We start from the raw sequence: 112197 nt of genomic DNA on the forward strand, positions 1-112197 counted from the left end.
ACCGCGCCCCGACCCCCCCCCCCCCGGGGGTGGCGCCGCCACGCGCCCCCACCCGCCCCCAGCCCCCCCCCCCGGGGGGGGGGGCCGCCCCCCCCCCCCCCGCCCCGAGCTGTTCACGGCGTGAACGGGCGCTGCTCCAGGAACGCGGTGTCGGCGTTGATCGTGAACAGGTTCGGAACCTGGTCCGGCGGCATCAGATTCATGATCCGCTGATGGAACTGCCGGTAACCGGCCGTGAACGCCCCGTCGCCCCACACCCGTAGCAGCGCACCGGTGAACTGTCCGTTGACCGGTCCGTCGTAGGACAGCTGCGAGTCCTGGCACCCGGCCAGCAGCACCACGCCCGCCTCGACGACGGCCCGCGCGCTCGGTCCGGCCAGCTGCTGGACGAAGGCGTACATCGCCGCGCGCTGCTTGTTGTCCTCGGCCTGCACGTCCAGCGGCATCGCCTTGGCGCTGCCGTGGACCACGGCGCCCAGATCGTCGCCGGGATAGTCGCGCGCCGCCAGATCGACGATCGCCGTGCGGGTCTCGCGGGTGAACGCGTCGCGGACCACCGTGCCGCTGTGGCAGCTGTCCGAGCAGACCACCACCCGCACGCCGGGGGCGAACCGCGACCACATCCGGTACAGCTCGTCGTCGACGATCTGGCGGTCGAACGCCACCCAGGTCTCGTCCTGGCGGTCGTCCTCCTCGCCGTCGACGTCCCTGGTCTGGCCGCCGTGGCCGGAGTAGGTGATCAGCACCAGATCACCCGCGCGCGCCGTGCCGGCGAGCCGGGCTATCTCGCCGATGATCGCGAACGAGGTCGCCGCGCCGTCGAGCAGGACGCGCGGGGTGGCGAAGCCCTGCGCGGCCGCCAGCGCGGCCATCGCGTTCGCGTCGTTGACACAGCCCGCGAGTGCGCCGTCCCAGCCGCCGTAGGCGGTGGGATCGACCCGGTTCAATCCGATGTGCAAGGAATATCCGCTCACTGTCTTTCCCTCCGTCTGGGATGTCCGATCAGGTGTGCCGGGGGAGTCCGGCGCGGATCAATTCTTCGGCGGCCGTACCTGTCTCGATAGCGTGCGGCACTACCCCAATCGGCGAAATCGCCGCGCCGAGGTGGAGTAGTGCGGTACGCGTTCGGAACAGGTACCGGATGCGCGACCATAGCGATGTGGGAATCTCCCCACTCTTCGGAAGGACAGGGAGATGTTCGATTCGGATACCGAGGACGCGGTCCTGGCAGCCAGCCCGGACACCGAGGAGGAGTGGTTCGAAACGACGAAGGCACCGGCCGGCGGTCCCGACAACGGCGTCGGGACGAGGGGAATCGACCGGACCAACGTCTCCTCCCTCTTCTGGGCCCAGAAGGTGCTCCGTACCCATGGAACGGGCGCCTGGGTGTTCGGCTTCCCGAACGCCACGGTGCTGGCCGACAGCCAGGTCTCGGTCAGCCTGACCGAGGTCGACGCCGACGGCACCCCGTTCCTCGGACCCGCGACGATGCAGGTCCTCAATGTCGTCCCGCACGCTGACGGCACCATGACGGTGCGCTATCACGTCGGCTGGGACGCCAACCTGCGGGTGCTCTTCAACTTCATCATCGTGAACTGACCGCCATGACCACAGCCGAACAGCACGCCGGATCGCCCGTGCGGGCCAGCGGTGACCACGTCACCTCGGGCCTGGCGACCATCGAACAGGTCGGGCGGGGCAAGGTCTTCGCGTCCACCACCGGCATCGTGGTCTTCCTCGTCGCGGTGCAGGCGACGATGGCGTTCCCGCTCGGCGCGCGCACGCCGCAGGAATGCCACACCGCGGGGTTGCTGGCGTTGCTGGTGGGCGCCATGATGGCGATCGCCGCGCCGACGGCCACCTACCGGTACTACGTCTACATCTATTCGCTGCGGCTGGACCCGAAGTACGCCCGGTTCGCGAAATGGGTGTTCGTCGGCTCGCTGATCCTGTCCGCGGGCGACGGCGTGGTCGACCTCGTGCTGGCGATCCAGCTGACCGGCGCGCCCGCCTCGTGCGGCGGCACCACCGTGACGCTGCTGCGCGCCCAGGCGGGTCTGCACCTGTTCTTCCTGCTGCTGGCCCTCGTGATCACCGCGATCACCTGGTACAGCGGCACCAAGAACCGGCTGGCCGGTGACGACCCGTCGCAACCGAAGTACGCCCAGACCCCGACCGCCGCCACGGCGCCCGAGGGACTCGTCATCTGCTGCTCCGGCGGGGGTATCCGGTCCGCGTCGTTCTGCCTCGGCGCGTTGCAGGTCCTGCGGGACCGGGGGCGCTATCAGAGCGCGACCGCCGTGGTCGGGGTGAGCGGCGGCGGCTACATCGCCGCGGCGATGCACATCGTGCACCGCAATTTCACCGATCCGTACGCGCTCGAATCCTCGGAGCTGGCCTATCTGCGCCGCCGCACGCGCTACCTGATACCGCGCGGCACCGACAAGTTCCGTGCCGTGTTCTCCCTGCTCTACGGCATCGCCGTGAACGCGACACTGGTCGGGATCGCGCTGCTGGCGGTGTCGTGGTGGCTGGGCTGGCTGCTCGACGACATCGATGTGCTCACCCGCGACGGCGATCGGCTGGAGCTGCACCTGGTCCCGGCGGGCGGGTACTGGTACCTGGCGATCGCGCTCGGCCCGTTCGCGCTGGCGCTGGCGGCGTTCGTGCTGGAGAAGGCCTGGGACCGGCTGACGATGGTGCCCGACCGGATGCGCAACATCCTCGCGAAGGCATCGCGGGTGCTGCTCGGGATCGGGGTGCCGCTGGCGGTGCTGCTCGTCGGGGTGCCGGTCGCGCTGTACGCGCTGAGCCGGGTGACGGACGGGTCCGGCGGCGCGGCGACGACGCTGCTGGTCGGGCTCGTCGATCCGGGCGGCAAGGGCGCGCTCACCTTCACCGCGACGCTGCTCGCGGTGGTCGGGCTCGGCCGCTCGGCGTGGAAGGGCCTGCACACCGGGGAGGGGTCGAGCGGCTGGTACGGACGCGTGCTCGCGGTGATGCGCAAGCAAGTCGCGCCGTGGCTGGGCAGCGCGCTGATCGTCGCGGTCGCGGTCGTCCTGCTGCTGCGCTGGACGACGGTCTTCGCCACCGACGCGCACGCCCGTTCGAACTGGACGCTGGCCTGGTGGATGATCGGCATCGCCGTCGCGATCAAGGTGTTCACCGACGCCAACCGCACTTCGCTGCACACCTACTACCGGGAAGCGCTGTCGAAAGCCTTTCTCGTGGACAAGGATCCGCGCTCGCACCAGGCGGTGCCGCTGCCCTACAGCACCGCGCTGCGCTACTCCGACTACGGCAGGCCGGTCGGGCACGGACCGCGGCTGGTCATCGCGGCCGCCGCCAACGCCAACGACGTCGCCTTCGTGCCCACCCGGCGTGGCTGCGTCCCGTTCGTCTTCGATCCCGAGCGGATCGGTGTCGTCGGCGACCGCGCGCTCACCCAGGACGGCCTGCGCCCGACCGGGACCTACGAGCAGCTGGCCGACTACCGGTATCGCGATGTCACCGTGCCCGCCGCGATGGCCATCAGCGGCGCCGCGTTCAGCCCGCTGACCGGCCGCGAGAGCGCCCGCACCCGGCCGGTGCGGATCCTGCTCGCCCTGCTCAACGCGCGCCTGGGGGTGTGGCTGCCGAATCCGTACTGGCAGCCCGTCCCGCAGGGCAAGCTCGCCGCGAAGCTGCCCGCGCTGTACAGCTGGGCCGACAAGCCGGGACCGTATCGGCTGCTGCGCGAGGCATTCGGCAATCCGTCGCTCTACGACCGGTGGCTCTACGTCACCGACGGCGGGCACTACGACAACCTCGGCCTGGTGGAGGCGCTGCGCAGGCGGCCCGCGGCGGTCATCGTCCTCGACGCCAGCGGCAGTCCCGACGACCGGTTCTGCGCGCTGGCCGAGGCCATCGCGACGGCGCGCATGGACCACTGCGTGCAGATCAGCGTCGACCTGCGACAGATGCTGCGCGGCGACCGGAAGCGAGCACACAAGGCGTGGGCGCGCGGTGTCGCCACGCATCTCGACGGCGCCACCACCGACATCTATTACGTCAGGTCGCAACTGGTCGACGACCTGAGCTGGGACCTGGAGAACTACAGCAGGGCGCATCCGGACTTCCCGTACACCTCCACCGGCGACCAGCTCTACAGCGAATGGGATTTCGAGGCCTACCGCGCCCTCGGGCACGAGGTGGCCGAGCGGGCCCTCGACGATCCGGTCTTCGCCGGGCTGCGCGGAGCGCGCGCGGCCGGGGCACCGGACACGGACGGCGAGACCGGCAAGCCGCTGGTGACCCGGCCGGGGTAGCGCCTACTCGACGACCGAGCTCGTCTCGGCGAGCAGGGTGAGGACCTGCTCGGTCTTGGTCAGCTCGGTCGAGATGGACAGCCCGTAGCCGCGGACGGCGGTGTGCAGCGCGCGCTGCACGTCGAGGGCGCGCGCGTGCAGGTCGGTGGCGGACTCGCCGGGCCAGGGGGTCACTCGCAGGGACAATTCGAACAGGTCGAGGCCGCCGACGGTCCACCGCTCGGCGTCGACCGCCAGCTCGCCGACGGCGACGTTCGTCCACTTCGTCGACGCCACCGGGCCCATCGCCCGCAGATGATCGACCGCGACACCGGGGGGCGTGCAGCTGACCAGGAACTGACGCTGGGCCGAGTCCAGCGCCTCGGTGACGTCCTCGCCGCACAGGGCGGCCACCCGCAGCGAACCGGCCGGGCGCCTGCTCACCACCGAGGCCGACAGCACCCGGCGGTCGCCGCACCAGTCGCCCTCGACGCGGTACTGCATCCCGGGCTCGGTGAACGGCGTCGCCCAGCGGCCGACCAGCTGCGCGGCGGTGCACGGCCGCAGTTTGACGGTCAGGTCGTCGTAGTCGCCGCTGCGCAGCCGGATGGCGATCCGGCCCGCCAGCAGGGCGGGCGCGCCACGGGCGCCGGGGACCCGTGGCTCGGCGAACCACACGTCCCGGCTGATCGCGGCGGCGTTGGTACAGCCGAGCCGGGTTTGGGCATCGACGAGGTCCCCGTCGACATTGACCTTGATTTCGATCGGAGTATTCACCCGAGCAGCGTCGCCCATCGCCCCACCGCTCGGCGCGCGTAATTCGCTACTCGATTGCCGCGGGCCGGTTCGCGGCGCCACGGCGGTATTCCGGACACGGGCCGGTCACGGCCCTGAGTAGTGCACTACTCATGACATAGGTCACGTCGGAGGAGGAAACTGATCTTCGACCACTTCTCGTACATCGCGGTTCGAGCCAGTCAGCTATGTGGAGGTTCTCGATGGTCGAGGCAGAGCCGGCGATTCCGCCGCAGTCGTCGCCACCCCACCTGTCGTTCGTCGCCCGCGCCGCGGTCGAAGCCGCCGAAGCGCTCGACCGGCGGGTGGGCTGGTTCCGGTTACCGACACCGCTGGGGCTGGCCGTGCTGGTCGGCCTGCGCAGCAGGCTGCGATCCCGCAATCTGTTCGACACCGGCCGACATCCGGCCGGACCACTGCCACCGGACACGACCGGCGAACACCGTGCCGCGCGCACCATCGACGGCTCCTACAACAACGCCGACGATCCGCGCACCGGCTCGGTCGGCTGCCGGTTCGGACGCAATTTCGCCCCCGAGCACAGCCATCCGGAGGACGCCGTCCGGATCCAGGAGCCCAACCCGCGCCAGGTCAGCCTGCGCCTGCTGGCCCGCGACCGCTTCCAGCCAGCCACCACACTGAACCTGTTGGCGGCGGCCTGGATCCAGTTCGAGGTGCACGACTGGTTCAGTCACACCCGCACCGACCGCGAGCCGTTCCGGGTGACCCTCGACGAGCACGACCCCTGGCCCGAACGGCCGATGACGATCCAGCGCACCGCGGCGGTTCCCGGTGCCGAACCGGGCGATCCGCCGAGCCATGTCACCGAGGACTCGCACTGGTGGGACGCCTCCCAGATCTACGGCAGCACACCGGCATTCGCCTCCGCCCTGCGCTCGGGCAAGAACGGCGAACTGGTGATCGACGAGCTCGGCCTGCCGCCGCTGGACGCGGCGAGCCTGCTCGCGCTCTCGGACGCGGCCGCCAACGCCTGGGTCGGCCTGGCGCTGCTGCATTCGCTGTTCCTGCGTGAGCACAACGCGATCTGCCGCCGCCTGTCGCGGCGCTATCCCGACCTGGACGACCAGCAGCTCTACGACACCGCGCGCCTGATCAACGCGGCGCTGATCGCCAAGATCCACACCGTCGACTGGACCCCGGCGATCATCGCCCACCCCACCACCGTCGCCGCCATGCGCGCCAACTGGTTCGGCGTCCTCGGTGAGCGCCTCTCGCGCCGGTTCGGCCGCCTCGTCGGCAACGAAGTGCTCTCCGGCATCCCGGGTTCCGCGGTCGACGACCACGGCGTGCCCTACGCGCTGACCGAGGAGTTCGTCTCGGTGTACCGGATGCACCCGCTGATCCCCGACGACCTCGTGGTGCGCAGTCTCACCGACGACCGGGTGCTGGCCGAGCATCCGTTCCCCGAGCTGGGGGTCGCCCACATCCGCGAGCGCCTCGGCGAGACCCCGATGGACACGCTGTTCTACTCCTTCGGCCGCGCCCATCCCGGCGCGCTGACGCTGCACAACTATCCACGCCACCTCCAGGAACTGGCCCGGCCCGGTCAGCCCCTGATCGACCTCGCCACCATCGACATCCTGCGGGTCCGCGAACGAGGGGTGCCGCGCTACAACGAGTTCCGGCGTCAGCTGCGGCTCCCGCCCGCCGGCTCGTTCGACGAGCTGACCGACAACCCACAGTGGGCGGCTGAGCTCGCAGAGATCTACGGCGATGTCGACGACGTCGACCTCATGATCGGCCTGTACGCCGAGCCCAAGCCGCCCGGTTTCGGCTTCAGCGACACCGCCTTCCGGGTCTTCGTGCTGATGGCCTCGCGGCGGCTGTCGGCCGACCGGTTCTTCACCACCGACTTCCGGCCCGAGATCTACACCGAGGCAGGCATGGCCTGGGTGCGCGACAACAGCATGCGCACCGTGCTGCTGCGGCATTTCCCCACGCTGGCGCCCGCCCTGGAGGGCGTCGCGAATCCCTTCGCCCCGTGGAGGACTCCGCGATGACCTACCTTCGCTTCCGCGACGACCTGGAACAGCCGCGCCCCGACGAAGAACAGATCATCGACAAGATCATCGCGGTCCTGCGCGACAACAACGAACGCGCCTACCGCAAGTACAAGCGCGGCCTGCGCGACGCGCACGCCAAGAGCCACGGCATCCTGCGCGGCGAACTGACCGTGCCCCCTGGCCTGCCTCCCGAGCTGGCACAGGGCCTGTTCGCCAGGCCTGCCACGTATCCGGTCATCGCCCGGCTGTCGAGTACCTCCGGGGTCATCCGCAGCGATCAGTTGCGCGGCGTGCGTGGCCTCGGCATCAAGGTGCTGGGGGTGCACGGCCCGCGCGCGATGGCCGGCGACGAGGCCACCACCCAGGACCTCATCATGGTGACCCACCGGGAGTTCCTGTTCGCCGACGCGCACGCCTACCTCACCCAGGGCATGCCGACCGCCTGGGTGCTGGCCCGGCTGCCCGACGAAGTCCTTCGCACCGGCAGCGATCTCGTCGCGGCGCTGGACAGGCACGTGCTGCGGCGCATCGGCAAGCGGGTGCCGCCGAATCTGGGGGTGTTCGTCGCGCCCAACACCCACATCCTCGGCGAGACCTTCTACACCTCGGCGCCGATCCGCTACGGCGACTACGTCGCCAAGCTGCTCTACGTCCCGGTGTCACCGGAAGCCGCTGCGCTGCAAGGACAACCGGTGAGCACGGCGGCCGGGGTCAACGCCCACCAGGACGCGATCATCGACTTCTTCGGCGCGCACAGCGCCACCTACGAACTACGCGCGCAGCTGTGCACCGACGTGGCCACCATGCCGATCGAGGACGCGACCGTGCCGTGGCCGGAGGAAGCGTCTCCGCATCGCACCGTCGCGACCATCCGGTTCGACGTCCAGGATCCCTACACCCCGCAGCGGCGTGCCTACGGCGACGACGTGCTGTCGTTCAATTCCTGGCGCGGCCTGGACGCGCATCGCCCGCTGGGGTCGATCAACCGGCTCAAGAAGCGGGTCTACGAGGCGTCGAGCGACTACCGCCACGACGTCAACAACGCGCCGCGGCTCGAGCCCCGCGACGCCACCGAGCTGCCGCCATGACCACTGCTCCGATCCGTTGTGGGGGAGCCGGTCGCGAACTAGAATTTTGGTGTATGGGCGAATTGTGGCAACTGCTCGATCGCCCCGCCGAATTCGATGCCGTCCGTACGGCTTTGACGAACACGAACACCGGCGGAGTGATAGTGGTCGGCGCCGCAGGCATCGGCAAGACCACGCTGGCCCGGCTGGTCACCGCGGTGCTCGCGGACCCGGTCCGCTGGGTGGCGTGCACCGCCTCCTCACAAGCCATTCCGCTCGGCGCGTTCGCCCCCTGGATCGCCGCCTCGGCCTCGCGTGATCCACTCGCCCTGCTGCACTCGGCGCGGGAAAACGTACTGGCGCAACCGGATACGGTGATCGGTGTCGACGACGCGCACCTGCTCGACACCCTCTCCGCCACCCTGGTGCACCAGATCGCCGTCGACCGCAGCGCGCGCATCGTGGCCACGGTCCGCTCCGGCGAGCCCGTGCCCGACGCGATCACCTCACTGTGGAAGGACGGGTTCCTCGCCCGCGTGGAACTCACCCCGCTGTCCAAACCGCAGTGCACCGCCCTGGTCGAGACCGTACTGGGCGGGACGCTGGAGGGACTCAGCGCCGATGTCATGTGGGAGGCCTCGGGCGGCAACCCGCTGTTCCTGCGCAACATGGTCGAGGGCGCGGTCGAGGCGCGCACGCTGACCGACGTCAACGGGGTCTGGCAGCTGCGTGGTCCGACCGCGGTGCCGTCCGGGCTGGTCGACCTGCTCGACGAGCGGCTGACCAGGGCGGGCGAACCGGTGCTCGACGCGCTGCGGATGCTGTCGGTCTACGAGCCGCTCGACATCGACATCCTCACCGAGCTGGTGGGGGTCGACGCCGTCGACGCCGCCGAGCTCAGCGGTCTGATCCGGGTCTGCCGCCACGGCACCTCGGTCGACGTCCGGTTCAGCCATCCGCTGCTCGGCGAGGTGGTCCGCCGCCGGATCGGCACCGCCGCGGCCCGCTCCCGGCGCGGCCGCATCGTCGAGACCCTGCGTGACCGGGCGCTGGACACGCCCGCCGAGCGGATCCGGCTGGCGCAGCTGTGCGTCGACAGCGATCAGCCGATCGACATCATGCTGCTGATCAACGCCGCCAAGGACGCGATCGCGCTGGCGAACCTGCCGCTGGGCGAGCGGCTGGCCCGCGCCGCCTGCGAGCGCTGCGGCGGCCTGCGCGCGGCCGAACTGCTGTCGCGGGCGCTGCTGTGGCAGGGCAAACCGCACGAGGCCGACGAGATCCTCGCCAGGTTCGATCCCGACCGGCTCGATCCGCTGCAGGTCGTGCAGTGGGGCCTGCCACGGGCGAGCCTGCAGTTCTGGTCGCTCGGCGATGTCGACCGGGCCCACCAGGTGATCGACCTGGTCGCCGCCCGCGTGGAGCATCCGTCGCTGCGACTGCTGGTCGACGCGGTCCGGGCGGCGATGGCGGTGCACGAGAACCGGCTCGCCGTCGGCGTCACGGAGGCCGAGCGGGTGCTCGCCGATCCGGACTCGCCCCGGCAGGCCGCCGATTTCGCGGCGTTCACCCTCGGGCTCGCGCTGCCGTTCGTCGGCCGCGGCGGCGATTTCGCCCCCATCGCGGCCCGGATCACGGCCGAACAGAAGTCCACCGACGGGCTGATCCGGGTGATGGTGCGCTACGGCGACGTGATGGCCCTGACCATGATCGGCGACCTGGACCAGGCCGAACAGCGGGCCTCGGAATACCGGGAGTTCTCCTCGGCCGGCCAGTTCGCCGGCTGGGCCATCGCCCGCATCGCGATCGGTGTCGTCGCGACCTATCGCGGCCGGTTCCGGGCCGCCATCACCGCCTTCGAACAGGCGCTGGCCGCGCTCAACGCCGACTGCACCCTGCCCTGGCAGCTGCCCGCCCGGCTGGTGCTGGCGCGGGCCTACGCGGCGGTGGGCGAGGTCGACCAGGCCGAGCGGGTGCTCGCCGACGCCGAGGAACACAGCGGCCCGCACATGGCCCTGCACGAGCCGCAGCGGATGATCGCCCGCGCCTGGGTGGCCGCGGCCGAGCACAGCCAGCACGCCGCGATCGACCTGGCCCGTAAGGCCGCCGACCTGGCCCACCGCACCGGTCAGTTCGCGCAGGAGGCGGAGGCGCTGCACCATGCCGCCCGCTTCGGTGACCGCTCCCTCGGCACCCGGCTCGCCACCGTCGCGGCCCGCGTGCAGGGACCGGTGGCCGACATCTACGCCCGCCACGCCGCCGCCGTTGCCCACGGTGACACCACGGCGCTGGCCGCGGTCAGCGTGGAGTTCGAGGCCGTGGGAATGCTGCTGGCCGCCGCCGACGCCGCGGCCCAGGCCGTCCCGATCTTCGACCACGCGGGCCAGCGCCGCCCCAGCGCCCAGGCCGCGGCCCGCGCCACCGCGCTCGCGGCCCGCTGCGACGGTGCGGGCACGCCGGCCATCACGGCCGCCGCCCGCCCGCTCCCGATCACCGAGCGCGAACGCGAGATCGCCGCGCTGATCGGCCGCGGGCTGTCCAACCGGGCCATCGCCGAACGGCTCTGTGTCTCGGTCCGCACCGTCGAGGGGCACATCTATCGCGCGTGCATCAAACTCGACGCCACCGACCGCGACCAGCTCGCCAAGCTGATCTGACACCATGGGTGGGGTGACGACCGGTCGCCGACGAGCTGTCCTCGGCGCCGCGCTGGTGGTCGCCCTCGCGGGCACCGCCTGCGCGAGCGACGAACCGGACCGGAGCGCGCCCACCGCGGCCGTGTCCGCGACCGCGCCGAGCACGCCGACGGGCAGCCCCGCGCTGGGATCGGCCGAGGAGATCGCGCGCGGTCTCGACGTGCCGTGGGGGCTCGCGTTCCTGCCGGACGGCGCGGCCCTGGTGGCCGAGCGGGACTCGGGCCGCGTCCTGCGCGTGACGCCCGGTCGTGCGCCGGAGATCGTCCATCAGGTGTCCGGCGTCGTCGCCCGCGGCGAGGGTGGCCTGCTCGGCCTCGCCGTCGCTCCCGACTACGCCGAGACCCGCTACGTCTACGCGTATTTCACCGCGGCCGACGACAATCGCGTCGTGCGCTTCCGGCCGGGGGAACCGCAGGAACTGGTCTACGGCGGAATCGCGAAGGCGGGCAACCACAATGGCGGCCGGATCGCCTTCGGGCCGGACGGCATGCTCTACGTCGGCACCGGCGACGCGGCCGAGAGTGCCCGCTCGCAGGACCCGGCGAGCCCGAACGGCAAGATCCTGCGGCTCACCCCCGACGGCGCGCCGGCGCCGGGCAATCCGACCCCGGGCTCGCCGGTCCTGAGCCTCGGCCACCGCAATGTGCAGGGCCTGGCCTGGGACCGCGCGGGCACCCTCTACGCCGCCGAGTTCGGCCAGAACCGCTGGGACGAGCTCAACCGGATCGAGCCGGGCCGCAACTACGGCTGGCCCGTCGTCGAAGGGGCGGGCGGCGCGGACCGCGGCTTCACCGAGCCGCTGCTCACCTGGACGACCGCCGAGTCCTCGCCCTCCGGCATCGCCATCGCGGGCGACACCGTGTACGTGGCCGCGCTGCGCGGGGAACGACTCTGGACCGCGACGCTGTCCGCGGGCGACGCGACGAATCCGGTGGCTGTCCTGCGGGAGTCCTACGGCCGCCTGCGCACCGTCGCGGTGGCCCCGGACGGCGCGCTGTGGCTCACCACCTCCAATACCGACGGCCGCGGCGACGTCCGCGCGGGCGACGACCGGATCCTGCGGTTCCCGGCCCGCTGACCGCCGTGTTCGCGCTGCCGCCGGGTGGGGGCTACGGCGTGCCGATCTGTTCGACGTAGCCGGTGCCGGTGACGGGGCGACCGCGGAAGGTGCCGGTGTAGCGGTAGCTGCCGACGTAGCCACCGGCCATGCCGTAGATGTAGTCGTCGTTGGCGACGGCGTCGATCTCGATCAGCCGGTCGCCGTTGTCGTCGTCGACCGCCCAGGTGAACGCGGTGCCCAGCGTCATGTCCCGGCCCTCGGGCGTCCGTCGTGGCGTGGGCTCGTACCGGGAGACCTGGTACCGGTAGCCGTTCTCGTAGGCGCCGCCGTGGTCGGTGCGGGACCGCACGTACACCGTCTGCTGGAACGGAACCCCCAGTGGCCCACGCACTTCCACCATCAGCACCTGGGTATCGGCGTCGATGTTGATGATCTGATAGGTGAAGAAGTCGATGAACAGGTCGACCGAGACGGCGCGGGCGTATTCCAGGGTGTTGAGCCCGGACAGCGCGTAGCGGGTGCCCTGATGCTCGACGGTCCCCTCGTACTCGCACAGCAGCGACCAGTGGTCGTAGAGCCCGCCGCGAATCTTGGCGAAGTGCGCGATCTTGTCGGTGGCGCGCACCCGCAGATCCGCGCGGAACTCCGGATTGCGGTAGGTGACCAGGAAGTCCGGATGGCTGCCGCGCAGCGCGAAGTCCTCGCCGAACCGGATCAGGCTCGCGTCCGGCGCCAGCTCCAGATCCCGGGCGACCTGGTAGCCGCGGAACTGGCCGGGGAAGCGGACCGCCGTGCCCGCCAGCAGGTTCGCGGTATCGGCCGCGGTGGTCTCGATCAGGTGCGCGTTGCGGAACGCCCGTACCTTCGGCTGCCCGATCACGGTGATGAAGTCCAGGAAGTTCAGCGGCGCGGGCAGGCCGGGGAACATCAGGCCGTAGTGCACGGTGCGGTAGCGCCCGCGGGGCGGATGGAACGGGGTGCTCGGGTCGTACGGGGTGCCGTTCACCGCGTACGAGCCGGAGACGGTGCGTTGAATGCCGTGGAGCAGGGGAGTCGTGATCGCCATGGATCGGCGCCTTTCGCTGGACGTGCATCGAGCTGACCGATGGGGAAATTACCGTTTGGTCAATTCGACGTCAACCAGCTGTGCGCCGCGCTTGAGATGGACGCCCGCTCAATTGACCTTCTTCGGGGAGGCGGTAAATTACCTGATGGCCGGACACGGTCAACCAGGTGAAGGAGGGCGTGATGGGCACCGCGGGAACGAAGGGCGTGCCGCGCGCCGAGCGCGAACAGCAGATCCTCGACATCGCCGGTGAGCAGATCAGCCGGGTCGGCTACGCCGGGCTGTCCCCTGGTTCCGTGGCGACCGCGGCGGGGGTCTCGAAACCCATGGTGTTCCACTACTTTCGCAGCAAAGAGGGGCTCTACGCCGCGTGTGTCGAACGGGCGGCCGACACGGTGTGCGGTGCCATCGAACCGGTCTTCGACGGCACCCCGGGGATCGAGATGGCCGAGCACACGCTCGAAGTCGTCATCGCCGTGCTCGCGCGCCGACCGCACGACTGGAACGTGCTGCTCGACCGGTCGTACCCACCGGACGGTGTCGCGGCCGAGGCCTCGCACCGGGCCGAACGCCGCCTCGCCGAGCAGGCGTACCGCGGTGCCGCCGCCCTGCTCGCCGAACGCGGCATCACCGACCCCGCCGACCTGTCCGCGCTCACCGATGTCTGGATGGGGGTGGTGACGGCGCTGGTGAACTGGTGGCTGCGGCACCCGGACGAAAGCGCCGAGGCGATGATCGCCCGCTGCACCCGGCTGCTCGGCGCGTTGTTCTGAAAACCTTGCCGGACAGGCTGTTCGGTCCGTACGGTCGGTGGATGGTTCCGCTTCCGAATCTGCTCGCGTTCCTCGCGGCGGCGTTCGTCATCGTCGTCGTGCCGGGGCCGGGCGTGCTGTTCGCGGTCGGCCGGGCGCTGACCTCGGGACGGCGGGCCGCGCTGCTGTCGGTGTTCGGGCACGCCATGGGCGTGCAGACGACGCTGGTGCTGGTCGCGGCCGGGCTCGGCACCGTGCTCGCCGTCTCGGCGCTGGTGCTGACGGCGGTGAAGATCATCGGCGCGCTGTATCTGCTGCACCTGGGCGTGCAGGCCATCCGGCACCGCCGGGAGCTGTCCGCCGCGCTGGCGGCGGGCGCGGCGCCGGTGGCCGCGACGAAGCTGTTCCGGCAGGGCTACGTCGTCGGTGTCACCAATCCGAAGGCCATCGTCTTCTTCGCGGCGGTGCTGCCACAGTTCGTCGATCCGGCGGCCGGCTCGATGGTCGGGCAGCTGGTGGTGCTCGGGACGATCATGGCCGTGCTGGCGCTGGTGCTCGACAGCAGCTGGGCGCTGCTCGCAGGCACCGCGCGCAGCTGGTTCGCCCGCTCGCCGCGCCGGCTGGAGGCGGTGGGCGCCACCGGGGGCGCGATGATCATCGGGCTCGGCGCCTCCGTCGCGCTCACCGGCGCCGTCAAGTGACGTCGGGACGCGCCGGGTAGCGCACTACTCTCGGCCGGTCGCGCGATCCGGAGGACACTGGATGTACCGCCTGCGGCCGGTGCCGTCCGCGCGCGCCGAGGCACGCCGGGAACCCCGCACTGACCGGGGCGGGATGTGACCGACTCCAACAATACGTGCGGGTAACCCTTGGACGCTGTTCACATATACGGAGTAGAGGTGCACACTGCCCTGGAACCGGAGTTCGAATTCGTACCCGTCCGGGCCACACAACTCGGTATTGGAAAGGAGTCGGCGAGTGTTCAGCCGCATCGCCATCGTCAACAGGGGAGAGGCCGCCATGCGGCTCATCCATGCCGTCCGTGATCTGGCGGCGGCGAGCGGGCTACCGATCGAAACGGTCGCCCTGTACACCGACGTCGACCGCAACGCCACCTTCGTCCGGGCCGCCGACGTGGCCTACGACCTCGGTCCGGCCTCGGCCCGCCCGTACCTGGATCTGAAGGTGCTCGAGCAGGCCCTGGTGGCCACCAAGGCCGACGCGGCCTGGGTCGGCTGGGGCTTCGTCGCCGAGGATCCGGCCTTCGCCGAACTGTGCGAGCACATCGGCGTCACCTTCATCGGCCCCAGCGCCGACGCCATGCGCAAGCTGGGCGACAAGATCGGCGCCAAGCTGCTCGCCGAGGAGGTCGGGGTCCCGGTCGCGCCGTGGAGCCGCGGCGCGGTCGACACCGTCGAGGACGCCATCGAGGCCGCCGCCGAGATCGGCTACCCGCTGATGCTCAAGGCCACCGCCGGTGGTGGCGGGCGCGGTATCCGCGTCATCACCAACGAGGCCGAGCTGGTCGACGCCTACGAGCGCACCAAGCAGGAAGCCGCGCGCGCCTTCGGCAGCGGCGTGGTCTTCCTGGAGCGGCTGGTCACCGGTGCCCGCCACGTCGAGGTCCAGGTGATCGCCGACGGCCAGGGCACGGCGTGGGCGCTCGGCGTCCGCGACTGCTCGGTGCAGCGGCGCAACCAGAAGGTCATCGAGGAGTCCGCCTCGCCCGTGCTCAGCGCGGAGCAGACCAGCGAGCTGAAGGCCTCCGCCGAGCGCCTCGCCGTCGCGGTCGGCTACTGCGGCGCGGCGACCGTCGAGTTCCTGTACCACCCGGGCGAGCAGCTGTTCGCCTTCCTCGAGGTGAACACCCGGCTGCAGGTCGAGCACCCGATCACCGAGTGCACCACCGGTGTCGATCTCGTGCACGCGCAGCTGTCGGTGGCCTCCGGCACCAAGCTCGAGGGCACCCCGCCGGTCGAGCGCGGCCACGCCATCGAGGCCCGGCTCAACGCCGAGGACCCCGACCGCGACTTCGCGCCCGCTCCCGGCCGCATCGTGCGCCTCGACCTGCCCGCGGGCCCCGGCATCCGCGTGGACACCGGTGTCAGCGAGGGCGACACCATCCCCGCCGACTTCGACTCGATGATCGCCAAGATCATCGCCTACGGCCGCGACCGCAACGAGGCCCTGGGCCGGCTGCGCCGGGCCATGGCGCAGACCCGCGTCGTCATCGAGGGCGGCGCGACGAACAAGAGCTTCGTCCTCGACCTGCTCGAGCAGCCCGAGGTGATCGACGCCAGCGCCGACACCGGCTGGATCGACCGGGTCCGCGGCGAGGGCCGCCTGGTGACCCACCAGCACTCCGCCATCGCGCTGGCCGCCGCCGCGATCGACGCCTACGAGGACGAGGAGCGCGCCGAGCGGCACCGCCTGCTGTCCACCGCCTCCGGCGGCCGCCCGCAGGTCCAGCACGAGAGCGGCCGCCCGCTCGACCTGAAGCTGCGTGGCGCGAGCTACCGGGTCCGCGTGGCCCGCATCGGCGCGCACCGGTTCCGCGTCGGCATCGAGGCCGGGACCGAACTGACCACCGCCGACGTCGATCTCGAGCGCTTCGATCAGCACACCGGGCAGATCGTCGTCAACGGCACCCGCTACCGCCTGATCACCGGCACGCACGGACCGACCCACCTGGTCGACGTCGACGGCGTGACCCACCGGATCAGCCGGGACGAGGGCGGCGTCGTCCGCTCGCCCGCGCCCGCCCTGGTCGTCGGCACCCCGCTCGAGGTCGGCGCCGAGGTCGAGGCAGGCGCCGCGGTGCTGGTGCTGGAGAGCATGAAGATGGAGACGGTGCTGCGCGCGCCGTTCCGCGCCCGGCTCAAGGAACTCGCCGTCTCGGTCGGTACCCAGGTCGAGACCGGCGCGCCGCTGCTGCGCCTGGAGCCCCTCGCCGACGACGACGAGGCGGGCGAGGCCGAAGTGGTCGGGACGGTCGAACTCGACCTGCCCACCGAGCCCGCCCCTCGTCAGCCGCACGAGCGGCTGGCCCGCGGTCTGCAGGACCTGCGCAGCCTGCTGCTCGGCTTCGACGTCGACCCGCACGACGACCGCCGCGTCCTCGACGAGTACCTCGCGGCCCGCCGCGATTCCGTCGCCGGCGATCACCGCCCGCTGGCCGAGGAACTCGAACTCGTCCAGGTCTTCGCCGATCTCGCCGAACTGAGCCACAACCGCGCGGCGGACGACGAGCAGAGCGTCGGCCACCTGCACAGCGCGCGCGAGTACTTCCACACCTACCTGCAGAGCCTCGACGTCGAGCGGGCCGGTCTGCCCGAGGCGTACCAGGCCAAGCTGGCGCAGGCGCTGAGCCACTACGGCGTCACCGAGCTGGACCGGTCGGCCGATCTCGAGGCCGCGGTCTTCCGGATCTTCCTGGCCCAGCAGCGCCCGACCGACACCGTCGAGGTCATCACCACGCTGCTGCGCGAGTGGCTGCGCGAGCCGATGCCCGACCAGGTGCTGCGCGAGCCCGTCGGCCTGGCGCTGGAGCGCCTGGTCGCGGCCACCCAGGTGCGCTTCCCGGTGATCGCCGACCTGACCCGTGGTCTGGTCTACGGCTGGTACGGCCAGCCGCTGCTGCGCCGCAACCGCGCCCGCGTCTACACCAATGTCCGCAAGCACCTGACCTACCTGGACGCGAACCCGGACGCGGCCGATCGCGCCACCCGCATCGCCGACATGGTGCGCAGCACCGAGCCGCTGGTGCGGCTGCTCGGCCAGCGGCTCGAGCGCGACAAGCCCGAGCACACCGTCCTGCTCGAGGTGCTGACCCGCCGCTACTACGGCAACAAGGGCCTGACCGGTGTGCGCGCCGAGCAGGTCGGCGGCACCTCCTTCGTCGTCGCCGAGCGCGACGGCGCGAGCCTGGTCTCGGCCGCGGTGAGCTTCGACGAGCTCGGCACCGCGGTGCAGGGTCTCGGCGAGCTGGCCGGCGGCGCGTCCTCGATCGACGCCGATATCTACCTGAGCTGGGAAGCCCAGCCCGAGGACTCCGACGCCATGGCCGCGGCCCTGCAGGAGGTCCTCGGCGGCTACCAGCTGCCGCAGCAGGTGCACCGGATCACCGCGACGGTGGCGGGCAGCAACGGCGCGGTCATGCACCACCACTTCACCTTCCGCCCGTCGGCCACCGGCATGGCGGAGGAGCGGCTGATCCGCGGTCTGCACCCCTACATCGCGCAGCGGATGCAGATGGAGCGGCTGCGTAAGTTCGACCTGACCCGCCTGCCGTCCTCGGACGACGAAGAGGTCTACCTGTTCCGGTGCGTCGCCAAGGGCAACCCGTCCGACGACCGCCTGATCGCCTTCGCCCAGGTCCGCGACCTGGCCGCGCTGCGCGAGCACGACGGCAGGCTGCTGGCCCTGCCCACGGCCGAGAGCACCATCGCGACCTGTGTCGACTCGATCCGCCGGGCGCAGTCGCGGCGGCCGTCGGCCAAGCGGCTCAACACCAACCGCATCGTGATGTACATCTGGCCGCCGATGGATGTCACCAGCGAGGAACTGGCGACGATCGGCGGACACGTGCTGCCGACCGCCGTCGGCGCCGGGCTGGAGGAGATCCTGCTCATCGCCCGGCAGCGCGACCCGAACACCGGCGAGCTGACCAAGGTCGGCGTCCGGATCACGATCGGCGCGACCGGCGGCTCCGAGGTGACCGTCGGCGAGCTGACCGACGAGCCGGTCGAGCCGCTCGACGAGTACCGCCAGAAGGTGCTGCGCGCCGCGGGCCGCAACACCGTCTACCCGTACGAGCTGACCGGCGTGCTGGGCGATTTCGCCGAGTACGATCTCGACGCCGACCACGTGCTGGTCCCCGTCGACCGGCCGAAGGGCCGCAACAAGGCGGCGATCGTCGCCGGTGTGGTCAGCACCCCGACCATCCAGCATCCCGAGGGCGTCACCCGCGTCCTGCTGCTCGGCGACCCGACCAAGTCGCTGGGCGCGCTCTCCGAGCCCGAGTGCCGCCGCGTGATCGCCGCGCTCGATCTCGCCGAACGCCTGCAGGTGCCGCTGGAGTGGTACGCGCTGTCCTCCGGCGCCCGGATCTCGATGGAGTCCGGCACCGAGAACATGGACTGGGTCGCCGCCGCGCTCAAGCGGATCGTCGAGTTCACCCAGGACGGCGGCGAGATCAACATCGTGGTCGCCGGAATCAACGTCGGCGCGCAGCCGTACTGGAACGCCGAAGCCACCATGCTCATGCACACCAAGGGCGTGCTGGTGATGACCCCGGACTCGGCGATGGTGCTGACCGGCAAGCAGTCGCTGGACTTCTCCGGCGGCGTCTCGGCCGAGGACAACTTCGGCATCGGTGGCTACGACCGCGTGATGGGCCCCAACGGCCAGGCGCAGTACTGGGCGCCGAACCTGACCGCCGCCCGCGACGTGCTGATGGCGCACTACGACCACACCTACGTCGCGCCCGGCGAGCAGTCGCCGCGCCGCTCGCAGACCGTCGACCCCAGCGACCGCGACATCTCGAGCTTCCCGCACGTGCTCGCGGACAGCTCCTTCGCCACCGTCGGCGAGATCTTCTCCGCGGCCGCCAACCCGGACCGCAAGAAGCCCTTCGACATCCGGACCGTGATGCGCGCGCTGGCCGACCAGGATCACCCGGTGCTGGAACGCTGGGCGGGCATGGCCGACGCCGAGACCGCGGTGGTGCAGGACGCGCACCTCGGCGGTATCCCGGTGTGCCTGCTGGGTATCGAGTCGCGCAATGTGCCGCGGCGTGGTTTCCCGTCGACCGACGGCCCCGACACCTACACCGCGGGCACCCTGTTCCCGCGGTCGTCGAAGAAGGCCGCCCGGGCCATCAACGCGGCCAGCGGCAACCGGCCGCTGGTGGTGCTGGCGAACCTGTCGGGCTTCGACGGCTCGCCGGAGTCGATGCGCAAGCTGCAGCTCGAGTACGGTGCCGAGATCGGTCGCGCCATCGTCAACTTCGAGGGCCCGATCGTGTTCACCGTGATCTCGCGGTACCACGGCGGCGCGTTCGTGGTGTTCTCCAAGGCGCTGAACCCGAACATGACCGTGCTCGCGCTGGAGGGCTCGTTCGCCTCCGTCCTCGGTGGCGCCCCCGCCGCCGCGGTGGTCTTCGCGGGCGAGGTCAACTCCCGGACGGCGGCCGACCCGCGCGTGCGCGACCTGGAGACCCAGGCCGCCAACGCGTTCGGCACCGACCGGGCGACCCTGACCGCGGAACTCGACGAGGTCCGATCCTCGGTACGCGCGGAGAAGCTGGGCGAGGTGGCCGCGGAGTTCGACGGCGTGCACAACATCCAGCGCGCCGTCGAGGTCGGTTCGGTCGACGCCATCGTCAGCGTTCCCGACCTGCGCCCGCGCATCATCGCCGCGATCGAGGCGGGCCTGCCGAAGTAGGAAAACCCGCACGACGAACCGAGCCGCCCACCCCGGTCCGACCGGGGTGGGCGGCTCGCGCGTGGGACACTGCACGGGTACACAATCCTTCTCGTCACCTCCGGAAGCGGGTGCGCGATGCGGAAACAACAGCGGGTGCGGGCCGGGGTCGTCGATCCGGGGCTGCACAGCCGGTTCGTCCCGGATTTCACCCATCGCAATGCCGAGTTCCTCGCCGCCGTGGCGGGCGCGGACTCGCTGTGGTCCGTCGACCACCTGATCGGGCTGTTCCCGGCGTCGGTGTGGTCGGCGCGGCACGCGGGCGGCGCCCGGGTCGCGCCCGAAGCCGACGCCTATTACGAGCCGTGGACGATGCTCGGTTACGCGGCCGCGCGAAACCGGTGGCGTCGATTGCGCCTCGGCATCGGGGTGACCGATACCGGTCGTCGGCATCCGGCCGTGACCGCGCAGGCCGCGGCGACCCTGCACCTGCTCACCCGTGGGCGGGCGATCCTCGGCATCGGGCCGGGCGAGCGGGAGAACAACGAGCCCTACGGGGTCGACTGGCGGCGTCCGGTGGCCCGGTTCGAGGAGGCGGTCGCCACGATCCGGGCACTGTGGGACTCCGGTGGTGAGCCGATCTCCCGCGATTCCGAGTTCTTTCCGTTGCGCGACGCGATCTTCGCGCTGCCGCCGTATCGCGGCACCCGGCCGGAACTGTGGATGGGCGCCCATGGACCGCGGATGCTGCGAGCGGCGGGCCGGTACGCCGATGCCTGGATGCCCGCCTTCCCCAGCAGTCCCGCCGACTATCGCGCCAAGCTCGACACCATCCGCGCCGCGGCCTCGGACGCGGGCCGCGACCCGTCGGCGGTGCGGGCGGCGGGCTGGTTCTTCGTCATCGCGGGCAGGTCGGCGGCGATCGTCGAGGAGATCCTCGACTCGCCCGTGGTCCGTGCCTACGCGCTCATCGGGTCGGCGCAGGCCTGGGCGCGCCACGGTGCCGAACACCCGCTGGGCCCCACCTTCGCCGGCGCGCAGGACATCCTGCCGCAGACCATCGACGAAGCCACGGCCATCGAGTACGGACGCCGCGCTCCCGCGTCGCTGATCCGGGAGATCTTCGTGGCCGGGACCCCGGACGAGATCCTCGAGCAACTCGCCGTCCGCCGCGATCACGGCCTGACCTACGCCGTGATGGTCGACCTCGGCGCCTGCCATCCCCGGCTGGGGAAGGGGTTGCTGACGGCATCGTCGTTCGCGAAGGTGGTGCGTGGCGTCCGGCGACTGTGAACGGGCACGGACCGTGGGTCAGCTCCCGCGTGCAGCCGTGCGGGTCGATCGTGCCGGGGGAGGGGACGCGGTCCCGTAGCGACTCAGGAAGGTCTCGACGCCGTCGGTGACGAGCCGGTCGGCGAGGTCCGGTGGCAGGTCGGAACCGATCGAGCCGGTGATCAGGTGGGGGTAGATCGTCAGGCCGAAGAACTGGACGACGGCCACCTCGAGATCGGGCACAGTGAGATGGCCGCGGGCGCACAGGTCGGTGAGGAGTTCACCCATGGCGACGGCCGACTGGGCGGGGCCCTGCGCGTGGTAGGCGTGGCCGAGATCGGGGAAGCGGCGCAGTTCGGTGGTGACGAGGTTGCGCAGCGCGAGTCTGGTCGGGTCCGTCGCCGCGGTGACCAGGGCGCGCGCCGCCCGGAGCAGGGCGTCGCGGACGTCGTCGGTGTCGGCGAGCTCGCTGCGGACCTGCGCCATCGTCGCGTGCGCTGCCCCCATGGCCTCGCCGATGACCTCGGTGAACAGGTCCTCTTTGCTGCTGAAGTGGTTGTACACGGTCACTTTCGACACGCCCGCCGCGGCGGCGATCCGGTCCATGCCCGCGTCGAATCCCTCGGCGATGAACACCGCGCGGGCGGCGGTCACGATGGCGTGCCGACTGCGCTCGGCGCGGGCCCCCGAAGGTGGCGCCGGTCTGGTTCTCGCTGTGCCCACGCTCCGCATGGTAGCGCAACTGAACTCTTGAGTTCAGCTATATCTTTCCTGTACTGTTCAGTTCAGTTCAGTTGCTGGGCGGGAAATGGAGGCTGATGTGAGCGAGATCTGGACGGTGGTGCACGCCGAGCGCGCCGCGCTGATCGCGGACCTGGCGGACCTGCCGGCGGAGCGGTGGTCGACGCCGTCGCTGTGTCCCGGCTGGGACGTGCACGACGTCGTGGCGCATCTGACCGACGACGCGAAGACCACCCAGCTGGGCTTCGTCGTCCACTTCGCCGCTGCCCGTTTCGATTTCGACCGTTTCAACCAGGCGGGTGTCGCACGGGAGCGCGCCGAGGATCCCGCGCTGACCTTGGCCGCGTTCCGGGCGGCGAGCGGGCGGACCACGGGTGCCCCGGCGCCGAAGGCGACCCGGTTGATCGAAGCGTTCGTGCACGGCGAGGACATCCGGCGCCCCCTCGGCCTGCATCGGGACTATCCCGTCGCGCCCGTGGTGACGGCGGTCCGTCATCAGCTCGATACGTCGGTGAAGGTCGGCGGCGGGAAGGAGCGCGCGCGGGGCTTGCGCCTGACGGCGACCGACGCGGATCTCGATGTCGGGGACGGCCCGCAAGTGCGCGGCTCCGCGGTGGCCCTTCTGCTCGCTCTCTCCGGAAGAGCCCTCGCGGCAGGGGAATTGGATGGCCCGGGCGCCGCGACGCTGACCGCGTAGGCACACCTCGGGCGTGACACGTGCCGCTCCGCATCGGGTCCGAGCGGCACGGGTTGGAGCGGGAGGCTATGGTTACGAGACTGATAGTTTCGTAACTGGAGGCCCCATGTTCGACACCTGGCCGCCCGAGTGCTCGTCTCGCACCCGGCGCATCCGTGAACTCCCCGCGGTGACGGAGGCGAGCGAATGACCGCTCTGGCCGACCCACCCGTGCGCACCGGCCGGCTCCACACCGCGTGGCGGACGGTGCATACGCCGGTTCCGGGAGTTCCGCGATGGGCCACGATCGCCGCCTTCGCGGTTCCGTTGACGGCGCTACCGTCCAGTCTCTGGCGGATCGGCGTGGCCTTCCTCGACGACGACACCGCGGGCAAGCGCGGCGATCTGCCGTCCTGGCTCCCCGGCGAGCTGTATGTGATCGCCTTGTCGATCGTGTCGGAACTGGTGGCGTTCACCGCCGTGGGACTGGTCGCGGCCTGGGGTGAATGGTTCCCGCGCTGGATTCCACGATTGCGCGGGCGGCGCATCCCCACTCCGGTCGCCGTGGTCCCGGCCGCGCTCGGCGCGGCGACGCTGACGATCATGTGGACCGCCGCCTTCGTCACGGAGTTCGCCGGCGTCACCCTGCGTGGCGACCCGACCCCGGCGGACTTCCCCTCCCGCGCCGGTGGTTGGGAGTCGGCCGTCTACTACCTCTGCTACGCCCCGCTCCTGCTGTGGGGCCCACTGCTGGCCGCCGTCACCTTCGCGTACTACCGGCGTCGCCGGGTCGGGATCGTCGCGGGGTTCTCGGCCTCGGATCGCGTGTCCCCGTGACGATCACCGCCTCGCCACTAGGCGAGCTGCACCAGCGCGCACCCGGCGATCAGCGCCGCGAGACCGGCCAGTCGTCCGCTGGTCACCGGCTTGCTCGGCAGCTGGAACCAGCCGCGATGATCGATCGCCGCCGACACCAGCTGCTGCCCGGTGACCGTCAGCGCGATGGTGGTGGCGGCGCCGATCTGCGGAATGACGGTGAACGTGACGGTCACGTAGGTCGCCGCCGCGACCCCGCCCAGCCACCCCCACCAGGGCACCGTCCGCAGCGGGGCGAGCCGAGGACGCGGCGTGCGGCCGGTGATCACGAGGACGATCAGCGCCACCGCGATGGTCGCCGTCGCCACGACGAACGACCACAGTCCGGTGACGAACGGATCACCGAGCGCGCGGCGCAACGCGGCATTGGTCGCGCCCTGCACCGGAAGGACCGCTCCGGCAACGAGTCCCAGCGCGATCCAGCCGATTCGCGCCGCCGCGGAGGTCTGCCCCTGGCCATCCGTGAGCTGGCTGCGGATCACGACCACGATCCCGGCCAGCACGACCACGGCGCCCAGCAGCATGCCCGGCCCCAGCGGTCGCCGCTCGACGCCGAGCAGCCCGCCGACATCGAGCGCGATGGACGCGAACATCTGCCCGGTGACGAACAGACCGACCGAGGCGAGCGCGCCGAGTCGCGGGAACAGCAGGATGGCGCTGGTGATGTAGACGGGCGAGGCGATGCCGCCCACCAGTTTCCACCACTCGACGTCACCGAGCCCGGCGAGCGCGCCCCAGCCGCCCGCCACCGCGGCCACGACCGCGAGCAGCACGGCCGAGACCGCCAATTGCACGGTGGCGGCACCGTACGGGGTGCCCACCGCCTTGCCCAGTTGCAGGTTCACCGAAGCCTGCAGGGCGAGCAGGCCGCCGACGGCGAGCGCGGCGGCCAGAAATACGAGCGTCAATGGTCTCTCCCAAAAGCGTGACGAATTCGGCACATTCACCATGTCGGTGGATGACGTCGCTGATCAACGCCAGTTTTCGGAACGAGCCATGACCGTCGGATCATGATCATGGAGGCACACCCGTGGAAATGCGGGACATCGAGATCTTCCTGACCCTCGCCGAGGAATTGCATTTCGGCCGGACCGCGCACCGGCTGCGGATCACCCAGTCCCGGGTCAGTCACGCCATCAAGAAACAGGAACGCCGTATCGGCGCCCCGCTGTTCACCCGGACCAGTCGTTCCGTCGCACTCACCCCCATCGGCGTGCAATTGCGCGACGAGCTGCGGCGCGGCAGTCAGCTGATCGAATCGGCGGTCGCGCGGGCCAGGGCTGCGGCGCAGGGCATGAGCGACGTGCTGACCGTGGGAATCATGGGCGCGCTCGGCCACGTCGTCGCCCCGGTGCTGCGCTCGTTCACCGACGCCTACCCCGGCGTCGAGCTGGTCCTGCGTGAGGCGCACTTCGCCGACCCGTTCGGCCCGCTGCGCGCCGGGACGGTCGATATCCAGCTGCTGTGGCTGCCGGTCGAGGAACCCGACATCACCGTCGGCCCCACCGTGCTCGTCGAACCGGTCCGGCTGGCGGTGCGGGAAGGCAGCGAATCGGCCACGCGGACAACGATGTCGGTGGAGGATCTCGGTGATCACACCCTGTGTGACATCGGTACCGACGCGCCGGGCTACTGGGCCGACGAGCTGATCCCGCCCCGCACACCGACCGGTCGCCCGATCCCGCGTGGTCCCCGCGTGCACACCTTCCAGGAGATGCTGGCGGCCATCGCCGCAGGCCGGGCCGTCGCCCTGGTTCAAGAACACTGCGTGCGGTACTACGCCCGCCCCGGCATCGTCTACGTCCCCCTGCCGGACGGCCCCCGCTGCCGCTGGACCTTCGTCTGGCGCACCGCCACCGAGACCGCGCTGATCCGCGCGTTCGCCGCCGTCACCGGTGATTTCGCGGCCGCCGGACCCACGTCGTCCGGCGTCACAGCGGCTGGATGTGTTGTGCATGAGGCATAATGCGTAATAACCGACCGGAAGGACCGACGCCATGGAGACCACTGTGCAGGGTCTGCCGCGCAGCGCGGGCAGGCAGCGTCATCAGCTCTCGGAGGACGTCGCGACCTATGTGCGCGAGCTGATCATCTCCGGCCGGGTGCGGCCGGGGGAGTTCCTGCGGATCGAACCGGTCGCGGAGGCCGTCGGAGTCAGCAATACGCCGGTGCGGGAGGGGCTGCTGCTGCTCAGCGGCGAGGGCTTCGTCGAGCTGGTGCCGCGCCGTGGCTTCATGGTCTCGGAATTCACCAAACAGGATGTGCACGACCTGTTCTGGGCCCAGGCGACGATGGCGGGGGAGCTGGCGAGCCGCGCCGCGAAATCGATCTCGGTGGCCGAACTCGACCGGCTCGCCGGGGTGGTGGCGGCGCACGCGCGCGCCGCCGAGGTCGAGGCCGACGAGGACCTCGTCGTCTACGGCCACGAGTTCCATCGCTCGGTGAACCTGGCCGCGAACTCCCGGCGGTTGGCGACCCTGCTCGGCACGGTCGTCAAGCAGCTGCCGAACCGCTTCTACATCAGCATCGAAGGCCACCGCGAGGACACGCTGCGCGATCACCCCGCGATCCTCGAGGCGCTGCGGCAACGCCGGGCCAAGGCGGCGGGCTCGCTGATGCGCGATCACATCATGTCCAGCGCCGACGAGCTGATCGCCATGTTGGAGAAGCAGGGCATGTGGTCGGTGGACGCCCACAAGTCCACCGCCTGACCGGCGGGTCACCGCGGCCACCGACGCTCGACCGGTGCGCCCATGGATTCTGAATGCAAAATATAGTATATATAATTGAGCGTTGCGTGCGTCACAGTGGCGTGGCGACTTCAGATCCGAAGGGTTTTCATGACGAAGTCAGTGGTGGCCGGTGTGCTGCCCGAACATCCCGAGGCGTCCTACATCGATGGCGACTGGATCCCGGTGTCCACGTCCGAGGTCTTCGATGTGGTGAACTGCAGTACCGAGGAGGTCGTGACGACGGTCGGCGCGGCGGGCGTCGACGACGTGGACGCGGCCGTGACGGCGGCCCGCCGGGCGTTCGACCAGGGGCCGTGGCCGCTGCTGTCGCCCGCCGAACGCGCGGGCTACCTGCGCGCGATCGCCGCGGAACTGACCGCGCGCGGTGACGATTTCGCCCGGCTGTGGTCCATCGAGTCCGGCATCGCCTACTCGCTGGCCAAGACCCGCCTGCCGCTGTTCCTGAATGGGGCGTTCAACGCCTACGCCGACCTCGCCGAGACGTTCGAGTTCCGGGAGGCGCACACCCCCGCGGCGGGCGGTGCGGGTCTGCTCGTGCGCGAGCCGGTGGGCGTGGTCGCGGCGATCGTGCCGTGGAACGGTCCGGCCGGGCTGATGGCCTACAAGTGCGCCCCCGCGCTGCTGGCGGGCTGCACGGTGGTGCTCAAGCCGCCGCAGGAGGCGCCGACCTCGGCGTACCTGTTCGCCGAGATCTGTGCGAAGGTCGGGCTGCCCGCGGGCGTGCTCAATGTGGTGACGGCCGATCGCGCGGTATCGGAGTCGCTGGTCCGCCATCCCGGCGTCGACAAGGTGACCTTCACCGGTTCCACCGTCGCCGGCCGGGCGATCGGCGCCATTTGCGCCGACCGGATGGCCCGGTGCACCCTCGAGCTGGGCGGCAAGTCGCCCGCCCTGATCCTGGACGACTACGACCTCGGGACCGCGGCGAAGGTGCTGGCCGGAGGCATCAGCTACCTGGCCGGGCAGGTGTGTCACAGCCTGACGCGCGTCATCGTCAGCGAGCGGCGTCACGACGAGCTCGCCGAAGCGCTCGGCGCGGCGATGAGCGCGGTGCGCGTGGGTGATCCGTTCGACGAGACCGTCACCATGGGTCCGCTCGCCTCGGCGCGTCAGCGTGAACGGGTCGAGGGCTACATCGCGGCGGGAAAGTCGTCGGGTGCCCGGCTGGTCACCGGTGGCGGCCGCCCGGCGCATCTGGACCGCGGCTTCTTCGTCGAGCCGACGGTCTTCGCGAATGTCGACAACCGGTCGGTGATCGCGACGGAGGAGATCTTCGGTCCGGTCCTGGCCGTCATCGCGGCGAAGGACGAGGACGACGCGATCGCCCTGGCCAACGACAACCCCTACGGCCTCAACGCCGCGGTGTTCACCGACGACGCCGACCGCGCCTACCGGGTAGCGCGCAGACTGCGCACCGGCACGGTGGGGCACAACGGCCCGCGCACCGACTTCTCCATCGCCTTCGGCGGCTTCAAACTGTCCGGCGTCGGCCGTGAGGGCGGCACGGAGGGGCTGCTGCCGTTCCTGGAGACCAAGACCCTGGTGCTCGAGCAGCCGCCGACCGATGCCTCGGGCTTCGGCAACTGACACTGTCCGCACCCGGTATTCTCGGCACCCGATATCGGAGGGGATTGCCGCGAAAAGGCCCCGTCGACCCAGGTCGGCGGGGCCTTTTCGCGTCGTCGCGGCGAAAGGGAAAATCGCTGTTCCCGAATTGCGATGAATGTCCACATTGTTGGACATTCGGGCGGCGGAGTCCTGTTTACGCTCGCAAAGGGAAAGGGGCACAAGGCAATCACTCCCTTTTCCAGTTCATCGGCGCATGTCGCGCGCGTTCTATTCGGCCGGGGGAGCAGTGGTGCCCGTCCGGCGGCTGGAGGTTGTACAGATGTTCCGCAGCAAGCGTTTTCGTCCGCGGCGGTGGGCCGCGGGTCTGGCGGTCGTGCTCGCCCTCGGGTCGGGTGCCGGGCTGGATTCCGCGGTCGCACTGGCGGATTCGGGTGCGCGGTACCTGGTGATCACCGGCGCCGGGTCGTCGAACATCAGCGTGCTCGGTCTCGATCGCCTCGGCACCCTGTCGAAGGTGGCGGGGTCGCCGTTCGCCTCCGGCACCGGCGCGCTGTCGGTGACGATCACCCCGGACGGGCGGAAGGTCTACACGGCGAACACGGTGTCGGGGACGGTCGAGGGATTCCACCTCGGCACCGACGGCACGCTCACCCCGATCGCCGACGCCCACCTCGACCTGGGTGGCCCCGGCGTCGGCGTGCTTGCGTCGCCGGACGGGCGAACGGTATTCGTGACCACCGGCGTGGCGACGAACGAGATCCGCTCCTACGCGATCACCGGTTCGGGCGGGCTCGTGCCCACCGGGGCGGCGCCGGTGCGGATTCCGGGGGTCAGCGGGCTGAGTATGCCGGCGATCACGCCCGACGGCAGGTTCCTGTTCACCGCGGGCTGGCTCGAGGCGACGGTCTTCAGCTACGCGATCGGCCCCAACGGCGCGCTGACGCAGGTGGACTCGGTGCCGGCCGGGTTGATGTCGACGTTGCCCGGCGTCAGTCCGGACGGCCGCTTCCTGTACACCAGCAACGAGGCCGACGGCAGCATGTCGGGCTACGCGATCGGGGCCGACGGCAGGCTGACGCCGATTCCCGGGTCACCCTTCCGCACCGGCCTGATGCCGCTGCCGCACGGTGCGATGTTCACCGCCGACAGCAAGCGCCTGTACATCGCCGAGGCGATGGCCGGTGACGTCGCCGGTTTCCGGATCGCCGACAACGGCGCGCTGAGCCCGCTGCCCGGTTCGCCATACCCGGCGCCGGCGGGGACGCTGCCGGGCCGGGTGCTGGTGGATTCGGTGTCGGAGCGGGTGTTCCTGATCGACACGCTCACCCTTCAGGGCACCTCGCGGGTACACACCTACGCGATGGCGGCCGACGGATCGCTGTCGCGTACCGGGGCGCCGTCCGTCGACACCGGTCTGCTCTTCTCCGACGGTCCCGACGCGTTCGTGGCCACGCAGTGACGTTCGCGGCGAACCCTTCGCTTGAGGGAATATTACATATATTATATTCAGGAAGGATCTGAAACTGCACTCGCCAAGGGAGGCACCCCGATGAAACCGTACCGCTCGATGCTCTTCGTCCCAGGTCACAAGGCCGCCTGGGCGGACAAGGGCGTCGCCTCCGGTGCCGACGCGCTCATCCTCGACCTGGAGGACTCGGTCCCCGCCGCCGAGAAGATCGAGGCGAGGGCGACGGTCGCGGCCACGATCGACCGTCTCACCGGCGTCGGTGTGCGCCCCGACCTGTGGGTCAGGGCCAATCCGGAGGTGAGCGGCCTGCTCGGCGGCGACCTCGAGGCCGTCGTGCGGCCCGGCCTGGCCGGCCTGTTCCTGGCCAAGGTCTTCACCGCCGACGAGATCGTCCGCCTGGACGCGGTGCTCGGCCACATCGAGCAGCGCGAGGGCATCGAGGTCGGCACGGTGCGGCTGATCGTCTCCTACGAGACCGCGACGTCGATGGCGCACTGCGAGGAGATCGCGGCGGCCAGCCCGCGGGTCGCCTCGCTGCTCGGCGCCACCGGCCCGAACGCCGATGTCGGCCGGGAACTCGGCTTCGAGTTCACCCCCGGTGGGCTCGAGACGCTGTACCTGCGCAGCCGGATCATCCTGGCGGCGCGCTCGAACGGGCTGCACCACCCGGTCGCGGGCGTGTGGCAGGACATCAAGGATCTCGACGGCGCGCGGCGCTTCTGCCTGGACAACCGCCAGCTGGGTTACCGCGGACTGGTGGCCATCCACCCGTCGCACGTGGCGATCGCCAACGAGGTGTTCTCCCCGTCGCCGGAGACGGTCGACTTCTACCGGCGCATGATCGAGGCATACAAGGAGGCCGAGGCCGCCGGTAGCTCCGCGGTGGACTTCGAGGGCCAGCACATCGATCTCGCCCACGCGAAGACCGCGGAGGGTGTCATCGCCTTGGCGGACGCGTTGTCGGCCAACGCGTAGGGACCGACAGCGAAACGGGGGGTGGCCGCGGCCACCCCCCGTTCTTCGTATGTGTGGGTCAGTCGACGATCAGCACGACCGTCTCGGCGACACAGGCCGGTTTGGCCTCGCCGCCGTCGAGCACGTACTTCGCGGTCACCAGCGCCCCGGCCGGGGACTCGGTGACGTCGGTGATCGTGACGGTGGCGCGCAGTTGCGACCCCGCGCGCAGCGGTGCCGGGAAGCGAACCTTGTTGACGCCGTAGTTGACCCGGGCCGCGCCGAAGGCGAAGTCCAGCAGTTCGGGCCGGAAGTGCGAGACCAGCGACAGCGTGAGGTAGCCGTGCGCGATGGTGCCGCCGTAGGGCCCGTCGGCGGCGCGCTCGGGGTCGACATGGATCCACTGCTCGTCGTCGGTCACGGCGGCGAAGGCGGCGATCCTGGTCTGGTCGACGAGAAACGGCGTGCTCGGGCCGATCGGTGCGCCGATCGCGGCGCGAACATCGTCGAGCGTGCGGAAGACGCGGGTCACGAGATCTCCTGATGGACGGTGAGGTCGACGGTGGCGTTCGGTCCGGCGGATTCGCCACCGGGACCGAACAATTCGAGCGCAACGCCGTCCGGCACGGTGGTGGCGAGCAGCCGCGCGGGCTGACCGCAGAACAGCGGCGCCCGGCCCCGGTGCCGGAGCTCGCGCACCGGTGCCCCACCCCGCAGCCGATGGACCTCGGCCAGCGCGATGGCCTGGAGGGGGCCGTGCACGACGAGTCCCGGATAGCCCTCCACGCCGGTGGCGTAGGGCCAGTCGTAGTGGATGCGATGGGCATTCGCGGTGGCCGCGGAGAACCGGGCCAGCAGCGACGGATCTGTCCGCAGCTCCCAGGCGTCGTCCGCGGTCCGGTGCAGCGGCGCCCCGGGAACGACGTCCGCGGCCGGAACGGCGGCGGGCTCGGCGGGCGGCGGTGCCGCCTCGCGGTAGATCAGGTTCTGCGACTCCTCGATCGCGAGGGCGCCGGTGTGGTCGAACAACCGGATCTGGACGTCGACCACGACCAGCGCGCCCGAGCGGCCGTTCTTCTCGGTCACCGAGACCACCTCCGCCTCGCGCCGGACCCTGCCGCCGACGAGAAGCGGTGCGTGGAAACGGATCTCACCACCGGCGAACATCCGCCGTGGCAGGGCGACCGGCGGCAGGAACGAGCCGCGGCGCGGGTGCCCGTCGGCGCCGAGGACGCCCGAGGCGGCCCAGCGCGGCAGGGCGACCCAGTGCCACAGCGGCGGGAGCGGGTCGCCCGGCTCCGGGGTGGGCAGTCCGTCGTCGAGCAGCGCGGCGAGCGCGGCGACGGGGGCCGGGTCGAGGAGTTCGGTGCTGGTCTCGAGGTGCGGTTCCCAGGCGGACTCGGTCACATGAACCGCCCGCCGGTCACCTCGAGCACGGTGCCGGTCATGTACGAGGACAGGTCCGAGGCGAGAAACAGTGCCACCGAGGCGATCTCGTCGACCTCGCCGGCGCGGCCCAGCGGGATCTCGCCCATCTTCTGGTCCCACACCTTCTGCGGCATGGCCTCGGTCATCGCCGTGCGGATCAGCCCGGGCTGGATCGCGTTGACCCGGACACCCAGGTGCGCGAGCTCCTTCGCGGCGGCCTTGGACAGGCCGACGATGCCCGCCTTGGCCGCGGAGTAGTTGGTCTGGCCGGGCAGGCCGATCTTGCCCGAGAGCGAGGACATGTTGACGATGGCGCCGCTGCCGCGTTCGCGCATCACCGCGCCCGCCAGCCGGGTGCCGTTCCAGGTGCCTTTGAGGTGCACGTTGATGACCTGGTCGAAGTCGTCCTCGGTCATCTTGCGCATGGTCGCGTCGCGGGTGATGCCCGCGTTGTTGATCATCACGTCGACAGGGGAGAAGGACTCCGCCGCGGCGTCGAGCAGCGCCTGGACGTCCGCGGCGCTGGTGACGTCGCAGCGCACGCCCCGCGCCACGGCCGCGCCGCCCAGCTTCTCGGCGGCAGCCTCGGCCGCGGCGCCGTCGATGTCACCGACGACGACGCGGGCGCCCTCGGCGATGAACCGCTCGGCGATGGCGTAGCCGATCCCCTGGGCGGCACCGGTGACGACGGCGGTCTTGTCGGCGAGCAGTGGTCCGGTCATGGCAGTTCCTTACTGTCGGTGGTGGTGTCGAGCTGCGCCAGGATGCGGCGGGCGCGGTCGACCACGGGCTTGTCGACCATGGTGCCGTCGACGACGGCGACCCCCGAGGTCTCGGTGGTCGCTTCGAGAATCTTTCTCGCCCAAGCCTGTTCGTGCGCGGTGGGCCGGAACGCGGTCGTGACCGGTTCGAGCTGGCGCGGATGGATGCAGAGCTTGCCCGCGAAGCCGAGACGGCGGCCGTAGCCGGCGTCGTCGTGGACGAGGTCGGCGTCGTCGACCACCCCGGTGACGCCGTCGATCGGACCGGGCAGCCCGGCCGCGGCGGACGCCAGGACCACCGTGTGCCGGGTGCCCGCCAGTGCGTCGCGGTCGGCGGGATCGACACCGATCTCGGCGGCGAGATCGAAGGTGCCGATCGCGAGCCGGTCCACCCCGGCGGTGGCCGCGACGGCCGCGGCATGCACAACGCCCGCGGCGGTTTCGATCAGGGCGATCAGCGGCGCGGGGGTGTCGATTTCGCCGAGCGGCGAGGCCGGGTGGGCGCTTCCGCGGTCGGCTCGCCCGGCGGTGAGGGTCGCGATAACCGCCGGGAGAACGCCGATCTCGGCCTTGGGCAGCATCACCGCGCAGTGCAACGGTGCCAGCGCCGCCAGATCGTCGTCGTGCCAGCGGGTTCCGGCCGCGTTGATCCGGACGGCGCATTCGTTGCCCGCCGCGATCCAGGCGACGGCGTTGTCGCGCGCGGCGTCTTTGGCCTCGGGCGCGACGGCGTCCTCCAGATCGAGGACGACCAGACCCGGGTTCGCCGCGGTGGCCTTGGCGAAGCGTTCGGGACGATCGGCGGGGACGAACAGCAGGGTGGCGGCCGAGCGGACCCGGGTCGCCAGGTCGACGGCGGTACTCGTCCTCACGCGCGCTTCTTCGCTTCGCGCACGAGCCCGCCGCCGATGATCAGGCGCTGGATCTCACTGGTGCCCTCGTAGAGGCGCAGCAGCCGCACGTCGCGATAGATGTGCTCGACGGTGACCTCGCGCATGTAGCCGCTGCCGCCGTGGATCTGCACGGCGTTGTCGGCGACCCGGCCGACCATCTCGGTGCAGAACAGCTTGGCCACCGAGGGGGAGATCCGGCGATCCTCGCCGGAGACGTACTTGGCCGCGGCGTCGCGCACCAGCGCGCGACCGGCCATGACGCCTGTCTGCATGTCGGCCAGCATGGCCTGGACCAGCTGGAAGTCGCCGATCGGGGTGCCGCCCTGGGTCACGGTCGCAGCGTAGGCGACCGATTCGTCGAGCGCGCGCTGCGCGGTGCCGACGGCCAGCGCGGCGATGTGCACGCGACCGCGTGAGAGCGAGGCCATCGCCGCCTTGTAGCCGACGTCCTCCGCGCCGCCGACGAGCGCGTCGGCGGGCACCCGGACATCGGTGAAGGTGACATCGGCGGTCCAGGCGCCCTCCTGGCCCATCTTCTTGTCCTTGGGGCCGACGAGCACGCCCGGCGTGTCGGCGGGCACCAGGAAGACCGCGATGCCGGGGCCGTCCGGGCCGGGCTCGGCGGTGCGGGCGAAGGTGACGAACAGATCCGCGAGCGGGGCGTTGGTGATGAAGCGCTTCTGGCCGTCGATGACCCAGTCGTCACCGTCACGCCGTGCGCGCGTGCGCAATCCGGCCGGGTTGGACCCGGCGCCGGGCTCGGTGAGCGCGAAGGAGGCCAGCACCTCGCCCGCGGCGATCCGCTCGAGCCACTGCTTCTTCTGCTCGTCGGTGCCGTAGTTCACCAGCACCTGGCCGGCGATGCCGTTGTTCGTGCCGAACAGCGAGCGCAGCGACAGCGAGGTGTAGCCGAACTCCATCGCCAGTTCGACGTCCTGGGTGAGGTCGACGCCGAGCCCGCCCCACTCCTGCGGGATGGCGTAGCCGAACAGGCCCAGCTCCGCCGCGGCCTGGCGGATGTCGTCCGGGATGGCGTCGGTGTCGAGGATCTCCTGCTCGCGGGGCACCACCTTGGTGCGGATGAACGTGCGGACATGGGCCAGGATCGGCGCGAAGTCCTCGGCACTGAGTTCGGACACTCTCGGCTCCTTCTCACGGAATCTAGATATAATATATGATGATATAATATACGATAACCGGCGAGAGGGAGCTACGATCACTCCGTCGGTTCTCAGTACATAATATATTTGAAGGGATGTGCACATGCCGGGCCTGTACTTCGAGGAGCTCGAACCCGGGTTGGTCATCGATCACCCGACCCGCCGCACGGTCACCGAGGCCGACAACACCTTCTTCAGCGTCATGACGCTGAACCTGGCGCCACTGCACCTCGACGCCGAGTACAGCAAGAACTCCATCTACGGGCAGCGTCTGGTGAACAGCCTGTTCATCCTCGGTCTGGTCTCGGGCATCACCGTCCCGGAGACCACGCAGGGCACCACCCTGGGCAACCTGGGCTTCGAGCAGATCAAGTTCCCCAAGCCGGTCTTCCACGGCGACACCATCCATGTGCGGACCGAGATCGAGGCGCGCCGGGAATCCAAGAGCCGCAACGATTCCGGAATCGTGACGTTCCGCCATCTGGGCATCAACCAGCGCGACGAGATCGTCTGTGACGCGCTGCGGGTGGGCCTGATGATGAAGCGCCCGGCCGAGCAGGCCTGACCCCCGCCGACGCACCATCAACGAGGAGGACACGTCATGGTGGACGTTGCGTCCGTCGCCGGGCCCGCGTGGGTTCCGGACGAGCGGATACGTGAGCGCAGCAGGCTGCTCGCGGCGATGCGCGCCTGGGAGCTGGGCGCCGACGCCGCCGCGGTGGCCGAGCTGAACCAGCGCGCGATCGAGGATCCCGAATGGTTCTGGCGGGCCGCGGTGGCCGACCTCGGGGTCGACTTCACCGCGCCGTTCGAGCGGGTGCTCGACGACACGGACGGCAAGCCGTTCCCGCGCTGGTTCCCGGGCGGGCGGATCAATATCGCCCAGCTCACGGCGCACCGGCACGCAGAAGGTGCGGCCGCGGACCGGACCGCCGTCGTCTACGAGGGCGACGAGGGCCTGCGCCGGACGCTGACGTTCGCCGAGCTCGACGCCGAGGTCCGGCGCTTCGCCGCCAACCTCACCGCGCTGGGTGTGCGGCGCGGCGACCGGGTGGTGCTGTTCATGCCGGTGGTGCCCGAAGCGGCGGTGGCGTTCCTGGCCGTCGCCATGATCGGCGCTGTCTCGGTGCCCACGTTCAGCGGGTATGCCCCCGACGCGCTCGCCACCCGCCTGCAGGATTCGGAGGCGGTGCTGCTGGTGACCGCCGACGGCACGACCCGGCGCGGCAAGCGGGTCGAGCTCAAAGCCACCGCGGACGCGGCGCTGGAGTCGGCTCCGACGGTCCGCTCGGTGGTGGTCGTCCGGCACCTGGGCACCGAGGTGCCGATGCGGTCGGGCCGCGATGTCTACTACGACGAGCTCGACGCCGATCCCGCGCCGGTGCCCACCGCCGACACCGAGGCCAACGATCCGCTGACGATCGTCTACACCTCCGGCACCACCGGCCGTCCCAAGGGCATCGTCCACTCGCACGGCGGTTTCGCCGTGAAGACCGCGGTCGACTTCGCCTACGGCTTCGATGTGCACGCCGGGGACGTGGTCTCCTGGATCACCGATCTGGGCTGGCTCGTCGGCCCCATGCTGATGACCGGACCGCTGCAGCTCGGCGCCACCATCGTGATGATCGAGGGCCTGCCGACGCACCCGACCGCGAACCGGATGTGGGAGATCGTCGAGCGCAACGGCGTCACCGTCGCCGGCATCGCGCCCACCGCGGCGCGGGCACTCAAGGCAGCGGGCACCGTCGCGCCCGAGATGCCCAGCCTGCGCACCTTCGTCTCCACCGGCGAGGCGTGGGACGAGCCCACCTGGTGGTGGCTGTTCGAGGAGATCGGCGGCAAGCGGCGCCCGATCGTCAACTACAGCGGCGGCACCGAGGTCGGCGGCGGCATCCTGATCGGCTATCCGTTCCTGCCCGCCGAGGCGGCCGCGTTCACCGGCGCGCTGCCGGGCGTCGACGCGGCGGTGTTCGGTGAGGACGGCACACCGGTCGCCGGTGACATCGGCGAACTGGTGGTGCGCAACACCTTCCCCGGCATGACCCACGCGTTCTGGCAGGACCGCGACCGCTACCTCGAGACCTACTGGAACCAGTGGGACGGGGTCTGGGTGCACGGCGACCTGGCCAGCGTCGACGACACGGGGATGTGGCGCATCCACGGCCGCTCCGACGACACCATCAAACTGTCCGGCCGCCGGGTCGGGCCCGCCGAGATCGAAGCCGCGCTGCTGCGTGACGGCCGGATCGCCGAGGTCGCCGTGATCGGCGTCCCCGACGAACTGCGCGGACAGCGCGCGGTGGCCTTCGCGGTGCTGCGGGCCGCGGGGGAGACCCCGGAAGACCTGCAGGACACCGCGACCGGCAACGCCGGGCGCTCGTTCGCCCCGGCGGTCGTCGTCGTGGCGACGCTGCCCAAGACCAAGAACGGAAAGATCATGCGCCGGGCCATTCGGGCCCGGTACCTCGGGGCGCCGACCGGAGACATGTCCTCCCTCGACCCCGCCACCCCTCTCGAAGCGATCCCCGTGTCCGCGGGCGACGAACAGGAGTAGTACATGACCGCCGCTACCGGCACCGACGACAACGTCGAAGTCGTCCGTCAGGCGACGCGTGAGCTCGCCCGCAAGTTCGACAACAACTACTGGTTGGAGAAGGACAACAAGCACGAATACCCCTGGGAGTTCGTGAAGGCCTTCGCCGCGGGTGGCTGGCTCGGCGCGATGATCCCCGAGGAGTACGGAGGCATCGGCCTCGGGCTCAAGGAAGCCGCCGTGATGCTGGGCGAGATCTCGGCCTCCGGCGCGGGCATGAGCGGTGGCTCGGCGATCCACTTCTACGCCTTCCCGCCCGCCCCGATCGTGAAGTACGGCTCGGAGGCGATGAAGCGCGAGTACCTGCCGCAGCTCGCCTCGGGTGACCTGCTGATGGCCTTCGGCGTCACCGAACCCACCGCGGGCGTGGACACGTCGCGGATCAAGACCAAGGCCACCAAGGTCGACGGCGGCTGGGTGATCAACGGGCAGAAGGTGTTCATCACCAACGCTCAGAACGCGCACAAGATCCTGCTGCTGGCGCGCACCTCGCCGCGCCGCGAGGACAAGCCGCTGTGGGGCATGTCGCTGTTCCTGGCCGACATGGATCGCAGCCGGGTCACCGTGCGCGAGATCGACAAGCTCGGCCGCGCCGCGATCGACACCAACGAGCTGTTCATCGACAACCTCGAGGTGGCCGACGACCGGCTCGTCGGCGAGGTCGACAAGGGCTTCTACTACCTGCTCGACGGTTTGAATCCCGAGCGGATCGTGGTCGGCATGGAGGGCATCGGCCTGGGCCGCGCCGCGCTCGAGATCGGCGCCGAATACGCCAAGAACCGGGTGGTGTTCGACCGTCCGATCGGCCAGAACCAGGCCGTCGCGCATCCGCTGGCCGACTCCTGGATCCGGCTGGAGGCCGCCGAGGGCATGGTCATGCGGGCCGCGGAACTGTTCGACGCGGGGCTGCCGTGCGGTCCGGAAGCGGCCGCCGCCAAGTACCTCGGCGCCGAAGCCGGTTTCGAGGCCTGCGACCGCGCGTTCTCGACGCTGGGCGGCTACGCCTACGCGAAGGAGTACCACATCGAGCGGCTGTGGCGGGAGGTGCGACTGCTGCGCAACGCGCCGTTCTCGCAGGAGATGGTGCGCAACTACATCTCCCAGCAGGTGCTCGGCCTACCCCGGTCCTACTGAGAGGGATTCGCACACATGACGGGACCATTGGCGGGCGTGCGCGTGGTCGTGCTGGCGGGCATGGGGCCGGTGCCCTATGTCTCGATGTTGCTGGCCGACATGGGCGCCGACGTCGTCCGGGTGGTGCGGCCGCCGCACCGCTCGGCGCGGGAACTGAGCCAGACCGTCGGCCTGACCGAGGAGACCGATGTGGTCAATCGCGGTGTCGGGTCGGTGGCGGTGGATCTGAAGGACCCGGCGGGCCGCGCGGCCGTGCTGCGGCTGGCCGAATCGGCCGAGGTGTTCATCGAGGGCTATCGCCCCGGTGTCACCGAGCGGTTGGGGCTGGGTCCGGACGAGGTCACCGCGCGCAATCCCCGCCTGGTCTACGTCCGGCTCACCGGCTACGGCCAGCGCGGGCCGCGGGCGCTGGACGCCGGACACGACATCAACTACGTCGCCCAGTCCGGCGCCCTGCACGCGCTCGCCTCCGCGGGCGGCGCGCCGCGGCCGCCGATCAACCTGCTCGGCGACTACGCGGGCGGCGGCGCGATCGGCGCCTTCGGAATCGCCTGCGCGCTGGTCGAAGCCGGGCGCACCGGCCGGGGCCAGGTGATCGACGCGGCCATGGTCGACGGTGTCGCGGTGCTCACCGCGAAGTTGCAGGGCCTGCGCGCGGCCGGGCTGTATTCCGACGAACCGGGGACGAACTTCCTCGACTCGGGCGCCCCGTTCTACGACACCTACCGGTGCGCCGACGGCCGCTACCTGGCGGTGGGCGCGCTCGAGCCCGACTTCTACCGGCAGTTCCTCGACCGGCTCGGGGTCGACACCACCGACTGGCCAGGCCAGGACGACCGGGCCGAGTGGCCGCGCCTGCGCGAGCTCATCGCCGACGCGGTGGCGCGGCGCACCCGTGACGAGTGGTGGCAGGTCTATCAGGGCACCGACGCCTGCGTGTCGCCGGTGCTCACCTTCGACGAGGCCGCCGAGGACCCGCACAATGTCGAACGTGGCGTGTTCGAACGGGTTTCGGGTGTGCTGCATCCGGCGCCCGCGCCACGGTTCGACCGGACACCCGCCCGGCCGCCGTCGGTGCCGCCCGCCGGGATCGGCGACCTCGACGAGCTCCTCGCGCGGTGGGCGAGGACCGCGACCCCCACCGGCGCCGACGCGGTGTCGGTCAGCGAATGAAAGGACGACACGTGCCCGGCTACGAGGACTTCTCGGCATTGACGATCGACCGCCCGTCCGAGGGCGTGCTGCGCATCGTCCTGGACGGTCCGAACCTGAATTCGGTCGGAGCCGAGGCACATCGGCATCTGGCCGATGTCTGGCCGGTGATCGCGCTCGACGAGAGCGTGCGTGCGGTGCTCATCCGGGGTGCCGGCGAGCGGGCGTTCTCCGCGGGCGGCAGCTTCGACCTGGTCGAGGACATGATCGGCGACTACGCCGCGCGCACCAGGGTCATGCGCGAGGCGCGGGATCTGGTGCGCAACATCATCGAGGTGCCGCAGCCGATCATCTCCGCGATCAACGGCCCGGCCGCGGGCGCTGGCCTGGTGGCGGCGTTGCTGGCCGACATCTCGGTGGCGGGCCGCCGGGCCAAGATCGTGGACGGGCACGTCCGCCTCGGTGTGGCGGCAGGCGACCACGCGGCCATCTGCTGGCCGCTGCTCACCTCGATGGCCAAGGCCAAGTACCACCTGCTCACCAACGAGGTGCTGACCGGCGAGGAGGCCGAGCGCATCGGCATGGTCTCGCTGTGTGTCGACGACGACCAGGTCCAGGACCGGGCGATGGCGATCGCGCAGAAGCTGGCCGCCGGTTCGCGGGCGGGCATCCAGGGCACCAAGATGGCGCTCAACGGCTGGTATCGCCAGGCGATGCCGATCTTCGACGCGTCGCTGGGGCTGGAGTTCTACCACTTCGGCGGCCCCGATGTCGCCGAGGGCGTCGGCTCGCACCGGGAGAAGCGGGAGCCGAAATTCGCATGAGCACCGAACGCGCGCACGGCCCGCTGGCCGGGGTGACGGTGATCGGCCTGGAACAGGCGATCGCCGCCCCGCTGTGCACCCGTCATCTGGCCGATCTCGGCGCCAGGGTGATCAAGGTCGAGCAGCCCGGCTACGGCGACTCGACCCGGCACTACGACACCGTGGTCGGTGGGCTGTCGGCCCACTTCACCTGGCTCAACCACGGCAAGGAATCCGCGGCGCTCGACCTGCGTGAGTCCGCGGACCTCACCTTGCTCGAGCGCATGCTCGAGACCGCGGACGTGCTGGTCAGCAATCTCGGCCCGGGCGCGCTGGACCGCCTCGGGCTCGGCGTCGACGAGCTCGCGCGCCGCTACCCCCGGCTGATCATCGTCGACATCTCCGGCTACGGCCGCGGCGGTCCCCTCGACCACAAGCGCGCCTACGACCTGCTGATCCAGGCCGAGGCCGGTTCGTGCGCGATCACCGGCACCCCGGACCATCCGGCGAAGCCCGGCATCCCGGTGGCCGACATCGGTACCGCGCTGTACTCGTACTCGGCGGTGCTGGCCGCGCTCTACGACCGCGAACGCACCGGGCACGGCGCGATCGTGCCGGTCGCCATGCTCGACGTGGTGTCGGAGATGATGGGCTTCGCGCTCAACCAATTCCTGCACACCGGAACCGAACCCGTGCCGGTGGGCATGGGTTCGCCGATGATCGCGCCCTACGGGTCGTATCCGACCGCGGACGGGCAGGTCGCCGTGCTCGGCACGACCAGCGATCGCGAGTGGCGCAGGCTCACCGAGCTGATGAACCGCCCCGATCTCGCGGCGGACGCGCGCTACGCGCACAACGACGACCGCGTCGCCTGCCGCGCGGAACTCGATGTGGCGGTGGGGAAGTGGTGCGCCGAGCGCACCCTCGCCGAGATCCAGGCCGCCGCCGACGCGGCGGGCATCGGCAATGCCCGGCTCAACGGTGTGCGTGAACTCGCCGAGCACCCGCAACTGCGCGACCGCGGGCGCTGGCGGGAGATCGGCACCCCCTCGGGCCCGGTGCCTGCCCTGCTGCCGCCGGGCACCGCGCTCGGCTGGCCCGCCGTGCACGGATCGGTCCCGGCGCTCGGCGCCGACACCGCCGCGCTCCGCGCCGAGTTCGCGCCCGAGTCCGCCGATGTATGACGGCGCCCCGCGCATCGGGCCCGCGCTGAGCCTGAAGAGCACCGCGGCACAGGAGATCCGGCGACGGATCTTCGCCGGCGAGCTGCGCCCGGGCGACAAGATCGACCAGAGTGAGATCGCCGAGTCGCTCGACATCAGCAAGCTGCCGGTGCGCGAGGCGCTGATCGCCCTCGATGTGGAGGGCGTGGTCGACATGCCGCCGCGGCGCGGGGCCTATGTGGCGCCGATGAGCCGCGACGACGTGCGCGATCACTACTGGCTGCTCGGCGTGGTGTCCGGGCTGGCCGCCGCGCGGGCGGCCAGCCGGATCTCGGCGGCCACCCTGGACCGGCTCGACCTGATCCTGCGCCGGATGGGGGAGTCCGGCGCCAGCGCGGAGCGGGAGGCGCTGAACTTCGCGTTCCATCGAGAGATCAACCGCGCCTCGGGATCTCGCCGCCTGATCTCCGAGCTCAAGGTGCTCGGCAGCGCGGGACCGCACGGCTTCTACGAGACGCACGACGACTGGTCGGAGACCGCCGATCGCGACCACCGCGAGATCGTCGCCGCGCTGCGCGCCCGCTCGGCCCCGCTGGCCAGGCAGGCCACCGAGGAGCATTTCCAGCACGGCGGGAACCGGGCGGTGGAAATGCTCGAGTCCCGCGAGTTCTGGCAGTGATATAATATTTTATGTACAACAAATGGGAAGGTGGCAGGTAGGCATGAGTCTCACGGCCGACGAGCAGCAGATGGTCGACCTGGTCGCGGAATTCGTCGATCAACGGGTCAAGGACCGGGTACGCGAATTCGAAGAGGACGACATCTATCCCGAGGAATTCATCGAGGAGATGAAGAAGCTCGGGTTCTTCGGGCTGCTCGCGCCCGCCGAATACGGCGGCGTCGACGTGAGCACCGCCTGTTTCGCCGGCGTCACCGAGCAGCTGGCCCGTGGCTGGATGAGCCTGGCGGGCGCGATCGGTGGTCACTCGGTGATCACCTACCTGATCCGGACGTTCGGCACCGACGAGCAGAAGCAGAAGTACCTGCCGAAGATGGCCGAGGGCGCGATCCGCGCCACGATGGCGCTCACCGAGCCCGGCGGCGGCAGCGACCTGCAGGCCATGCGCACCGTCGCGGTGCGCGACGGTGACCAGTGGTCGATCTCGGGCTCCAAGACCTGGATCTCCAACGCCGCGCACTCCGGCCTGATCGGGTTGCTCTGCATCACCGACAAGGACGCGAAGCCCGCGCACAAGGGCATGAGCGTGATCCTGGTCGAACCCGGTGACGGGATGATCATCTCCAAGAAGCTGCCCAAGCTCGGCTACCGCGGTGTCGAGGCCTGCGAGCTGGTGTTCGACGGTCGCAAGGTCGGCGACGACGCGATCCTCGGTGGCGTGCCGAACCAGGGCTGGTCGCACATGATGCGCGGACTCGAGGTCGGGCGCATCCAGGTGGCCTCGCGCGCGCTGGGCGTCGGCCAGGCCGCGCTGGACGCCGCCGTGCGCTACGCGCAGGAACGCCAGTCCTTCGGCAAGCCGATCTGGAAGCACCAGTCCGTCGGAAACCTCCTCGCCGACATGGCGACCAAGCAGCGCGCCGCCCGTCTGCTGACCCTCGACGCGGCGCAGAAGCTGGACGCGGGGGAGCGGGCCGACATGGAGGCGGGCATGGCCAAGCTGTTCGCCTCCGAGACCGCGATGCAGATCGCGCTCGACGCGATCCGGGTGCACGGCGGCTACGGCTACTCCAAGGAATACGACGTGGAACGGTACTTCCGTGACGCGCCGCTGATGATCGTCGGTGAGGGCACCAACGAGATCCAGCGCAATGTCATCGCCGCACAGTTGATCGCGCGCAACGCGATCTGATCGGAGCCATTCGGATGTCAACCCTGCGCAGGGCCGCGATCGTCGCGCCCACCCGCACTCCCGTCGGCACCTTCGGCGGCTCGCTGCGTGACGTCCCGGTCGAGGACCTGGGCGCCACGGTCGTGCGGGCCGTTGTCGAGCGTTCGGGCATCGACCCCGAACGCATCGACGACGTCGTGTTCGCCCAGTCCTACGCCAACTCCGAGGTGCCGTGCGTGGGCCGCTGGCTGGCCCTGCACGCCGGTTTGCCGATCACCGTGCCCGGCATGCAGCTCGACCGCCGCTGCGGTGGTGGCCTGCAGGCCCTGGCCACCTCGGCGATGATGGTGCAGACCGGCGCGGCCGACGTGGTGCTGGCCGGCGGCGTGGAGTCGATGAGCCGCATCGAGTACTACTCCACCACCGCGCGCTGGGGCGCGCGGGCAGGCACCGTGCAGCTGTTCGATCGGCTCGACCGGGGCCGAGAGCGGTCCCAGCCGGAGGCCCGCTTCGGCAAGATCTCCGGGATGATCGAGACCGCCGAGAACCTGGCCCAGGACTACGGACTGATGCGCGAGGAGGCCGACGCCTTCGCCGCACGCAGTCACCAGCGGGCCGCCGCGGCGTGGGCCGAGGGCCGCTTCGCCGACGAGGTGGTGCCGGTGACCGTGCCCCAGCGCAAGGGCGATCCGATCGTCTTCGCCACCGACGAGGGCATCCGGCCGGAGTCCACTCCGCAGACCCTGGCGAAGCTGCGCACCATCACCCCCGGCGGCACCGTCACCGCGGGCAACTCCAGCCAGCAGAACGACGCCGCCGCCGGGCTGCTCGTCGTCGCCGAGGACCAGCTCGACGCCCTCGGCCTGGAGCCGATCGGGTTCCTCACCGGCTGGGCCGCCGCGGGGTGCGAGCCCTCGCGCATGGGCATCGGCCCGGTGCCCGCCGTCGCGAAACTCGCCGCACGCCTGGGCACCGAAACCACGGCGCTGCTGGACTCGATGGACCTCGTCGAGGTCAACGAGGCGTTCGCGGTGCAGGTGCTGGCGGTGCTGGAGGGCTGGGGCTGGCGCGAGCACGACAAGCTCAACGTCAACGGTTCCGGCATCTCGCTGGGCCATCCGATCGGCGCCACCGGCGTGCGCATGGTGACCACCCTGCTGCACGAGTTGCGCCGCCGCGGTGGCGGTCGCGGTCTGGCGACCATGTGCATCGGCGGCGGCCAGGGACTGGCCGCCACCTTCGAGACCGCCTGAAACACCCGTTCAGGCAACGACTGTGCCCCGGCGAACCGAACAGGCCCGCCGGGGCACGGCCATTTTGTCCCCGATCCGAGCGAGGAACGATGAAGCAGCAGGCCAGGACCCCATGAAGCCCGGGAAGCGATCACCGCTGCCGGAGGAGCCCGACATCCGCCTGATGGTCCAGTTCGCCACCATCAGGATGGAATTCGCCGCCTGTCTCACGGCCGCGCTCGTCTTCGTCCAGGACATGGCGGCCGGGTGTCGTCCGTGCACCGTCTCGGTCGCGTCCGGACACTGCGCCGGGCTGCCCAGGTTACCCAACGAACGCCTGTACCTGCTGCCCTGAATCGGCGGGTAGGCACCTCGATCGACGAATGACGAACCCCTTCGGACCCGAATCGCGCTGGGCGGTTCGGGTCCGAAGGGGTTTCGTGGTGGATCAGACGCGCAGGAGTGCGGCGAAATCGGTGGCCGGGGTGGCCGGATCGCCCGCCGTGATGGCCCGCAACAGGGCTTCGCTGCGCTCGGCGCCCAGGTCGGTGACGGTGAGCTCGCGGAACTTGGCGTCCAGGTCGGCCTGCGACATCGGGTTCTCGGCGGTGCCGCGCGGGTTGTCCACGAACACGTGACCGGTGCTGCCGTCGCGGTAGGTGACCGTGATGTCGGCGATCCAGCGGCCGGGGTATTCGGCGTCGAGGGCGGGGTCGACCTCGATCTTCACCCGGCGGGCCATGGTCGCGACCTCGCTGCCCTCGCTCAGGTCGAGGCGGCCCGCCATGTAGTCGTGGTGGGTGCGGAAGCCGTTGCCGCGGCCGAGGATCGCCAGCGCGAACTGGAACGGCAGGCTGTACTGCAGGTGCTCGATGATCTGCGGGGCGTAGGCGTTGGCGTTCTGGTTGCCGATCACCACGTCGCCGCCGGACTGGATGCCGAGGCGGATGGTGTCGATCTCGCCCGCCCGCGCGGTCAGCTGCTGGGCGCCGTCGATGTAGGCGTGGTTGATCCCGCAGCAGCAGTACGGCTTGATCCACACCCGGGTGATCTCGAACGACGCGTCCGGCGCGAACAGGGCCGCGGCGGCCGCTTCGTCGACCGGTCGGCCGACGAAGCTGCGGTAGAAGCCCTTCCGGCCGCTGAGGAAGGTGGTCGGCCCGGTGATGCCCGCGGCGGCCATCTCGGCGGCGCGGATGCCGTTGCGGGTGCCGATCCCGGAGTGCAGCCGCTTCACCGAACCGCCCGAGGAGGTGTACTCGGTGGTGCCCGAGCTGTGGCTCATCGCGATCGAGAGCGCGTGCACCGTGCGCTCGAGGTCGAAGCCGCGCATCTTGGCCGCCACCGCCGCGGCGCCGAACGCCGACAGCAGACCGTGCGGATGGAACCCGCGCTCGAGCAGCTGCGGCGCGGCCAGGATGCCGATGCGGGTGTAGACCTCGTAGCCTGCCACGATGCCGGTGATCACCTCGGCCATCGAGGAGCCCAGCTCCTCGCCGACCGCGATGGCGGCCGAGACGACCGCGCTGCCGGGATGGCTGGAGCTGGACCGGTGGGCGTCGTCGTACTCGAAGCCGTGGCCGTAGGTGGCGTTGACGAACGCCGCGTCGGCGGCGCTCATCGCGTCACCGGAGGCGGTCACGTGCGCGCTGCCCGGCGCGTGCGAGGCCTTGGTCAGGTCGAGCACGGCCCGGCTCCACGACAGCGAGGCGCAGGCGATCTGCACGCCGAGCTGATCCTGCATCAGTCCGCGCGCGCCCACGAGCGCGTCGGCCGGGATCGAGTCGAAGTCGAGCTCGGTGACCAACCGGGCGACGGCGGCCTCGAGCGGGGGAAGGGAAGACATGGCGAACCTTTCGGGTGTCTGCGTCAGGCCAGGGTGTCCAGCAGCGGCTGTGGCAGGCCGTAGGACTTGAGCTCGACATAGGCGTCAAAGCCCTCGATCCCGGCCTCGCGGCCGATGCCGCTGTTCTTGAATCCGCCGATCGGCGCGAAGAAGCCGGCCGGGGTGCCGTTGAGTTCGACGGTGCCGGTACGGATGTGCCGGGCCACGGCCAGGGCGTGCGCCGGGTCGGCGGCGAACACCGAGCCGTTGAGGCCGTAGTTCGAGTTGTTGGCGATCTCGATGGCCTCGGCCTCGGTGTCGAAGGTATGCACGGTCAGCACCGGACCGAAGACCTCTTCCTGGGCGATCGCGGCGTTCGGGTCGACGTCGGCGAAGATCGTCGGCTGGACGAACCAGCCGCGGTCCAGGCCCTCGGGCCTGCCGCCGCCGGCCAGCACCCGGTTGCCCGCGTCCCGCGCCGCGGCGATGTAGCCCTCGACCCGGTCCCGCTGCGCGCGGCTCACCAGCGGGCCCACCTCGGTCGCCGGATCGAACGGATCGCCGACCGGCATCGAGCCGATCATGTCGCGGAGCCGGTCGTAGAGGTCGTCGCGCAGCGAACGGGCCACCACGATGCGGGTCTTGTTGCTGCACACCTGGCCGCTGTTGCGCAGCGAGAGCGCGCGGATGACCGGCACGGCCGCGTCCAGGTCGGCGTCGTCGAGCAGCACCGCCGCGGACTTGCCGCCGAGCTCCAGGGTGACCCGGCGCAGGTCCTCGCCGCAGATCGCGGCGATCCGCCTGCCCGCCGCGGTGGATCCGGTGAACGAGACCTTGTCGATGCCGGGGTGACGCACCAGGTGCTCGCTGACCTCGCGCCCGGCGACCACGACATTGAGCACGCCCGCGGGCAGCCCGGCCTGCTCGAAGATCTCGGCCAGCAGGTAGGCCGAGAGCGCGGTCTCCGGTGACGGCTTGAGCACCACGGTGCACCCGGCCAGCAGCGCGGGCGCGAGCTTGATGATCGCGATCTGCAGCGGGGCGTTCCACGGCACGATCGCGGCCACCACACCGACCGGCTCACGAGTGACCAGCGCGTTGCCGGTGACCGAGCGGCGGATGTCGGACCACTGGTACTGCGGCGCGAGCTCGAGGAACGCGTCGAGCAGCATCCGCGTGCCCATCGACTGCATCCTGGTGGACAGCGTGATCGGGCAGCCCATCTCGGCGCTGATCAGCCGGGCGACCTCGTCCTGGCGCGCGGCGAGCCCCTCGCTCACGCGGGTGAGCACGGCGATCCGCTCGGCGAGCTCCAGGCGCGGCCATGCTCCGCGGTCGAACGCGGCCCTGGCGGCCGCGACGGCGGCGTCGATATCGGCTTCGGCTCCGTCGGCTACGCGGGCCAGCACCTCTTCGGTGGCGGGCGAGACGACCTCGAACGTGCGGTCGGTGGCCGGGGCCACCCACGCGCCGCCGATGAACAGCTTGTCGAACTGTCCTTGCCAAAGCTCTGTCTGAACACTCATGGAGGAGACCTTCTTGTTCTCTATGGCGATGGTTGCCGACCGGAAAAGACCTGGTCGGCGGCGGTGCCACGGGCCGGGCCGCCGATGGCCTGTGACCGGAGTCATGTAAATTATATGATATAACTTAGCTCACCGGCCGACTTCGCTGTGTCGGGGACCACTTCCCCGAGTATGACGATCGCCTGGCTCATCTTCTGTCGCTGGTAATCCGCCCCCTGTGACCGCCACCACGATCGGTCATGCGATAATATATAATATGAGCCAGTGAGAGAGGGAGACAGGGCTATGCAGCACAAGCCACTCGACGGCATCCGGATCCTCGAGATCGGGGGATACATCGCGCTGCCGTTCGCCACGTCGATGCTGTGCGCGCTCGGCGCCGAAGTGGTGAAGATCGAGCGCCCCGTCGTCGGCGAGGATTTCCGTCGCCACCAGAACGACGGCAGCCCGTACTTCCGTCAGTACAACACCGGCAAGCGCAGTCTCGCGGTGGATCTCAAGCGTCCCGAGGGCGTCGCCCTGGTGAAGGCGCTGGTGCCGCACTTCGATGTGGTGCTCGAGAACATGCGCCCCGGCAAGGTGGCCGCCATGGGTCTCGGCCCAGACGAGTGCCGGGCACTGCGTCCCGACATCGTCTACGGCTCGGTGACCGGCTTCGGCAACGGCGGTCCGCTGTCCAACCGGCCCGCCTACGACACCATCGGCCACGCCTTCGGCGGCCTGTACTCCCTGTTCGGCGACGAGGGCAGGCCGCAGCTGACCGGTGGCCTGAGCGCCGACCTGGTCACCGGCCTGAGCACCGCCGCGGGCGTGCTGGCCGCGCTGGTCGGCCGGCTGCGCACCGGGGAACCGCAGCACGTGGAGACCTCGATCATGGAGGCCGTCAGCGTGCTCGCCACCGACGGGATCACCCAGGCCTTCGAACTGGGCGCCGACCCGACCCGCGAGAGCAGGCATCCGCAGGCGCAGAATTTCTGTGTGAAGACCGCGTCGGGGGAGTTCCTCGCGGTGCATCTGTCCTCGTCGCAGAAGTTCTGGCAGTCGCTGTGCCGGGCGATGGACCGCCCGGACCTGGCCGAGGACCCGCGCTTCGCGGAGTACCGGCCGCGCGAGGCGCACTACTTCGAGCTGGCCAAGATCGTCGAGGCGGAGTTCGAGCGGCGCACCTTCGCCGAATGGGAGGCGGCGCTCACCGCGCAGGATGTCCCGTTCGCGCCGGTGCTGTCGATGACCGGCTATGTCGACCACGAACAGGTCGACTGGCTGCGCATGGTCGAGCCGCAGGACGACGGCCTCGCCCTTGTGCGCCCGCCGTGGCGGTTCGACGGTGAACGCCCCGATCGTCCCGGCGCCGCACCGCGCGTCGGTGCCGACAGCCGGACCGTCGCCGCCGAGGTGTACACCGCCGAGCAGATCGAGGCCCTGATCGCCGCCGGTGTGGTTTCGGTGGAGGACTGAGGATGACCGAGCACACCGACACGCTGGCCGAGGCCCCAGCCCTCGCGCAGAACGGGGATCGTTCCGCCTACCTGGCCGAGCTGCTGACCAGCCGCTGGAGTTGCCGCGCCTACGACCAGCGTGAGGTGCCGCGGCCGGTGATCGAACGGCTGCTGAGCCTGGCGCAGCGCTCCGCGTCGTGGTGCAACACCCAGCCGTGGCAGGTCATCGTGACGAGCGGTGCCGGGACCGAGCGCTTCCGCGCCGGGCTCGCCGAGTACTCGGCGGCGCACGGTGCCGACCACGGCGACGAGTTCGAATTCCCGCCACCCGGCGCCTACATCGGGGTGTACCGCGAGCGGCGCCGCGCCAGCGGCTGGCAGTTGTACGAAGCTGTCGGCGTGGCACGCGGCGACCGGGAGGCGTCGGCGCGCCAGGCGTTCGAGAACTTCCGGCTCTTCGGCGCCCCGCACGTCGCGATCGTCACCACCGACGCCGAACAGGGCGTCTACGGCGCGGTCGACGGCGGCCTCTACATCGGCACCTTCCTGCTCGCGGCCGCCAGTCTCGGGCTGGCCGCCGTCCCGCAGGCCGCGCTGGCGGGCCGCTCCCGGTTCATCCGCGAGTACTTCGACATCCCGGCCGACCGCAAGATCCTCGCCGGGATCTCGTTCGGCTATGCCGCCGCCGATCATCCGGCCAACAGCTACCGGACCGCCCGTGCCCCGCTGAGCGAGGTCGTCAGCTGGCGGGATCAGTAGACGGAGACAGTGTCGTCTCCGGCCCGCCCCGGCTGTCGGTGCCGGGGCGGGGCTCAGCTCAGGCGCCGAGCCGCCAATCGGTGGGCGTGAACTGTTCGATGTGCACCCGCTCGGCGGGGAGGCCCGCGGCGGCCGCCTGTGCGCGGATCGCGTCGAGGAACTCGTCGCCGCCGCACACGTAGATCTCGGCGTCGTCGGGCAGCGGGACCGCCGACAGGTCGAGACGGCCACGGTGCGCGCCGTCGGTCGCCTCGGCGTACCAGAACGCGACCTCGGCCCGTTCGAGCCGCTCGACGAGGGCGAGCACGCGCGCCCGCAACGGGTGGGTGCCCGCGCTGCGATCGGCGTGCAGCACCTGCACCGGCCTGCCCTGGTCGCGCGCGGCCAGGTGTTCGAGAATGCCCACCATCGGAGTCGCGCCGATACCGGCGGAGATCAGCACCAGCGGGGTGGTGGCGTCGGGATCGATGGTCAGTTCGCCGAACGGCAGCGAGATCTCGAGCTCGTCGCCGACCGCGACCCGCTCGTGCAGCCAGGTCGACACGGCCCCCGCCGGGCAGCCCGGCCGCGCCGCGACCCGCTTCACCGCGAAGCTCAGCGTGCCGTCCCCGCCCGCGCCGATCAGACTGTACTGACGCAACTGCCTGGCACCGTCGGGCAGCCGCACGCCGACCGAGATATATTGTCCGGCAACGAATCCGGGTAGCTCGTCGGCCGGGTCGACGGCCCGCACCCGGAACACCGCGACCCCGGCCGGATCATCGATGCGCGCGGTCACGGTGACGGTTCGCCAGACCTGCCCCGGCTGTACCCCGGCCTCGATGTAGAGCTGCTTCTCCAGGTCGATGAGTGCGTCGGCCATCAGCCAGTACACCCGGTCCCAGGCCGCGGCGACGGGCGCGGTGACCACGTCGGCGCCGAGGACCTCCACGATCGCGGCGAACAGATTGTCGTGCACCACCCGGTACTGATCGGCGGTGACGCCGAGCGAGGCGTGCTTGTGCCCGATCCTGGCCAGCACGGCCGACGGGTGCGGTAGCGCGGGGTCGACGAGGTAGGTCGCGAAGGTGGCGATCGCCGCCGCGAGCGCGCGTTGCTGACTGCCCGCTGCCTGGTTGCCGTGATTGAACAGCTCACGCAGCAGCTCGGGATGGTTGCCGAACAGCGTCCGGTAGAAGACGGTGGTGATCTCGTCGACGGCGTCGGCGATCACCGGGAGCGTGGCGCGCACGATCTCGGCCTGTGCCGGGGCGAGTTCGGGGTGCGCGCGGGTGGTGGCGGTCATCGGGGGAACTCCTCGGCGTCGGCGGGCGAGCGCTGCGGCGGATGAGCGCGCAGCGGCAGCAGCTGTCCGGCCGCACCGGCGACGAGATCGGCCACCGTGAACCGGTCGAGCTCGCGATAGAACGCCTCGGTGGCCTGCGCCAGCGCATGGCGCAGGCGACACCCCGCGATCATGGGGCACGACGGCGGTCCCGTGCAGTCGACGACCTCGGGGCGCTGTTCCAGTTGCCGGATCAACGTCCCGAGCCGGGTCGAGCGCGCGGTGCCGGTGAGCATCAACCCACCGCCGCGGCCGCGGCTCGTCGCGATCACGCCGATCTCGACGAGCCGGGCCACCACCGTGGAGACGGTGCGTTCGGAAGCGCCGACCTGGTGGGCGATCGCCTTGATCGTCACCCGGTCGCCGAGCTGGTCGGCCGCGGCCAGGCGCATCACGGCACGCATCCCGATGTCGGTGGACGCGGTCAGCTGCATGGCTCGACGCTACCGCCCGGCGAACCCGGTATTCGCCCTGATCAGCGGTGTCTTCGATTACGCACAGCGGTGCGTAATTGCGGTCACAACCGGGGGAGTCACACCCGCGTGCCGTCGCCGAGGACGCCCGCGGCGCGGAGTTCGGCCAGCTCGCTGTCACCGAGCCCGAGCACCTCCGCGAAGACCTGGTCGGTATCGGAGCCCAGGGCCGACGCGGGGCCGACCGGGCCGTAGTCGCTGTGCTCCCGGATCGGGCTGTGCGCCGAGATGACCGGGCCGATGCCGGGCTGGTCCAGCTCGGTCAGCACGCCGCTCGCCGTGCCCGCCGCGAAATCGGCCACCACGTCGCTCATCTGGCGATAGCGGCTCCACAGCACGCCGGCCGCGGTGAGCGCCGCGCCCGCGGCGTCGACGGTGAGCTCGGCGAACCAGGGGCGCATCACCGCCGCGATGGTCTCCCGGTGGACGTAGCGATGCGCCTCGTCGGCGAAGTCGACACCGAGTGTCGCCTCCAGCGAGGCGATGACCGTCGCCGTCCCGGTCGCGGTGCACAGCGCCTGCCACTGGCGCGGCGTCAGCGCGACGACCATCACGCGGCCGTCGTCGGCGGTCACGAAGTCGGCGCCGAACGAGCCGTACATGAAATTGCCGTGCCGCGGCCGGTCGCCGCGTTCCCGAACCTCGCTGAGCCAGCCCAGATTGGCGACACCAGCGAGCGCGACGTCGGCCAGCGCGATCTGCAGATGCGCGCCGTCGCCGGACCGCTGCCTGCGATGCAGCGCCGCGAGCAGCGCGGTGGTTGCGGTCATCCCGGCGATCAGATCCCACGCGGGCAGCACATGATTGACGGGTGTGCGGGAGTCGGCGGGCCCGGTCAGATCGGTGACGCCGACCTCGGTGTTGACGGTGTAGTCCACCGCGGGCCCACCGCCCGCCTGGCCGCCGATGTGCACCTTGATCACGTCGGCGCGCCGGGCCGCGAGCGCCTCATAGGAGAACCAGGGTCGCCCGACCGCGTTGTCGACGACGATGCCCGCGTTCGGGCCCGGCGCGGTCGCCAGCGCCAGCACCAGTTCCCGGCCCTGCTCGCTGCGCACGTCGACGGCCACCGACCGCTTCCCGCGATTGAGCGAATTCCAGTACAGGCTCTCGCCGTTGGCGCGCGCCACCGGCCACCGCCGGTAGTCCGGCCCGCCGCCGAGCGGGTCGATCCGGATCACCTCGGCGCCGAGCTGGGCCAGCGTCATGCCCGCCGACGGACCCGCGACGAAACTCGCGAACTCGACGACCCGCAGTCCATCGAGCGGGCCGCTCATCCGCGTGCCGGGTGCGAGGTCGCCGGGCTCGTGCATCGCGTCTCTCCTTCGTTCGCGGCGAACCGCCTATTGTTCGAATATAATATATCTAAGTGCCGCACCTGGCGGACGCCGTCGATCAACCGGCGTGCCGGTAGGTATCGTATATTAAATATTAATCATCGATGGATTCGGCTACCGAGTGCTGGGAGTGCCCGTGGTGTTGCTGGTCGACCGCTCCGAACCGGGCGTCGTGCAACTGACGCTGAACCGGCCCGATCGTCTCAACGCCCTGGACGGACCCCTGGTCGACGCGCTCTCCACGACCCTCGCGACGCTCGACGAAGAATGGCCCGAGACGCGCGTGATCGTCCTCGCCGGAGCGGGACGCGCGTTCTGCTCGGGTGTCGACCTCCACTGGGTGAACTCGGGAGTCCTTCAGGACCCCGGACGGCACAATGCTTTTCACGAGCAGCTCAACCAGCTGTGTCACCGGCTCGAGCGGGCCCGCGCGGTGGTCGTCGCGGCGGCGCACGGGTACGCCGTCGCGGGCGGGTTCGAGCTGCTGTTGGCGTGTGACCTGCTCGTGGTCGCGCGGGATGCCCAGATGGGTGACAACCACATCCGGCACAACCTCCTGCCCGCTGCCGGGGGGAGTCAGCGACTGCCCCGGAAGGTGGGGATCCCACGCAGCCTCTATCTGCTGCTGACCGGCCATCGGATGGACGGCGACGAGGCGGTGCGATCGGGGTTGGCGTGCGCCGGCGTCGCCGAATCCGAGCTGCGATCGACCGCGCTGACGCTGGCCCGCGGCATCGCCGGCGCCGACCCGCACGCCACCAGCACCCTGAAAGCGTTGGTGCGCAGAGGAATCGAACTGCCACTGGCGGAAGCATTGTGGCTGGAACTGCACGAACAGTACCGCTACCGCAGCGCCTCGCCGGCGCTCGAACACGGAGTCGCCGGCTTCACCGGCCGCAGGCAGGCTCCGGAGGAGGCACCATGACCGAGAACCCCCCGACCCCCACCCGGGCCCAACGACTGATCGGTGACTTCGCGCCGAAACTGGTCTCGCTCACCGATGACGTTCTGTTCGGCGACATCTGGGCCCGGCCCGAACTCGGTCCCCGCGACCGCAGCCTGATCACGTGTGCGGTCCTGGTCGCCGGTGGCGACACCGAGCAGTTGCGTGGTCACCTGACCCGGGCGGTCGACAACGGGGTCACCGAGGCGGAACTCGTCGAGATGATCGTGCACTCGGCCTTCTACGCGGGCTGGCCGCGCGCGGTGTCGGCGATCCTGGTCGCCAAGGAGCTGTTCGGCGGCGACGCCGAGTAGCCGAGCCCGGATCGGATCCGATGTCAGCCGACGGGATCCAGGCGCAGGGTGGTCGCGGCCGCGGTGTCGGACACCATCGTGTCCAGGGCGCTGCCCTGGCCTCGGTACTTGGTGCGGTAGGCGGTGGCGACGGCATCCTCGGTCGCGGGATCGGCGACGGCGGTCAGTCGCACGTCGGCGTCCACGGGTCCGGCCGAGATGTGGGCCCGGCCGTCGTCGGCGGTGGCGTGGCGATACCACCCGCCCTGGGTGCCGAAGGCCGAGCGGACGTACAGGTCGTCACCGACGCGCACCACCCAGATGGGAAGCGCGCGCCGTGGCGATCCATCGGCCCGGAAGGTGTTGATGTGCAGTTCGGCCGTCCGTCCCAGCCGATCGAGCTGATCTGCGGTCCATGTCATGGGGTCACGCTCCTGTTCGAGTGGTGTTGTGCGGGAAGGGAACTCCGGTGATCAGGCGTATTGCAGGTCCGCGCGGGGGATGCGGCCGTCGGTGATGGTGAAGTCGAAGCTCGCGCGGAAGTCGCCGCCGCTGTTGCGGTCGACCCGGACCAGCAGGCGCTGTCCGTCGGCCCGGCGCTCGCCCACCTCGAGGACCCGGACGGAGTAGCCGGCGACCTCGGGGACGGCGAACCCGGTGCGGATCTGTTCGCGTCCCTCGAAGCGGCGGTCCGCATCGATCAGGACGGCGTCCTCGGTGAACAGCGCGGCCATCGCGTCGGCGTCGCGGGCGTTCCACGCGTCGACGAACGCCGTGGCCACCGGGTCCATCGCGGCCGCCGATGCCGGCGCGATCGGCGCGAGCGACGACGCCGCGGGGGCAGGGGAGGGGTCACCGCTCGAAGCGCAGCCGGTGACGGCGATCAGCACGCCGAGCCCGATCGCGGGGATGAGTCGCCGTGCCCGGTGCGGGGCGCGGAGTTGAGCTGTGGGCAGCATGTCCTCATGTCCTTCCCTGGAGTGCGTAGGCCCAGGTTATGGACGATTCGGCGGGCGAGGGAGAGCCTGGCGGTACCCCTGACGGGCGGGGTGCCCCGCCCGCGTTCACCTCAGGAGGCGGTCATCCGCCGCATCGAGACCGGCGCGCGCCAGCCGCACGGCAGGCCGCAGGTGGCGACGACTTCGCGGTCGATCGAACCGTCCGCGAACTGCCGGGTGACCAGCGAGGCCGATGCCGGGTAGCCGCAGGCGCCGCAGCGCCCGAAGTAGTCGAGCAATTCGTGAACGGTGGTGTGGGTGGGTGCTGACACAGCTGGACTCCGGTGTCGAGAGAGTGGGTCCGTCGGACGGCTGACCGACAAAGGATTATGCATAATATATTTGCAGGAGGTGGCGAAATCCGCCACCGGCGTGACTGTTCACACCGGGGCGGCCGCTCAGTGGGGGTGTTTCACGCGCTCCGCGTCGGCGGTGGGCGCCGCCCAGGACATGAGGATGCGCAGTTTGTCGTGCGAGCTGGTGCCGGGATCGGCCGACCACAGCACCAGCTGCTGATCGGTGTCGCCGGTGTCGCGGAAGGTGTCCCAGTTGAGCGTCAGCTCGCCGACCTCCGGGTGGATCAACGTCTTGGTACCGAACTCCTGTCGCGCGACGTGCCGCGCCGCCCACCACTGCCGGAACTGTGAGTCGGCGATGGACAGTTCGCCGACCAGCGCGGACAACTGCGGATCGGTGGGGTTGGTCGCCGCGTCCATGCGCAGGATCGCCACGCAGGTGCGGGCCACCGATTCCCAGTCGGCGTAGAGCGTGCGCATCGCGGGATCGGTGAACACCATCCGGACGTAGTTGCGCTGTCGCGGCGTCATCGCCGAGAAGTCGGTGAGCAGCGCCGAGGCCAGCGGGTTCCAGGCCAGGATGTCGAGATTGCGCCCGAAGATCAGGGCGGGGGTCTCGGTGAGCTGGTCGAGCAGCCGCTGCAGCTGCGGGCGGATCGGTTTCTGCCCGCGCCGGGCGGCGCGGCGGTCGCTGCGCTTGGCCAGGTTCTCGGCGTAGTCGCGCTGGTCGTCGTCGAGGTGCAGCACGCGCGCCAGGGCGTCGAGGACCGGTTCGGACGGCGCGAGCCTGCCCTGTTCGATCCGGGTGTAGTAGTCGTGGCTGATCGCGACGAGATCGGCGACTTCCTCGCGCCGCAGCCCGCTCACCCGGCGTGGGGTGTTGCTGTGCACGGTGAGGCCGACGTCGGCGGGGGTGAGCTCGCCGCGCCGTGCCTTCAGGAATTCACCCAGCTCGCGCAGGTGGGGGGCTCGGTCGCTCATGTACTCGAGGATAGGTCGATCCCGGTGCCGCTGCCTGGGAGTATTCGTTCCCAGGCAGCGGCACGGGCTGGTTTCGCCGATATCGCGGACGGGTGACCAGATTGTGTATAAAATATTTCTTGTCAGAGATCACAGACTCAACCGCGGTGCATGACGCGTCGGGACAGGGTGGTGTTGGCGTGACCACGAACTCGCTGCAGGCTTACACGGAGACCTCGTCGCGGGCCGACATCCGGGCGTCCTGGACTCGGTCCCGCATGAGCGGCTTGCGCGAGGACGTCCTACCCCGCCTCGACATCGACGACAAGACCACCGACGGCGGGCTGGCCCGCGCCGCGTACCCGGTCCTGCGGCGCACGCTCTCCGAGATCGACGGCAGCCGGGTGGCCTTGATGCTCGCCGATCAGTCCGCCCGGGTGGTCGAGGTGCGCGGCGCGACCGCGGCGATCTCCACGGCCATCCGCCGGGTCGGCCTGGTCCCCGGGGTGCGGCTCAGTGAGGACCGGATCGGCACGAATGCCCTCGGTACCCCGGTGGAGATCCGGCGCGGCCTGCTCGTGCGCGGTCCCGACCACTACATGACGGCCTTCCGGGACTTCACCTGTTACGGGCACCCGATCTTCCATCCGGTCACCCGCAGGCTCGAAGGCGTGCTCGGGATCGGCGGCGAGTTCGAGGAGGACTACCGGCTCTCTGCGCCGCTGGCCCGGCGCATGGTCCGCGATATCGAGGACCGGCTGCTGCAGGACTCGCCACGGGCGCAGAGCAGGCTGATGAGTGCGTTCCAGGCCGCGGCCAGCCGCCGTGGCAGGCCGATCGTGGTCATCGGCGACGGGCTGGTGCTGGCCACTCCCGCGGCGTTGGACCTGCTCGAACCCGCCGATCACGCGGCCGTCCGGGCGTGCGCCGAGGAGATGGGCGCGGCGGCGGCGCAGAGCCATCGCCTCACCCTCGCCTCGGGGCGTCAGGTCCGGCTGACCTGCGAGCCGATCGACGGCGCCGACGGCGTCCTGGTCGACATCGCCCCGGATCGGGTGATCCGGCGGGCGGAAGCGGCCGACCGGACCCTGCGCTGGCCGCTCCTGGTCGTCGGCGAAGCCGGCGCGGGCCGCACCACCGAGGCGCGCACCGCGAGCGGTCCCGACGCGATCGCGCTCGACGCGACCGAGATCGTGCTGATGGGTGAGCAATCCTGGGCGACCCGGATGGAGCTGGCCCTGACGTGCCGCGGGCCCGCCGTCATCGTGGAGAACATCCAGTTGCTCTCCGAGCCGCTCACCGCGCTGCTGGCCCAGCGGCTGCGGGAGACCGAACGCCACGTCGCGCTGACCTCGACGCCCGGCGACCACCTCGACGACATCCACGCCGCCCTACCCGCCGTGTGCAACGACCGCAGGGAACTGCTGCCGTTGCGGCGGCGCAGGCACGAGATCCCCGCTCTCGCACAGCATCTACTCACCGCGGTGTCCGGCCACACCAGGACCAGGTTCACCGCCGAGACCCTGCGGGTGCTGGCCGCCCAGCCCTGGCGCGGCAATATCGCCGAACTCCGGCGGGTGGTCGAACTCGCGGCGAACGCGCGCTCGGCGGGCGACATCATCCCGTCCGATCTGCCCGCCTCGCATCGCGGCGGACCGGCGCCCAGTTCCCCGTTCCACGAGGCCGAGCGCGACGTCATCGTCGCGGCCATCGAGGCGGCGGGCGGCAACAAGCAGCAGGCCGCCAGGGCGCTCGGTGTCAGCCGGTCCACGCTCTACAACCGCATCCGGGCACTGCGTATCGCCTAGCAGTCCGGGAACGACATCGGCACGCACCGTGGGGGGTGCGTGCCGATGTCGTTGCGTACGTGCAGAATACGAAGGGCCCCGCCCGTGTAGGGGGCGGGCGGGGCCCTTCTCGGTGAGCTCAGTCGTTCGGGGCGAGCAGGCGCATCACGGTGCCGAAGTCGTCGATCCGATCGACGCCGAGGACCGCCTCGACGACCTGGTCCATCCGGGTCTTCGACAGCACTCCCTCGGCGTTGACGCGGAACTTGGCGACCAGCTCGTCGGTCGTCATCCTGGTGCTCGGATCGGGGGAGGGGCTGCCCTTCGGGTAGGTGCGCTCGGCGCTGAACGTCGTGCCACGAGCGTCGACCTCCACCCGGGTCGGCCGGGCCGAGGGGTGCGCGGACAGTGCCTGGAAGTAGTCCGGGTGCGGCGCGAAGGTGACCTTGTCCATCAGGCCGAGGACCGAGTCGCTGAACACCAGTTCCGGTGCGTGCCAGGCCCGGCTGGGCACCACGCGGTGCGCGCCGACCGACAGGCCGTGCGCGATGTCGAACTGCGCGTCGTGGGTCTTCTCGATGACGCGGCTCTGCCACAGCGGATGCATGACCGCGGCCTCGCCCCAGCAGCGGATCGCGTCGATCTCGCCGGGTGCGATGTCGTTGGTCTCGAGGATCTCGGTGAGCGCGTGCAAGGGACCGTGCAGGATCCGGCAGTGCGGGTACGGCTTGTAGGACTGCTCGGCCAGGAAGCGCCATTCGGTGCCGAGCGCGTCGGTGATGTTCGACGGTTCCCATCGCCGGGTGCCGATGTACTTGCGGAAGCCGACCTCGGCGTCGTCGAGGATCTCCAGGTCACCGGTGTGGCCCAGCTGGGCCATGTGCACCGCGGTGAGCGTCGCCTGGGTGAGGGTACCGGCGAGCAGATACTTCAGGGTCGAGCTCGGGGCGTGCTTGATCCACGGCCGCATCGCGTTGACCGGTGCGGTCGCGGCGGCGATGCCCAGCGCGTGCGCGAGGGTCTCGGTGGACTGGCCCGCGAGCTTGCCCGCGGCCGCCGTGCCACCGAAAACGGTGACGCTGTAACCGATCACGGGGGACAGGTCCATCGAGTCGTTCTGCACGTCGCGCAGGTAGTCCATCGACTTGTAGAAGCGATAGGACATCTCGTGCGAGAGCGCGACGGCGGCCAGCACCTCGCGGCCGGATCGGCCACGGCTCTCGGCCATGGCCATCGTGGTGGGCAGCACGTAGGGCGAGACGTGGCCGGGCGGGAGCACTGCGTCGAAGTCGAGGGCGTTGATCAGCTCGCCGTTGGCGAAGGCGGCGCCGAAGATCGAGACCCGGTCGGTGGTGCCGATGATCGTGGCGTCACCGTCGGTGCCGCCGGTCAGCCTGCCGTACTCGATGCCGATCTTGCCCTTGGGCTCCTCGACCGCGCCGAGCGCGCAGCCCATCGCGTCGAGCAGCAGTCGTTTGGATTCCTCGACCGCCTCGGGCGGCAGGGTGTCGAAGTCGGCGTTCGTGGTGAACTGCGCCAGCTGCTCGACGATCGTGTCGGCCATGAGTGTCCTCTCGCGGGGCGCGGCAGGACACGGGCCCACCGCTGGGCTCTTCTCGTATTATATAATATATGACGAGCTCTGTGGTGAACTCCGGCGGCTACCGCGGTCAGCGGGGAGTGGGCCTGCGCAGCCAGTAGGCCACGGCCTCGGCGCGGTTCGCCGCGCCGAGTTTGCGCAGGATGTGGGTGATGTGGGTTTTCACCGTCGCCTCCGAGATCGCGAGTTCGCGCGCGATCTGCCGGTTGGCTCGGCCCCCGGCCAGCAGGTCGACGACCTCGATCTCGCGCGTCGAGAGCGCGGGCGTCGCGGTGCTCGGCACCGGTCCCGGGCTCAGTATCCGGTCGAACCCGGCGCGCATCGCCGTCAGTCCGTCGAGCAGCAGCGTGCCCGCCATGGCCTGGCCGAGGCCCTCGGCGAACACCGCGAGCATCGCGCGCGCGGTCGGGTCGACCTCGCGCCGCTGGAAGTAGAAGTCGCCGTGGACCAGCCCGGCCACCGCGCCGTTCACGATGAGCGGGGCGACGGCGTAGGAGCTGCAGCGGGTCATCGTCACGATCGGCCGGACCACGCGGGGATTGTGCTGGACGTCGAAGACCAGGCCCGGCCGGGCGCGGGCGACGATATCGCTCTCGACGAGTTGCCCGTCCAGGGTCGGCGGCGCTTCGCGGCCCGCGGCGACGATCTCTTCTGCCCACCGCTGATCGTCGGCGATGAACATCGTGTGCATGTTCCACGTCGGGCCGTCGGTGGTCGAGACGAGGGCGCGGTCGAAACCCATGGCCCCCACCGATTCCGCCGCGCGGGTCAGCAGCTCGTCGGTGCTCTGGGCACCGCGCAGCAGCGCGATCGCCTCGCCGGTGCGCCGGAGGTCGGCCGCGCCGTCGGGGGCGCGCGCGGCGGCCAGTTCGGCCTCGACGGCACGAATGCGCGCGAGCAGCGCGGTGGCGCGGGCCAGATCGGTGGCCGTCGCGGGTTCGGTGACGATCGCGACGACCGCGTCCCAGATCTGGTTCAGCAGCTGGGCGACGCCGGCGAGGGAGCGGGGGCCGGAGGAGGGGATCCGGCGGCCGAGTACCTCGGCGGCGTCGGTGAGCACGGCGGACAGGCCGGGCACCGGCTCGACGTCGAGCAGTGTGTCCCGCCGGGGTGTCATCGTCTCGATCGCCACGTGCCAGCTCCCTGTCCTTACCACTGTTGTGCAGAATATTCAATGTATCTGTCGATGTGGTGTCTTTGCCTGAATCGTTGTCGAACCTGTCCGTTCGCATCGCCCGCTGGTCGGAGCGGAATACGACTTCCGGATGACTGTCCAGGCTATCCCTTGTGATGCGCGACACCGCGTACTTAATATTCTGCCCACCGCCACTGGAGTGACCTGAGTCTCATCAGCGCTCTTCAAATATATCAAGCATTGTGCGTGGCACGGTCTGGGTTAGGAGTAGCAACTATGCGGGGTGTTGTGTTCAACGGGGATCGCGACCTCGAGATCGCCGAATTCGACGATCCGGCGCCGGGTCCCGACGACGCCGTCGTGGCGATGAAGGCCTCCGGCATGTGCGGCAGCGATCTGCGGTTCTACCGCGCCCCGGCGGGCGACGCGCTGGCGGCCTTCGGCCTGTCCGGCGACGGCGGCGGCATCATCGCGGGCCACGAACCCTGCGGGGTGGTCGTCGCGCTGGGCGCGAATGTCGACCAGCGCGCGGTCCGCGTCGGTGACCGGGTGATGATCTACCACTACGACGGCTGTGGCACCTGCGATCGGTGCCGTACGGGCTGGACCCAGATGTGCCAGCGCGGCGCGACCATCTTCGGCGCCACGGCCAACGGCGGCCACGCCGACTTCATCAAGGTGCCGGCGCGGACCCTGGTCCCGCTGCCGGACGAGGTGAGTTTCGCCGCGGGCGCGGCGATTTCGTGCGGTACCGGCACGGCCTACGGCGCGCTGCGCAGGCTGCGGCTCGACGCGTGCGACGCCATCGCGGTCTTCGGCCTCGGCCCGGTCGGGCTCTCGGCGGTGCAGCTGGCCGCGGCCATGGGCGCCGAGGTGATCGCCGTCGACGTCCAGGCCGACCGGGTCGCCAGGGCGAAGGAATTCGGCGCCGCCCACACGATCGACTCGAGCAGCGTCGACGCCGTGGCGGCGATCCGGGAGCTGACCGGCGGCGCGGGCGTCAGCTGCGCGCTGGACTGCTCCGGCGCACCGGTGGCCCGCGCGGCCGTGGTCAAGTCGGCCGCGCAGTGGGGACGGGTCGCCTTCGTCGGCGAAGGCAACGACGTGACCCTCGACGTGAGCCCGGATGTCATCCGCAAACAGCTCACCATCCTCGGCTCGTACACCTTCTCGATCACCGGACAGGCCGACTGCGCCCGCTTCGTCGCCCGGCACGAGCTCGACGTCGACCGGTTGTTCACCGATCGCTGGCGGCTCGCCGACGCGGCCGTCGCGTACGCGGAGTTCGACAAACAGGCAGGCGGCAAGGCCGTCATCGAGTTCTGAACGGGAGCATCATGACGACGACAACCACCGCGGCGCCCAGTACGCCGCGCCCCGGCCTGCGCGATCGCCTCGGCCGCGCGGAGCAGGCCTATTTCGTTCTCGGCATCACCGTGGTGCTGTGCGTGGTCGGCGCCGCCACCACGCCCGGATTCCTCACCGCGGGCAACTTCGCCAGCCTGCTGCGGCTCTCCGCCGCATTCGGGATCCTGGCCGTCGGCGTGGCGATCGTGATCCTGGGCAAGGGCATCGATCTGTCCATCGCCGGTGTCGCGCTCGGCTGCGCGCAGGCCACGCTGGCGATGATGTCGCAGGGCCGACCGGAATGGCAGGCCATCGCGGTGGCCGCGGCGGTCGCGCTGATCGTCGGCCTGGTCAACGGCGTGCTGGTGGCCTACGTCGAGGTGCCGTCGCTGTTCGTCACGCTGGCCACCGGTCTGCTGGTGATCGGCGGCGTCGACGTGCTGCTGCTCGACAGCAACTACTACGCCCTGCCCGGCGGCTCGTGGATCGCCGGACTGAGCAACGGCTCGGTCTTCGGTGTGCCGCGGCCGGTGGTGATCGCCGCCCTGGTCTTCCTGCTGGCCTGGCTGTTCGTCACCTATACCGCCGCGGGCAGGCTGATCCGGGCGATGGGCGACAACTTCGCCACCGCCCGCGCCACCGGCGCCCCGGTTCGTCCGCTGCAGGTGCTGACCTACGTGATCTCCGCGCTGCTCGCGCTGCTGGCCGGCTACCTGACGGTCTCCATCCAGGGCAGCGTGCAGACGACGGTCACCTCCTTCGACCCCCTGCTGTTCACCGCGCTCACCGCCACCGTCATCGGCGGCATCTCCCTGGCCGGTGGCCGCGGCTCGATCCTCGGCGTGCTCGCCGGCGCGCTGTTCATCGGCGTGCTCAACAACCTGCTCGTCCTGCACGGGCTCACCTCCGCCGTCCAGGACCTGATCCGCGGCGGCGTCCTGATCGTGGCGATCGCGCTCGACGCCTGGCTGCATCCGCGCGACGAGGAAACCGCCAAGAGCGGCGAACTGTGATGTCCGCCTTCGTACCACCCCGTTCTCACAAGGAGTCTTCGACGATGAAGAAAAGAATGATCGCCCTCGCTCTCGCCTCGGTCTCGGCCGTCGTCCTCGCGGGCTGTTCCACCGGTGGGCGCACCGCGGCCACCGGACCCGTCGGCGGCGGCGAGCAGGCGTTCGGTGAGAACGTCCAGCTGTTCGACGCGACGCAGCAGGTGCACGAGTCGATGGCTGGCAAGAAGGTCGCCTTCGTGCCCATCCTCTACAAGGGCTACAACCTCACCATGAACTGGGGCGCCTCGATGGAGCGCGCGTTCGGCAACCTCGGCGCCGACTTCCAGGTCTACGACCCCAATTTCGACACCGACAAGATGACCAGGATCATCAGCGACCTGATCGCGCGCAAGGCCGCCGACGTGCTGATCCTGCACAACCCCGACGTGGGTGTGCTGTCCAAGCAGATCGAGGACGCCCAGCGCGCCGGCATCTACACGATCGTGGTCAACATGATCTCGAGCCGCCTCGGTGACGCCTACATCGGCGTGGACAACATCGCCGCCGCCGAGGACATCAGCAAGCGCGCCGTCGCGGACTGCGAGAAGCGCGGTGCCCCCAAGCGTCTGGCGATCATCGACGGCCCCGGTAACGACGCGGCCTCGCTGCTGTGGTCCAAGGGCGTGCACAACGTGCTCGACCCGGCCGGTTTCGAGGTGGTGACCACCGCGCACACCCAGTGGCAGAACTCGCTTGCCCAGCAGGCCGCCGAGTCGATCATCCAGCAGCAGAAGAACAACTTCTGCGGCTTCCTGGTGACCTACGACCTCAACTCGGTCGCCGTCGGTGACGCCGTGCAGAGCGCCGTCTCCCGTGGCGTGATCCCGGCCGACTCGCTGGCCACCTACACGATGGCGACCGACACCCTGTGGTGTGACGCGTTGCGCCAGAACAAGGTGACGGCCTCGGCGTCCTATGACGTGCAGGGCGTCGGTACCGCCGCGGTGGTGACCGCCCAGCAGCTCGTGCAGACCGGCGCGGCCCCCGGCAGCACCCACACCGTGGCCTTCGTCCCGCACACCATCGTGGATCGCGGCAACGTCGACAACACCACGATCGCCTGCTACAAGGGGCAGTGAGCATGGCCCGCGGAATCGACGCCTTCGGGCAGACCGGCGGTACCTGGCGGGACCGGTTCGCGCCGGCCAGGTCGCTGTCGGACCTGTTCGAGAAACGCTGGATGGAAGGGGCTGTGCCGCTGGGCCTGGCCCTGCTGCTGAGCCTGCTGTTCGTCCTGCTCACCCCGGTCGGCCCGGCCGACACCCCGATCATCATGGACGAGGTGTCGGAGAAGGGACTGCTCGCCATCGGCCTCACCGTCGTGCTGGTGGCGGGCGGGATCGACCTGTCGGTGGGCTCGATGGTGGGGCTCACCGCGATCGGGGCGATGGTGGCCTCGCGCGCCTGGGACTGGCCGATGGCGATCGTCGCGCCGGGCACCATCGTCTTCGGCGCCCTGCTCGGCGGCGTGAACGGCTACTTCATCGCGTTCCGGAAGATGCGGCCGTTCATCACCACGCTGGTCACCCTGGTGGCCTTCGGCGGTGCGGCCGCCGCGCTGCAGTCGGCCTACAGCTTCGACCTGAGCATGCCCAAACCCGATATCGTCTGGGACTTCCTCGGCGAGGGCACCATCGCGACCGTGCCGACCGGGTGGGTGTTCTTCCTCGCGGTGCTGGTCGTCGTCCACGTCGGGCTGACCCGGTCGCGGTGGGGCTGGTGGGTCTCCGCGGTGGGCAGCGACCGGCGCTCCGCGCGCCGCAACGGCATTCCCGTCGACCGGGTGACCTTCCTGGTCTACGTGCTCTCGGGCACGCTGGCCGGGCTGGCCGCGCTGCTCACCTCGGCGCGGGTCGGGCGCACCGACCCCGATATCGGGCAGGGCTGGGAGATCATCGCGCTCACCGCGGTCGTGCTCGGCGGCGTGAGCCTCAAGGGCGGGCGCGGCTCGGTCCTGCGGGCCACCGTCGGCATCATCGTCGTGCAGGTGATCCAGCAGGCCACCGTCGCGATGCGGCTCGAAGGTTCCTACTACACCGTGATTCTCGCGACGGCGCTGCTCGTGTTCGCGGTGCTGGACCTGCAGTGGGGCAAGTACCGGCAGCGCACCGCCGACAAGCTGAAGATCGATCCCGGCCGGATCACCCTCGGCCCGCTGGTCGACGTCACCGAGCCGGGCACCGTCTGGACGATCAACGACAAGATGACCGCCGCCCCGCCCATCGGCCTCGGCAAGATCGAGGGCGCCGAGGACTGCGCCGTCGACACCGAGGGCAATGTCTACTGCGGTGACCGCCGCGGCTGGGTGTGGAAGTTCGGCCCCGACAATCCCGACGAGGGCGAGATCTTCGCGCGCACCGGCGGTTTCCCGCTCGGGCACGGCTGGGACCGGGACGGCCGCCTGCTGGTCGCGGTCGGCGGCATGGGCGTCTACCGGCTCTCGCCCGACGGCGAATCCGAGCCGGTGGCCACCAAGGTCGCGCGCAGCCGGTTCTCGCTGCTCGACGACTCCGGTCTGCGCGCCGTCGACGATCTCGATGTCGCGCCCGACGGCTCGATCTACGTCTCCGACTTCTCCACCCGCACCAACGCGGCCGAATACCTGGTCGAGCTGGTGGAATCGCGGGCCAACGGCCGCGTGGTCCGGATCGATCCGGATGGCAGTGCCGAGGTCGTCGTGTCGAACAGCGTGTTCCCCAACGGCATCTGCACCGCGCACGATGGCCAGTCGATCCTCATCACGAGCACCGGCCTGTGCCGGGTCGACCGGCTCTGGATCGCGGGGCCGAAGCAGGGCCAGCTGGAGCCGGTGCTGGAGAACCTGCCCGGCAATCCCGACAACCTCAACCGCTCCTCCGACGGCAACTACTGGCTGCCGTTCGTCTCGATGCGGACGCCGATGTCGGACCTGCTCAATCGCTATCCGGCGGTGCGCAGGCGGATGACCCAGGAGGTGCCGCTGGACAGCTGGGTGGTGCCGCAGCTCAACGTGTCCTGCGTGATGAAGTTCAACGATCGCGGCGAAATCCTGCAGGTGCTGTGGGATTCGTCGCTGGCGAACTACCCGATGGTGACCGCCGTCAAGGAACGCGCCGGACAGCTGTACCTGTGCGGCGTCAGCAACAACCGCATCGGCAGGCTGACCCTGGACCCCGGCGAGGTCGGATCGATCGATCCGGCCGCGGTCCCCGGTCTGCTCGTGCCGGGCCGATCGATGGCGGAGGTCGAGGGATGAATCGCACGCTCAGCACCCTGAAGGAATGGCTGAACCCGGACTGGGCACGGCACCGCACGGTGCCGCCGTTCGAAGCGGGACTGCGGCCGAACCGCAGGCTCGACGAGGGCGCCGCACTGCTGCCCGCCGGCGACTTCGAGCCCGACGATCTGCTGATCCGCGCATCCGGTGACGTCGTGTTCTCCAGCGGTGACACCGTTTTCACGCTGACCGGCGCGGTGGTCATCCCACTGGCCGCCCTCGGCGGGCCGGTCGGCGCCCTGCTCGCGGTCGGCGCGAGCGTGATCGCCGCGGTCGACGGCGTCGGCCTGGTCACCATCGACGCCACGGGCACCGCCCGCGACCTGTGCACCGACCCGCTCGTGGCGTCGTGTGTCACCGACCTGGCTCTGCTGCCCGACGGCACCGTGCTGGTCACGGTCGGGTCGAGCACGGTCGGGGAGTGGGCGGCCGCGCTGGTCGCCGACGACCGGACCGGGCGCGTCGTGCGCGTCACGGGTGCCAGGGCCGAGCTCGTGGCCGACGGCCTTGGCTGGCCCGCGGGCATCGAGAGCGCCTCGGACACCGAGGTACTGCTGTCGCTGAGCTTCGAGCACCGCATCGAGCGCCGCGCGACGGCGGCGCTGGGCACCCGGGGCACGCCGGTGGGTGCGAACCTGCCGGTCTATCCCGGCCGGATCACCGCGACGGCCGACGGGTGGTGGGTCGCGGCGCCCTACGCGCGCAACCGATTCACCGAACTGCTGCTCGACGAGCCGGAGCTGCTCCACGAGATGACCGCGACGATCCGTCCGGACCAGTGGTTCGTCCCCCGGCTGCGCTGCCCGAACCCCTACACCGACACCCTGCAGCTCGGTCAGCTGCGGGTGCTCGGGGTGATCAAACCCTGGGCTCCGGCCCGGTCCTACGGCTTGGCATTCCGGCTCGACCGCCGGGGCCGGATCACCGAGAGCGTGCACTCGCGCGCCGACGGCGACCGGCACGGGATCACCGGCGTCGCGTCACGTGACGGCCGAATCCTGGTGGCGGCGCGCGGTTTCCGCAACGTGCTCGAGCCGCAGACAGCGAACGAAAGGTGAGTACCGTGACGCAGAGCGACACCGCTGTCGCCGCGGAGCCGGTCATCCGGCTCACGGGGGTCAGCAAGCACTACAGCGGAACGTACGCGTTGCGCGATGTCGACTTCGAGGTCGAACCGGGGGAGATCCACGCCCTGCTCGGCGAGAACGGCGCGGGCAAATCCACCCTCGTCAAGGTGATCTCGGGAGCGATCGGGCACGACTCGGGCACCCTGCTCGTCACCGGGCGGATGCGCAACTTCACCGCGCCCAAGGAATCCGCGCAGGCCGGGGTCGCGATGGTGTACCAGGAGGGCTCACTCGTCGAGTCGATGACGGTGGCCCAGAATTTGTTCCTGGGCGACGAGAAGCCCTTCAACAACCTCTCGCAGCTCAATGTCGTGGCGCGAGAACTGCTGGAGTCGCACAACTTCCACATCCGGCCCGAGGTACCCGCGGGTGCGCTCGGCATCGCACAGAAGCAGATGGTCGAGATCGCCCGCGCGGTGCACCGCGACGCCAAGGTGGTGATTCTCGACGAACCGACCGCCTCGGTGACACCGGAGGAACGGTTGCAACTGTTCCTGTCGATGCGCAGGCTCAAGCGCCAGGGCATCGGCGTCGTGTTCATCACCCACATGCTCGACGAGGCGTTCGAGGAAGCCGACCGGATCACCGTCCTGCGCGACGGCGAGGTCCAGGGCACCCTCGACAAACCCGACTTCGACCGCACCGAGGTGGTGCGGATGATGGTCGGGCGCAGCGTGGAATATCAACGGGTGCCACCGAATCGGGAGCCGGACCCGGCGCCGGTGCTCGAGGTCGACGACATCACGCTGCTGCCGGTGGTGCGCAATATGTCGTTCTCCGCGCATCCCGGCGAGATCGTCGGCATCTACGGTCTGGTCGGCGCCGGGCGCAGTGAGACCGCGATGATCGTCGGCGGGGTGGTCAAGCGGCGGCGCCTGCGGGGCGGCAAGGTGCGGCTCGCAGGCCGGGAGGTGCGGTTCCGCACCCCGCGGCACGCCCGCCGGGCCGGCATCGTCTACATCACCGAGGACCGCAAGGCCTCCGGCTTCTTCGGCCACTTCTCGATCGCCGACAACATCTACTTCGGGCACCTGTGCAGCGCGGCCAGGCTGCCGCTGCTGGTGCGCCCGGGGGACCGCAAGTCGGTGGCGCAGCGGTTCGTGGAACGGTTCCATGTCCGCACCCTGCGCCCGGACCGCGCCAAGCTCGAGGAGCTCAGCGGCGGCAACCAGCAGAAGGTGGTGCTGGCCAAGGGCCTGACCCGCCAGCCACTGGTGGCGATCATCGACGAGCCGACACGCGGCGTCGACCTCGGCACCATCACCGAGATCCACGCGATGATCCGGGCACTGGCCGACGACGGCGTCGCCGTGGTGGTGATCTCGTCGTATCTGCCCGAGATCCGGGCGTTGTCGGACCGGATCCTGGTCGCCAAGCAGGGCAGCATCGTCGCCGAGTTCGATCCGGCCGAGGCCGACGACTCGAAGCTGATGTTCGCGGCGGTGCACTGAGAGGGGGAAGGATTCCTCCCAGGAACAGAGTCGTCCTGTTCGGTGGGGTGCGTGCTGCCGAGACTGAAGTCATCGACCAGCTACCGATCGAAGGACGCACAGTGCAGAGCATCGAATTCCGCAACGCCACGGTGACCATGGTGGGCAACCTGTTCCTGCCCGCCGACTTCTCCGCCGACCGGTACTACCCGGCGATCGTGTGCGTTCATCCCGGTGGCGGCGTCAAGGAGCAGACCGCGGGCCTGTACGCCGAGAAGCTCGCGGCCCAGGGCTTCGTGACCCTGGCCTTCGACGCCTCCCACCAGGGTGAGAGCGGCGGCATCCCGCGCCGCCTGGAAGACCCGTTCGCCCGCGTCGAGGACATCCGCGCCGCCGTCGACTACGTCTCCACCCTGGACTTCGTCGACGCGGACCGGGTCGGCGCGTTCGGCGTGTGCGCCGGCGGCGGCTACGCCATCGACGCCACCAAGACCGACCGCCGGATCAAGGCCGTCGGCACGGTGAGCCCGGCGGACATCGGCGCCACCTTCCGCCGGGGCTGGGACGGCTCGCTGACGCTGCAAGCCCAGCTCGCGACCCTCGACGCGGTCGCCGGACAGCGGGCGATCGAGGCTGCGGGCGGCGAGATCGCCGAGGTCACCTATGTCCCGGAGACCCCGGACGAGACCACCCCGGCCGACCTGGTGGAGGCGCACGAGTACTACCGCACCCCGCGCGCCCAGCACCCGAACGCCGAGAATCGGATGCTGTTCACCAGCAGCGTCACCCGGATCTTCGACTACGACGCCTTCGCCGGCGTGGAGTTCCTGACCCAGCCGGTGCTGCTGGTCGCGGGCGGCGCGGCCGGTTCGCTGTGGCAGGCCGAGAACCTGAACAAGCGCCTGCCGGAGAACACCGAGCTGGTGGTGGTCGAGGGCGCGGGGCATGTCGGCCTCTACGACCGCCCGGAGTACGTCGACCAGGCGATGGCCGCGCTGACCCCGTTCTTCACGGCCGCGCTCTGACAGCAGGCGAGGAGGCCCGGGAATCGACCATCGATTCCCGGGCCTTTCGTGTGCCGTCATCCCATCGATGTCAAGAAAAAGTATTACGGATCATATATTATACGATATTGTGACCTGCATCGCTCGGCATAGCCGCCGTCGTGGAGCGTTGAAGGAGAACAAGATGGTCCGTCCCACCCCGCGCAGACGCAGCGGCCTGTTCGTGGTCATGCTCTGCTTTCTCACGATCGTGGCCGATGGCTACGACCTGATCGTCTACGGCGCCACCGTGCCGAGCCTGCTGGAGGAACCCGGCTGGAACATGAGCAAGGGGACGGCGGGCCTGATCGGCAGCTGGACCCTGTTCGGCCTGATGGTCGGCTTCCTGGTGGCCGGTCCGCTGGCCGACCGGATCGGCCGCCGCAAGATCATGATGGCGGGCGTCGCCTGGTTCTCCCTCGGCTGCGCGATCTGCGCGGTCGCGACCTCACCCGAATTCCTCGGCGCCGCACGGTTCTTCACCGGCATCGGGCTCGGCGGCGTGGTGCCGTCGGCGGTCGCGCTCACCATCGAGTTCGCGCCGCGTCAGCGCAAGCAGATCTACAACGGGCTCATGCTCACCGGCTACTCCTTCGGGGGCATCATCGCCTCGCTGGCGGCCATCGCGCTGCTGCCCGACCACGGCTGGCGGGTGCTCTACGGGATCGGCGCGCTCTGCGTGATCGTGCTGCCGGTGATGTACTTCTGGCTGCCGGAATCGGTGAACTACCTGGTGGCCCGTGGACGGGACGAGGAGGCCGCCGACCTGGCCGCCACCTACGGGCTCGACCTGGACGCGGTGCGCGCCGAACAGCGCGGCCAGGTGGCCGTCGCCGACGCGGGCGCCGAGCAGACCGGCGGCTACCGTCAGCTGCTGACCCGCACGTTCCTGCCCTCGCTGCTGCTGTTCGTGATCGTCTGCTTCTGCGGCCAGCTGATCGGGTACGGCCTGAGCACCTGGCTGCCTCAGATCATGCGGCAGGCCGGGTACCCGCTGGGCTCCTCACTGCAGTTCCTGCTCGCGTTGCAGGTGGGCGCGATCATCGGCATGGTCGGCGGCTCGCTGCTGGCCGACCGTTTCGGCTCCAAACGCGTGCTGGTGCCGTTCTTCCTGATCGGCGCGATCTCGCTGCTCGTGCTGAGCCGCAAGGCCGACACCGCCGTGCTGATGGTGGCCGTCGCGGGCGCCGGGCTCGGATCCATCGGGTCCAGCTCGCTGACCTACGGCTACATCGCGGCCCGCTATCCCGCCTCGTGCCGTGGATCCGCGGTCGGCGCGGCCATGGGCCTGGGCCGGGTGGGCTCGATCCTCGGCCCGATGATGGGCGGCTGGATCCTGGGATCGTCGCTGGCCGCGCATTGGAACTTCTACGCCTTCGCGGTCCCGGCCGTGCTGGCCGCCGTCATCGTCATCCTGCTGCCCGCCGCCTCCTCGGCCGCCGCACCGGAGCGGTCTCCCCAGCCGCACACCGGCGCCCGTGACCTGGTGGTCGAAGCGGGCTGACCCAGGGCCCCGCGCGGCCGTCAGGCCGCGTCGGTGGGCAGGCGGGTCAGGCCGAGGCGGTCGCATTGCCGCACCAAGGGTGTGCGGATGCGGTCCGCCTCGGCCGCACGGCCCGCCTGGTCCAGCGCGCCGGCGAGCAGGAGACCGGCGCGCAGCGCGGCCAGCGGTCGGCGCTCGGCATCGATCCCCGCGACGAGCGCTTCGGCACGCTCGACCGCGAGCTGGTGGCGGCCGTCGGCGCGCAGCAGCCGGATCGCCGAATCCTCGTCGAATTCGTCGATGGCGGTGGCGATGCCGTCCTCGCGCCGGATCGTGCGCGGGCGGGTGAGTTCCGCGGCCACCGCGGGGTCGATGGGCACGCCGAGTCGCACCTGTTCGTTGCGGAGGCGGGCGGTCAGGCGGGGCAGGCGCAGGCGTTCGGCGTGGGCCAGGCCCTCGTCGAGCAGAGCGAGCGCCCCGTCCCGATCGCCTCGCAGCGCGCGCACCCGCGCCCCGGTCGCGTAGGTGGCCAGGATGAAATCCACCCCGCCGCCACCTTCGGCGGACAGCTCCCTGCTCTGTTCCAGCAGTTCGGCGGCGGTGTCCGGATCGCCTGTCTCGTAGCGGAATTCACCGAGGACGGCGCCGACGAGGCGGGTCGCGTGCGCGGCCGGTCCCATCGTCGACCGCGCGGTGTCGAACGCGGTGGTGAACAGTTCCTCGGCGCCGGCGACATCGAGTTGCTCCCAGGCGGCGAGCCCGGCGTAGCAGCGTCCGTAGACCGACAGGAACGGACCGCTCGCCTCGTGATACGGCGCCGCCCAGAGCTGCCAGCGGCGGGCCTGGTCGAATTCGAAGCTGTGGATCGCCACATAGGTGGCGATATTGGCCGCAACGCCGGGAATCCGCGGGGAGAAGTCGTCCGGCCTGGCCAGCGCGTCGCCGATCAGACCGTCCACCGCCGAGATCCGGTCGGCGAACATCTCGCCGACGCTGATCGCGACATCGGCCTCGGCGCGCATATCGCTGCGATCCGGCTCGGCGGGCGCGGCCGCGGCCAGCGCGGTCTCGAACCGGGTGATCGAGGAGGTGGTGGCCACGGGGCGCCGCAGCACCAGATCGATCCAGACGCCGAACAACTGGATCCGTGGCCTGGTCCGGCACACGCCGGCGGGCAGCTTGGCCAGGATGCCTTGCAACATCATCATTCTCGATCGTTCCAGCAGATAGCCCGCGCCCTCTTCGACGAAATCGGCCGCCCGCTCCGGGGCGCCTGCGGCCAGCGCGTGCTCGACCGCGTCGTTGAGCAGGTGATGGCGCGCGAACCAGGCCGCCGCCCGCAGCCGCAGCGCGGCGACCTCGTCGGGGCGATTCTGGGCCAGCCTGCGGCACAGGTAGCCGGCGAACAACTGGTGGTAGCGGTACCAGTCGTGGTCCGGGCCGGTCGGCAGCAGGAACAGCCCGCGGTCGGCGAGATCGGCGAGCAGTTCGGCGGCGTCGGCGCGTCCGGTGAGCGCGGTGGCCAGGCCGCCGCAGACGCGTTCGCTGATCGAGGTCGTCATGAGGAAGTCGAGCGTGTCCGGATCCAGGGTGTCGAGCACGTTCTCGGCGAGGAACGCGCCGATGTCGGGATGCTGGGCGAGGCTGTCGAGCAGGCGCTCGGGGTCCTCGCCCGCGCGCAGCGCCAGCACGGTCAGCTGGAGCGCCGCCACCCAGCCGTCGGTGGCGCGAGCCAGCCCGGCGATCTCGTCCGCGGTCAGGTGCACGCCGCCCGCCTCGGCCAGGAAGGCGCGCACCTCGTCGGAGTCGAAACGCAGGGTGGCGGCGTCGATCTCGGCGAGTTCGCCGTGGATGCGCAGCCGGCTCAACGGCAGATCCAGCCGCTCGGTGCTGGTGACGACCAGGGGCAGGTGGTGGCAGCCGTGTTCGAGCAGGAAGCGGACCGCGGCCACCGACGCGGGCGCGGTGACCCGCTGCCAGTCGTCGAGCACCAGCGTCACCCGCTGGTCGCCGGCGTGCAGGCCGTCGACGAGCGCGGTCAGCACGGCGCGGGTCGGGTCGTCGGCATTGGCCTCCAGCAGCCGGTCCAGCTCGTCGGCGAGCTCGGGGACGGTGGGGCGCAGCGCCTCGGCCAGATGGGTGAGGAACCAGGCGACATTGTCGTCGTCCTCGTCGACGGTCAGCCACGCGACCGCGCCACCGTGCTCGATCAGTTCGTCGTGCCACTGCGCGGCCAGCGTGGTCTTACCGAAACCGCTGGGCGCGTGGATGGCGGTGAGCCGGGTGCGTTCGCTCGTGCGCAGGTGCTCGAGCAGCCGTTTCCTGGCGAGGGTCGCGCGCGCGGGAGTGGGCGGGCGGTACTTCGTCGCCGGCGTCGGTGGGGCGGTGGTGCGTTCGTGGGCGCGGGGCGGCAGCGCGACCGGCGCCGCGGGCCGCAGGGTGCTCGGAATCCGGGGGATGTCGACCTCGCCACCGGTACTGCGCTGGGCCGCTTGCAATTCCGCGCCGAGCGCCGCGGCGCTGCCGGGCCGGTCGGCGGGATCGGCGGCCATCGCGTGTTCGATGACGGCCCTGACCTCGTCGGGCACGTCCTGGTCGGTGAGGTCGGGTCCCGGCTGCGCGGACACCCGAAGGAACTGCGACAGCACCTGCTCGCCGACCCGCCGCTCGTAGGCGACATGGCCGGTGAGCGCGCAGAACAGCGTGGCACCGAGACCGTAGACGTCGGCGGCGGCGGTGGCCTGCGCGCCACGCAGCACCTCCGGCGCGGCGAAGGCGGGGGAGCCGGTGACGACGCCGGTGGTCGTGTGGAATCCGCCCTGGATCCGGGCGATGCCGAAATCGGTGAGCTCCGGCTCGTTGTACTCGCTGAGCAGGATGTTGGACGGTTTCACGTCGCGGTGCAGGATGCCTGCCCGATGCGCGGTCTCGAGCGCCCCGGCCATCTTCACGCCGAGGCGCAGTGTCGCGGCCCAGTCGAGCGGGCCGACGGAGTGGATGCGCTGCTCGAGCGAGCCCCGCGCGTGGTAGGGCATCACGAGGTAGGGGTGCCCGCCGCGAGTGGTGCCCGCCTGGAACACCGCCACGATGTGCGGATGGCCGGACAACCTGCCCATCGCCTGCTGTTCGCGGACGAAGCGTTGCAGTCCGTCGGGGTCGAGTTCGGCGGTGAGGACCTTGACCGCGACCACGCGGTCCAGATCGGGCTGCGCGCACCGGTACACCACGCCGAAACCGCCACGCCCGATCTCCTCGGCGTCCTCGAAGCCCTCGGCGGTCAGCTCCGCCGCGATCCCCGAGGCCGAGCTGCGTTGCGTCGGCAAGTTGTCGGCCATCTCGGCTCGATTCGGTCACGGCCCTCCGGCGGTGCGCCAGCGGGCTCGCCTCTACCGAGGATAGCCCCGGAACCGACCGCATTCGACGACGTCAGGCGCGGTTCGGCCGGAAGTGCAGCCAGCGGTATCTGGCGCGCTCACGCGGTGTCATCCCGCCCCAGATGCCGTGCGGTTCGTTCGCCGCGACGGCGTGGTCGCGGCAGTGGGTCAGGACCGGGCAGCTCGCGCAGATCTGCTTGGCGGCCAGCATCTTCCGTGGTTCGTGGCCGGTGTCGTAGAAGTCGTTGACATCGTAGGCCCGGCAGGTGGCGTGCATCTGCCAGGCCCAGGTCTCCGCTCGCGGCGCGGGCAGCTGCAACGCGTACACGCTGATCCGGCTCATCCCCGGTCTCCCGCGGCGACCTGCCGCGCGCGTAGCTGCGCCGACGCGGCCAGCTGGTGTTCCCTGGCGCTGTCCGGCCCGCCGAGCCCGGCCAGATGCTCGTGCAATCGCGCCTTCGCCGTGTACCAGGCGGCCAGCGACTCCGCGCCCGCCCCGCGGGTGGGGCGGGTCAGGCACAACGCGGTCATTTCGATCAGCACGTTCATGGTCGGTTCCTTCGACTCGCGGTATCAGTCGTCGACGTCGGTGCTACGCGGGTGCCGTCGTCCGAGCCCTCGAGGACGGGGTCGCCGGAGTGGTCCACTCCTACGGCAACTGATATTACGCATAATATTTTCTTCAGTGTCGCATGGTCGTGACCTGCGCGTCAATGATTCGGCTCCGGGTGAACGGACCTGTCGCGAGGTGCGGACCTAACTATTCGCGGCCGGTTCGGCGAAGAACGTCGGCAGGTCGACCGCCTGGTGCGCGTTGGCCAGCGCCGACACCGTCGCGGTCCCGAAGACCCCGCCGCGATCGAAGGCGGCGGCGGTGCCGACCGCGATGCCGCCCTGTTCCCTGCGCTCGATGGCGGCGAAGCCCACCGCGTCGCCCACCGGCAGTCGCGCCAGGGCCAGGGTGATGTCGGCGTTGATGAACTCGAGGCCGTTGGCGCCGAGGTTGGCCGCGACATTCACCACGTCGGCGATGCCGGCGGCCAGCTGGAACGGGCTGATCGGTTCGCCGTCGACGACCGGGATCGGCTCGTGCCAGACCTGGGTGCGCGTGTCGTTCTGGGCCTGTGCCGCCTCGCCCCAGCCGGTGCGCTCGCTGAAATACAGCCGGTGCTGGCCGGGCAGCATCGGTGCGCCGGGGGCGGGTGGCTCGGGGTGCGCGCCGCCTGACCAGACCGCGCCTGCTGGACTGTGGCTGGGCGCAAGGAACAGGGCGGTGCCGCGGGCGACCGGCCTTCCGTCCTGGTGCAGGAAGGTATCGATCAGGCACAGCCGTCGGCCTTCCCGCAGGGTGGTCGCCGAGGTCGTGCAGGGGAGTCCCATCCTGGCGGGCCGGAACAGGTCGAGGGTCCAGCGGACCGGCTGCAGATCGGGCCGACCGAGGCGCTCGATGGCGTGTTCGGCTTCGCGGGCCAGTGCCGAGCTGACGGCCAGGCCGCGCAGTTGCCCCTCGCCCCACCCGCTCGCCGCCTCGGCCTGGGGAATCAGGGCCAGGCCCGCCGGACCGGCCTCGGCGCGGAAGAAGGCTGACGTCATGGGAGCTCCTTCAGGAAGTTGGTCGGGATATTAAATATATGATATTGTCTATCGGGTAGCCAACGAGCCTCCCGAGGTCCTGCTGCCCCCTGCCAGGGGGCCTCGGGCCGCGGCGTCGATCACCGGTGCGCTCTTCCGTTCCCGCGCCCACGATCCGGTGATCGACGCCGTTTCCATGGGTCGGCGGTGCGCGATCGCGCGTTCGAGACGCATAATGCATAACGTGCCGAACGACAACGACCGACTCCTGCCGGATTCGACCACGCGGGATCTGCCCCGCCGCGCGAATTCGCAGCGTCAACAGCTCTCCGAAGACGTCGCCAGTTACGTTCGCGAGCTGATCATCTCCGGGCGGGTGCGCTCGGGTGAGTTCCTGCGCGCCGAGCCGATCGCCGAGGCCGTCGGCGTGAGCAACACGCCGGTGCGGGAGGGCCTGTTGCTGCTCAGCGGCGAGGGCTTCGTCGAGCTCGTGCCCCGGCGCGGGTTCATGGTCTCCGCCTTCAGCAGGCAGGACGTGCGCGACCTGTTCTGGGCGCAGGCCACCTTGGCCGGTGAACTCGCCGCGCGCGCGGCCAAGTCCATCTCGCCGCGCCAGCTCGCGCATCTGGCCGACATCGTCGCCGAACACGAGCAGGCGGTCGCCGACGGCGCCGACCTGGACCGCATCGTGGCGCTCGGCCACGAATTCCACCGCACGGTCAATCTCGCCGCCGACTCGCGCCGGCTCGCGTTGCTGCTGCGCTCGATCGTCAAGCAGTTGCCGAACCGCTTCTACGGCAACATCGAGGGCCACGCCAACGAATCGCTCGACTTCCACCCGGCGATCCTCGAGGCCCTGCAGAAGGGGCGCGCGAAGGCCGCGAGCAGCCTGATGCGCGACCACATCATGTCCGGCGCCGACGAGCTCATCGCGATGCTGGAGAAGCAGGGCATGTGGTCGGAGCCGGCGAAGTCGACCGCCTGAGCGGACGTGTCCAGAAATCTGGACAGTCGTCCTGCCGGTACGCGCGCAGCATGGGTGACGCAGCACACCACTGCAGCGAACCGGACAGGAAAGGCACCGTTCAACGATGAGCAGCACCCCCGATCAGGCCACCAAGGATCTCGCCGAGAACTGGATCAAGGCCCTCACCAACATCGATCTCTTCATCGAGATCAGCACCGCCGACTGCCTCGTGTGGCACAGTGCCGACGACAAGTGGGTCACCGTCGCCGAGGCGGTCGCCAACGTGTACGAGCGCTCCGGTGACGGCGCCATCCCGACCTTCGTCTCGGTCGGCATCACCTACACGGAGAAGGGCTTCTTCCACGAGTGCACCACCGAGGTTTCGATCGGTGGTCAGGAGATGAAGCTGCATCTGCTGCAGGCTGTCGAGGTCGTCGACGGCAAGGCCGCGCGGGTCCGCGAGTACATCGGCCCGGAAATGGGTGTGCAGCCCTGATCCCGAACCCGGGGGGTCGGCCCTCTCGGCTGTCTAGGGGGTCAGCGCCACGACCGGGCCGTCGGACATGATCACGCCGGTGTCGACCGCGGGGCGGCCGGACGGGGTGAGGCTGCCGTCGGGGCGGATCGTGTAGGTGTGCACCCGGGTCGTGACCTGTGCGGTGAGCACGTCGATCAGGTAGAGGGTCCGGCCGTCGGGATGCAGCGCAACCTGGCCCGGCAGGGTGCCGCCGGGGCCCGCGTACGGCGAACCGGGCAGCTCGGTGAGCCGGCCGTCGTCGTGCACCGTGAAGCCCGCGATCGACTGACCCATGGCATTGGGCACATAGAGCCGCTCGCCGTCGGCGGTCGGGACCGCGCCGTGCGGGACGCCGTGGGTCGGGTAGGGGGAGCCGGGCGTCGGCGTCAGCTGTCCGTTGTCGCCGACGGCGAAGCCGGACAGGTCGAAGCCGAACTCGTTGCTCACGTACACATAGCGCCCGTCCGGAGTGAAGCCGGGCGCCACAGGGCCGAGCTCCACCGCCGTGGCGCCCAGCGGGATCATGGTGCCGTTCGGCTGGATCGCGTAGTTGGACAGGGTGTTTCCGAGATACGTGACCACCCGCAGGAAGCGCCCGCTCGGGTCGACCCGCGCCATGCCCACGGCGCTGAAGCCGTCCACCGGCACCGACGGCGCGCCGGTCGGGGTGAGCGCGCCCGTGCCGGTCACCGCGTACGACTCGACATGGCCCGGTGCGCCACCGACCACCACGAACAGCAGGGTGCCGTCGGGGCTGAGGGTCGCCGCGGTCGGTGGGCCGCCGACGGTGATGTCGGCGCCGGGGATCGGATGCAGGGCGCCCGCGTCGTCCAGACGGTAGCCGCTGACGCCGAAATCGCCCGCGTGCGGGACGTAGACGGTCCGCCCGTCCGGCGCGACGACGAGCGAGAGGACACCGAAACCGGTCGGGAAGGGGCTGCCCGCCACGCTCGACAGGGTGGCGTCCTCGTCGACCCGCAGGACGCTGATGCCCATCGACGCGGTGCCCGCGGTGAGCAGGAACCGCGGGTGCGCAGCCGCGGCGACGGGCGCGGGCGCCGCCGTCCAGCCGACGACGGTGAGCAACACCGTCAGGAAAACCGATGCGGCGCAACGGAAGGCGCGGGAAACGGGGCAGGAAAGGGGCGGCGAAGCCATCGGAGATCTCCTCGACGAGATTTCGGGGGGTGCGATCGACCGGCAGCCGATCGCGCGACAGCTCGAACGATCACATTTTGTATATGGCGTCGCAATCGCCGTTGTGCGGAATAACAACAGGACCGGGCGATGAGTGCGGGATGTCAAATCCGGCTCCACGTGGAGAAAGCAAACTATATTGTGCTTAGTTCAGGTGGGCGACGCGGCCTGCCGGAACACACGGAGGTTTCGTTCCTGATGCTCGGGATTGTTTTCGAACACCCGCGACGCGTCGCGGTCGGTGTCGCCGCCGCGCTGGCGCTCTCGCTGACCCCGTCCCTGGCTCACGCCGACGCGGCACCGCGGTATCTGCTCGTCACCGGCACCGGTTCCTCGAACATCAGCGTGCTGCGGGTCGACGACAACGGCACGCTCACCCGGATTCCCGGCGCCCCCTTCGCCAGCGACACCGGGTCGCTGACCCTCGAGATCACCCCGGACGGCCGGCGCGCCTACGCCGGTCACGTGGTGTCCGGCTCGATCATCGGCTACGACCTCGGCGCCGACGGTGCCCTGCACGAGATCGCGGGCAGCCGGATCGATTTCGGCGCCCCGGTGATCGGCGTGACGATCACCCCGGACGGTTCCCGGCTGTTCGCGACCATCGGCAGCGTCACCACCGAGGTGCGCTCGTTCGACATCACCGCCGCCGGCGTCCTGGTGCCGACCGGCGCGCCGGCCACCCCGGTGCCCGGGATGAGCGGACTGAGCCTGCCGCAGGTCACCCCGGACGGGCGCAACCTCATCGTGAGCACCTTCGTCGGCGCGACGGTGACCAGCTACGCGATCGGCGCCGACGCCTCGCTGACCCAGGTCGGCGCGACGATGCCCACCGGTGAGCGGCCCGCGCTGCCCGCGGTCACCCCGAACGGCCGCTACCTCTACATCAGCAACGAGGGCAGTGGCACCCTGTCCGGCTATGTGATCGCCCCGGACGGCAGCCTGTCGAACGCGCCCGGCTCGCCGTATGCCACCGGCGCGACACCGCACGGCTCGGCGATCACCGCCGACGGCACCCGGATGTATGTGCCCGCCTCGACCGGCGGCGAGGTCGACGGGTTCCGCATCGGCGGCGACGGCGCGCTCACCCCGCTGCCCGGTTCGCCGTACAAGACCCCCGACGGCGCGCTGCCGGGCCGGCTCGTGCTGAGCCCGGACGAGGACGAACTGTTCGTCATCGACACGCTCACCGTGAATGGCTCGGCCCGGGTGCACACCTACACCGTCGCCGCCGACGGCAGCGTCGCCCCGTCGGGTCTGCTCGCGGCGGATACCGGCGTGACCTTCCACGACGGGCCGTCGGCCCATCTGACCCCCGCACGATGACGCACCGCGGCGGGCCGCCCGGCCCGCCGCGACCGCGTCGCCCGCACCACCCCGAGGAGAACCGCTGTGCCATCGGCCGCTGTCGAGCCGAGCGCCGAGAACCCCCGCGCCGACCGCCCCCGCCGCTCGTGGCGTCACCGTTTCGGCACGAGTGTGCGCACCCGCGTCCTGGCGATCGCGCTGGTGCCCAGCGCCGTGCTGCTCGGCACCGGCGCCGTCGCCGTGACCCTGGTCGGGCTCCAGGCGCAGTCGGTGAAGGAATGGAGCGACTACCGGGGCACGGTCATCGACCCGCTGCTACGGTTCGTGACCGCCATCCAGGCCGAGCGGCTGGCCAGCGTCACCGCGCAGGAGCCCTCGCCCACCGCGGCGGCGGAACTGCGCGCCAGCCGCGACGACACCGATCGCGCGATCCAGGAGACCGCCCGGATCGCCGCCACGGCACAGGGCATCGACCAGGACACCGGCGCCGAATCCATCAAGGCGCTGGGCGATCTCATCGGCCGGATGCAGGTGATCCGGGAGTCGGTGGACAGCAGGCGGGCCACGACCGGCGATGTCGACCAGTACTTCACCGATCTCATCGCCGCCATGCTGTCGGCGGGTCAGGACTCCGCCCGGTACAAGTCGTCGGACACGACGACCATGGACGCCGAGCTGACCTCGATCGACCTGTTGCGCGCGGCCGAAGGCCATTCCCGGGTGGTCGGTCTCGTCGCCGCCGGCGCGGCGCACGGCATGCCCTCGCTGCGCGAACGCCGCACCCTGGCCCAGCACATCGGCGCCTATCGCAAGCAGTTCGATCTCGTCGATTCCCGGCTCTCGCCCGAGGTCAGGGCGAGCGTGCGGGCACTGACCTCCGGCACCGACTGGCGCTTCGGCACCGCCGGCGAGGACGAGATGTCCGAGCGGGGCGACACGACAATGCCCACCGAGGAGTGGCTGGCCGCCGAACGCGCCGTCGACACCAGGATGATCGCGGTGATCCGCGACCAGTTCCGGGTCACCGTCGACGCCACCAGCGCCTCGGCCGACCGCATGCTGAACCGGCTGATCGTGGTCTCGGCCATCATGCTCGTGGTCACCCTGATGGCCGTCTCGATCTCGATGGTGCTGGCCAACCGGCTGGTACGCCGCCTGCGGACGCTGCGCTCGGCCAGCCTCGACCTCGCCAACGAGCGGCTGCCCGCGCTGATCCGCCGCATCCATCACGGTGAGCAGGTCGACGCCGAGGCCGAGACCGCCGTCGTCGACGGCGGCCACGACGAGATCGGCCAGGTGGCCGCGGCGTTCTCGGTCGCCCAGCGCACCGCCATCGAGACCGCGGTGGGGGAGGCGAGTACCCGCAACGGCTTCAACAAGGTCTTCCTCGACATCGCGTTCCGCAGTCAGGCGCTGGTGCGCAGGCAGCTCGACGTGCTCGATGTCGCCGAGGCCCGCCAGGACGACCCCGAGGACCTGGAGCTGCTGTTCCAGCTCGACCACCTGGCCACCCGCGCCCGCCGCAACTCCGAGAACCTGCTGATCCTCGGTGGCCGCGCGCCGGGCAGGCGCTGGCGCAATCCGGTGGCACTCGAGGAGATCGTGCGCAGCGCGGTCTCCGAGACCGAGGGCTACGCGCGGGTGAGCGCGGTCCGGCTGCCCGCGGTGAGCGTGCTCGGCAGCGCCGTCGCCGACCTCATCCACCTGCTGGCCGAGCTGATCGACAACGCCGCCGCGTTCTCGCCGCCGGACGCCCCGGTATCGGTGCACGGCAACGCCGTCGGCCGGGGAGTGGTCGTCGAGATCGACGACCAGGGGCTCGGCATCGTCTTCGAGGAACGCGAACGGCTCAACGCGCTGCTGGCCGAACCGCCGCAGTTCCACGAGATGGCGCTGGCCGGACATCGGCACCTCGGACTGTTCGTGGTGAGCAGGCTGGCCGCCCGGCACGGCGTCACGGTGACCCTGCAGGAGTCGCCCTACGGCGGGGTGAAGGCGATCGTGCTGGTGCCGTGGGGCGTGCTCGAGGCCGGTGACGACAACCCCACCACCGCGGTGGAACCCGTGACCACCCGTGATCTGGGCCCCCGCGCGTCCGAGCCGACCGCGCTGCCTCGTCCGGCCCAGCCGGTGCCCGCCCTGTCCAGCGGCTTCGCCGAGGTGGCTCACCCCGGACCCGCCGACGAGACGACCGGGCGCTGGCCGCGCGCCGCGGCGCGCAACGGGCACCCGAACCAGTCGGCCGACCGCAGACCGGCGCTCCCGCGCCGCGATCGGCTCACCCATCTGTCGCCCCAGCTCAGTGTCGAGTTCGACGAAACCGACACCCGCGCAGCGGCACCCGAGCCGGCGGGGCGCGGCCGGGCGCCCGAGAAGATTCGCGCGGCGATGAGTTCGCTGCAGCACGGCACGCGACAGGGTCGCGGCCGCCCACCCCATACGCACTCGTAGAACGAACGGTCGGAACATGAACGAGGACATGATGGTTCGCCAGCCGCCGGCGGGAACCCTGGACTGGCTGCTCACCACCCTGGTGAAGAACACCTCGGGCGCGGAGTCCGCGGTGGTGCTCTCCGCGGACGGACTGGCGCTGGCCGGGTCCGTCGGGATCGACCGGGAGGACGTCGAACACCTGGCGGCGATGGCGTCGGCGCTGCACAGCCTGGCGCGCGGCGTCGGCACCCGCTTCGGCAAGGGCGCGCTGCACCAGACGGTGATCGAGCTCGAGCTCGGCTACCTGCTGGTGACCGAGGCCGGTCAGGGCGCCTGCCTGGCCCTGCTGGCCGACGCGGAGGCCGATCTGGGCCTGGTCGCCTACGAGATGAACGTGATCGTCGGCCAGGTGCGCGACCATCTCTCGGCGTCACCGCGGAATTCGACGACGCGAGTGTCGCATCTGCCGTGAGTGAGGGACCGGACGACGCGTGGGGCTACGAGGACGACGACCCGGGGCCCCTGGTCCGGCCGTTCGCGCTCACGCGCGGCCGGGCGGGCAAGGAACTACAGGATCTCGACATCCTGACCTTGGTGATCTCGGTCGGCTACGACGCCGACGTCGGCAAGCTCGACCGCGAGTACGCCGAGATCTTCCGGCTGTGCCGCCACCGTCCGCTCTCGATCGTCGAAATCGCCGCGCACCTGGGCTTGTTGCTGGTCACCGTGAAGGTGCTGGTCAGCGATCTGATCTCGGCCGGCTATGTGATCTTCCGTTCCCCACCGCGGGCCGACGCAGGCCCCGACCCCGAACTCCTGCAGGCGGTACTCGATGGCATACGCAATCTCTGACGGCTACGGCTCCCCGGCGATGTCGGCCGAGCTGGCCGTGAAGGTCCTGGTGGCCGGTGGATTCGGCGTCGGCAAGACGACGATGGTCGGCGCGATCAGCGAGATCACCCCGCTGCGCACGGAGGAACAGCTGACCGAGCTGAGCAGCTCGGTCGACGACCTGCGTGGCATCGAGGCCAAGCGCACCACCACGGTCGCCTTGGATTTCGGCCGGATCACGATCAATCCGCGAGTGATCTTATATCTGTTCGGCACGCCGGGGCAGGACCGTTTCTGGTTTCTGTGGCCGGAACTGTCCCGTGGCGCACTGGGCGCGGTGGTTCTGGTCGATACCCGAAGGCTCGCCGACAGTTTCGCCGCAGTCGACTATTTCGAGTCGCGGCGAATTCCGTTCGTGGTCGCGGTGAACTGCTTCGACGGCGCGGATCGCTACGAGCCCAACGAGATTCGGGCCGCGCTCGGGGTGCCGACGCACGTTCCGATTCTGCTGTGCGACGCCCGCGACCGGGCTTCGTGCAAGGAGGTGCTGGTGTGTCTGTTCGAATACATCATGGCGAACACCACGGCTGTTCGTGATCGGTCAAGCTGAATATATAAAGCGCGCAAGAACTCTGGCGAAACTTACTATGCACAATATATTGTTGGCTCGCCCGGGAGTTCCGGGCAGACACTCAGCGAAAGGCGCACCATGAGCGACCTGCTCGACCTCGTCAACACGCACTACGCCGGCCTCGAGGGCGGCGATCTCGACCTGGCCGCGAGCCCGTTCACCGATGATGTCGCGGCCGAGTTCCCGTCCGGTCCGCTCAGCGGCATCGAGGCGCTGCGCGGCCTCATCGGCGCCTTCATCACCGCGTTTCCCGGGATGAAGATCGAACGCCGCAACACCTGGGTCGACGGCGACACCGCGATCGCCGAGATCGTCTTCACCGGCGTCCAGACCGGCCCGCTGGCGACCGCGGAGGGCGAGGTGCCCGCCTCCGGCCGCACCGTCACCTTCCCGCTCATCGACACCTTCACGTTGCGCGACGGCAAGGTCTCCGAGCACCGGGTCTACTGGGACAATGTCAGCTTCCTGACCCAGCTGGGTCTGCTGCCCGGCCAGGACTAGTTCCCGGCCCGTGAACCCCGTCGGCTCAGCCGGCGGGGTTTTCGTCGTCTGTGCTGGTCAAGGCCGGTCGCGGGTGTGCAGATTTCTGGACAGTTCACCAGCCCGTCCAAGACTTAGTCTCCTGCTATGACCTCTGATTCAACGTCGACAGGTGGTTCGGGGACCCGGCGGGCGGCCTGGGCGCTGGCACTGGCCGCGACCGTTCTCCCCGGCTTCACGGCGACGGCTCACCCCGCGTCGGCGGATACCGCCGGATACCACATCTACGCCCACGGCTTCCTCAGCGACGGCATCGCGGGCTACCACGCCTCCGACGCCGGACAGCCGACCCCGATCGGGGCCAGGGTGCCGTCCGGCGCTTTCAACTGGCCGCAGGCAGCCACGCCGGACGGACGGTTCCTGATGGTCGCGCCCGGATCGAATCCGCAGTTGATCCCGTACGCGATCGGCGCGGGCGGCGAGCTGACCGCGGGGACGCCGCTGACGATGCCCGACATTCCCGTCGACATCACCTTCTCGCCCGACGGCCGGTTCGCGTATGTCGTCGTCGGCCTGCAGAACGCCCAGGTCGTGGCGGTCCGCATCGGTGTCGACGGCACCCTGACCCGACACGGTGCCGGGACGCCGTTCGGGGAACCGGTCGACGGCGTCGCCTCGGCCACCGTCTCGCCCGACGGCCGTCAGCTCTACGCGGCCAGCCTGCTCCCGCGTCAGTTGCTGGTGTTCGACATCGATCCCGACGGCACGGTGTCGCCGGCCAAGCAGCGGGTCGACACGGGTCTGAACCCGATCTTCCCCCGGGTCACCCCCGATGGGCGCCATGTCTATGTCATCAACGAGATCAGCGGCTCGGTCTCGGGATTCACCAGGGCCGAGGACGGTTCGCTGACCGAGATCGCGGGCTCGCCGTTCCGCACCGGTCTGCTGCCGCATGTCACGAGTATCACGCCCGACGGTCGCTACTTGTACGTGCCGAACATGGGGTCCGGGCACATCAGTTCGTTCCGCGTCGAGCAGAACGGCGTGCTGACTCCGCTGCCCGACGTCGATTTCGCGCCGGGGCAGCCCGGGGTGTTCGCCGAATCGTCGGCGATGTCGCCCAGTGGTGAAGTGCTGTGGGCGCTGGGGACGGATCCGATGCGGGGCGGTGAGGAGATCCTGCGCCGGTTCTCGGTGGGCGCCGACGGTGTTCTCGACCTGGACGAATCGACGGCGGTCTACACCGGCACGTTCGTCGCCGACGGGCGCACGATGACGCTGGTTCCCGGCCGCTGACATCGGGCACGAAGCCCCTTCCGGCGCCGGTCGGAGGGGCTTCTGTGGTCTCGGTCTATAAGCAGCATCACCGCAGTTATTCAACTGAATTGATCAATTTAGTTGTATGGTTTCGCTATGCCCCCCGAACGATCCACCGCCCGAGAGCTGGGTGAAGCGCTACATCCGATCGCTCGCCGACTGCTCGCCGGGCGCTCGATCTCGGTGGGAAAGCTCGGTGTGCTCACCTATTTGGCCAAGCACGGCCGGGCCACCGCGACGACCCTGGCCGCCGAGCAAACTGTCAGTCCGCAGGCCATCGCCACCGCGGTGCGCGAGCTCGAGGTCCTCGGACTGGTGACCCGCACGCCCGACGAGGACGACCGCCGCAAAGTCTGGATCGAACCCACCGCCGCGGGCCGGGCGCGGCTCACCGAGGAACGCGCCGTCGGCCTGGACTGGCTCGCCGGCGCCATCGCCGAACGGCTGACACCCGAGGAGCGCGCGTCCCTCGACGCCGCCCTCCCGGCCCTGCGGATATTGGCGGACGCCGGGCCGATCGCATGATCGCCGGACCGCACCGGCTGGCTCCCGCGCTCGTCTACACCGCCCTGACCTCGGCCATCGTCAGTTCGCTCGGCATGCTGCTGGTGCCGGCGATCTCGCACGACATGGGTGTCGACGTGAGCGCCGCGCAGTGGATGCTCACCGTGAACCTGCTGGTCGGCGCCGTGACCACGCCGATCATGGGCCGCCTCAGCGACGGCCCGCACAAGAAGCGGCTGTTGCTGTGGTCGCTGATCATCATTCTGGCCGGTTCGCTGGTGGCCGCGCTGGCGCCGAACTTCACGGTGTTCCTGATCGGTCGCGCCCTGCAGGGCCTCAGCTACGGGATCGTCCCGGTGACGATCGCGCTGGCCCGCCGCTATCTGCCGCCCGAGGAGGTTCGCAACGGCATCTCGACCCTGTCGGTGACGGTCACCAGTGGGCTCGGCCTCGGCTATCCGCTCACCGGCATCCTGGCCGACCTGTTCGGCTACCGCTTCGCCTTCTGGGCCGCGGCGCTGTTCCTGCTGTCGACCGTCCTGGTCGTCTGGCTCGTGGTGCCGGACGGCCCCGACGAGCGGGCGGCGCGCACGCCGTTCGACCTGCGCGGTGCCGTGCTGATCGGCGTCGGCCTGGCGACACTGCTGCTCGTCGCCGGTGACGGTGCGCGCTGGGGCTGGGGCTCGCCCGCGACGATCGGGCTGTTCCTGGTGTCGGTGGCGATCCTGGTGGTGTGGGGACTGGTCGAACTGCGGACCCCGCACGCCCTGGTCGACCTGCGGGTGCTGCGCACCGGCGACGTGCTCGTCGCCAACGGCACCGCCATCGGGCTCGGCGCGGCGATGTACGCCTGCCTCTCGATCGCCAGCCTGATCGCCCAGGCGCCCACCTCGACCGGCTACGGAGTGGCGCTGCCGCTGTTCTGGGCCGGCTTCGTCATGTTGCCGCTGTCGGTCGGCAGTTTCGCTGCCAACCGGGTGGTGCGCGTGGTCTCGGCCCGTATTCCCATGCGCGCCTTGCTGATTCCCGGTTCCGCGCTGGTCACCGCGTCCAGTCTGCTGCTGTGGATCGCCCACGACGAACTCTGGGAGATCCTGGTCGGCATGCTCGGATTCGGTATGGGCATCGGCACCACCTACGCCGCGATGCCCGCGCTGATCGCCCGCAGCGTCGCCGACCGCGAACTCGGCAGCGCGGTGAGCTTCAACCAGGTCCTGCGGACCGTCGGTGGCTCATTCGGTAGCGCCATGTCCGGCGCGGTGCTCGCCGCACACCTCGCTCCGACCGGCTACCCGACCGCCACCGGGATCGGCATCGGCTTGGCGGTGGGCGCCGTCGGCTGCACCGCGGTCCTGGTCGTGCTCAGCGCCACCCACCTGATGACCCGGCAGAAGCAGCCGTAGGCGACGGGACGAACCACCGAAAACATCGGCCGCGGTGGCCTTTCGGCGACCGCGGCCGGTGTTCTCGGGTCGGCTCACCTCACGACGCGGCGTGGAACTCCGCGGCGAAGTCGGTGATGAGCGCGACCGTGGCGTCCTTGGTCACGGCGGTCGACCCGCCGTCGACCGGGAGCGCGACCCCGGTGATCCAGGCCGAGAGCTCACTGGCGAGGAACAGCGCGGCGCCGGCGATGTCCCCGGCGCGGCCCGCGCGGCCGATCAACGTCTCGCCGCCGATGCGTTCGCCGATCCCGGTGAGGAATTCGTCCTCGCGCTCGCGGGCGACCCCGAACATGTCGGTGATGATCGAGGTGAGCACCGCGCCCGGCAGGATCGCGTTCGACCGGATGCCGGTGCCCCGGTTCTCCATCGCGGTCTGGCGGACCAGCGCCAGGACGGCCGCCTTGGCCATCGAGTACGCCGCCCCGTTCCACCCGGCCTGCAGCGCCGCGACGCTGCCGGTGGTGATGATCGAGCCGGGCGTGCCTTGTAGGCGGAACTGCCGGGCCGCGTACTTGTGCGCGGCGACGTGGGCCCGCAGGTTCAGTGCCAGCGTGCGGTCCAGCCCGGCCGGGGTGAGCTCCTCGATCGGGGAAAGGTCCACGGCGGCACCGGCGTTGCTGAACAGCACATCGAGCCTGCCGAAGGCGCCCACCGCGGCGCCGACCAGCGCTTCGACCTCCGCCGCCGAGGTGACATCGGTGCGGACGAAGCGCGCCGAGTCGCCGAGACGGGCGGCGGCCGCGGCACCGCGTTCCTCCTGGATGTCGGCGAGGACCACCAGCGCGCCGTGCTCGACGAAGGCTTCGGCGGTGGCCAGGCCCATGCCGCTCGCGGCCCCGGTGATGACGGCGACCTTGCCTTCCAGCATCTTCACAGCGGCCACTGCACGTGCTTGACCTCGAAGAATTCGCGGAATCCTTCCTCGCCACCCTCGCGTCCGATGCCGCTGTGGCCGGGACCGCCCCAGGGTGCGTCGGCCCGCATGCCGCCGCCACCGTTGACGGTCACCGTGCCCGAGCGCAGGCGGCGGGCGAAGGCGATGGCGTCGGGTGTCGGCCCCCAGACATTGGCGTTGAGCGCGTATCGGACGTCGTTGGCCATCCGGATCGCGTCGTCGAGGTCGGTGTAGGGCAGAACGACGCCGACCGGCGCGAACAGTTCCTCCTGCGCGATCTCGGCCGCGTTGGAAACGCCGGTCACCAGGGTCGCCTCGAGGAAGAACCCGTCGTCGAGCCCGGCGGGCCTGCCGCCACCGACCGGCACCGCCGCGCCGGCCGCGCGGGCCCGCTCGAGGTAACCCTCCACGTCGCTGCGGTGCTCGCCGGTGATCAGCGGGCCGAGGACCGTGTCGGCGGCCAGCGGATCGCCGACGGTGAGCCCGCGCAGGAACGCGCCCGAGCGCTCGACGTATTCGTCGAAATCGGCCCGGGGCACCAGGGTTCGGGTGGTCGCGCCGCACGCCTGCCCGCTGTTGCGGGTGAACCGCAGCGCCGAGGCGGGCACGGCGCGTTCGAGGTCGGTGCCCGGCAGGACGATATTGGGCGACTTGCCGCCGAGTTCGAGCACCACCTTCTTCAACGTCGGGGCCGCCAGGGCGAGGATCTTGCTGCCGACCGCGGCGGACCCGGTGAACGTCACCATGTCGACTTCGGGCGCGGCCACCACCTGCTCGGTGACCGCGGGCGGGCCGAACACCAGATTGACCGCGCCTGCGGGGAATCCGGCCTCCTCGACCAGCCGCACGAACGCCGAGGTCAGCAGCACCGCCTTCGGCGAGGTGACCAGCACCGTCGAACACCCGGCGGCGAGCGCGGCGCCCAGCTTGTACGCGCTCATCATGATCGGCACGTTGTAGGCCACCACGGCGGCCACCACGCCCGCGGGCTGACGGAGCAGCAGACTGCTGGTGGTGATCGGGTCGTGGTCGAGTGGCAGCGGCTGCTCGTAGCCCTCGCGCGGTCCCCGGGCCGCGGCATCGGCGAACCAGCGGAAGAACTTCGCGGGCAGGTCGACGTGCAGCGTCGGCCCGCTGCTGATCGGCGTGCCGATCTCGGTGGCGGCGAGCCGGACGAGCGCGTCGCGGTTCGCCTCGAGCAGGTCGGCGAGCCGATGCAGCAGGGCGCCGCGATCGGCGGGCCCGAGCCTGCTCCACTCGCCGCCGTCGAACGCGCGGCGTGCCGCCGAGACCGCCGCGCCGACCTGTGCCGCGCTCGTCGACGGCGTGAGCGCCACCTGCACCCCGGTCGCTGGTGCGATCGTGGCTATCACCGGGCCGTCCCCGGCTTCCCAGCGACCGGCGAGGTAGCTCGCGGCCGTACCAATCAGGGCTGTCATGCGTGAATCCTTTTCGGGTCGAGATCGATTCGAGAAGCGGCGGATCACCCCGCCATGTATCCGCCGTCCACGACGAACTCGCCGCCGGTGGCGTAGGCGGCACGGTCCGACAGCAGCCACACCGCCATCTCCGCGATATCCGCGGGCGCGGCGAGCCGGGCCGCGGGAATGCGCGCCATGATGGTGTCGCCGCTGCGACGCTTGGCGTCCTTCATCAGGTCGGTGTCGGTGTAGCCGGGGCACACCGCGTTGATCCGGACGGCCGGGGCGTACTCGATCGCGGCGGTCTTGGTCAGGCCGATGACGCCGTGTTTGGCCGCCGAGTACCCGGCGGTGGTCTTGAATCCGGTCAGCCCCGCCAGCGACGCGGTGTTCACGATCGCCCCGCCGCCCTGCGCCACCATCTGCGTCAATTCCGCACGCAGACACAGCCATACGCCCTTGAGGTTCACCGCGATCGCCCGATCGAAGGCGTCTTCGTCCCACTCGGCGACGCGTCGTCCGCCCTGGCCGATCTGTCCGCCGCTGACCCCGGCGTTGTTGAACGCACCGTCGAGGCGGCCGTACTCGGCGACCACCGCGGCCACCATCGCGGTCACGGCCGCGCCGTCGGTCAGGTCGGCGGGCACCGTGATGGCCTCGCCGCCGGCGGCGCGCACCCGCTCCGCCGTGGCTTCCACGCCGTCCTTCGAGACATCGGTCAGCGCGAGGTGCGCGCCTTCCCGCGCGGCCAGCAGCGCTGTCGCCGTACCGATTCCGCCCGCCGCGCCCGTGATGAGCACGGTCTTCCCGTCGAGCAACAGTCCTGACATCGATGTTTTCCTTTCGAGAGCTGGAACGGGACGGATCAGCCGACGCGCGAGGCGGGCCAGTCCCTGGCCGGGGCGCGCCACGCGGGCCAGTGGTCCGCTGGCTCGGGGCGCGTCACCGAGACGTGGTGGAAGCACGTCTGGCACTTGACCACCATGCGCGGACCGAGGAAGTTGGCGACGGGATAGCGCGCCAGCTTCTCCGCGCCACACGCGGGGCACGCGCCGTCGACGGGGACGCGTTCGACGTACACGCGCTCGGTGTCGGGGCGGGGGAACAGAAGACGATCGACTGCCATGAGAGTGTCCTTCGCTCAGAGGGTCCAGGTGAGGGGAGTGGCGACCGGCACCTGCCAGCGGCCCTTCGCGCGGTCGGTGGCCAGCCGGTCGCGCAGGGTCGCTGTCGCGCGCTCGTCGACCGCGCCGTCGCTGATCACGACTCCGTAGGCGGCGGCGGCGAATTCGGTGCTGACCAGCCCGGCGCGCACATCGGTGGCGACCCGGTCCGCCTCGCGGTCGAGCGGATCACCCCAGCCGCCGCCACCGCCGATGACGAACCGCAGGGCATCACCGGCTTTCAGGATCAGGCCGGAGAACTTGCCGGTCCGATAGCGTGCGCCGCGCCCGAATTCGCCGTGGTTGGGATCGGGCCTGCCCTCGGCGTCGAACATGCCGAACAGCGGCTCGATGCCGCGCAGATCGAGTGGATCTCCGTGCCGGGCGAGATCGAAATCCTCGATGTACCACCCGAAGGCGGGAGCACCGGCGCCGCCGCCGCTGGATCCCGGTGCGCCGACCCGGATCCGGTCCGCGGTGACGGTCACCATGGTGTCGGATTCGGCGTAGATCGAGTACACCGAACCCGCGCCGCCGCGATAGCGGCCCGCGCCCGCGGTGTCGACGACCATCTCGTGCTGGACCACCACCAGCGGACTCTCGATCTCCAGATGCTCCTGCACGGAGGTGCGGCAGTTGCCGATCGGGATCACACAGAAGGAGACGCCGTCCTCCTTCCAGGTGCCGCCCCAGCCGCCACCCGCCAGCGCGAACGCGCCCCACGGCGTGCCCTCGTGCCCGGGGCGGGTATCGATTCCACCCAGGCTCACCACCACGGCGGTGCCGGTGTCGCAGGCGAACGTCTCGTCGGTGGCCCGGCTCAGCGCCTGGGTGACCACATTGATCCCGCGCGCGCCGATGTCGGCGTGGTTGGAGCAACTCGACGGCGGCAGGACCTGGACCACGCTGCCCGACGGCAGCAGGGTCTCGATCGGCCGCAGCGTGCCGCTGTTGACCGGCGTGGACGGGTCGACCATCAGCTTGACCGCCTCGATGCAGCGGGTGGCCTCGCACCACGCGGTACCGCAGTTGCCCAGGGGCTGGCGGCCCGAGCCGGAGAAGTCGATCTCCATCGAATCGCCCCGGACCTTCACCGTCACGTGCACCGGGATCGCCTCGTCGCCGACACCGTCCTCGTCGAGGAAGTCCTCGGCGGTGTAGTCGCCGTCGGGAATGCTCGCGATGCCGCGCCGCATGCTCGCCTCGGTGGAGTCGATGGCGTACCGTCCGGCGGCGCGGACCCGATCGAGCCCGCTGCGGGCGATCAGTTCCTGGAGCTGGCGTTCGCCCACCACCAGGCAGCCGTGCAGGGCGCGCAGGTCACCGAGAACGAGCTGGGGGACGCGGTTGTTCTCGAGCAGGAAGTTGAAGGTCGGCCGCACCGGAACGTCGTTGGCGTACAACAGGGTCGGTGGCAGCTTGAGCTGTTCCTCGAAGTGGGTCTGCGTGCCGTTCGAGAATCCGCCGGGGATCGCGCCGCCGAGGTCGACCAGGTGCGAGGTCGAGTGCAGCAGGAACTCCACGCGGCCGTCGACGAAGATCGGTCGCAGCAGGTTCACGTCGGACTGGTGGATGGTCCCGCGCCACGGGTCGTTGACGAAGATGACGTCGCCGGGCTGCATCGTGTCGATGTCCCAGTCGTCCATCACGAAGTTCGCGATATGCGGTGCGGTGAAGGCGTGCTGCATGCAGCCCTCCCACAGCGCGACGGTCTCCCAGCCGTCGTCGGTGCGCATGTGGATGGCGCTGGTGCAGTCCAGGATGTCGCGGCAGACCGGCGAGAAGGCGCTGCGCATCAGCGAATCCAGCATCTCGCGGGCCACTTCGACGAGGCCGTAGCGCAGGATGTCGAGCTCGACGTCGACGGCGGGGCCCGGGGTTTCGGTGGTGATGGTCATGGGTGTGCTCCTCAGCGCTGCGGCTCGATGATGAGAGTGAGGTCGTCGTCCACGTGGGCCACCCGGCCGGGCAGCACCAGGGTGGTCGCGAACTTCTCGGCGATCAGGGCGGGGCCGGGCACCGGCTGATGCGGCGCGAGGCGTTCCCGGACGTGGATAGGGACCTCGACGGGTGTGGTGGTGCCCGGCACGGTCAGCGGGGTCGTGCGAAGGAAGGACTCGCCCGCGTCCGTGCTGCGGTCGGCGTCGCCGAGTTCACGCGGGAGCACCGCGGTCACCTCGACGGTGGACACCACGACGGGGATCTCCGGGGCCGCGAAACCGTAGGCCTGCCGGTAGAAGTCGTGGAACGCGGGGACCAGTTCGTCGACGCGGTCGGCGGTGACCGCGCCGGCGGCGATCGGCAGCCGGTTGTCCCAGGTCTGGCCGCGATACATCGCGAAGACGGCGCGTTCGAAGCGCAGCCGTGACACATCGATGCCCTGGTCGCGCAGGTCGGTCCTGATGCTGTCCTGGAGCGCGACGAACGCGGCCTCCACCGCGTCGGCCTGCGGGCGGGCCAGCGGCGTCATGATCGACTGCGCGCGGGTCACCATCAGATCGCTGCGCAGCAGCCCCAGCGCGGAGAACTGGCCGGGACTGCGCGGCACGATCACCGTGTCCAGCCCGAGGATCTGGCCGACCCGATCGGCGAGCATCGGCCCGGCCGACCCGGAGGGCTGCAACGCGAACTCCCGGACATCGAGACCGCGGTACACCGAGATGCTGCGCACCTTGGCCGCGATGTCCTGGCACGCGATTTCGTAGGCGGCGGAGGCGAGTTCGAGTGCCGACAGGCCCCACTGCTTGCCGGTCGTGCGCAGCGCCTCCAGCGACGCGTCGACATCGAGCTGGATCGCGCCGTTGGCGAACAGGTCCGGTTGCAGGATGCCCAGGGCGGCGCACGCGTCGGTGAGCGTGGGCTCGACACCACCGCGCTGGTAGCAGACCGGGCCGGGATTCGACCCGGCCGAGGCGGGACCGACGGCGACGGCGCCGAGCGCGCTGGGCCGGATGAGGCTGCCCGCGCCGGAGCCGATGCTCTCGACATCGACCAGCGGCATGGTGAGCGTCAGGCCGGTCTCGAGCGTCCAGGTGTCGGTGAGCGGGGTCTTGCCGCCGCGGATCGCGGCCACATCGGTGCTGGTCCCGCCCACATCGATGGTGAGCAGGTCGAGCGCGCCGCTCTCGTTGGCCAGTTTGACGCTGCCGCTGACCCCACCGACCGGACCGGAGACCAGCTGGAAGACCGGCGCCTTGCTCGCGTCGGCGAAGGTCGCGACGCCACCGTTCATCATCATGATCCACAGGGTGCCGCGGTAATCCTGCTCGGCCAGCCGGGCCCGGAGCCGCTCCAGGTAGCCGACGACCGCCGGGCCGACATAGGCGTCCAGCGCCACGGTGGTGGTCCGCTCGTGCTCGCGGGTCACCGGGTACAGCGCCGAGGTCTGGATGTAGGCGCCGGGCAGCTCCTCGGCGACGATCTCGGCGGCGCGCCGCTCGTGCTCGGCGTTGATATAGGAGTTCATCAGGCACACCGCGACCGAGCGGGCACCCTGCTCGCCCAGGGCCCTGGCGGCCTTGCGGACCGCGTCCTCGTCGAGGGTCAGCAGTTCGGTGCCGTCGTAGCGCAGCCGGCCGGGCACACCGAAGCGCGACTCGCGCCGCACGATCGGGCGTTCCTGATGCGGCCGCAGCCAGGTGGGGTCGTAGAACCGGTCGCCGAACTCGCGGTGCATGCGACCGATGTCGAGCAGATCGCGATGGCCGCTGGTCGCGATCAGGCCGGTGTGCTCACCGGTCCGGCTGAGCAGGGCGTTGATGCCCACCGTGTGCCCGTGCACGATCTCGGCGACGTCGGGCACCGCGACGTCGATCGCCGCGAGCGCCTGCAGGACGCCGTTCTCCTGCTCCGGTGTCGACAGCACCTTGCCGTCGCGGATCTCCCCGGTGTTCTGGTGCACGCCGATGATGTCGGTGAACGTGCCACCCACATCGATGCCGACGATCCAGTCGGCTTCCCGTTCGCTCTGCGTCATACCCGCGCCTCCGTGCCGTGTGCGGCGGCGTGTGATCCGCCGCACTATGTCGCAGCTCACTCTCCCTTTCGGCGTGCGTCGCGACATCCCGCGCAGGTCATGCTTTTGTACGACCTTCGGACGACCCGGTGCGCTCAGGCGCGTGCCGAGTCGGTGCCCCGCAGCCAGATCGCGACCGCCTCGGCGCGATTGGCGGCGCCGAGCTTGCGCAGCACGCGCGTGATGTGGGTCTTCACGGTGCCCTCGGTGATGGCGAGTTTGCGGGCGATCCTGCCGTTGGAGTCGCCGTCGGCGAGCAGCCGCACGATCTGCACCTCCCGCCGGGTGAGCACGGTGTCGTCGGCGCGGCTCAGCGCCACCGACGCGGTGACCGGCGGCGCGGTCGATCGCCACCGGCCGAGTGCGCCGAGCTGACTGTGGATCGAGGAGATCCCTTCCAGCACACTGACTTTGGCGAGCTGCTGACTCACTCCGGTGGCGAACGCCGACAGCAGTCCCTGGTCGAAGTCGGTGAGCGCGCGGCGCTGGTGATAACAGTCGCCGTGCAGCATCCCGACGACGTCCCCGTCGACGATCAACGGCGCGATGCCGTACGACGAGGACTTCGTGACGGTCGCCAGCGGCCGGTTCACCCGCGGATTGTCCTGCACCTCGTGCACCAGTACCGCCCGCGCGCCGGCCACGGTGTCGTGCTCGACCAGCGCCTGGTCGAGCACGGGCGGGTTCTCCCGGCCGACGGCGACGATATCGGCCGCCCAGCGCGGATCGCGCACCACGAACATGGTGTGCAGTCGCCACGCGCCGTCGACGGTGGACACCAGCGCCCGATCGAAACCGAGCGCGCACGTGGCCTCCGGGATCCGGGTCAGCAGGGTGTCCACGCTGGTCGCGGCGCCGAGGTCGGCCAGCGCGGCGTGCACGGCCGATACCTGCCGGGTCCGGTCCGCGAGCCGCGCCCGCGAGCGCATCGATTCCGCGGCCCTGATCCGCTCGAGCATCCCGATCAGCGCGGTCAGCCGGCCCGCGGACGGCTCCACCACTCGGGATTCGTGGAGCGCCGCGGCGGTCACCTCGTCCCAGAGACCGTCGAGGGTCTCGTCCGTGCGCCGCGGCTCGTCCGGCTCCCGGTCGAGCAGCGCGCTCGCCTGCCCGGTGATCTCGGTGATCTCGGCCGCCAGCTCAGCGGCACGCCACTGTATCGATGAACTGCCCATGTCCAACTCCCGTGATTCAACTCACGTCCAGCATAATATAAAGAATTTCGGGCGATAGGGATCGGTATGGCGCAGGACAGTGATGCGGGTAGTCGACTACGCGTGAGGTGATCGGGCGTGCCGACGACGATGGCGTGCACATCCACCGCACAGCCAGGTCCCGGGAGTGATCGCCATGACTGCCACCCACACACCGTCGACAGCCGTGAGTTTGGCGAGCGAAGCCGTGCCGAGGGCCGGGTACGAGCCGGGGTTCCTCGCCACCAGGATCGAGGTGCCCGAACTCGACGCCGAGGTCGGCGGCGACGCGGTGCGCCTCGACGGGTCGGCGGTCATCCGGTACACCCATTTCTCGCTGGCGCTCAGTGCGGCGCGGCGCTTCGCCTTCTGGGTGGCGTGGAACATCGACGGCGCGTCGATGAAGCGCATCGACCGGACCGGCATCGAATTCGTCAAGGACCCGCGGCTGCCGGCCGATGCGCAGGTGGGCAACGAGCTCTACCTGCGTAATCGCCTCGATCGGGGGCACCTCGCGCGGCGTGCCGACCTGCTGTGGGGGAGCATGTCCGAAGCCGAGAAGGCCAATGTCGACTCGTTCTTCTACACCAACATCACCCCGCAGATGGACGACTTCAATCAGAGCAGCCGCAACGGCGTGTGGGGACAGCTCGAGGACGCCGTCTTCGCCGATGTCGACATCGACGACCTGCGGGTGAGTGTCTTCGGCGGACCGGTGTTCGCCGCCGACGACCGCGTCCACCGTGGCGTGGCGTTGCCCCGCGAGTACTGGAAGCTGATCTGCTTCGTCGAGGGTGGTCGGCTGAAGTGCCGTGCCTTCCTGCTGTCGCAGCGGCTCGACCACCTCGAGGCGCTCGAGCTCGACGAGTTCCGGGTTTTCCAGGTGGCGGTGACCGAGCTGGAGCAGCGGACACGCCTGCGCTTCCCGGACGCCGTGCGCGCCGCCGACACCGTGCCGGTCACCGAGTCGGCCGCACCGCGCGCGCCGCTGACCTCCACCGCCGACATCACCTGGTGACGGCCGCGGCGAACACGCTTCTACGATGGAGCGATGATTGCCGCGGTCCTGTCGTTCACTCTCGCCGCGGTCGTGCTGGTACTGCTGCCGGGCCCGGACACGCTGGTCGTGGTACGCAGCCTCGTCCGGGGCGGCCGCCGGGCCGGGATCCGCACGGCCGCGGGGGTGCTGTGCGGGCTGACGGTCTGGGTCGTCGCCGCGGTGCTCGGACTCTCGGCGCTGCTGCGCGCCAGTGAGATCGGGTACGAGGCGCTGAAGATCGTCGGCGCCTGCTACCTGGTGTGGATCGGGGTGCAGTCGCTGAAGGCGCTGCGGCGGCCGGTCGGCGCGGAAGCTCTCGTCCCGGCGGAGTCGACGGCGCCGCTGGACCGGGTGGGCAATTTCGGCGCGGGCTTCCTGACCGACATCCTGAACCCGAAGATCGGTGTCCTGTTCGTCAGCTTCCTGCCCGGGTTCGTCCCCGACGGATACTCGCCGGTGTGGACGACCCTGGGGTTGGGCGCGGTGTACATCGTGCTGACCGCCCTGTACTGCGCCGCGCTCGTGGTCGCCGCGGGCTCGATCTCGACCTGGATGCAGACCGAGCGCATCCGCCGCCGCATCGACGCGCTCACCGGCCTGGTGCTGGTCGGGTTCGGTGTGCGCCTGGCGACCGAATCCTGACCGCGCTCAGCGAACCCGTTCGTCCGGCGTCGGTTCCGGCTCCGGGGGATGACGTTGCAGTTCCAGCCAGTAGCTGATCACCACCACGGCGTAGCCGGACACCAGCGAGCCCACGGCCAGTGCACAGAGCCCGCCGATCACGGCCAGCGCTGTCACCACGTCCCGCCCGACCGGCCGTGGCGGTCTCCGCGCAGCCGGTCCGATCGAGCGCGCTTGGCCGCATCCGCCAGATCGGCGATGTCGAACGCCAGCGAGCGGCCCTCCCGCACCAGCTCACGACCCGAATCGGTGGCTGTGCGCCGGATTTCGCGTTGATGCGCGGCCACCGCGGCCCCCACCTCCCTGGCGAATTCGCCGAACGCCGCCAGATCCCGCGCGGCCAGCTCGACCCATTCGCCTACTACCGTTGACACCAGCAACCTCATCGTCGCCACCCCGCCGGAATATTGAGTGAACAGTTGTGCACTGACATCACTACGCTATCCGGTAACGGAGGTACCGGCAAGTTCTACCAGGCGCCGGAGAGACGACGCAGTCCCGGTGCCCGGCACCGGGACTGCGTGTCGACGGCGGGATCAGGGCAGGGGAACCCAGGTGCCGAAGAACCAGAAGCCGTGCTGGGGTGCCTGGTCGCGGTGTTCGGGGCGGTGTTCCTGCTGCGGGCGGTGTTCCTGCTGGGCCTCCGGTCGCGGCTGGTCCTGGCCACCCGGATCGGCACTCGCGACGCCCGCCGCCGCACCGGCGACCCCGACGGCGAGGGTGCCGGCGACCGCGGTCTTGGCCAGTGTCGACTTGATGCTCATGCGGATTCCTCCTGTCGTTCGACCCGGGGGAGTGGGTCGGCGGTCAGCGGTGTGCTGAACCGGTAGGAGAAACCCTCGTCCCCGAAACTGGGGACGCGGTGGGCTGTGGGTGTGGGTGAGCTGTGAATCCGACGCGCAGTGGACTCCAGGCGCGGACGCTCAGGGCATTTCGACGGTCTCGGCCCTGGCGATCTCGGTGATGGCGCGCAGCACGGACTCCCGGGCGGGCACCCGTGCGGTGGTGGCGAGGTGGTCGATCAGCAGGATCGCCGCGGGCCGGGGGTCGGTCGGCAGGCGGTCCTCGCCCTCGTCGATGCCCAGCGCGCCGGTCAGCGCGCCGACGACGGCGGCCGGGTCCAAGCGCGGCAGCCAGACCACCGACCGCCCTACCACCGCCTCGAGGACCGCGCGGACATCGTCGCCGGTGAGACCGTCCGGATGGGCGATCTCGAGCAGTTCCCGCACCACCGCCGCGAGCACCGCGCTCACCTGATCGGCGGGCAGTTCGGCGAGATCGCCGGTCGCGGCGCCGAATCCGGGCTCGTCGGCGGCCTGCGCGGCGAGCAGGGCGGCCTCGATCGCGGTCGCGATCGCGCGGGCCGGTGCGGGCCACTCGGTCGGCCACATGGCGCTGTCCTCCTCGCGGGTCGATACGCCGCGTACGTCCGTGCGCGGGCAGGTGCCAGCGTAACGAGCGCCGGTGGCGGGCTCGCGAGGTCCGGTGCGAGCCACCGGGATCGGTTATCCTGGACGCGATCTCAGGAAGGCTTCACATGCCCATCAGATTCCGTCAGCGCAAGTCGTTCGGCCCGCTGAAATTCAACTTCACCGAATCCGGCCTCTCCTCGTGGAGCATCAAGATCGGCCCGTGGACCTGGAACTCGCGCACCAGGAAGAACAGCGTCGACCTGCCCGGTCCGCTGAGCTGGCGCCAGCGCTGACCCACGCCCAGCGGTAGCGTCAGCCGGCGAGAGGGGTCGGCTGGTTCACGATCTGCGTCATGATCGCGACCGCGTGGGTGAGCACGGTGAGATCCTCGTCGGAGAGCTTGGACAGCTGCTCGGTCAGCCACTCCTCGCGAGCCTGGGCCTCGTCGGAGAGCAGGGCCAGGCCGGATTGTGAAGCGGCGATGATGATCTGACGGCCGTCGGTCGGATGCGGGGACCGCTCCACCAGGTTCATGTCGGTGAGCGAGGCGATGACGCGGGTCATCGACGGCGGCTGCACGCATTCCCGGCCCGCCAGCGTGCCCGGTGTCATCGCGCCCTCCCTGGCCAGCGTGGACAGCGCCGAGAGCTGCGTCAGGGAGATGTGCGGATCGGCGCGCCTGCCGCGCAGACGCCGCGCGAGCCGGACGGTGGACAGGGAAAGGTCACCGGCGAGAGCGCGGGTGTCCGGCAGAGGCGTGGTCATACCCATGAACTTTACGAACAAAACCTCCTCGGCGGCTACCGATCGGGGGGACCGGGGGCGAGACCCCCGGCACACCGCCGCCGACAGGGGAGCTCAGCTCGCGGCCGGGCCGTAGTCGAGGTGGACGACGCCGTTGTCGTAGACGTCGGTCGAGAGCAGCGCGAGGGGGGTCTGCTCGCCGTCGACGAAGAACCGCTCGCCGGTGCCCAGCGCGATGGGGTACACGAACAGGTGCAGGTGGTCGACCAGGCCGTCGCGCAGCAGCGCGCGGACCAGCGTGCCGCTGCCGCTGATGTAGATGGTGCCCTCGGTCTCGTCCTTGAGCTTGCGGATCACGTCGGCGTCGTAGGCGCCGAGGCGCACGCTGTTGGCCCACTCCTCCTTGGGCTCCTGCGATCCGACGATGTACTTGGTGGTCTCGTTGAAGAACGGGGCACCCGGGTCGTCCTCGACCGTGCGGGTCGACCACGCGGGGGCGAACATCTCGAAGGTGTTGCGGCCGAGCAGGATCGCGGTGGCGTCGCCGGTGATCGCGCCGAGGGTCTCACCCATCTTCGGATCGAATCCGTAGGCGACGGTGAACGACGGGTCGTCGTACATGCCGTCGAGCGCGATGAACTCGTGTACTGCGATGCTGCCCATGATGGTGTCCCTTCGGTGGTTGTCGTCAGCGGTGCTTCGCTGTCGAAAACTACCTTGCCGGAACCGCCTTACGGTTTGTTTACGGTGGCGCGCTGGCGTTCGGAAACGGTGCGCGGCAGCGCCGGAAGACCCCGGACAGAACAGTCCCCGGTAGCCTCGATCGTCACCACGAACCTCAGTCGTCGCTGACTGTTCTGGTACCCGATCGGCTTGCCGGGGGCCTGGGCCGGAGCCTGGGAATCAGTCACCACTGTCGACAGACGTCTCCGTCGGCTGCGCGGCTATTTTCCGGTGTTCCGGTATGTATCCAGTCTTCTCCGGATTTCGCCGCTGTCAATACCTGCGCCTACCCCAATACGGCGGAAAAAGGGCATTGTGCGGAGGGTGGGCGTGGAGGACAGTGGGTATGTCCGGTGGTGCCCACCGGGGCGCCGCCTTTACCCAGGTAGGAGGTGGCTCGTGTACGCACGTTCAAGCACAATCGCGGCTCAGCCGTCGTCGATCGACGGCGGGATCGCATACCTCCGCAACGACATCATGCGGAATCTGCCCGAAGTCGAGGGCTGGGTCGGTCTGTCGCTGATGGTGGACAGGGCGACAGGACGCTGTATCGCGACGACCGCGTGGGAATCCGAGGAGATGATGCAGGCCAGCAGGCCGCGCGTCCAGATGTGGCGAGACGGCCTGGCCCAGGCGCTGAACGGGCCGGTGGACAAGGTCGAGGAATGGGAAGTGGCGGTCATGCACCGCGATCACCTGGCCGGCGCGAACGCGTGCACCCGGTGCACGTGGGTGCAGGTCGACCCGTCCGCGGTCGACGGCGCGATCGAGACGTTCAAGGCACAACTGCTGCCGGAATTCGAGAAGCTCGACGGCTTCCGCAGCGCCAGCCTGTTCGTGGACAGGGCGACCGGCCGCGGTGTCGGCTCGACCGTCTGGGCGAGTCGCGAGGAGCTCGACAGCAGCCGTGAGCATGCGGACCGGATCAGGGCGATGGCGACCCGGGTCACGGGCGCGCGCATCGTCGACGTGGCCGAATTCCGGCTGGGATTCGCGCACCTGCGGGTGCCCGAGATGGTGTGAATCCCGATCACCGCACGGCGCGCCCGTACCGTGGACGCCATGGGCGAACGTGTGGTGGTCATCGGTGGCGACGCGACGGGAATGGCCGCCGCGTCGCAGGCCCGCAGACTGCGTGGCGCCGACGAGCTTGAGATCGTGGTGTTCGAGAAGGGGTATCACGCCTCGTATTCGGCGTGCGGCATCCCCTACTGGGTGAGCGGGGACGTCGGCGAGGTCGACGACCTGATCGCCCGCACGCCCGCCGAACACCGCGATCGCGGGATCGACCTGCGTCTGCGGACCGAGGCGATCGAGATCGATCCGGTCGGTCGCCGGGTGCGCGCGCGTGATCTCGGCACCGGCGCGGAATCCTGGACCGACTACGACGACCTCGTGCTGGCGACCGGCGCGACACCCGTTCGGCCACCGCTGCCCGGAATCGATGCCGACGGCGTGTACGGCGTGCAGACCCTCGACGACGGGCAGGCCCTCATCGACGGGCTCGCGGCGGCGCCGGGGCGTGAAGCGGTGGTCGTCGGCGCCGGGTACATCGGCGTCGAGATGGCCGAGGCGCTGGTGGTGCGCGGATTCCGGGTCACCATGGTCACCCGGGGCGCCGAACCGATGTCCTCGCTCGATCCCGATATGGGCGCGCTGGTGCGAAAGGCCATGGAGGGGATGGGCATCCGGGTCGTGCCCGACGCCGAGGTGACCGGGTTGCCCACCGGCGCGGACGGCCGGGTCCGCGCGGTGGCGACCGCCGACGCCGAGTATCCGGCCGATGTGGTGGTCCTCGGGATCGGCGTGCGCCCGGCCACCGACCTCGCGCGCCGCGCCGGGCTGCCCCTGGGCGAATCCGGCGGTCTGCTCACCGATCTGGCGCAGCGGGTGCGCGGATACGACGAGATCTGGGCGGGCGGGGATTGCGTCGAGGTGCTCGATCTGGTGTCGGGGACGTCGCGCTATGTGCCGCTGGGCACCCACGCCAACAAGCACGGCCAGGTCATCGGGTCCGGTGTGGGCGGCGGCTATGCCACGTTCCCCGGTGTCGTCGGTACCGCGATCAGCCGGGTGTGCGATCTGGAGGTGGCGCGCACCGGCCTGCGGGAGAAGGACGCCGCACGCGCGGGGTTGCAGTTCCACGCCGTCACCATCGAATCCACCGGCCGCGCCGGCTATTTCCCCGGCGCCGCCCCGATGACGGTGAAGATGCTCGCCGAACGCCGCACCGGCCGGCTGCTCGGCGTGCAGATCGTCGGCCGCGACGGCGCCGCCAAGCGCATCGACACCGCGGCCGTCGCGCTAACCGCGCGGATGACGGTGGAACAGGTGATCGCGCTCGATCTCGGCTACGCGCCGCCGTTCTCACCGGTCTGGGACCCCATCCTGGTCGCCGCGCGCGCCGCGGCCCGCGCGGTGGGGCGCGGCTAGGGACACCTCAGCCGGACTGGGTCGCCAGGTAGATGAGCAGGGTCAGTCCCAAGGCGAGGGCGCCGAGCACACCGCCGACCAGGGTGTCGGCGCGATTGTCGGCCTCGCCGCGTTCGATCCGGTCCCAGCCGAAGAACGCCGCCGTCACCGCCGCCACGGCGGTCGGCGCCGCCAGGAATTCACCGGCGAAGGGGATGAACGAGAGTACGAACGCGACGATGCCGAGCACCAGCGCCAGCAGTCCGACACCGTTGCGCGGGGGCGGCGGGACCTGGGGGTCGGGCATGCCACGAGGCTAGCCGGTGTCGCGGCTCGGTGTGGTCCCAGCCGACGCCGGACCGCGCGTCAGGAGAACACGGCGACCAGGAAGTCCGAGTCGTCGGCGAACGGCCGCAGATCCCAGGTCGAGAGCAGCAGATCGACGGTGAGACCGGCGGATTCGGCATCGGCCAGGAATTCGGTGAACGCGTAGCCCCGGTCGGCGCCGAATCCGACGACCACCCGGCCGCCCGGACCGCGATGCCGGGCGAAGGCCGTCAGCACCGCCGACCGGGTGGCCGGCGCGAGGAAGGTCATCACATTGCCCGCGCACACGATCACGTCGAAGTCGCGGGTGGGCAGATCCAGTTCGGCGAGGTCACCGACCAGCCAGGTCGGGCCGGGATGATCCGCGCGCGCCGCCTCGATCAGCACCGGATCGCCGTCGACGCCGACCACGGTGTGCCCGGCCTCGTGCAGGTAGCCACCGATCCGGCCCGCGCCGCAGCCCGCGTCGAGCACCCGGCGCCCGCGCCCGAGCATCGCGTCGATCAGGCGTGCCTCACCGACGATGTCCTCGCCCGCGGCCGCGAGGCTGCGGAAACGCTCCACGTACCAGCTCGAATGCGCCGGGTCGGCGGCGGTGAGCTCGTCCCAGCGGCTGGGGGTGCGCTTGCTCGGCGACGCGCTCATGCTCGGGTCCTCCTCGGGTCGACCCGCTCGACCCTACGCCGACCGCGATCACTGACTCGGCTGCGGCAGCGTGCACGCGGAGATCCGGGGGTTGGCGCCCAGATAGTTGAGTGGTCCGGCGAGGACGGTGACGCCGATCGTGCCCAGCCCGCCGCAGTCGGTCGGCGGATTCGCGAAGTACTGGCGTTGCGATGCCGCCAGCAACCCGAGCCCGAACCAGACCAGCAGCAGCGTCGACAGGAGGAACTTGGCGATCTGGTGCGATGGCCGAGCGTGGATCTCTCGAACCTCGCGAATCTCTCGATTCCGTCGATTCCGGCGACCGCTCATCGTCATCGCGTCCTTCCCGTTTCCGAGTAGCTCGCTGATACTCCCTGTGACCAGGGTCGATCCTGTGGAACCACCGACACGCGCGACGCTCAGTGCTATCAACAGTGCAGCCCGGCGCCCGCACAGTCAACCGTTACGGGGTGTCGTGGCCGGTGGATCCGGCCGCCGCGGAAAAGTGGTGGTCAAATCCCACGACTCGGCGGGGTTGTGGGACAGAATGTCGCCATGCGGACATTTGCCGGGATGTTGCACGCTGTTGTCGCCGGAGTTCTGGTCGTCGCCGCTGGTCACGGGGTCGCGGGCGCCGCGCCGTCGGGCAGCGCCGCGCTCGACCAGCTGCCCTGGACCGTCGGTCCGGAGGGAGTGCAGGCCACCGGGGCCGCGCTGGCCGACGGGCTCACCGGAACGGTGGTGTGGTCGCGCAACGCGCACACCCCGGTCCCGATCGCCAGCATCACCAAGGTGATGACGGCCATCGTCGTGATCGCGGGCAACGACCTCGAACGGCCCGTGACGGTGCCGAACGAGGCGTTCGCCTACTGCGCCAGGCACAACGGCAGCACCGCGGGCCTGGCGCCGGGCGAGGTGCTCACCGCGCGCCAGCTCCTGTACGGGCTGATGCTGCCGTCGGGCTGCGACGCGGCGTACGCGGTCGCCGAGTCCTTCGGGCCGGGGCAGGACGCGTTCATCGCGAAGATGAACGACACCGCGCGCCTGTTGGGTTTGGCGGGAACACAATTCACCGATCCCAGCGGCCTGCCGAACCCCACCGACGACTCCACGCATTCGACCCCGGTGGACCTCGTCGCGATGGGCGTGCGCGCGATGAGCCTGCCGGTGTTCCGCGAGATCGTCGCCGCGCGTGACTATTTCGTGCCCGCCGGCCCGGGGAACCGCGAGCACCGCTGGGAGACGACCAACCGGCTGCTGCGGGAATACCCGGGCACCATCGGCATCAAGACCGGCAACACCGACGCGGCGGGCCACTGCCTGCTGTTCGAGACGGTCCGGGCGGGCATCCCGGTGATCGGCGTGGTGCTGCACAGCTCGCCGCACAGCAGCGTCGCCGCGAAGGAAGACGCCGAGCGCCTGCTGAACTGGGCCTACGACCCGATCATGCGCGTGCTGCAACCGGCCTGACGACCAGCGCGCCGATGTCGGACGGTGTTCCTACACTGTCCGGCGTGACGCTCACTCCCGCCGACCTCGTCGGCTATACCGAACGCGACCTCGACGCCGATCTCGCCCGCTGGTTCCCGGACGCCGAGCCCGTCGTCGTCCCCGGCGGAACCCGTTCGGCCACACCGTTTCTCGACCGGCTCGCGCCCGCCGACGCGGCCGCGCTCGCCGCCTTCGACCGCCGTGTCCGCTCCGGGCGGCTCCCGCAGTTCCTCGACATCTTCGACTGGTCCTACGCCTTCGATTTCGCCGCCAACGACTGCGGCATCCTCGACGCGGACTACACCACCGCGCTCACCGACGACGACGTGTTCTCCGTCGGCGCCGACGGCGGCGGCAATCTCTACGTCGTGCTCACCACCGGCCAGATCGCGGTGTGGTTCCACGAGGAGGAGGTGCTCGAGGGCGGCACCCGCTTCGACAACCTCGACGTGTTCCTCTGGTCGTACGTGCGCTACCGGGCGGTGCGCGCGGGCCGGCTCGCGCGCGCCGACGTCGAGGCCGATTTCACCGCGCTCGGCCAGGACGGCGCGCTCGCGCGGGATCTGGGTCTGCTGGCGATGATGTCCTAGCCGCCCGGCTCGCTCAGGCGCGCGGTGCCCCCGCGGTGAAGGCGTTGTAGAGGACGCTGAGATCGAGGGACTCGATCGGGCTGGTCGGCGGGCGCGGCGTGCGGTCGATCTGCCGGTGCAGGGCCTCCATCTTCTCGTCCAGCTGGGTCGCCACCTCGGCGGCCTGCGCGAGGTCGCTGCGCAGGTTCGGCGGTACCTCGCCCCGGTACTTGTAGTAGATCTTGTGCTCGAGGCTGGCCCAGAAGTCCATCGCGATGGTGCGGATCTGGATCTCGACCGGCACCCGCTGGGTGCGGTCGGAGCGGAACACCGGGATCGAGACGATCAGGTGCAGGCTCTGGTAGCCGTTCGGCTTGCGGTTCGTGATGTAGTCGCGCTCCTCGAGGACGGTGATGTCCTCCTGACCGGCCAGCATGTCCCGGATGGTGCCGATATCGGAGATGAAGCTGCACACCACCCGCACCCCGGCGATATCGAGCACGTTCTCCCTGATCGCGGCCAGGTTCATCGCGTAGTTCTTGCGCTGCACCTTCTCCAGCACGCTCTCCGGCGACTTGAGCCGGGAGCCGACGTGCTCGATCGGGTTGTACTCGTGGGTGTTGTTGAAGTCCTCGCGCAGGATGTTGATCTTGGTGGTGATCTCGTCGATCGCGAACTTGTAGCCGAGCATGAAGTCGACGAACTGTTCGCGCAGATCGCGGATGTCCTCGACGGTGGCGTGCGCTCCGTTCCCGGGCGGGCCGTCGTCGGCGTTGGGGTCGAGCTGCCAGGTTTTCATCGCCCTCCATTGTGCCCGCATCGATGGGGTGCTCCGGCGGGCGCGGGTAGGGTCGGTGCCACCATGATGCTCACCGATCGCGTCGCGCGCGGGATCGCGTCCGGCGACGTGACCCAGGTGTTCCGCCGCTGGGCCCGGCCACGGGTACGCGCCGGTGGCACGCTGCGCACCTCGGCGGGCACCGTCGAGATCACCGGGGTGGACCAGGTCGAGGCCGGTGCCATCACCGACGCGGACGCGCGGGCGGCGGGCGAGGCGGACGCCGACGCCGTGCTGGCGGCCTTTCGCGGCGCGGCGCACTATCCCGTCTTCCGGATCGCGGTCCGCTTTCTCGGTCCCGACGACCGGATCGCGCTGAGCGGCCGTACCGATCCGGACGCGCACGAGGTGGCCGAGATCACGGCGGCACTGGCGCGGTTGGACCGGGCCAGCAGACGGGGGCCGTGGACGGCCGCGGTCCTCGACGTCATCGTGGCCCATCCGGGTCGGCGGGCCGGTGACCTCGCGGATCTGCTCGGCCGGGACCGGGAATCGCTGAAGCTCGATGTCCGCAAGCTGAAGAATCTCGGTCTCACCCGCAGCCTGGAGGTCGGCTACGAGATCTCGCCGCGGGGGCAGGCGTATCTCCGCGCGACCGGGCGGTGATGGGAAGATACGCCGATGTTCCAGATATTGCTGGTCGGTGCGCTCCTCGGGCTCGTGCACTGGCTGCTGTACCGGCGTCTCGGCGTCGCCACCGGACTCGGGCGCGCCGCGCGCCGGGCGCTCGCGGTCCTGCTGGTGATCCTGTGGATTCCGCCGGTCGTCGCGGTCGGCGCGGGCAACGTCTACTCGCCGGAGCCGGTGCGGCCGATCGTGTGGTGGGGTGAGGTCTGGTTCGCGGTCATCTTCTACCTGCTGATCGGGCTGCTCGTGCTCGGCGTGGTGCTCGCGGTGGCTCGGCTGCTGAGGTTCCAGCACCGTCGCGGGCTGACCCAGGTGGCCTCGGCGGTGCTGGTGGTGGCCTCGCTCGGGACGGTCGCCTACGGCGTCACCGAGGCGAGCGACCTGCGGGTGGTCGAGACCGAGCTGTCCTTCGCCGACCTGCCCCGCTCGGTCGACGGGCTGCGGGTGGCGGTCGTCGCCGACATCCACGTCGGCGCGGCCCGTGGCGCCGGCTTCACCCAGCGGGTGGTCGAGCTGGTCAATGCCCAGCAGCCCGATGTGATCGTGCTGCCCGGCGACCTGCTCGACGGCGCGGTCGCCCATGTCGGCCCCGATATCGACCCGCTCGCGGGGCTGCGCGCGAAGTACGGGAAGTTCGTCGTCGCGGGCAATCACGAAGGGTACGTGGACCGGCCGGACAACTGGCTCGACTACTACGACACCCTCGGGCTCACCACCCTGCGCAACAGCCACGTCCCGCTGACCGTCGGTGACGGCGCCATCGACATCGCCGGGGTCTACGACTTCGACGCCACCGATCCGGCGCCCGACGTCGACGCCGCCCTGGCCGGACAGCAGCCGGGCCGGTTCACGGTGCTGATCGCCCACCAGCCCCTGCAGGGCACCGGGGCGAGCGAACGCGGCGTCGACCTGCAGCTGTCGGGACACACCCACGGCGGTCAGATGTGGCCGCTGATGTATCCGGTCGGCTGGATCAACGGCACCGTCGCCGGTGCGAGCCGGATCGGCGACATGCAGATGTACACCACCCGAGGTGTCGGCGCGTGGGGTCCGCCGGTGCGCGTCGGTGCGCCGCCGGACATCACCGTGGTGACGCTGCGGGCCGGCTGACGACCGGTCAGCCGTGGCGCCGGAAATCCGGCAGCTGCCAGCTGCCGTCGAACGCCGGGCCGTCGGGGCCGTAGATGCGGAAATAGGTGAACCAGCCGGTGCCCGGGGTGGTTTGGATCCACCGGTCGATCGGGGTGTTCGGCGGCGGCGTCGGTCCGAAGTAGAGGGTCAGCGGCTCGGTGGTGTCGACGTCGGCCAGCTCATACAGGGAGCGCAGCGCGGGCCGGTTCAGCGGCGAGCGCAGTTCGCTGCGGGTGCGCGCGTCGTAGGCGGTGATCGACCAGAACAGGGTCGCCGGAACCGGTTGCGGGACGGTGAGGCTGTAGTAGCCCGCGCCCTCCAGATAGGCCCCCGCGGAGTCGCGCAGGCCCAGCCAGTACAGCGAACCCGCGCCGGGAGTGCGCGCGAACATCGCCGGTGACTCGATCTGGGCCTGGTAGAACCACTTCTCGCGCGCGTACAGATCGGTGTAGCCCGCGGCGTCGAAGGTGCCGTTCTCCGGGCGCAGGACGGCCCACTCCCAGCGGCTGTCCGGCCACACCTGCCGATCCGGCCTGCGATCGGCGAACGATTGCACGCACAGGTGCAGGTGCCCGCGCCGGGCCGCGTCGGTGAGAATGGCCGTCATCCGCCGATCGGGCACGAACGGGAGGTCGCGCGCGATCCCGAGCGTCGCGAGTTCGCCGTACTGGTAGCGATAGTCGGGGTTGGGCGGCTCGGAGTTCAGGATCTCGTGCAGGATTCGCCAGTAGTCGAGCGTCTCCTCCCACCGCACCGGGGTGAAGTCCAGGCCCTTCTGCTCCGAAAGATCCACCCACTCCAGCGGATTCGACTCGGCGTCGGCGCCCAGCGGATACACCCGCACCTGCTGGATGAGCGCGATCGCGGGGTCGACCTCGGCGCCGTGCGGCAGCGCGCGGACGAGGACGAGCACCCGGTTCGTCGTCGCGGTGCCGGTGAAATAGCCCTCCGGCACCGGCTCGTCGTAGCCGGGCGGCAGCAGCAGGTGCTTGCCGCCCTCGGCACCCGCAGGTCCGGGCAGCCCCAGGTCGAGCACCCAGAGCTGGTTGAGGTCGTTCGCCGTGCCCATGAGCGTGCCCGGCGGCACCTCGACGACCATCGGCCCGTCCGACAGGTCGATGGTGAGCCCGGCATACGGCGTATCGGAATTGGCGGTGAAGACGTACTGATCCGGGCTGCCGACCAGCAGCACCATCACCCGATTCGGCGCCGCTCCCGCCGCGAGATTCTCCCGCCACGTCGCCTCGAGCGAGACGGTGGGGAAGAAGAACCGGTACATCGCCAGCGCCCGCTGGTAATCGAGTTCGTCATAGGCGCGGCGGACAGCGTCCGGGCTGGGAAAACCGCCACGAATGTACTGCGGTGCAGTCATGCCCGACCTCTTCCGTCGACAGCATCGGCCCCTCGTTGCCGACGTTAGGCAGACGTGTACCGCCTCGCTTCACCCGAAACGGATGAACCACGCACCGTGTGCCGGGCTGCTATCGCCACCACCCGGCATCCCTGTCGTCGGGTTCCGGAACCGGCGTCGGCGCGTATCGGGTGGCGACGGCGATCGCGCGATCCCGCAGGGACGCGCGCAGCGACGACGGGGCCAGCGCTTCCGCGTCGATGCCGAGCTGCCACAGCGCCCATTCGGCGTGCCGGGAATCCTGGAAGGTCACGGCCAGCCGGAGCCACTCGTGGTCGGGTTCCTCGGAATGGACGGCCAGTGCGGTGCGGACCAGCTCCTCACGCCGCGCCGGCCGGATCCGGACCAGCACGGCGAGCTGGTCACCGCCGGTGCGGAAGCGGGCGCTGCGTTCCTGCCAGGCCCGGTCCAGATCGACCCGGTCGGGCCGCTGTGCCGGTTCGGGCAACTCCTCGGCCGCCAGCACCCGGGACAGCCGATAGGTGCGGTCCGCCCCGGATCTCGTGGCCAGCAGATAGCCGTGGTCGCGCACCATGACGATCCCGATCGGGTCCACCGTCCGCCAGCTCGGCGCCTGGCCGACCGCGGCGTAGTGGATGCGCAGCTTGTGCCCGGCGAACACCGCGCGGCGGATCGCGGCCGCGATATCGCCCGGGACCTCGTCGTCGACCGCCGGACGCGAGAGCAGATCCGTCGCCGGGTCGATGAGCAGCCGTTCGGCGACGTCGGCCGCGGTGGTGCGGTGGTTGTCGGGCAGCGCGTCGACCACCTTGAGCATGGCCGACGACAGCGCCGACCCGAGAC

105 protein-coding genes (1 of these 105 running past the window's edge) are annotated in these 112197 nt (G+C 70.4%); 60 read left to right on the plus strand and 45 right to left on the minus strand.

Annotated elements, in window-relative coordinates; genetic code table 11:
- Positions 1-113: 113 nt before the first annotated feature.
- Entirely contained in the window at positions 114-959 is an 846-nt protein-coding gene (locus AB0H54_RS26095) for a caspase family protein (RefSeq protein WP_357348646.1), read from the minus strand.
- A gap of 235 nt (positions 960-1194) precedes the next feature.
- Here AB0H54_RS26095 and AB0H54_RS26100 point away from each other — a divergent pair, with 235 nt between their 5' ends.
- Positions 1195-1599, plus strand: coding sequence for a hypothetical protein (locus tag AB0H54_RS26100; protein WP_357348648.1), 405 nt, complete (start codon positions 1195-1197; stop codon positions 1597-1599).
- 5 nt (positions 1600-1604) lie between these two features.
- Complete coding sequence (locus tag AB0H54_RS26105) at positions 1605-4307, plus strand: hypothetical protein (protein WP_357348650.1); 2703 nt, start codon at positions 1605-1607, stop codon at positions 4305-4307.
- A 3-nt stretch (positions 4308-4310) separates the two neighbouring features.
- Here the strand turns inward: AB0H54_RS26105 and AB0H54_RS26110 are convergent, their stop codons facing one another.
- Entirely contained in the window at positions 4311-5063 is a 753-nt protein-coding gene (locus AB0H54_RS26110) for a hypothetical protein (protein ID WP_357348651.1), read from the minus strand.
- A gap of 221 nt (positions 5064-5284) precedes the next feature.
- Here AB0H54_RS26110 and AB0H54_RS26115 point away from each other — a divergent pair, with 221 nt between their 5' ends.
- From AB0H54_RS26115 to AB0H54_RS26130, 4 genes are read left to right on the plus strand one after another with little or no spacing between them, the layout of a single operon-like run.
- Positions 5285-7102 (plus strand): peroxidase family protein, encoded by a 1818-nt coding sequence (locus tag AB0H54_RS26115; RefSeq protein ID WP_357348653.1) that lies wholly within the window; start codon positions 5285-5287, stop codon positions 7100-7102.
- Positions 7099-8193 carry a catalase family protein gene (locus AB0H54_RS26120; RefSeq protein ID WP_357348655.1) on the plus strand — a complete coding sequence of 365 codons (1095 nt, stop codon included), beginning with the start codon at positions 7099-7101 and terminating at the stop codon, positions 8191-8193. The genes AB0H54_RS26115 and AB0H54_RS26120 overlap by 4 nt, the downstream gene beginning before the upstream one ends.
- A 53-nt stretch (positions 8194-8246) precedes the next feature.
- Complete coding sequence (locus AB0H54_RS26125; RefSeq protein ID WP_357348657.1) at positions 8247-10829, plus strand: LuxR C-terminal-related transcriptional regulator; 2583 nt, start codon at positions 8247-8249, stop codon at positions 10827-10829.
- A gap of 13 nt (positions 10830-10842) precedes the next feature.
- Entirely contained in the window at positions 10843-11946 is a 1104-nt protein-coding gene (locus AB0H54_RS26130) for a PQQ-dependent sugar dehydrogenase (RefSeq protein WP_357348659.1), read from the plus strand.
- A 31-nt stretch (positions 11947-11977) separates the two neighbouring features.
- Here AB0H54_RS26130 and AB0H54_RS26135 read toward each other — a convergent pair whose 3' ends face one another.
- On the minus strand, positions 11978-12994 hold the full coding sequence (locus AB0H54_RS26135) for a DUF6670 family protein (protein ID WP_357348661.1): 1017 nt from the start codon (positions 12992-12994) through the stop codon (positions 11978-11980).
- A 182-nt stretch (positions 12995-13176) separates the two neighbouring features.
- Here AB0H54_RS26135 and AB0H54_RS26140 point away from each other — a divergent pair, with 182 nt between their 5' ends.
- From AB0H54_RS26140 to AB0H54_RS26155, 4 genes are all read left to right on the plus strand, one after another.
- Positions 13177-13767: a TetR/AcrR family transcriptional regulator gene (locus tag AB0H54_RS26140; protein WP_357348663.1), complete on the plus strand. Its 591-nt coding sequence runs from the start codon at positions 13177-13179 to the stop codon at positions 13765-13767.
- A gap of 41 nt (positions 13768-13808) precedes the next feature.
- The gene (locus AB0H54_RS26145) at positions 13809-14447 is read left to right on the plus strand and encodes a LysE family translocator (protein ID WP_357348665.1); all 639 of its coding nucleotides are present in this window, start codon (positions 13809-13811) and stop codon (positions 14445-14447) included.
- A gap of 277 nt (positions 14448-14724) precedes the next feature.
- Positions 14725-20190: a carboxyl transferase domain-containing protein gene (locus AB0H54_RS26150; RefSeq protein ID WP_355281189.1), complete on the plus strand. Its 5466-nt coding sequence runs from the start codon at positions 14725-14727 to the stop codon at positions 20188-20190.
- A gap of 117 nt (positions 20191-20307) precedes the next feature.
- Positions 20308-21462, plus strand: a complete 1155-nt coding sequence (locus AB0H54_RS26155) for an LLM class flavin-dependent oxidoreductase (RefSeq protein WP_357348667.1) — start codon at positions 20308-20310, stop codon at positions 21460-21462.
- 18 nt (positions 21463-21480) lie between these two features.
- On the opposite strand, the gene AB0H54_RS26160 is transcribed toward AB0H54_RS26155, so the two are convergent.
- Entirely contained in the window at positions 21481-22164 is a 684-nt protein-coding gene (locus AB0H54_RS26160) for a TetR/AcrR family transcriptional regulator (RefSeq protein ID WP_357348669.1), read from the minus strand.
- 97 nt (positions 22165-22261) lie between these two features.
- Here AB0H54_RS26160 and AB0H54_RS26165 point away from each other — a divergent pair, with 97 nt between their 5' ends.
- Positions 22262-22879: a maleylpyruvate isomerase family mycothiol-dependent enzyme gene (locus AB0H54_RS26165; protein ID WP_357348671.1), complete on the plus strand. Its 618-nt coding sequence runs from the start codon at positions 22262-22264 to the stop codon at positions 22877-22879.
- Positions 22880-23065: 186 nt separating this feature from the next.
- Positions 23066-23695, plus strand: coding sequence for a hypothetical protein (locus AB0H54_RS26170; protein ID WP_357348673.1), 630 nt, complete (start codon positions 23066-23068; stop codon positions 23693-23695).
- A 17-nt stretch (positions 23696-23712) separates the two neighbouring features.
- On the opposite strand, the gene AB0H54_RS26175 is transcribed toward AB0H54_RS26170, so the two are convergent.
- Positions 23713-24642: a DMT family transporter gene (locus AB0H54_RS26175; RefSeq protein WP_357348675.1), complete on the minus strand. Its 930-nt coding sequence runs from the start codon at positions 24640-24642 to the stop codon at positions 23713-23715.
- 128 nt (positions 24643-24770) lie between these two features.
- Between AB0H54_RS26175 and AB0H54_RS26180 the strand changes: the two genes are divergently transcribed.
- The 5 genes from AB0H54_RS26180 (at position 24771) to AB0H54_RS26200 (ending at position 30499) form a co-directional block, all read left to right on the plus strand.
- Entirely contained in the window at positions 24771-25700 is a 930-nt protein-coding gene (locus AB0H54_RS26180; protein ID WP_357349090.1) for a LysR family transcriptional regulator, read from the plus strand.
- 31 nt (positions 25701-25731) lie between these two features.
- On the plus strand, positions 25732-26445 hold the full coding sequence (locus AB0H54_RS26185) for a GntR family transcriptional regulator (RefSeq protein WP_357348677.1): 714 nt from the start codon (positions 25732-25734) through the stop codon (positions 26443-26445).
- Between the two features lie 129 nt (positions 26446-26574).
- Complete coding sequence (locus AB0H54_RS26190) at positions 26575-28074, plus strand: aldehyde dehydrogenase (RefSeq protein WP_357348679.1); 1500 nt, start codon at positions 26575-26577, stop codon at positions 28072-28074.
- A 301-nt stretch (positions 28075-28375) separates the two neighbouring features.
- Positions 28376-29515: a beta-propeller fold lactonase family protein gene (locus tag AB0H54_RS26195; protein WP_357348681.1), complete on the plus strand. Its 1140-nt coding sequence runs from the start codon at positions 28376-28378 to the stop codon at positions 29513-29515.
- Positions 29516-29605: 90 nt separating this feature from the next.
- Positions 29606-30499, plus strand: coding sequence for a CoA ester lyase (locus AB0H54_RS26200; RefSeq protein WP_357348683.1), 894 nt, complete (start codon positions 29606-29608; stop codon positions 30497-30499).
- Between the two features lie 58 nt (positions 30500-30557).
- Here the strand turns inward: AB0H54_RS26200 and AB0H54_RS26205 are convergent, their stop codons facing one another.
- From AB0H54_RS26205 to AB0H54_RS26225, 5 genes are read right to left on the minus strand one after another with little or no spacing between them, the layout of a single operon-like run.
- A complete protein-coding gene (locus tag AB0H54_RS26205; RefSeq protein ID WP_357348685.1) occupies positions 30558-31010 on the minus strand; it encodes a MaoC family dehydratase in 453 nt (150 codons plus the stop codon).
- Positions 31007-31885 carry a MaoC family dehydratase N-terminal domain-containing protein gene (locus AB0H54_RS26210; protein ID WP_357348686.1) on the minus strand — a complete coding sequence of 293 codons (879 nt, stop codon included), beginning with the start codon at positions 31883-31885 and terminating at the stop codon, positions 31007-31009. The genes AB0H54_RS26205 and AB0H54_RS26210 overlap by 4 nt, the downstream gene beginning before the upstream one ends.
- Positions 31882-32628, minus strand: a complete 747-nt coding sequence (gene fabG, locus AB0H54_RS26215) for a 3-oxoacyl-ACP reductase FabG (RefSeq protein WP_357348688.1) — start codon at positions 32626-32628, stop codon at positions 31882-31884. The genes AB0H54_RS26210 and fabG overlap by 4 nt, the downstream gene beginning before the upstream one ends.
- On the minus strand, positions 32625-33539 hold the full coding sequence (locus tag AB0H54_RS26220) for a CoA ester lyase (RefSeq protein WP_357348690.1): 915 nt from the start codon (positions 33537-33539) through the stop codon (positions 32625-32627). Before AB0H54_RS26220 ends, fabG begins: the two co-directional genes overlap by 4 nt.
- The gene (locus AB0H54_RS26225; protein WP_357348692.1) at positions 33536-34699 is read right to left on the minus strand and encodes an acyl-CoA dehydrogenase family protein; all 1164 of its coding nucleotides are present in this window, start codon (positions 34697-34699) and stop codon (positions 33536-33538) included. Before AB0H54_RS26225 ends, AB0H54_RS26220 begins: the two co-directional genes overlap by 4 nt.
- A gap of 124 nt (positions 34700-34823) precedes the next feature.
- Here AB0H54_RS26225 and AB0H54_RS26230 point away from each other — a divergent pair, with 124 nt between their 5' ends.
- The 10 genes from AB0H54_RS26230 (at position 34824) to AB0H54_RS26275 (ending at position 45002) form a co-directional block, all read left to right on the plus strand.
- Positions 34824-35285, plus strand: coding sequence for a MaoC family dehydratase (locus AB0H54_RS26230; protein WP_357348694.1), 462 nt, complete (start codon positions 34824-34826; stop codon positions 35283-35285).
- A 36-nt stretch (positions 35286-35321) separates the two neighbouring features.
- Positions 35322-37274, plus strand: coding sequence for an AMP-binding protein (locus AB0H54_RS26235; protein WP_357348696.1), 1953 nt, complete (start codon positions 35322-35324; stop codon positions 37272-37274).
- Positions 37275-37277: 3 nt separating this feature from the next.
- Entirely contained in the window at positions 37278-38447 is a 1170-nt protein-coding gene (locus AB0H54_RS26240; protein WP_357348698.1) for an acyl-CoA dehydrogenase family protein, read from the plus strand.
- Between the two features lie 15 nt (positions 38448-38462).
- Entirely contained in the window at positions 38463-39620 is a 1158-nt protein-coding gene (locus AB0H54_RS26245) for a CaiB/BaiF CoA-transferase family protein (protein ID WP_357348700.1), read from the plus strand.
- A gap of 11 nt (positions 39621-39631) precedes the next feature.
- A complete protein-coding gene (locus AB0H54_RS26250; RefSeq protein WP_357349092.1) occupies positions 39632-40423 on the plus strand; it encodes an enoyl-CoA hydratase/isomerase family protein in 792 nt (263 codons plus the stop codon).
- Entirely contained in the window at positions 40420-41586 is a 1167-nt protein-coding gene (locus tag AB0H54_RS26255) for a CaiB/BaiF CoA-transferase family protein (RefSeq protein ID WP_357348702.1), read from the plus strand. Before AB0H54_RS26250 ends, AB0H54_RS26255 begins: the two co-directional genes overlap by 4 nt.
- Positions 41579-42244, plus strand: a complete 666-nt coding sequence (locus AB0H54_RS26260) for a GntR family transcriptional regulator (RefSeq protein WP_357348704.1) — start codon at positions 41579-41581, stop codon at positions 42242-42244. The genes AB0H54_RS26255 and AB0H54_RS26260 overlap by 8 nt, the downstream gene beginning before the upstream one ends.
- A gap of 43 nt (positions 42245-42287) precedes the next feature.
- Positions 42288-43436, plus strand: coding sequence for an acyl-CoA dehydrogenase family protein (locus tag AB0H54_RS26265; RefSeq protein WP_357348705.1), 1149 nt, complete (start codon positions 42288-42290; stop codon positions 43434-43436).
- 14 nt (positions 43437-43450) lie between these two features.
- Positions 43451-44668: an acetyl-CoA C-acetyltransferase gene (locus AB0H54_RS26270; protein ID WP_357348707.1), complete on the plus strand. Its 1218-nt coding sequence runs from the start codon at positions 43451-43453 to the stop codon at positions 44666-44668.
- A gap of 112 nt (positions 44669-44780) precedes the next feature.
- Entirely contained in the window at positions 44781-45002 is a 222-nt protein-coding gene (locus AB0H54_RS26275; protein WP_357348708.1) for a hypothetical protein, read from the plus strand.
- Between the two features lie 93 nt (positions 45003-45095).
- Here the strand turns inward: AB0H54_RS26275 and AB0H54_RS26280 are convergent, their stop codons facing one another.
- Entirely contained in the window at positions 45096-46493 is a 1398-nt protein-coding gene (locus AB0H54_RS26280) for an MmgE/PrpD family protein (RefSeq protein ID WP_357348709.1), read from the minus strand.
- Positions 46494-46516: 23 nt separating this feature from the next.
- Positions 46517-47998, minus strand: a complete 1482-nt coding sequence (locus AB0H54_RS26285) for an aldehyde dehydrogenase (RefSeq protein ID WP_357348710.1) — start codon at positions 47996-47998, stop codon at positions 46517-46519.
- A gap of 285 nt (positions 47999-48283) precedes the next feature.
- On the opposite strand from AB0H54_RS26285, the gene AB0H54_RS26290 reads away from it, so the two are divergent.
- Together AB0H54_RS26290 and AB0H54_RS26295 are read left to right on the plus strand one after the other, a co-directional pair.
- Positions 48284-49456 (plus strand): CaiB/BaiF CoA-transferase family protein, encoded by a 1173-nt coding sequence (locus AB0H54_RS26290; protein ID WP_357348712.1) that lies wholly within the window; start codon positions 48284-48286, stop codon positions 49454-49456.
- Positions 49457-49458: 2 nt separating this feature from the next.
- The gene (locus AB0H54_RS26295; protein WP_357348714.1) at positions 49459-50196 is read left to right on the plus strand and encodes a nitroreductase; all 738 of its coding nucleotides are present in this window, start codon (positions 49459-49461) and stop codon (positions 50194-50196) included.
- A 58-nt stretch (positions 50197-50254) separates the two neighbouring features.
- Here the strand turns inward: AB0H54_RS26295 and AB0H54_RS26300 are convergent, their stop codons facing one another.
- The 3 genes from AB0H54_RS26300 to AB0H54_RS26310 all read right to left on the minus strand — a co-directional run bounded on the left by AB0H54_RS26300 (position 50255) and on the right by AB0H54_RS26310 (position 53306).
- Positions 50255-51481, minus strand: a complete 1227-nt coding sequence (locus AB0H54_RS26300) for a globin domain-containing protein (protein ID WP_357348716.1) — start codon at positions 51479-51481, stop codon at positions 50255-50257.
- Positions 51478-51954, minus strand: a complete 477-nt coding sequence (locus AB0H54_RS26305) for an Rrf2 family transcriptional regulator (protein WP_357348718.1) — start codon at positions 51952-51954, stop codon at positions 51478-51480. The genes AB0H54_RS26300 and AB0H54_RS26305 overlap by 4 nt, the downstream gene beginning before the upstream one ends.
- 98 nt (positions 51955-52052) lie before the next feature.
- Complete coding sequence (locus AB0H54_RS26310; protein WP_357348720.1) at positions 52053-53306, minus strand: CoA transferase; 1254 nt, start codon at positions 53304-53306, stop codon at positions 52053-52055.
- 166 nt (positions 53307-53472) lie between these two features.
- On the opposite strand from AB0H54_RS26310, the gene AB0H54_RS26315 reads away from it, so the two are divergent.
- Entirely contained in the window at positions 53473-54255 is a 783-nt protein-coding gene (locus AB0H54_RS26315) for an enoyl-CoA hydratase/isomerase family protein (RefSeq protein WP_357348722.1), read from the plus strand.
- Positions 54252-54587: a carboxymuconolactone decarboxylase family protein gene (locus AB0H54_RS26320; RefSeq protein WP_357348723.1), complete on the plus strand. Its 336-nt coding sequence runs from the start codon at positions 54252-54254 to the stop codon at positions 54585-54587. The genes AB0H54_RS26315 and AB0H54_RS26320 overlap by 4 nt, the downstream gene beginning before the upstream one ends.
- Before the next feature lie 23 nt (positions 54588-54610).
- Here AB0H54_RS26320 and AB0H54_RS26325 read toward each other — a convergent pair whose 3' ends face one another.
- From AB0H54_RS26325 to AB0H54_RS26340, 4 genes are all read right to left on the minus strand, one after another.
- Positions 54611-54988 (minus strand): DUF2255 family protein, encoded by a 378-nt coding sequence (locus tag AB0H54_RS26325; RefSeq protein ID WP_357348725.1) that lies wholly within the window; start codon positions 54986-54988, stop codon positions 54611-54613.
- 51 nt (positions 54989-55039) lie between these two features.
- Positions 55040-55525, minus strand: a complete 486-nt coding sequence (locus AB0H54_RS26330) for a nuclear transport factor 2 family protein (protein ID WP_357348727.1) — start codon at positions 55523-55525, stop codon at positions 55040-55042.
- 110 nt (positions 55526-55635) lie between these two features.
- Positions 55636-55836, minus strand: a complete 201-nt coding sequence (locus AB0H54_RS26335; protein ID WP_357348729.1) for a hypothetical protein — start codon at positions 55834-55836, stop codon at positions 55636-55638.
- Between the two features lie 126 nt (positions 55837-55962).
- On the minus strand, positions 55963-56841 hold the full coding sequence (locus AB0H54_RS26340; RefSeq protein WP_357348731.1) for a helix-turn-helix transcriptional regulator: 879 nt from the start codon (positions 56839-56841) through the stop codon (positions 55963-55965).
- Positions 56842-57020: 179 nt separating this feature from the next.
- Between AB0H54_RS26340 and AB0H54_RS26345 the strand changes: the two genes are divergently transcribed.
- A complete protein-coding gene (locus AB0H54_RS26345) occupies positions 57021-58628 on the plus strand; it encodes a helix-turn-helix domain-containing protein (RefSeq protein WP_357348733.1) in 1608 nt (535 codons plus the stop codon).
- A 118-nt stretch (positions 58629-58746) separates the two neighbouring features.
- Here AB0H54_RS26345 and AB0H54_RS26350 read toward each other — a convergent pair whose 3' ends face one another.
- Positions 58747-60171, minus strand: coding sequence for an MmgE/PrpD family protein (locus tag AB0H54_RS26350; RefSeq protein WP_357348735.1), 1425 nt, complete (start codon positions 60169-60171; stop codon positions 58747-58749).
- Between the two features lie 106 nt (positions 60172-60277).
- Complete coding sequence (locus AB0H54_RS26355) at positions 60278-61339, minus strand: response regulator transcription factor (protein ID WP_357348737.1); 1062 nt, start codon at positions 61337-61339, stop codon at positions 60278-60280.
- Positions 61340-61618: 279 nt separating this feature from the next.
- Here AB0H54_RS26355 and AB0H54_RS26360 point away from each other — a divergent pair, with 279 nt between their 5' ends.
- The 8 genes from AB0H54_RS26360 to AB0H54_RS26395 all read left to right on the plus strand — a co-directional run bounded on the left by AB0H54_RS26360 (position 61619) and on the right by AB0H54_RS26395 (position 72101).
- Entirely contained in the window at positions 61619-62668 is a 1050-nt protein-coding gene (locus AB0H54_RS26360; RefSeq protein WP_357348739.1) for a zinc-binding dehydrogenase, read from the plus strand.
- 11 nt (positions 62669-62679) lie between these two features.
- The gene (locus tag AB0H54_RS26365) at positions 62680-63702 is read left to right on the plus strand and encodes an ABC transporter permease (protein ID WP_357348741.1); all 1023 of its coding nucleotides are present in this window, start codon (positions 62680-62682) and stop codon (positions 63700-63702) included.
- 44 nt (positions 63703-63746) lie between these two features.
- Complete coding sequence (locus AB0H54_RS26370) at positions 63747-64820, plus strand: substrate-binding domain-containing protein (RefSeq protein ID WP_355282397.1); 1074 nt, start codon at positions 63747-63749, stop codon at positions 64818-64820.
- A 2-nt stretch (positions 64821-64822) separates the two neighbouring features.
- Positions 64823-66976: an SMP-30/gluconolactonase/LRE family protein gene (locus tag AB0H54_RS26375; RefSeq protein ID WP_357348743.1), complete on the plus strand. Its 2154-nt coding sequence runs from the start codon at positions 64823-64825 to the stop codon at positions 66974-66976.
- Positions 66973-68055 carry a hypothetical protein gene (locus AB0H54_RS26380; RefSeq protein ID WP_357348745.1) on the plus strand — a complete coding sequence of 361 codons (1083 nt, stop codon included), beginning with the start codon at positions 66973-66975 and terminating at the stop codon, positions 68053-68055. The genes AB0H54_RS26375 and AB0H54_RS26380 overlap by 4 nt, the downstream gene beginning before the upstream one ends.
- A gap of 5 nt (positions 68056-68060) precedes the next feature.
- A complete protein-coding gene (locus tag AB0H54_RS26385) occupies positions 68061-69575 on the plus strand; it encodes a sugar ABC transporter ATP-binding protein (RefSeq protein WP_357348747.1) in 1515 nt (504 codons plus the stop codon).
- 101 nt (positions 69576-69676) lie between these two features.
- On the plus strand, positions 69677-70579 hold the full coding sequence (locus AB0H54_RS26390) for an alpha/beta hydrolase (protein WP_357348749.1): 903 nt from the start codon (positions 69677-69679) through the stop codon (positions 70577-70579).
- A 163-nt stretch (positions 70580-70742) separates the two neighbouring features.
- Positions 70743-72101, plus strand: coding sequence for an aromatic acid/H+ symport family MFS transporter (locus AB0H54_RS26395; protein WP_357348751.1), 1359 nt, complete (start codon positions 70743-70745; stop codon positions 72099-72101).
- Between the two features lie 20 nt (positions 72102-72121).
- Here the strand turns inward: AB0H54_RS26395 and AB0H54_RS26400 are convergent, their stop codons facing one another.
- The 4 genes from AB0H54_RS26400 to AB0H54_RS26415 all read right to left on the minus strand — a co-directional run bounded on the left by AB0H54_RS26400 (position 72122) and on the right by AB0H54_RS26415 (position 77047).
- Entirely contained in the window at positions 72122-75415 is a 3294-nt protein-coding gene (locus AB0H54_RS26400) for a protein kinase (RefSeq protein ID WP_357348753.1), read from the minus strand.
- A 91-nt stretch (positions 75416-75506) separates the two neighbouring features.
- Complete coding sequence (locus tag AB0H54_RS26405; protein WP_357348755.1) at positions 75507-75797, minus strand: WhiB family transcriptional regulator; 291 nt, start codon at positions 75795-75797, stop codon at positions 75507-75509.
- Positions 75794-76003 carry a hypothetical protein gene (locus AB0H54_RS26410; protein WP_357348757.1) on the minus strand — a complete coding sequence of 70 codons (210 nt, stop codon included), beginning with the start codon at positions 76001-76003 and terminating at the stop codon, positions 75794-75796. Before AB0H54_RS26410 ends, AB0H54_RS26405 begins: the two co-directional genes overlap by 4 nt.
- Positions 76004-76210: 207 nt before the next feature.
- Entirely contained in the window at positions 76211-77047 is an 837-nt protein-coding gene (locus AB0H54_RS26415) for an acyl-CoA thioesterase domain-containing protein (RefSeq protein ID WP_357348759.1), read from the minus strand.
- A gap of 247 nt (positions 77048-77294) precedes the next feature.
- On the opposite strand from AB0H54_RS26415, the gene AB0H54_RS26420 reads away from it, so the two are divergent.
- Both AB0H54_RS26420 and AB0H54_RS26425 read left to right on the plus strand, forming a co-directional pair.
- Positions 77295-78011, plus strand: a complete 717-nt coding sequence (locus AB0H54_RS26420; protein WP_357349094.1) for a GntR family transcriptional regulator — start codon at positions 77295-77297, stop codon at positions 78009-78011.
- A gap of 106 nt (positions 78012-78117) precedes the next feature.
- Positions 78118-78489, plus strand: a complete 372-nt coding sequence (locus tag AB0H54_RS26425) for a hypothetical protein (RefSeq protein ID WP_357348761.1) — start codon at positions 78118-78120, stop codon at positions 78487-78489.
- A gap of 33 nt (positions 78490-78522) precedes the next feature.
- Here AB0H54_RS26425 and AB0H54_RS26430 read toward each other — a convergent pair whose 3' ends face one another.
- The gene (locus tag AB0H54_RS26430) at positions 78523-79668 is read right to left on the minus strand and encodes a beta-propeller fold lactonase family protein (protein WP_357348762.1); all 1146 of its coding nucleotides are present in this window, start codon (positions 79666-79668) and stop codon (positions 78523-78525) included.
- Positions 79669-79905: 237 nt separating this feature from the next.
- On the opposite strand from AB0H54_RS26430, the gene AB0H54_RS26435 reads away from it, so the two are divergent.
- From AB0H54_RS26435 to AB0H54_RS26475, 9 genes are all read left to right on the plus strand, one after another.
- Positions 79906-81033, plus strand: a complete 1128-nt coding sequence (locus tag AB0H54_RS26435) for a beta-propeller fold lactonase family protein (protein ID WP_357348764.1) — start codon at positions 79906-79908, stop codon at positions 81031-81033.
- Positions 81034-81099: 66 nt separating this feature from the next.
- Entirely contained in the window at positions 81100-83466 is a 2367-nt protein-coding gene (locus tag AB0H54_RS26440) for an ATP-binding protein (RefSeq protein WP_357348766.1), read from the plus strand.
- Positions 83467-83482: 16 nt separating this feature from the next.
- Positions 83483-83920 (plus strand): roadblock/LC7 domain-containing protein, encoded by a 438-nt coding sequence (locus AB0H54_RS26445; RefSeq protein ID WP_357348767.1) that lies wholly within the window; start codon positions 83483-83485, stop codon positions 83918-83920.
- Positions 83917-84300 carry a DUF742 domain-containing protein gene (locus AB0H54_RS26450; protein WP_357348769.1) on the plus strand — a complete coding sequence of 128 codons (384 nt, stop codon included), beginning with the start codon at positions 83917-83919 and terminating at the stop codon, positions 84298-84300. Before AB0H54_RS26445 ends, AB0H54_RS26450 begins: the two co-directional genes overlap by 4 nt.
- Positions 84281-84889, plus strand: coding sequence for an ATP/GTP-binding protein (locus AB0H54_RS26455; RefSeq protein ID WP_357348771.1), 609 nt, complete (start codon positions 84281-84283; stop codon positions 84887-84889). The genes AB0H54_RS26450 and AB0H54_RS26455 overlap by 20 nt, the downstream gene beginning before the upstream one ends.
- A gap of 99 nt (positions 84890-84988) precedes the next feature.
- The gene (locus AB0H54_RS26460; RefSeq protein WP_357348773.1) at positions 84989-85411 is read left to right on the plus strand and encodes a nuclear transport factor 2 family protein; all 423 of its coding nucleotides are present in this window, start codon (positions 84989-84991) and stop codon (positions 85409-85411) included.
- 126 nt (positions 85412-85537) lie between these two features.
- On the plus strand, positions 85538-86686 hold the full coding sequence (locus tag AB0H54_RS26465; protein ID WP_357348775.1) for a beta-propeller fold lactonase family protein: 1149 nt from the start codon (positions 85538-85540) through the stop codon (positions 86684-86686).
- Positions 86687-86803: 117 nt separating this feature from the next.
- Positions 86804-87232, plus strand: a complete 429-nt coding sequence (locus AB0H54_RS26470; RefSeq protein WP_357348777.1) for a MarR family transcriptional regulator — start codon at positions 86804-86806, stop codon at positions 87230-87232.
- Complete coding sequence (locus AB0H54_RS26475; protein WP_357348779.1) at positions 87229-88614, plus strand: MFS transporter; 1386 nt, start codon at positions 87229-87231, stop codon at positions 88612-88614. Before AB0H54_RS26470 ends, AB0H54_RS26475 begins: the two co-directional genes overlap by 4 nt.
- Positions 88615-88693: 79 nt before the next feature.
- On the opposite strand, the gene AB0H54_RS26480 is transcribed toward AB0H54_RS26475, so the two are convergent.
- The 7 genes from AB0H54_RS26480 to AB0H54_RS26510 all read right to left on the minus strand — a co-directional run bounded on the left by AB0H54_RS26480 (position 88694) and on the right by AB0H54_RS26510 (position 97325).
- On the minus strand, positions 88694-89524 hold the full coding sequence (locus tag AB0H54_RS26480) for an SDR family oxidoreductase (protein WP_357349096.1): 831 nt from the start codon (positions 89522-89524) through the stop codon (positions 88694-88696).
- 2 nt (positions 89525-89526) lie between these two features.
- On the minus strand, positions 89527-90990 hold the full coding sequence (locus AB0H54_RS26485) for an aldehyde dehydrogenase family protein (RefSeq protein ID WP_357348781.1): 1464 nt from the start codon (positions 90988-90990) through the stop codon (positions 89527-89529).
- A gap of 44 nt (positions 90991-91034) precedes the next feature.
- Positions 91035-91802 (minus strand): SDR family oxidoreductase, encoded by a 768-nt coding sequence (locus AB0H54_RS26490; RefSeq protein WP_357348783.1) that lies wholly within the window; start codon positions 91800-91802, stop codon positions 91035-91037.
- A 35-nt stretch (positions 91803-91837) separates the two neighbouring features.
- Positions 91838-92098, minus strand: coding sequence for a hypothetical protein (locus AB0H54_RS26495; RefSeq protein WP_357348785.1), 261 nt, complete (start codon positions 92096-92098; stop codon positions 91838-91840).
- A gap of 15 nt (positions 92099-92113) precedes the next feature.
- Complete coding sequence (locus AB0H54_RS26500) at positions 92114-94033, minus strand: hydantoinase B/oxoprolinase family protein (protein ID WP_357348787.1); 1920 nt, start codon at positions 94031-94033, stop codon at positions 92114-92116.
- Between the two features lie 11 nt (positions 94034-94044).
- A complete protein-coding gene (locus AB0H54_RS26505) occupies positions 94045-96111 on the minus strand; it encodes a hydantoinase/oxoprolinase family protein (protein WP_357348789.1) in 2067 nt (688 codons plus the stop codon).
- Positions 96112-96245: 134 nt separating this feature from the next.
- Positions 96246-97325, minus strand: a complete 1080-nt coding sequence (locus AB0H54_RS26510) for a LuxR C-terminal-related transcriptional regulator (protein WP_357348791.1) — start codon at positions 97323-97325, stop codon at positions 96246-96248.
- A gap of 205 nt (positions 97326-97530) precedes the next feature.
- Here AB0H54_RS26510 and AB0H54_RS26515 point away from each other — a divergent pair, with 205 nt between their 5' ends.
- On the plus strand, positions 97531-98361 hold the full coding sequence (locus AB0H54_RS26515) for a DNA/RNA non-specific endonuclease (RefSeq protein WP_357348793.1): 831 nt from the start codon (positions 97531-97533) through the stop codon (positions 98359-98361).
- Positions 98362-98394: 33 nt separating this feature from the next.
- On the plus strand, positions 98395-99024 hold the full coding sequence (locus AB0H54_RS26520; protein ID WP_357348795.1) for a LysE family translocator: 630 nt from the start codon (positions 98395-98397) through the stop codon (positions 99022-99024).
- Positions 99025-99030: 6 nt separating this feature from the next.
- On the opposite strand, the gene AB0H54_RS26525 is transcribed toward AB0H54_RS26520, so the two are convergent.
- The 4 genes from AB0H54_RS26525 to AB0H54_RS26540 form a co-directional block, all read right to left on the minus strand.
- Positions 99031-99180 carry a hypothetical protein gene (locus AB0H54_RS26525; protein ID WP_357348797.1) on the minus strand — a complete coding sequence of 50 codons (150 nt, stop codon included), beginning with the start codon at positions 99178-99180 and terminating at the stop codon, positions 99031-99033.
- Positions 99177-99437 (minus strand): hypothetical protein, encoded by a 261-nt coding sequence (locus AB0H54_RS26530; protein ID WP_357348799.1) that lies wholly within the window; start codon positions 99435-99437, stop codon positions 99177-99179. The genes AB0H54_RS26525 and AB0H54_RS26530 overlap by 4 nt, the downstream gene beginning before the upstream one ends.
- A 162-nt stretch (positions 99438-99599) precedes the next feature.
- Positions 99600-99827: a hypothetical protein gene (locus AB0H54_RS26535; protein WP_357348801.1), complete on the minus strand. Its 228-nt coding sequence runs from the start codon at positions 99825-99827 to the stop codon at positions 99600-99602.
- A 159-nt stretch (positions 99828-99986) separates the two neighbouring features.
- Positions 99987-100454 carry a hypothetical protein gene (locus AB0H54_RS26540; RefSeq protein WP_357348803.1) on the minus strand — a complete coding sequence of 156 codons (468 nt, stop codon included), beginning with the start codon at positions 100452-100454 and terminating at the stop codon, positions 99987-99989.
- 146 nt (positions 100455-100600) lie between these two features.
- Between AB0H54_RS26540 and AB0H54_RS26545 the strand changes: the two genes are divergently transcribed.
- Positions 100601-100768, plus strand: coding sequence for a DUF4236 domain-containing protein (locus AB0H54_RS26545; RefSeq protein ID WP_218721039.1), 168 nt, complete (start codon positions 100601-100603; stop codon positions 100766-100768).
- 19 nt (positions 100769-100787) lie between these two features.
- On the opposite strand, the gene AB0H54_RS26550 is transcribed toward AB0H54_RS26545, so the two are convergent.
- Both AB0H54_RS26550 and AB0H54_RS26555 read right to left on the minus strand, forming a co-directional pair.
- The gene (locus AB0H54_RS26550) at positions 100788-101240 is read right to left on the minus strand and encodes a MarR family transcriptional regulator (RefSeq protein ID WP_357348805.1); all 453 of its coding nucleotides are present in this window, start codon (positions 101238-101240) and stop codon (positions 100788-100790) included.
- A 93-nt stretch (positions 101241-101333) separates the two neighbouring features.
- The gene (locus AB0H54_RS26555) at positions 101334-101882 is read right to left on the minus strand and encodes a dihydrofolate reductase family protein (protein ID WP_357348807.1); all 549 of its coding nucleotides are present in this window, start codon (positions 101880-101882) and stop codon (positions 101334-101336) included.
- A gap of 459 nt (positions 101883-102341) precedes the next feature.
- On the opposite strand from AB0H54_RS26555, the gene AB0H54_RS26560 reads away from it, so the two are divergent.
- Positions 102342-102965 (plus strand): hypothetical protein, encoded by a 624-nt coding sequence (locus AB0H54_RS26560; RefSeq protein ID WP_357348809.1) that lies wholly within the window; start codon positions 102342-102344, stop codon positions 102963-102965.
- Positions 102966-103004: 39 nt separating this feature from the next.
- Complete coding sequence (locus AB0H54_RS26565) at positions 103005-104375, plus strand: FAD-dependent oxidoreductase (protein WP_357348811.1); 1371 nt, start codon at positions 103005-103007, stop codon at positions 104373-104375.
- A gap of 7 nt (positions 104376-104382) precedes the next feature.
- Here the strand turns inward: AB0H54_RS26565 and AB0H54_RS26570 are convergent, their stop codons facing one another.
- Genes AB0H54_RS26570 through AB0H54_RS26580 form a run of 3 tightly spaced genes read right to left on the minus strand, consistent with a single transcriptional unit; the run spans position 104383 to position 105662 of the window.
- On the minus strand, positions 104383-104661 hold the full coding sequence (locus tag AB0H54_RS26570; RefSeq protein WP_355282475.1) for a hypothetical protein: 279 nt from the start codon (positions 104659-104661) through the stop codon (positions 104383-104385).
- 59 nt (positions 104662-104720) lie between these two features.
- Complete coding sequence (locus tag AB0H54_RS26575) at positions 104721-105326, minus strand: class I SAM-dependent methyltransferase (RefSeq protein ID WP_357348813.1); 606 nt, start codon at positions 105324-105326, stop codon at positions 104721-104723.
- Positions 105327-105374: 48 nt separating this feature from the next.
- A complete protein-coding gene (locus tag AB0H54_RS26580) occupies positions 105375-105662 on the minus strand; it encodes a hypothetical protein (RefSeq protein WP_357348815.1) in 288 nt (95 codons plus the stop codon).
- 237 nt (positions 105663-105899) lie between these two features.
- Between AB0H54_RS26580 and AB0H54_RS26585 the strand changes: the two genes are divergently transcribed.
- Both AB0H54_RS26585 and AB0H54_RS26590 read left to right on the plus strand, forming a co-directional pair.
- Positions 105900-106796, plus strand: a complete 897-nt coding sequence (locus tag AB0H54_RS26585) for a D-alanyl-D-alanine carboxypeptidase (RefSeq protein WP_355282483.1) — start codon at positions 105900-105902, stop codon at positions 106794-106796.
- Between the two features lie 44 nt (positions 106797-106840).
- Positions 106841-107407 (plus strand): hypothetical protein, encoded by a 567-nt coding sequence (locus AB0H54_RS26590; protein WP_357348818.1) that lies wholly within the window; start codon positions 106841-106843, stop codon positions 107405-107407.
- A gap of 13 nt (positions 107408-107420) precedes the next feature.
- Here AB0H54_RS26590 and AB0H54_RS26595 read toward each other — a convergent pair whose 3' ends face one another.
- Complete coding sequence (locus AB0H54_RS26595) at positions 107421-108185, minus strand: GTP pyrophosphokinase family protein (protein ID WP_355282489.1); 765 nt, start codon at positions 108183-108185, stop codon at positions 107421-107423.
- A gap of 63 nt (positions 108186-108248) precedes the next feature.
- Between AB0H54_RS26595 and AB0H54_RS26600 the strand changes: the two genes are divergently transcribed.
- Positions 108249-108830, plus strand: a complete 582-nt coding sequence (locus AB0H54_RS26600; protein ID WP_357348820.1) for a hypothetical protein — start codon at positions 108249-108251, stop codon at positions 108828-108830.
- 15 nt (positions 108831-108845) lie between these two features.
- The gene (locus AB0H54_RS26605) at positions 108846-109961 is read left to right on the plus strand and encodes a metallophosphoesterase (RefSeq protein ID WP_357348822.1); all 1116 of its coding nucleotides are present in this window, start codon (positions 108846-108848) and stop codon (positions 109959-109961) included.
- A gap of 7 nt (positions 109962-109968) precedes the next feature.
- Here the strand turns inward: AB0H54_RS26605 and AB0H54_RS26610 are convergent, their stop codons facing one another.
- Positions 109969-111354 (minus strand): DUF1254 domain-containing protein, encoded by a 1386-nt coding sequence (locus AB0H54_RS26610; protein ID WP_357348824.1) that lies wholly within the window; start codon positions 111352-111354, stop codon positions 109969-109971.
- Between the two features lie 109 nt (positions 111355-111463).
- On the minus strand, positions 111464-112197 hold the 3' portion of the coding sequence (locus AB0H54_RS26615; protein ID WP_357348826.1) for a WYL domain-containing protein. Its footprint extends 277 nt past the window's final position; the window shows 734 of its 1011 coding nt (coding positions 278-1011); its start codon lies off the right edge, out of view — the gene reads right to left on this strand; the stop codon is at positions 111464-111466.

Source organism: Nocardia sp. NPDC050718 (genome assembly GCF_040654235.1).
GTDB lineage: Bacteria > Actinomycetota > Actinomycetes > Mycobacteriales > Mycobacteriaceae > Nocardia.

What these genes read in the sequence shown, in the direction of transcription:
- AB0H54_RS26100 (WP_357348648.1), top strand. Translation starts at nt 1,195, where the DNA reads ATGTTCGATTCGGATACCGAGGACGCGGTCCTGGCAGCCAGCCCGGAC.
- AB0H54_RS26105 (WP_357348650.1), top strand. Translation starts at nt 1,605, where the DNA reads ATGACCACAGCCGAACAGCACGCCGGATCGCCCGTGCGGGCCAGCGGT.
- AB0H54_RS26115 (WP_357348653.1), top strand. Translation starts at nt 5,285, where the DNA reads ATGGTCGAGGCAGAGCCGGCGATTCCGCCGCAGTCGTCGCCACCCCAC.
- AB0H54_RS26120 (WP_357348655.1), top strand. Translation starts at nt 7,099, where the DNA reads ATGACCTACCTTCGCTTCCGCGACGACCTGGAACAGCCGCGCCCCGAC.
- AB0H54_RS26125 (WP_357348657.1), top strand. Translation starts at nt 8,247, where the DNA reads ATGGGCGAATTGTGGCAACTGCTCGATCGCCCCGCCGAATTCGATGCC.
- AB0H54_RS26135 (WP_357348661.1), bottom strand. Translation starts at nt 12,994, where the DNA reads ATGGCGATCACGACTCCCCTGCTCCACGGCATTCAACGCACCGTCTCC.
- AB0H54_RS26140 (WP_357348663.1), top strand. Translation starts at nt 13,177, where the DNA reads ATGGGCACCGCGGGAACGAAGGGCGTGCCGCGCGCCGAGCGCGAACAG.
- AB0H54_RS26145 (WP_357348665.1), top strand. Translation starts at nt 13,809, where the DNA reads ATGGTTCCGCTTCCGAATCTGCTCGCGTTCCTCGCGGCGGCGTTCGTC.
- AB0H54_RS26155 (WP_357348667.1), top strand. Translation starts at nt 20,308, where the DNA reads ATGCGGAAACAACAGCGGGTGCGGGCCGGGGTCGTCGATCCGGGGCTG.
- AB0H54_RS26170 (WP_357348673.1), top strand. Translation starts at nt 23,066, where the DNA reads ATGACCGCTCTGGCCGACCCACCCGTGCGCACCGGCCGGCTCCACACC.
- AB0H54_RS26180 (WP_357349090.1), top strand. Translation starts at nt 24,771, where the DNA reads ATGCGGGACATCGAGATCTTCCTGACCCTCGCCGAGGAATTGCATTTC.
- AB0H54_RS26185 (WP_357348677.1), top strand. Translation starts at nt 25,732, where the DNA reads ATGGAGACCACTGTGCAGGGTCTGCCGCGCAGCGCGGGCAGGCAGCGT.
- AB0H54_RS26190 (WP_357348679.1), top strand. Translation starts at nt 26,575, where the DNA reads ATGACGAAGTCAGTGGTGGCCGGTGTGCTGCCCGAACATCCCGAGGCG.
- AB0H54_RS26195 (WP_357348681.1), top strand. Translation starts at nt 28,376, where the DNA reads ATGTTCCGCAGCAAGCGTTTTCGTCCGCGGCGGTGGGCCGCGGGTCTG.
- AB0H54_RS26200 (WP_357348683.1), top strand. Translation starts at nt 29,606, where the DNA reads ATGAAACCGTACCGCTCGATGCTCTTCGTCCCAGGTCACAAGGCCGCC.
- fabG (WP_357348688.1), bottom strand. Translation starts at nt 32,628, where the DNA reads ATGACCGGACCACTGCTCGCCGACAAGACCGCCGTCGTCACCGGTGCC.
- AB0H54_RS26230 (WP_357348694.1), top strand. Translation starts at nt 34,824, where the DNA reads ATGCCGGGCCTGTACTTCGAGGAGCTCGAACCCGGGTTGGTCATCGAT.
- AB0H54_RS26235 (WP_357348696.1), top strand. Translation starts at nt 35,322, where the DNA reads ATGGTGGACGTTGCGTCCGTCGCCGGGCCCGCGTGGGTTCCGGACGAG.
- AB0H54_RS26240 (WP_357348698.1), top strand. Translation starts at nt 37,278, where the DNA reads ATGACCGCCGCTACCGGCACCGACGACAACGTCGAAGTCGTCCGTCAG.
- AB0H54_RS26245 (WP_357348700.1), top strand. Translation starts at nt 38,463, where the DNA reads ATGACGGGACCATTGGCGGGCGTGCGCGTGGTCGTGCTGGCGGGCATG.
- AB0H54_RS26255 (WP_357348702.1), top strand. Translation starts at nt 40,420, where the DNA reads ATGAGCACCGAACGCGCGCACGGCCCGCTGGCCGGGGTGACGGTGATC.
- AB0H54_RS26260 (WP_357348704.1), top strand. Translation starts at nt 41,579, where the DNA reads ATGTATGACGGCGCCCCGCGCATCGGGCCCGCGCTGAGCCTGAAGAGC.
- AB0H54_RS26265 (WP_357348705.1), top strand. Translation starts at nt 42,288, where the DNA reads ATGAGTCTCACGGCCGACGAGCAGCAGATGGTCGACCTGGTCGCGGAA.
- AB0H54_RS26270 (WP_357348707.1), top strand. Translation starts at nt 43,451, where the DNA reads ATGTCAACCCTGCGCAGGGCCGCGATCGTCGCGCCCACCCGCACTCCC.
- AB0H54_RS26275 (WP_357348708.1), top strand. Translation starts at nt 44,781, where the DNA reads ATGAAGCCCGGGAAGCGATCACCGCTGCCGGAGGAGCCCGACATCCGC.
- AB0H54_RS26280 (WP_357348709.1), bottom strand. Translation starts at nt 46,493, where the DNA reads ATGTCTTCCCTTCCCCCGCTCGAGGCCGCCGTCGCCCGGTTGGTCACC.
- AB0H54_RS26285 (WP_357348710.1), bottom strand. Translation starts at nt 47,998, where the DNA reads ATGAGTGTTCAGACAGAGCTTTGGCAAGGACAGTTCGACAAGCTGTTC.
- AB0H54_RS26290 (WP_357348712.1), top strand. Translation starts at nt 48,284, where the DNA reads ATGCAGCACAAGCCACTCGACGGCATCCGGATCCTCGAGATCGGGGGA.
- AB0H54_RS26295 (WP_357348714.1), top strand. Translation starts at nt 49,459, where the DNA reads ATGACCGAGCACACCGACACGCTGGCCGAGGCCCCAGCCCTCGCGCAG.
- AB0H54_RS26300 (WP_357348716.1), bottom strand. Translation starts at nt 51,481, where the DNA reads ATGACCGCCACCACCCGCGCGCACCCCGAACTCGCCCCGGCACAGGCC.
- AB0H54_RS26305 (WP_357348718.1), bottom strand. Translation starts at nt 51,954, where the DNA reads ATGCAGCTGACCGCGTCCACCGACATCGGGATGCGTGCCGTGATGCGC.
- AB0H54_RS26310 (WP_357348720.1), bottom strand. Translation starts at nt 53,306, where the DNA reads ATGCACGAGCCCGGCGACCTCGCACCCGGCACGCGGATGAGCGGCCCG.
- AB0H54_RS26320 (WP_357348723.1), top strand. Translation starts at nt 54,252, where the DNA reads ATGACCGAGAACCCCCCGACCCCCACCCGGGCCCAACGACTGATCGGT.
- AB0H54_RS26325 (WP_357348725.1), bottom strand. Translation starts at nt 54,988, where the DNA reads ATGACATGGACCGCAGATCAGCTCGATCGGCTGGGACGGACGGCCGAA.
- AB0H54_RS26330 (WP_357348727.1), bottom strand. Translation starts at nt 55,525, where the DNA reads ATGCTGCCCACAGCTCAACTCCGCGCCCCGCACCGGGCACGGCGACTC.
- AB0H54_RS26340 (WP_357348731.1), bottom strand. Translation starts at nt 56,841, where the DNA reads ATGAGCGACCGAGCCCCCCACCTGCGCGAGCTGGGTGAATTCCTGAAG.
- AB0H54_RS26350 (WP_357348735.1), bottom strand. Translation starts at nt 60,171, where the DNA reads ATGGCCGACACGATCGTCGAGCAGCTGGCGCAGTTCACCACGAACGCC.
- AB0H54_RS26360 (WP_357348739.1), top strand. Translation starts at nt 61,619, where the DNA reads ATGCGGGGTGTTGTGTTCAACGGGGATCGCGACCTCGAGATCGCCGAA.
- AB0H54_RS26365 (WP_357348741.1), top strand. Translation starts at nt 62,680, where the DNA reads ATGACGACGACAACCACCGCGGCGCCCAGTACGCCGCGCCCCGGCCTG.
- AB0H54_RS26370 (WP_355282397.1), top strand. Translation starts at nt 63,747, where the DNA reads ATGAAGAAAAGAATGATCGCCCTCGCTCTCGCCTCGGTCTCGGCCGTC.
- AB0H54_RS26375 (WP_357348743.1), top strand. Translation starts at nt 64,823, where the DNA reads ATGGCCCGCGGAATCGACGCCTTCGGGCAGACCGGCGGTACCTGGCGG.
- AB0H54_RS26380 (WP_357348745.1), top strand. Translation starts at nt 66,973, where the DNA reads ATGAATCGCACGCTCAGCACCCTGAAGGAATGGCTGAACCCGGACTGG.
- AB0H54_RS26395 (WP_357348751.1), top strand. Translation starts at nt 70,743, where the DNA reads ATGGTCCGTCCCACCCCGCGCAGACGCAGCGGCCTGTTCGTGGTCATG.
- AB0H54_RS26400 (WP_357348753.1), bottom strand. Translation starts at nt 75,415, where the DNA reads ATGGCCGACAACTTGCCGACGCAACGCAGCTCGGCCTCGGGGATCGCG.
- AB0H54_RS26405 (WP_357348755.1), bottom strand. Translation starts at nt 75,797, where the DNA reads ATGAGCCGGATCAGCGTGTACGCGTTGCAGCTGCCCGCGCCGCGAGCG.
- AB0H54_RS26410 (WP_357348757.1), bottom strand. Translation starts at nt 76,003, where the DNA reads ATGAACGTGCTGATCGAAATGACCGCGTTGTGCCTGACCCGCCCCACC.
- AB0H54_RS26415 (WP_357348759.1), bottom strand. Translation starts at nt 77,047, where the DNA reads ATGACGTCAGCCTTCTTCCGCGCCGAGGCCGGTCCGGCGGGCCTGGCC.
- AB0H54_RS26425 (WP_357348761.1), top strand. Translation starts at nt 78,118, where the DNA reads ATGAGCAGCACCCCCGATCAGGCCACCAAGGATCTCGCCGAGAACTGG.
- AB0H54_RS26430 (WP_357348762.1), bottom strand. Translation starts at nt 79,668, where the DNA reads ATGGCTTCGCCGCCCCTTTCCTGCCCCGTTTCCCGCGCCTTCCGTTGC.
- AB0H54_RS26435 (WP_357348764.1), top strand. Translation starts at nt 79,906, where the DNA reads ATGCTCGGGATTGTTTTCGAACACCCGCGACGCGTCGCGGTCGGTGTC.
- AB0H54_RS26445 (WP_357348767.1), top strand. Translation starts at nt 83,483, where the DNA reads ATGAACGAGGACATGATGGTTCGCCAGCCGCCGGCGGGAACCCTGGAC.
- AB0H54_RS26455 (WP_357348771.1), top strand. Translation starts at nt 84,281, where the DNA reads ATGGCATACGCAATCTCTGACGGCTACGGCTCCCCGGCGATGTCGGCC.
- AB0H54_RS26460 (WP_357348773.1), top strand. Translation starts at nt 84,989, where the DNA reads ATGAGCGACCTGCTCGACCTCGTCAACACGCACTACGCCGGCCTCGAG.
- AB0H54_RS26465 (WP_357348775.1), top strand. Translation starts at nt 85,538, where the DNA reads ATGACCTCTGATTCAACGTCGACAGGTGGTTCGGGGACCCGGCGGGCG.
- AB0H54_RS26470 (WP_357348777.1), top strand. Translation starts at nt 86,804, where the DNA reads ATGCCCCCCGAACGATCCACCGCCCGAGAGCTGGGTGAAGCGCTACAT.
- AB0H54_RS26475 (WP_357348779.1), top strand. Translation starts at nt 87,229, where the DNA reads ATGATCGCCGGACCGCACCGGCTGGCTCCCGCGCTCGTCTACACCGCC.
- AB0H54_RS26480 (WP_357349096.1), bottom strand. Translation starts at nt 89,524, where the DNA reads ATGCTGGAAGGCAAGGTCGCCGTCATCACCGGGGCCGCGAGCGGCATG.
- AB0H54_RS26485 (WP_357348781.1), bottom strand. Translation starts at nt 90,990, where the DNA reads ATGACAGCCCTGATTGGTACGGCCGCGAGCTACCTCGCCGGTCGCTGG.
- AB0H54_RS26490 (WP_357348783.1), bottom strand. Translation starts at nt 91,802, where the DNA reads ATGTCAGGACTGTTGCTCGACGGGAAGACCGTGCTCATCACGGGCGCG.
- AB0H54_RS26495 (WP_357348785.1), bottom strand. Translation starts at nt 92,098, where the DNA reads ATGGCAGTCGATCGTCTTCTGTTCCCCCGCCCCGACACCGAGCGCGTG.
- AB0H54_RS26500 (WP_357348787.1), bottom strand. Translation starts at nt 94,033, where the DNA reads ATGACCATCACCACCGAAACCCCGGGCCCCGCCGTCGACGTCGAGCTC.
- AB0H54_RS26505 (WP_357348789.1), bottom strand. Translation starts at nt 96,111, where the DNA reads ATGACGCAGAGCGAACGGGAAGCCGACTGGATCGTCGGCATCGATGTG.
- AB0H54_RS26510 (WP_357348791.1), bottom strand. Translation starts at nt 97,325, where the DNA reads ATGGGCAGTTCATCGATACAGTGGCGTGCCGCTGAGCTGGCGGCCGAG.
- AB0H54_RS26520 (WP_357348795.1), top strand. Translation starts at nt 98,395, where the DNA reads ATGATTGCCGCGGTCCTGTCGTTCACTCTCGCCGCGGTCGTGCTGGTA.
- AB0H54_RS26535 (WP_357348801.1), bottom strand. Translation starts at nt 99,827, where the DNA reads ATGAGCATCAAGTCGACACTGGCCAAGACCGCGGTCGCCGGCACCCTC.
- AB0H54_RS26540 (WP_357348803.1), bottom strand. Translation starts at nt 100,454, where the DNA reads ATGTGGCCGACCGAGTGGCCCGCACCGGCCCGCGCGATCGCGACCGCG.
- AB0H54_RS26545 (WP_218721039.1), top strand. Translation starts at nt 100,601, where the DNA reads ATGCCCATCAGATTCCGTCAGCGCAAGTCGTTCGGCCCGCTGAAATTC.
- AB0H54_RS26550 (WP_357348805.1), bottom strand. Translation starts at nt 101,240, where the DNA reads ATGACCACGCCTCTGCCGGACACCCGCGCTCTCGCCGGTGACCTTTCC.
- AB0H54_RS26555 (WP_357348807.1), bottom strand. Translation starts at nt 101,882, where the DNA reads ATGGGCAGCATCGCAGTACACGAGTTCATCGCGCTCGACGGCATGTAC.
- AB0H54_RS26565 (WP_357348811.1), top strand. Translation starts at nt 103,005, where the DNA reads ATGGGCGAACGTGTGGTGGTCATCGGTGGCGACGCGACGGGAATGGCC.
- AB0H54_RS26570 (WP_355282475.1), bottom strand. Translation starts at nt 104,661, where the DNA reads ATGCCCGACCCCCAGGTCCCGCCGCCCCCGCGCAACGGTGTCGGACTG.
- AB0H54_RS26575 (WP_357348813.1), bottom strand. Translation starts at nt 105,326, where the DNA reads ATGAGCGCGTCGCCGAGCAAGCGCACCCCCAGCCGCTGGGACGAGCTC.
- AB0H54_RS26580 (WP_357348815.1), bottom strand. Translation starts at nt 105,662, where the DNA reads ATGACGATGAGCGGTCGCCGGAATCGACGGAATCGAGAGATTCGCGAG.
- AB0H54_RS26585 (WP_355282483.1), top strand. Translation starts at nt 105,900, where the DNA reads ATGTTGCACGCTGTTGTCGCCGGAGTTCTGGTCGTCGCCGCTGGTCAC.
- AB0H54_RS26595 (WP_355282489.1), bottom strand. Translation starts at nt 108,185, where the DNA reads ATGAAAACCTGGCAGCTCGACCCCAACGCCGACGACGGCCCGCCCGGG.
- AB0H54_RS26600 (WP_357348820.1), top strand. Translation starts at nt 108,249, where the DNA reads ATGATGCTCACCGATCGCGTCGCGCGCGGGATCGCGTCCGGCGACGTG.
- AB0H54_RS26605 (WP_357348822.1), top strand. Translation starts at nt 108,846, where the DNA reads ATGTTCCAGATATTGCTGGTCGGTGCGCTCCTCGGGCTCGTGCACTGG.
- AB0H54_RS26610 (WP_357348824.1), bottom strand. Translation starts at nt 111,354, where the DNA reads ATGACTGCACCGCAGTACATTCGTGGCGGTTTTCCCAGCCCGGACGCT.